Source organism: Paenibacillus sp. ov031, assembly GCF_900143165.1.
GTDB classification, from domain to species: Bacteria; Bacillota; Bacilli; order Paenibacillales; family Paenibacillaceae; genus Paenibacillus; species Paenibacillus marchantiae.
Map to the genome: position 1 here is coordinate 1 of NZ_FRDO01000010.1, position 115,343 is coordinate 115,343.

90 protein-coding genes and 1 pseudogene are annotated in these 115,343 nt (G+C 46.3%); 28 read left to right on the top strand and 63 right to left on the bottom strand.

Annotated features, from left to right (window positions below; all coding sequences use genetic code 11):
* A partial coding sequence (locus BUA17_RS27925; RefSeq protein WP_139295749.1) for an IS3 family transposase occupies positions 1–301 on the top strand: 301 nt, incomplete at its 5' end.
* 100 nt (positions 302–401) lie between these two features.
* Here the strand turns inward: BUA17_RS27925 and BUA17_RS27930 are convergent.
* From BUA17_RS27930 to BUA17_RS27950, 5 genes are all read right to left on the bottom strand, one after another.
* Complete coding sequence (locus BUA17_RS27930) at positions 402–1,622, bottom strand: MFS transporter (RefSeq protein ID WP_063567173.1); 1,221 nt, start codon at positions 1,620–1,622, stop codon at positions 402–404.
* Positions 1,623–1,655: 33 nt separating this feature from the next.
* Positions 1,656–2,255, bottom strand: coding sequence for a TetR/AcrR family transcriptional regulator (locus BUA17_RS27935; protein WP_063567182.1), 600 nt, complete (start codon positions 2,253–2,255; stop codon positions 1,656–1,658).
* Between the two features lie 121 nt (positions 2,256–2,376).
* Entirely contained in the window at positions 2,377–3,528 is a 1,152-nt protein-coding gene (locus BUA17_RS27940) for a S1C family serine protease (protein WP_063567172.1), read from the bottom strand.
* A gap of 14 nt (positions 3,529–3,542) precedes the next feature.
* Positions 3,543–4,787, bottom strand: coding sequence for an FxLYD domain-containing protein (locus BUA17_RS27945; RefSeq protein ID WP_072735643.1), 1,245 nt, complete (start codon positions 4,785–4,787; stop codon positions 3,543–3,545).
* Positions 4,788–4,946: 159 nt separating this feature from the next.
* Positions 4,947–5,366: a VOC family protein gene (locus BUA17_RS27950; protein WP_063567181.1), complete on the bottom strand. Its 420-nt coding sequence runs from the start codon at positions 5,364–5,366 to the stop codon at positions 4,947–4,949.
* 273 nt (positions 5,367–5,639) lie between these two features.
* On the opposite strand from BUA17_RS27950, the gene BUA17_RS27955 reads away from it, so the two are divergent.
* Complete coding sequence (locus BUA17_RS27955; protein WP_072735644.1) at positions 5,640–6,395, top strand: class I SAM-dependent methyltransferase; 756 nt, start codon at positions 5,640–5,642, stop codon at positions 6,393–6,395.
* Between the two features lie 105 nt (positions 6,396–6,500).
* Here BUA17_RS27955 and BUA17_RS27960 read toward each other — a convergent pair whose 3' ends face one another.
* Entirely contained in the window at positions 6,501–8,597 is a 2,097-nt protein-coding gene (locus BUA17_RS27960; protein WP_072735645.1) for a penicillin-binding protein PBP4(5), read from the bottom strand.
* A gap of 147 nt (positions 8,598–8,744) precedes the next feature.
* On the opposite strand from BUA17_RS27960, the gene BUA17_RS27965 reads away from it, so the two are divergent.
* From BUA17_RS27965 to BUA17_RS27985, 5 genes are all read left to right on the top strand, one after another.
* The gene (locus BUA17_RS27965; RefSeq protein ID WP_063567168.1) at positions 8,745–9,149 is read left to right on the top strand and encodes a CBS domain-containing protein; all 405 of its coding nucleotides are present in this window, start codon (positions 8,745–8,747) and stop codon (positions 9,147–9,149) included.
* A 388-nt stretch (positions 9,150–9,537) separates the two neighbouring features.
* Positions 9,538–11,817: a glycosyltransferase gene (locus BUA17_RS27970; protein ID WP_139295751.1), complete on the top strand. Its 2,280-nt coding sequence runs from the start codon at positions 9,538–9,540 to the stop codon at positions 11,815–11,817.
* Between the two features lie 17 nt (positions 11,818–11,834).
* The gene (locus BUA17_RS27975; protein ID WP_072735646.1) at positions 11,835–12,986 is read left to right on the top strand and encodes a hypothetical protein; all 1,152 of its coding nucleotides are present in this window, start codon (positions 11,835–11,837) and stop codon (positions 12,984–12,986) included.
* Between the two features lie 119 nt (positions 12,987–13,105).
* The gene (locus BUA17_RS27980) at positions 13,106–14,527 is read left to right on the top strand and encodes an MBOAT family O-acyltransferase (protein ID WP_072735647.1); all 1,422 of its coding nucleotides are present in this window, start codon (positions 13,106–13,108) and stop codon (positions 14,525–14,527) included.
* 14 nt (positions 14,528–14,541) lie between these two features.
* Positions 14,542–15,753, top strand: coding sequence for an alginate O-acetyltransferase AlgX-related protein (locus BUA17_RS27985; RefSeq protein ID WP_072735648.1), 1,212 nt, complete (start codon positions 14,542–14,544; stop codon positions 15,751–15,753).
* A 103-nt stretch (positions 15,754–15,856) separates the two neighbouring features.
* Here the strand turns inward: BUA17_RS27985 and BUA17_RS27990 are convergent, their stop codons facing one another.
* The 3 genes from BUA17_RS27990 to BUA17_RS30705 all read right to left on the bottom strand — a co-directional run bounded on the left by BUA17_RS27990 (position 15,857) and on the right by BUA17_RS30705 (position 18,005).
* Complete coding sequence (locus BUA17_RS27990) at positions 15,857–16,303, bottom strand: hypothetical protein (protein WP_072735649.1); 447 nt, start codon at positions 16,301–16,303, stop codon at positions 15,857–15,859.
* Positions 16,300–16,749, bottom strand: coding sequence for a hypothetical protein (locus BUA17_RS27995; RefSeq protein ID WP_072735650.1), 450 nt, complete (start codon positions 16,747–16,749; stop codon positions 16,300–16,302). The genes BUA17_RS27990 and BUA17_RS27995 overlap by 4 nt, the downstream gene beginning before the upstream one ends.
* A 107-nt stretch (positions 16,750–16,856) precedes the next feature.
* Positions 16,857–18,005, bottom strand: coding sequence for an effector binding domain-containing protein (locus tag BUA17_RS30705; RefSeq protein WP_083584894.1), 1,149 nt, complete (start codon positions 18,003–18,005; stop codon positions 16,857–16,859).
* A 159-nt stretch (positions 18,006–18,164) separates the two neighbouring features.
* Between BUA17_RS30705 and BUA17_RS28010 the strand changes: the two genes are divergently transcribed.
* Together BUA17_RS28010 and BUA17_RS28015 are read left to right on the top strand one after the other, a co-directional pair.
* Entirely contained in the window at positions 18,165–18,764 is a 600-nt protein-coding gene (locus tag BUA17_RS28010; RefSeq protein WP_072735651.1) for a hypothetical protein, read from the top strand.
* Positions 18,765–18,891: 127 nt separating this feature from the next.
* Positions 18,892–19,104 (top strand): DUF6366 family protein, encoded by a 213-nt coding sequence (locus tag BUA17_RS28015; protein ID WP_063567161.1) that lies wholly within the window; start codon positions 18,892–18,894, stop codon positions 19,102–19,104.
* Positions 19,105–19,209: 105 nt separating this feature from the next.
* On the opposite strand, the gene BUA17_RS28020 is transcribed toward BUA17_RS28015, so the two are convergent.
* The 16 genes and pseudogenes from BUA17_RS28020 to BUA17_RS28095 all read right to left on the bottom strand — a co-directional run bounded on the left by BUA17_RS28020 (position 19,210) and on the right by BUA17_RS28095 (position 37,973).
* Positions 19,210–19,713 carry an MgtC/SapB family protein gene (locus tag BUA17_RS28020; protein ID WP_079697238.1) on the bottom strand — a complete coding sequence of 168 codons (504 nt, stop codon included), beginning with the start codon at positions 19,711–19,713 and terminating at the stop codon, positions 19,210–19,212.
* Positions 19,714–19,746: 33 nt separating this feature from the next.
* Entirely contained in the window at positions 19,747–20,778 is a 1,032-nt protein-coding gene (locus tag BUA17_RS28025; protein ID WP_072735652.1) for a LacI family DNA-binding transcriptional regulator, read from the bottom strand.
* An 87-nt stretch (positions 20,779–20,865) separates the two neighbouring features.
* Positions 20,866–21,912 (bottom strand): ABC transporter ATP-binding protein, encoded by a 1,047-nt coding sequence (locus BUA17_RS28030; RefSeq protein WP_072735653.1) that lies wholly within the window; start codon positions 21,910–21,912, stop codon positions 20,866–20,868.
* A complete protein-coding gene (locus BUA17_RS28035) occupies positions 21,912–22,952 on the bottom strand; it encodes an ABC transporter ATP-binding protein (RefSeq protein ID WP_063567158.1) in 1,041 nt (346 codons plus the stop codon). Before BUA17_RS28035 ends, BUA17_RS28030 begins: the two co-directional genes overlap by 1 nt.
* A gap of 32 nt (positions 22,953–22,984) precedes the next feature.
* Positions 22,985–24,133 (bottom strand): ABC transporter permease, encoded by a 1,149-nt coding sequence (locus BUA17_RS28040; RefSeq protein WP_240343068.1) that lies wholly within the window; start codon positions 24,131–24,133, stop codon positions 22,985–22,987.
* Positions 24,133–25,131, bottom strand: a complete 999-nt coding sequence (locus BUA17_RS28045; protein WP_063567156.1) for an ABC transporter permease — start codon at positions 25,129–25,131, stop codon at positions 24,133–24,135. The genes BUA17_RS28040 and BUA17_RS28045 overlap by 1 nt, the downstream gene beginning before the upstream one ends.
* A gap of 96 nt (positions 25,132–25,227) precedes the next feature.
* Positions 25,228–27,174, bottom strand: a complete 1,947-nt coding sequence (locus tag BUA17_RS28050; RefSeq protein ID WP_244552241.1) for an ABC transporter substrate-binding protein — start codon at positions 27,172–27,174, stop codon at positions 25,228–25,230.
* Between the two features lie 416 nt (positions 27,175–27,590).
* A complete protein-coding gene (locus tag BUA17_RS28055) occupies positions 27,591–29,705 on the bottom strand; it encodes a DUF5054 domain-containing protein (RefSeq protein ID WP_072735656.1) in 2,115 nt (704 codons plus the stop codon).
* 107 nt (positions 29,706–29,812) lie between these two features.
* Positions 29,813–31,300 carry a Vps62-related protein gene (locus BUA17_RS28060; protein ID WP_072735657.1) on the bottom strand — a complete coding sequence of 496 codons (1,488 nt, stop codon included), beginning with the start codon at positions 31,298–31,300 and terminating at the stop codon, positions 29,813–29,815.
* A 389-nt stretch (positions 31,301–31,689) separates the two neighbouring features.
* A complete protein-coding gene (locus BUA17_RS28065) occupies positions 31,690–32,829 on the bottom strand; it encodes a GntR family transcriptional regulator (protein WP_072735658.1) in 1,140 nt (379 codons plus the stop codon).
* A gap of 130 nt (positions 32,830–32,959) precedes the next feature.
* Entirely contained in the window at positions 32,960–33,493 is a 534-nt protein-coding gene (locus BUA17_RS28070; protein WP_072735659.1) for an HAD family hydrolase, read from the bottom strand.
* A 210-nt stretch (positions 33,494–33,703) separates the two neighbouring features.
* A complete protein-coding gene (locus BUA17_RS28075) occupies positions 33,704–34,708 on the bottom strand; it encodes a phosphotransferase enzyme family protein (RefSeq protein WP_072735660.1) in 1,005 nt (334 codons plus the stop codon).
* A 388-nt stretch (positions 34,709–35,096) separates the two neighbouring features.
* Entirely contained in the window at positions 35,097–35,684 is a 588-nt protein-coding gene (locus BUA17_RS28080) for a hypothetical protein (protein WP_072735661.1), read from the bottom strand.
* Between the two features lie 5 nt (positions 35,685–35,689).
* Positions 35,690–37,273, bottom strand: coding sequence for a glycosyltransferase family 39 protein (locus tag BUA17_RS28085; RefSeq protein ID WP_072735662.1), 1,584 nt, complete (start codon positions 37,271–37,273; stop codon positions 35,690–35,692).
* Between the two features lie 201 nt (positions 37,274–37,474).
* Positions 37,475–37,694 (bottom strand): annotated as a pseudogene (locus BUA17_RS28090) (helix-turn-helix transcriptional regulator).
* Positions 37,695–37,757: 63 nt separating this feature from the next.
* Positions 37,758–37,973 carry a helix-turn-helix domain-containing protein gene (locus BUA17_RS28095; protein ID WP_072735663.1) on the bottom strand — a complete coding sequence of 72 codons (216 nt, stop codon included), beginning with the start codon at positions 37,971–37,973 and terminating at the stop codon, positions 37,758–37,760.
* 119 nt (positions 37,974–38,092) lie between these two features.
* Between BUA17_RS28095 and BUA17_RS28100 the strand changes: the two genes are divergently transcribed.
* Positions 38,093–38,380, top strand: coding sequence for a DUF6809 family protein (locus tag BUA17_RS28100; RefSeq protein ID WP_072735664.1), 288 nt, complete (start codon positions 38,093–38,095; stop codon positions 38,378–38,380).
* A gap of 362 nt (positions 38,381–38,742) precedes the next feature.
* Here the strand turns inward: BUA17_RS28100 and BUA17_RS28105 are convergent, their stop codons facing one another.
* The 3 genes from BUA17_RS28105 to BUA17_RS28115 are packed head-to-tail and all read right to left on the bottom strand — an operon-like array spanning position 38,743 to position 40,417.
* Positions 38,743–39,276: an isochorismatase family protein gene (locus tag BUA17_RS28105; protein WP_072735665.1), complete on the bottom strand. Its 534-nt coding sequence runs from the start codon at positions 39,274–39,276 to the stop codon at positions 38,743–38,745.
* A 48-nt stretch (positions 39,277–39,324) separates the two neighbouring features.
* Positions 39,325–39,711 (bottom strand): iron chaperone, encoded by a 387-nt coding sequence (locus BUA17_RS28110; protein WP_072735666.1) that lies wholly within the window; start codon positions 39,709–39,711, stop codon positions 39,325–39,327.
* 43 nt (positions 39,712–39,754) lie between these two features.
* The gene (locus BUA17_RS28115) at positions 39,755–40,417 is read right to left on the bottom strand and encodes a M48 family metallopeptidase (protein WP_072735667.1); all 663 of its coding nucleotides are present in this window, start codon (positions 40,415–40,417) and stop codon (positions 39,755–39,757) included.
* A gap of 170 nt (positions 40,418–40,587) precedes the next feature.
* Here BUA17_RS28115 and BUA17_RS28120 point away from each other — a divergent pair, with 170 nt between their 5' ends.
* Positions 40,588–41,346: a GNAT family N-acetyltransferase gene (locus BUA17_RS28120; RefSeq protein ID WP_072735668.1), complete on the top strand. Its 759-nt coding sequence runs from the start codon at positions 40,588–40,590 to the stop codon at positions 41,344–41,346.
* A 40-nt stretch (positions 41,347–41,386) separates the two neighbouring features.
* On the opposite strand, the gene BUA17_RS28125 is transcribed toward BUA17_RS28120, so the two are convergent.
* The 3 genes from BUA17_RS28125 to BUA17_RS28135 all read right to left on the bottom strand — a co-directional run bounded on the left by BUA17_RS28125 (position 41,387) and on the right by BUA17_RS28135 (position 43,400).
* On the bottom strand, positions 41,387–41,803 hold the full coding sequence (locus tag BUA17_RS28125; RefSeq protein ID WP_072735669.1) for a phospholipase domain-containing protein: 417 nt from the start codon (positions 41,801–41,803) through the stop codon (positions 41,387–41,389).
* 89 nt (positions 41,804–41,892) lie between these two features.
* Entirely contained in the window at positions 41,893–42,312 is a 420-nt protein-coding gene (locus BUA17_RS28130; RefSeq protein ID WP_072735740.1) for an ester cyclase, read from the bottom strand.
* A 185-nt stretch (positions 42,313–42,497) separates the two neighbouring features.
* Entirely contained in the window at positions 42,498–43,400 is a 903-nt protein-coding gene (locus BUA17_RS28135) for an SDR family oxidoreductase (RefSeq protein WP_072735670.1), read from the bottom strand.
* Between the two features lie 178 nt (positions 43,401–43,578).
* Between BUA17_RS28135 and BUA17_RS28140 the strand changes: the two genes are divergently transcribed.
* Positions 43,579–44,562, top strand: coding sequence for a MerR family transcriptional regulator (locus BUA17_RS28140; protein ID WP_139295753.1), 984 nt, complete (start codon positions 43,579–43,581; stop codon positions 44,560–44,562).
* Positions 44,563–44,588: 26 nt separating this feature from the next.
* Here BUA17_RS28140 and BUA17_RS28145 read toward each other — a convergent pair whose 3' ends face one another.
* From BUA17_RS28145 to BUA17_RS28165, 5 genes are all read right to left on the bottom strand, one after another.
* The gene (locus tag BUA17_RS28145) at positions 44,589–46,049 is read right to left on the bottom strand and encodes an alpha/beta hydrolase family protein (protein ID WP_072735672.1); all 1,461 of its coding nucleotides are present in this window, start codon (positions 46,047–46,049) and stop codon (positions 44,589–44,591) included.
* A gap of 460 nt (positions 46,050–46,509) precedes the next feature.
* Positions 46,510–47,889 (bottom strand): amino acid permease, encoded by a 1,380-nt coding sequence (locus BUA17_RS28150; protein ID WP_072735673.1) that lies wholly within the window; start codon positions 47,887–47,889, stop codon positions 46,510–46,512.
* A 175-nt stretch (positions 47,890–48,064) separates the two neighbouring features.
* On the bottom strand, positions 48,065–49,417 hold the full coding sequence (locus BUA17_RS28155) for a sensor histidine kinase (RefSeq protein WP_072735674.1): 1,353 nt from the start codon (positions 49,415–49,417) through the stop codon (positions 48,065–48,067).
* Positions 49,414–50,088, bottom strand: coding sequence for a response regulator transcription factor (locus BUA17_RS28160; protein ID WP_063567131.1), 675 nt, complete (start codon positions 50,086–50,088; stop codon positions 49,414–49,416). Before BUA17_RS28160 ends, BUA17_RS28155 begins: the two co-directional genes overlap by 4 nt.
* A gap of 54 nt (positions 50,089–50,142) precedes the next feature.
* Entirely contained in the window at positions 50,143–52,116 is a 1,974-nt protein-coding gene (locus BUA17_RS28165) for a serine hydrolase domain-containing protein (RefSeq protein WP_072735675.1), read from the bottom strand.
* 170 nt (positions 52,117–52,286) lie between these two features.
* Between BUA17_RS28165 and BUA17_RS31990 the strand changes: the two genes are divergently transcribed.
* From BUA17_RS31990 to BUA17_RS28180, 3 genes are all read left to right on the top strand, one after another.
* Entirely contained in the window at positions 52,287–52,652 is a 366-nt protein-coding gene (locus BUA17_RS31990; RefSeq protein WP_063567174.1) for a DUF6713 family protein, read from the top strand.
* A gap of 237 nt (positions 52,653–52,889) precedes the next feature.
* Positions 52,890–53,285: a hypothetical protein gene (locus BUA17_RS28175; protein ID WP_072735676.1), complete on the top strand. Its 396-nt coding sequence runs from the start codon at positions 52,890–52,892 to the stop codon at positions 53,283–53,285.
* 210 nt (positions 53,286–53,495) lie between these two features.
* Positions 53,496–54,485 carry a DUF4003 family protein gene (locus BUA17_RS28180; RefSeq protein ID WP_072735677.1) on the top strand — a complete coding sequence of 330 codons (990 nt, stop codon included), beginning with the start codon at positions 53,496–53,498 and terminating at the stop codon, positions 54,483–54,485.
* Positions 54,486–54,581: 96 nt separating this feature from the next.
* Here the strand turns inward: BUA17_RS28180 and BUA17_RS28185 are convergent, their stop codons facing one another.
* On the bottom strand, positions 54,582–55,571 hold the full coding sequence (locus tag BUA17_RS28185; protein WP_072735678.1) for a phosphotransferase enzyme family protein: 990 nt from the start codon (positions 55,569–55,571) through the stop codon (positions 54,582–54,584).
* A 249-nt stretch (positions 55,572–55,820) separates the two neighbouring features.
* Here BUA17_RS28185 and BUA17_RS28190 point away from each other — a divergent pair, with 249 nt between their 5' ends.
* Positions 55,821–56,765 (top strand): alpha/beta hydrolase fold domain-containing protein, encoded by a 945-nt coding sequence (locus tag BUA17_RS28190; protein ID WP_072735679.1) that lies wholly within the window; start codon positions 55,821–55,823, stop codon positions 56,763–56,765.
* 112 nt (positions 56,766–56,877) lie between these two features.
* Positions 56,878–57,201 (top strand): hypothetical protein, encoded by a 324-nt coding sequence (locus tag BUA17_RS28195; protein ID WP_064642206.1) that lies wholly within the window; start codon positions 56,878–56,880, stop codon positions 57,199–57,201.
* 143 nt (positions 57,202–57,344) lie between these two features.
* Here BUA17_RS28195 and BUA17_RS28200 read toward each other — a convergent pair whose 3' ends face one another.
* Positions 57,345–57,560, bottom strand: coding sequence for a hypothetical protein (locus BUA17_RS28200; RefSeq protein WP_063567124.1), 216 nt, complete (start codon positions 57,558–57,560; stop codon positions 57,345–57,347).
* Between the two features lie 397 nt (positions 57,561–57,957).
* Between BUA17_RS28200 and BUA17_RS28205 the strand changes: the two genes are divergently transcribed.
* The gene (locus tag BUA17_RS28205; RefSeq protein ID WP_072735680.1) at positions 57,958–59,298 is read left to right on the top strand and encodes a lytic polysaccharide monooxygenase; all 1,341 of its coding nucleotides are present in this window, start codon (positions 57,958–57,960) and stop codon (positions 59,296–59,298) included.
* A 157-nt stretch (positions 59,299–59,455) separates the two neighbouring features.
* Here BUA17_RS28205 and gnpA read toward each other — a convergent pair whose 3' ends face one another.
* Both gnpA and BUA17_RS28215 read right to left on the bottom strand, forming a co-directional pair.
* Positions 59,456–61,630 carry a 1,3-beta-galactosyl-N-acetylhexosamine phosphorylase gene (gene gnpA / locus BUA17_RS28210; protein ID WP_072735681.1) on the bottom strand — a complete coding sequence of 725 codons (2,175 nt, stop codon included), beginning with the start codon at positions 61,628–61,630 and terminating at the stop codon, positions 59,456–59,458.
* A gap of 13 nt (positions 61,631–61,643) precedes the next feature.
* Complete coding sequence (locus BUA17_RS28215) at positions 61,644–62,663, bottom strand: glycoside hydrolase family 88/105 protein (RefSeq protein WP_072735682.1); 1,020 nt, start codon at positions 62,661–62,663, stop codon at positions 61,644–61,646.
* Between the two features lie 241 nt (positions 62,664–62,904).
* Between BUA17_RS28215 and BUA17_RS28220 the strand changes: the two genes are divergently transcribed.
* Entirely contained in the window at positions 62,905–63,849 is a 945-nt protein-coding gene (locus BUA17_RS28220; protein WP_072735683.1) for an AraC family transcriptional regulator, read from the top strand.
* Between the two features lie 103 nt (positions 63,850–63,952).
* Here BUA17_RS28220 and BUA17_RS28225 read toward each other — a convergent pair whose 3' ends face one another.
* The 3 genes from BUA17_RS28225 to BUA17_RS28235 are packed head-to-tail and all read right to left on the bottom strand — an operon-like array spanning position 63,953 to position 77,585.
* Complete coding sequence (locus tag BUA17_RS28225; protein ID WP_072735684.1) at positions 63,953–71,644, bottom strand: S-layer homology domain-containing protein; 7,692 nt, start codon at positions 71,642–71,644, stop codon at positions 63,953–63,955.
* A gap of 21 nt (positions 71,645–71,665) precedes the next feature.
* Positions 71,666–76,852: a hypothetical protein gene (locus BUA17_RS28230; protein ID WP_072735685.1), complete on the bottom strand. Its 5,187-nt coding sequence runs from the start codon at positions 76,850–76,852 to the stop codon at positions 71,666–71,668.
* A 22-nt stretch (positions 76,853–76,874) separates the two neighbouring features.
* Positions 76,875–77,585 (bottom strand): S1 family peptidase, encoded by a 711-nt coding sequence (locus tag BUA17_RS28235; protein ID WP_072735686.1) that lies wholly within the window; start codon positions 77,583–77,585, stop codon positions 76,875–76,877.
* 287 nt (positions 77,586–77,872) lie between these two features.
* On the opposite strand from BUA17_RS28235, the gene BUA17_RS28240 reads away from it, so the two are divergent.
* Positions 77,873–81,001: an ATP-binding protein gene (locus BUA17_RS28240; protein ID WP_072735687.1), complete on the top strand. Its 3,129-nt coding sequence runs from the start codon at positions 77,873–77,875 to the stop codon at positions 80,999–81,001.
* Positions 80,998–82,116 carry a response regulator gene (locus BUA17_RS28245; RefSeq protein ID WP_083584895.1) on the top strand — a complete coding sequence of 373 codons (1,119 nt, stop codon included), beginning with the start codon at positions 80,998–81,000 and terminating at the stop codon, positions 82,114–82,116. The genes BUA17_RS28240 and BUA17_RS28245 overlap by 4 nt, the downstream gene beginning before the upstream one ends.
* A 169-nt stretch (positions 82,117–82,285) precedes the next feature.
* On the opposite strand, the gene BUA17_RS28250 is transcribed toward BUA17_RS28245, so the two are convergent.
* From BUA17_RS28250 to lpdA, 4 genes are all read right to left on the bottom strand, one after another.
* On the bottom strand, positions 82,286–83,458 hold the full coding sequence (locus BUA17_RS28250) for a DUF4317 domain-containing protein (protein ID WP_072735688.1): 1,173 nt from the start codon (positions 83,456–83,458) through the stop codon (positions 82,286–82,288).
* A 170-nt stretch (positions 83,459–83,628) separates the two neighbouring features.
* A complete protein-coding gene (locus tag BUA17_RS28255; RefSeq protein ID WP_072735689.1) occupies positions 83,629–84,801 on the bottom strand; it encodes an ABC transporter permease in 1,173 nt (390 codons plus the stop codon).
* Entirely contained in the window at positions 84,785–85,417 is a 633-nt protein-coding gene (locus BUA17_RS28260; protein WP_072735690.1) for a biotin/lipoyl-containing protein, read from the bottom strand. The genes BUA17_RS28255 and BUA17_RS28260 overlap by 17 nt, the downstream gene beginning before the upstream one ends.
* A 223-nt stretch (positions 85,418–85,640) precedes the next feature.
* On the bottom strand, positions 85,641–87,044 hold the full coding sequence (gene lpdA / locus BUA17_RS28265; RefSeq protein WP_072735691.1) for a dihydrolipoyl dehydrogenase: 1,404 nt from the start codon (positions 87,042–87,044) through the stop codon (positions 85,641–85,643).
* 201 nt (positions 87,045–87,245) lie between these two features.
* On the opposite strand from lpdA, the gene BUA17_RS28270 reads away from it, so the two are divergent.
* Positions 87,246–87,815 (top strand): TetR/AcrR family transcriptional regulator, encoded by a 570-nt coding sequence (locus tag BUA17_RS28270; RefSeq protein ID WP_072735692.1) that lies wholly within the window; start codon positions 87,246–87,248, stop codon positions 87,813–87,815.
* A 613-nt stretch (positions 87,816–88,428) separates the two neighbouring features.
* Here the strand turns inward: BUA17_RS28270 and BUA17_RS28275 are convergent.
* The 4 genes from BUA17_RS28275 to BUA17_RS28290 all read right to left on the bottom strand — a co-directional run bounded on the left by BUA17_RS28275 (position 88,429) and on the right by BUA17_RS28290 (position 92,480).
* Positions 88,429–89,136 carry a DNA alkylation repair protein gene (locus BUA17_RS28275; RefSeq protein ID WP_072735693.1) on the bottom strand — a complete coding sequence of 236 codons (708 nt, stop codon included), beginning with the start codon at positions 89,134–89,136 and terminating at the stop codon, positions 88,429–88,431.
* 370 nt (positions 89,137–89,506) lie between these two features.
* The gene (locus tag BUA17_RS28280; RefSeq protein WP_072735694.1) at positions 89,507–90,667 is read right to left on the bottom strand and encodes a cobalamin-independent methionine synthase II family protein; all 1,161 of its coding nucleotides are present in this window, start codon (positions 90,665–90,667) and stop codon (positions 89,507–89,509) included.
* Positions 90,668–90,908: 241 nt separating this feature from the next.
* Positions 90,909–91,478, bottom strand: a complete 570-nt coding sequence (locus BUA17_RS28285; protein WP_072735695.1) for an SF0329 family protein — start codon at positions 91,476–91,478, stop codon at positions 90,909–90,911.
* 15 nt (positions 91,479–91,493) lie between these two features.
* Entirely contained in the window at positions 91,494–92,480 is a 987-nt protein-coding gene (locus BUA17_RS28290) for a tRNA dihydrouridine synthase (protein ID WP_072735696.1), read from the bottom strand.
* A 554-nt stretch (positions 92,481–93,034) separates the two neighbouring features.
* Between BUA17_RS28290 and BUA17_RS28295 the strand changes: the two genes are divergently transcribed.
* A complete protein-coding gene (locus BUA17_RS28295; protein WP_072735697.1) occupies positions 93,035–93,241 on the top strand; it encodes a DUF2536 family protein in 207 nt (68 codons plus the stop codon).
* A gap of 96 nt (positions 93,242–93,337) precedes the next feature.
* On the opposite strand, the gene BUA17_RS28300 is transcribed toward BUA17_RS28295, so the two are convergent.
* A complete protein-coding gene (locus tag BUA17_RS28300; protein ID WP_072735742.1) occupies positions 93,338–97,804 on the bottom strand; it encodes an endo-1,4-beta-xylanase in 4,467 nt (1,488 codons plus the stop codon).
* Between the two features lie 390 nt (positions 97,805–98,194).
* Here BUA17_RS28300 and BUA17_RS28305 point away from each other — a divergent pair, with 390 nt between their 5' ends.
* Both BUA17_RS28305 and BUA17_RS28310 read left to right on the top strand, forming a co-directional pair.
* Positions 98,195–99,076 carry a GNAT family N-acetyltransferase gene (locus BUA17_RS28305; RefSeq protein ID WP_072735698.1) on the top strand — a complete coding sequence of 294 codons (882 nt, stop codon included), beginning with the start codon at positions 98,195–98,197 and terminating at the stop codon, positions 99,074–99,076.
* 183 nt (positions 99,077–99,259) lie between these two features.
* Positions 99,260–101,125, top strand: coding sequence for a leucine-rich repeat domain-containing protein (locus tag BUA17_RS28310; protein WP_072735699.1), 1,866 nt, complete (start codon positions 99,260–99,262; stop codon positions 101,123–101,125).
* Between the two features lie 109 nt (positions 101,126–101,234).
* On the opposite strand, the gene BUA17_RS28315 is transcribed toward BUA17_RS28310, so the two are convergent.
* On the bottom strand, positions 101,235–101,816 hold the full coding sequence (locus tag BUA17_RS28315) for a TetR/AcrR family transcriptional regulator (protein WP_072735700.1): 582 nt from the start codon (positions 101,814–101,816) through the stop codon (positions 101,235–101,237).
* A gap of 148 nt (positions 101,817–101,964) precedes the next feature.
* On the opposite strand from BUA17_RS28315, the gene BUA17_RS28320 reads away from it, so the two are divergent.
* On the top strand, positions 101,965–102,903 hold the full coding sequence (locus BUA17_RS28320; RefSeq protein ID WP_072735701.1) for a ketopantoate reductase family protein: 939 nt from the start codon (positions 101,965–101,967) through the stop codon (positions 102,901–102,903).
* A 194-nt stretch (positions 102,904–103,097) separates the two neighbouring features.
* Here BUA17_RS28320 and rlmD read toward each other — a convergent pair whose 3' ends face one another.
* Together rlmD and BUA17_RS28330 are read right to left on the bottom strand one after the other, a co-directional pair.
* The gene (gene rlmD / locus BUA17_RS28325) at positions 103,098–104,792 is read right to left on the bottom strand and encodes a 23S rRNA (uracil(1939)-C(5))-methyltransferase RlmD (protein WP_244552242.1); all 1,695 of its coding nucleotides are present in this window, start codon (positions 104,790–104,792) and stop codon (positions 103,098–103,100) included.
* A gap of 141 nt (positions 104,793–104,933) precedes the next feature.
* On the bottom strand, positions 104,934–105,815 hold the full coding sequence (locus tag BUA17_RS28330; protein WP_063568189.1) for a diacylglycerol kinase: 882 nt from the start codon (positions 105,813–105,815) through the stop codon (positions 104,934–104,936).
* 611 nt (positions 105,816–106,426) lie between these two features.
* Here BUA17_RS28330 and BUA17_RS28335 point away from each other — a divergent pair.
* Complete coding sequence (locus BUA17_RS28335) at positions 106,427–107,143, top strand: NPP1 family protein (RefSeq protein ID WP_072735702.1); 717 nt, start codon at positions 106,427–106,429, stop codon at positions 107,141–107,143.
* Positions 107,144–107,210: 67 nt separating this feature from the next.
* On the opposite strand, the gene BUA17_RS28340 is transcribed toward BUA17_RS28335, so the two are convergent.
* Positions 107,211–107,627 (bottom strand): DUF4395 domain-containing protein, encoded by a 417-nt coding sequence (locus BUA17_RS28340; protein WP_063568191.1) that lies wholly within the window; start codon positions 107,625–107,627, stop codon positions 107,211–107,213.
* A gap of 89 nt (positions 107,628–107,716) precedes the next feature.
* Positions 107,717–108,640 (bottom strand): ketopantoate reductase family protein, encoded by a 924-nt coding sequence (locus tag BUA17_RS28345; protein WP_072735703.1) that lies wholly within the window; start codon positions 108,638–108,640, stop codon positions 107,717–107,719.
* Positions 108,641–108,808: 168 nt separating this feature from the next.
* Between BUA17_RS28345 and BUA17_RS28350 the strand changes: the two genes are divergently transcribed.
* The gene (locus tag BUA17_RS28350; protein ID WP_072735704.1) at positions 108,809–109,369 is read left to right on the top strand and encodes a TetR/AcrR family transcriptional regulator; all 561 of its coding nucleotides are present in this window, start codon (positions 108,809–108,811) and stop codon (positions 109,367–109,369) included.
* A gap of 2 nt (positions 109,370–109,371) precedes the next feature.
* On the opposite strand, the gene bioC is transcribed toward BUA17_RS28350, so the two are convergent.
* The 6 genes from bioC to bioA are packed head-to-tail and all read right to left on the bottom strand — an operon-like array spanning position 109,372 to position 115,291.
* Positions 109,372–110,235: a malonyl-ACP O-methyltransferase BioC gene (gene bioC / locus BUA17_RS28355; protein WP_072735705.1), complete on the bottom strand. Its 864-nt coding sequence runs from the start codon at positions 110,233–110,235 to the stop codon at positions 109,372–109,374.
* On the bottom strand, positions 110,216–111,013 hold the full coding sequence (locus BUA17_RS28360; protein WP_072735706.1) for an alpha/beta hydrolase: 798 nt from the start codon (positions 111,011–111,013) through the stop codon (positions 110,216–110,218). Before BUA17_RS28360 ends, bioC begins: the two co-directional genes overlap by 20 nt.
* Positions 111,010–112,188: an 8-amino-7-oxononanoate synthase gene (gene bioF, locus BUA17_RS28365; RefSeq protein ID WP_083584896.1), complete on the bottom strand. Its 1,179-nt coding sequence runs from the start codon at positions 112,186–112,188 to the stop codon at positions 111,010–111,012. Before bioF ends, BUA17_RS28360 begins: the two co-directional genes overlap by 4 nt.
* 13 nt (positions 112,189–112,201) lie before the next feature.
* A complete protein-coding gene (gene bioB / locus BUA17_RS28370) occupies positions 112,202–113,200 on the bottom strand; it encodes a biotin synthase BioB (RefSeq protein WP_244552243.1) in 999 nt (332 codons plus the stop codon).
* Positions 113,181–113,936 (bottom strand): dethiobiotin synthase, encoded by a 756-nt coding sequence (gene bioD / locus BUA17_RS28375; RefSeq protein WP_072735709.1) that lies wholly within the window; start codon positions 113,934–113,936, stop codon positions 113,181–113,183. Before bioD ends, bioB begins: the two co-directional genes overlap by 20 nt.
* Positions 113,933–115,291 carry an adenosylmethionine--8-amino-7-oxononanoate transaminase gene (bioA, locus tag BUA17_RS28380; RefSeq protein ID WP_072735710.1) on the bottom strand — a complete coding sequence of 453 codons (1,359 nt, stop codon included), beginning with the start codon at positions 115,289–115,291 and terminating at the stop codon, positions 113,933–113,935. Before bioA ends, bioD begins: the two co-directional genes overlap by 4 nt.
* Positions 115,292–115,343 lie beyond the last annotated feature (52 nt).

Genomic DNA, 115,343 nt, shown 5'->3' on the forward strand with positions numbered 1-115,343 from the left:
CCTCCTGCATTCGGATCAAGGCTGGCACTACCAGATGAAGCAGTATCAACATGCTTTGAAGGAACGGGCGATTATCCAGAGCATGTCACGCAAAGGAAATTGTTACGATAACGCAGTAATGGAGAACTTCTTTGGCATTATGAAGTCAGAATTTCTCTATCTTAATGAGTTTGAAAGTCTAGATGACTTCAAGCAAGAACTAGCACAATACATCGATTACTACAATCACAAACGCATTAAGTCAAAATTAAAAGGCATGAGCCCGGTACAATACCGAATTCATGCCATACAGGTTGCATAAAAATATTTGTCTAACTTTAAGGGGTCACTTCAACATCGTTCATGTGTAGCCGACTGGCTTTTTGTGTTGGTTCACTCGCTCATTCATATTCAAATCAGGATTACATTTCTGCTTTGGCGTTGCCTGTGGAGTTAACTCCTCTTAATACCCGCAGAGATAACAGGAAACAGATTGCCAGAACAACAGCTGCTGAAACGTAAGGATAGTTGATATTCACATCAAACAGTGCTCCCGCTACAATTGGACCTGCGATATTCCCCAAACTTGTGTAGGCTGAGTTCAATCCGGCCACAAAGCCTTGCTGTTCTTCCGCCAGTTTGGACATCTGCGTACTGATTGCCGGACGCAATATATCCATACCAAGGAAGACGATAAACGTTACGACAAGAATCATCCAGTAGGTGTTCACAAACAAGGTCAACAGTACAAATACGGCTACAAAAAGCAAGCAGACCGAAATGACTTTTTTCTCACCAAAACGGTTTAACAGCCAGCCAATCATGGAGACCTGCACCACAGCTCCCGCAATGGAACCAAACGTAATAATGAATGCAATATCCTTGGTGGTGAAGCCAAATTTGTGATCCACAAACAGTGAAAATACCGTCTCATAGTTAGCCAGACCAAACGCCATGACAAATACGATAATCAAACTGAAAAAGTAAGGCTCCCGGTACGAATGCAGCAACTGGGAAACCATGCCCGGGCTTTTGACCTTTGCTGCACCCGCAACAGGTTTGGTTTGCTCTCCGGTAATTCTGGTCGATTCCGGCAAAATAATCAATGTAATGATGGATGCCAGCAAACCTGCAATACCTGCGGCATAGAAAGGAATCCGAATGCCAAAGTCCGCGATATATCCGCCGATCCCCGGACCAATAATAAATCCTGTAGTAATTGCCGCATTGATTAATCCCATGCCTCTACCGCGTTCTTCATCTGTCGTAATATCTGCGGTATACGCCATAACTGCCGGGAAGATCATTGCTGCACCGATTCCGCCAAGCATCCGGGCCGCGAAGAGCAGCGATGGTGCATTCACAGCACCAAACATAAACTCCGATACAGCAAAGATTAACATGCCGCCAACAATAATTTTTTTACGTCCCAAGATGTCAGACCAACGGCCCGCAACTGGAGAAAACAGAAACTGCGTGAAGGAGAATGCTGCTACCAGCAAACCAACCGTGAACCCGGTGATATGCAGTAGATCCATGTACGCAGGCATAATAGGTACAACAAGACCTATACCTGTAAAAACGAGAAAAATATTAAACATTAACAGCAGCAATGCGCCCCTGTTCCGTGTAAGTAATGCCATGATTCCATCCTCCGTAGTTGTCAAAATGTTGCCTTAAGCTTTATCTTTTGCTATTCCATATAAGAATACGCTAGCCGCCTGGCGGTATAAGGCAAGAGCCTGTTCTGGCTCCATTCCGCGCGACAGCTGACTAAGTCCAATAATGGTGCTTTCCAGAATGAGCGCAAGATTGTCTGCGTTGTCTGCCTTGAACTCTCCGCTCTCTATCCCCTGTTCCACCAATTGTTTGTTAAATTGAATATGCCGCTCAAACATCAAAGATATTCGTTCTTCAATATCATTTTCTTTCTTTTCCCCGGTAAAAAACTCATCTGCCGCCTTGGTTAGCGGGTGATTCATATCGTCGAGGATTAATTGTTCTGCCAAGCCGTAGATCTTCTCCGTAGAAGTATGATACAGATGCTCCTTGGCCGCCCAATTCTCTTCCCATTCCCGATCCCACTCATCAATCAGATACAGAAAGAGGCCTTCCTTACTTTTAAAATGGTAATAGATATTGCCTTTGCTACTGCCTGTCGCAGCCACAATATCTTCAATGGAAGTTGCTTTATACCCTTTTTGCACAAAAAGAGCTCTTGAGGCATCCGCAAGTTTCTTCTTGGTCTGCTCGGTTTGAATTTGCTTTTTATTCATACTCATCCATTTCACTCCGCCTCTTGCATACTGAACGTTCGTTCTGTATTTTAACAGAACCATCACACTTAAGCAATCAAAAAGGAGAATCGGCTTGGTGCCCATTCTCCCTACATAACTTTCATTTCACTTTTTTTCCTTGACCATGAAGTATTTTCAGTTGTCCATTTTCATAACCGACTTGATACGTAACTTTATATTTCGTGGTGACCAATTCACTGTCTTTTCGTTCATCCGCTGTAATAACCGCAGTGACCTCTATTTCATCATTTGACTTGTCTGAGGACGAAACTTCGGCAATGGTAACATAACTGGTGTTGATGTAACCTTCACGGAACTTGGCATAACTTATACCGCTCTGCCACTCACTGCCAAGCAAGGCATAGGCGGTAACATAGTCATTCAGATTCAGGTTCATATAAAATTCGGTCACCAGACCCTCCGCTTCCAAAGAAGCTGAGTCTGCTCCCGATCCCTGACTGCCACTCGTCTGAACCGCCGTTTTAGACGATGATGGTTTCTCAGACCAGGCCTGGACCTGCTTCAATACACTAGTGATAGGAATGCTGAACCCAATTCCACCTTCCTGCTCCACAACGGCTGAATTAATGCCCAATACTTCACCGGTTTCTGCACTGATCAGTGGGCCACCGCTGTTGCCGTGTGTAATAGGCGCCGAGATTTGATACAGATTACTATAGATATACGGGGCAATTTCGAAGCTGCGGCCAACTCCGCTGATAATGCCTGTAGTTACGGTGTTCTCCAGACCCAGCGGACTACCCAGAGCGAGAATCTCATCACCCGTCTCCGCTTTGGATTTGGCGATAGGTAGCGGTTTAACTTTTTTCAGATCAGGCACCCTGACGACAGCAACATCCGTCTCTTCTCCAATCCCGATAACGGTTCCCTTATACTCCTCATGATTCAGGGTTCGAATCGTTACTTCTTTCGACCCCTCCACCACGTGAGCATTAGTTACCACATCCCCCTGATCATTGTAGAGAAAACCGGAACCCAGTCCGCTGCTGCTCTCAATCGTAACCACTTTCTTCTGACTCTCTTCAATAATCTGTTTACGTGTTTTCTTCACGGCTGTCTGGGAGGACGGTTTAGACGCTGTGGTTGCCGTTTCCTTCGTAGTGACAACAGCCAGTCTTGGTCCATCCTGCAGTTGATCTGCTGAATACTGATGAATCCAGAACACCCCTCCTGCTCCCGCTCCAATAATAATTGCACTGGATATAATCGTACTCCATGTTCGTTTGGCCATTCCAACCTGTCCTCCTATTCCAGATACCACGTTGCGTTCACTACAGAAACTTCAGCTTCCTCGTACACACCGTAATAATACGTTTCAAAAAATCCCTGATCCCCTACATCAAGCCAGCTTGGATACACATCCGCATAGGTTTGACCGAGATATGCCCCGTCTGAGCTGTAGATGTCCAGCATAACCGTCACGGAAGAGATAGGACGAGTGGCATTATTCACGATTGAGCCGCTTATATACAGATCGCCATACATATCAAGCGTCGCTTCTACGTCTACAATACTCACCGCTGCTGTGCGGTTTTTCAGGTCTTCTTCTGCCGCTTGTTGCTCAGCAAGTTGAATTCGTTCGGCTTCTGCTTTTTCAAAAGCCTTCTTCTCACTCAGCACCCGTTCGCGATATGCTGTCAATTTGTCATCCTCGGGCGCGTAGGACAGTCCCAGATCAACGGTTTGCAATGCAGCCGTAAAATCCTTTTTCTTCACTTGCTGTTCAGCTTGCTTATAGCTAAGGCCAGCCAGCTTGTCGATGATTTGTTTCTGAACCGCCTCTGCTTCCTTGCCTTTCAATTTCGATACCGTGTCCAATTTCTCAGCAAGTGCCTGTACGGTTGTCAAACTATCGATTTCTTTCTTTACCTTCAGGACAGCCAGTGTCACCTTGTTGTTGTTTAGAGTCGTACGTACCTTGGCAAATACCGGTTCTTCTCGCTCTTTCAACACTTTCGCTACAGCCTGAAGTGTCTTGTCACCTGCAGCAAGTTTTCCCGTTTTCAAACTTGTCGCAGCTTCGTTCAGCTGATTCATTAGATTGAAGGCTTTGGCTGTAATTTGGCGATCCTGCACAAGTCCATCAACATTTGGCCGTTTCGCAAGAGCCGAGTCCAGAAGTTGAAGCGCCTCTTGATATTTTCCGTCCAAGCCCGCCTGCTCCGCCTGTTGATGCAGTGTTTTTACCTCCGCATTGATGCCCATCTCCTGCTTGTAATAATAAGTCAACAAGGCCCCCATCACCGCTGCCAGAAGCAGTGGAATAATCCAGCTAAATGCTCGGCCTTGTGCCGTGTTGCTCTGCTTCGGTGCAGACTGATGCTGTCTGGATAACTGATCTAATGCTTTGCCCGTTCCACTTTCCAGACCAACTGCTGTTTCTGCCCAAATCTGTTCATCTGTAGAGCTTGAATCTTTTAATTTCGTTCTACACTTTCTACATGTGCTGTCCCCTGGATTGCTTTTGGTCCCACATACGTGACAATACACCCTGATCCCTCCATCAAAAAGAACGTATGTATACTATGCTATTTATACATGAATCGACACTTATCATATAGTAAAAAGGTAAATTACACCATATGTTATTGGGATATATGAACGCAAAAAGTGCCTCCCTGTTAATAGGAAGGCACTGACAAATGTATTCTATTCTTGCGTAGGAAAGCTACTTAGATCCATATAGGAAACTTCCCATAGATGATCATCCGGGTCCTGAAAACTCCACCCATACATAAACCCATGATCTTGAGGATCATTATACGGCTTGCCGCCAGCATCCAGGGCAGCTTGTACAATCAGATCGACTTGTTCACGACTCTCCACCGACAAGGCTACGATGACTTCCGCCGTGTCCGCCGCGTTGGATATTTTTTTCGAAATAAAAGATTGAAAACGATCCTCCACCAGCAGCATCGCATAGATGTTGTCTCCAATGATCATGCAAGTCGCAGACTCGTCTGTAAAATTCACATTGAACTCAAACCCTACTTTGGTAAAAAAATCAACGGACCTCTTCAAATCCTTAACGGGCAAATTAACAAAAATCTGCTTAGCGCGAACAGCCACCATCGATCACCTCAATCTAATAGAATGGATTTCACCTCAAATTAACATCTCGCGTATACGCTGTCAATTCATTATAATAACGATATTCCAAACTGTGAGGTGACACGGATGTTATTCCGAATCGTTCGAAGTAATTAGTCGTCGGGCTGGGTCAAAACGCGTACCAGCTAACATGGGATACGTCTGCCCTTTTGAGCCTGTTCGGCATCTAATCGTAACGATTTGGTACAACATCTGTCTAGAATCAAGAACTCACATTGGAGGAATCATATAATGAAGAAAAAGATGGACTATACTACTTTTTACGAACGTATTGGGCAATTGAATGGCTGGGACTTCAGCTCCCTGAAAGTGACTTCAGAAGGCATCGAATGGAATTTCTACGAGGAAGTTATACGCTGCACCGAACCGTCTGATCTATTGCTTGATATTGGTACAGGTAGTGGAGAAGCTGTTCTTTCCATCTCGAATGCCGCACTGTTATTGGTTGGAATCGACCTTTCCCGGGGAATGATTGAGACTGCCCAGCGTAATCTTAAGGCATCTGGTTCCAGGTCGAATGTCCGTTTTGTGCATATGAATGCAGAGCAACTGACATTTCCAGATCAATTCTTTAATGTGGTTTCCTCCAGACACTGCGACTTCTGCGTTACAGAAGTATTCAGGGTATTGGCTGATGGCGGTGTATTCCTTACCCAACAAGTCAGTGAAAATGATAAATGTAATATCTCCAAGGCTTTTGACCGTGGACAATCGCTGGGCGTTCAGCCTGGCACATTAATGAAACAATACAAACGTGAACTTCGCGAAGCGGGTTTTCGTGACATTGAGGCACACGAATATAATGCAACAGAATATTACGCCACGCCTGATGATCTGCTTTTCCTACTGACCCATGCACCGATCATTCCCGGTTTTGGAGAGAAGGAATCCGACTTAGAGCATTTCCAACAGTTTGTTGAGCAAAATCGCTGCGATAAAGGGATTCGAACGAACTCGGCACGTTTTATGCTGACAGCTCGGAAATAAATCTTATAACATAAAGGCAAAATAAAGCCCATCCACCATTTTAGTAACATGAATGGTGGATGGGCTCTTCAAATACTAAAGATACATCGTAAATCGCAAATCAATTTACTGCGTTACTCCCTTTTTCTCCAGGAAAGGCTTTAATTTATCCAAAACATAATGACTGCCGCCTCGTCCGTTCACTTGTTCAATGACTGCGGCTATAAGGAAGGATGGTGATTCGGTATCAAACACCACAACAAAACCGTTCTCCTGTCCTTTTTCCCCCTTCTTGGCCTTAAGCTCGGCAGTCCCTGTCTTAGCCGCCAGTCCTTCAGGGAGTGAGTTCAAGGAATGAGCCGTTCCTCCCGATCGGGTCACGACCTCGCCCAAGGCATCCTTAACCGTATTTGCGACTTCAGGTGTAATCACAACTTCCGGTTCGGCGGTTTCCTTTTCCTCTATCAGTACAGGCTTCACCATTTTTCCTTCATTAATAAAAGGGGTGAAGGAGGATGCCAGATGGATCGGCGACATCAACATTTCTCCCTGTCCATAGGATGTGTCAGCGAGCAGCACCTCGGATGACAAATCGAGATGTGCCTCGTTTGCATACTGACTTGGTTTCAAATACAGTTCATCCAGTCCAAAGTTGTCTCCAAAACCGAACTTCTGAATGCCATCTATGAACTTGGCGCTGCCCATCTCAACAGCTTCCTTCGCAAAATAAATATTGTCTGAGTAGACCAGCGCATCAACCATGTTCACCGGGGATACACTTTTCACACGTTTCACATAGTAACCGCCCCAGCTCTCATCCTTGCGCCATTGCAGACCAGAGATATCATGCGATTTGTCCGCTGTGGTAACCTTCTCCATCAAACCTGCCGCTGCCGTAATGGCTTTGAAGGTTGAACCTGGTGCATAACGGTTCGTAAACCGATTGATAAAAGGAAGCTTTTCATCTGCTGAATAGGCATCCCACTCTGCCTGTGTCAGTCCCGTAACCATCTTGTTCGGATTATAGGCAGGCGCACTTGCCAGTGCCAGCAGATTACCATCCGTTGGGTTCATCAGCACCATTGCTCCGGCGTCACCACCACTCGATAATGTCTTATACAACTTGCGCTGTTGCTCAGAGCTTATCGTCAGTTGAATATTCTCTCCATCCACTGCATCCTTTCGAATAAGCTCAGAGCGAGTGTTTCCAGATTCATCGGTGATCTCGATCAGGCCACCTCGTTCGCCGCGAAGCTGTTTCTCTAAGGATTGCTCCAGTCCGGCTTTGCCAATCCAATCTTCCGCACGATAGTATCCTTCCGTATCTTTCTCCAAATCTTCCTTGGTGGCCTTGCGCACATAACCGATTAAATGAGCAGCAGCCTCACCAAGAGGATAATATCGTATTTCCTTGGATTGAACTTGCACACCAGCCAGTGCTGTAGGCACCCGGGAGTCCTCTGTTGAAGCAATCGGGACAAAATATTCCGGCTTCACCCATTTCTGTGCAAGTGCGGTGTTAATCATAGCTTCTGTTACTTTGTAATGCTCCGCGATTCGGGCGATCACCGGCTCCGGATGTTCTCCCAGCTTCTCAGGTACGATGCCCCATTCATATATATTTCCCTTTGTTGCGAGGGGCAGCCCTTCACGATCAACAATGTCTCCTCGTTCCGGGAAAAGGGTTTTCACCCGAACTTTGCTTCCCTTGACCATGTCAGTCAGAATCATGGATGGCTTCCAGTTGATCCGCCAGACTTTGCCACCCTCCTCAAGGTCTTCACGCACCAGTTTCAGTGTATGCGTCTCGTCCACTTCCCCGAGGAAGGTCGTTAACTGCAGACTGTAGTCCACTTCGTAGGCATCCGGATTTTGATTTTGATTTTGGTTTTTATTTTCATTACCCATGCCGTCCGTTGTCTCTTCGTTTACTTTCGGTTTCAATTCTGCCTTAATCGCAGAAACCTCCATACCCGAATAGATTGCATTGTATTTTTCCACAAATTGTTCACGGTTCATGCCGGACTCTGTCAAAGAAGCAGGCGTCATCAAGGTATACAGTTGATCAAATTCTTTCTTTTGCAAATGCTCTATGTACTGATTAACGGTTACCTCAGGCTTTACTTCCTCTGTTTTGCTATTCTGCATGTATAAGTACATTCCGATTCCACCGGCAAATAAGATGGGAAGCAGTCCATAAATAATTTTACGTTTCGATTTCATGATCACATCACCTCTAATATACACTATAGATTTCCAGCCTCAATTAAACAATGGAACAAATCTGACGAATTTATCATTAAAAATAGCCGAAAGCTCACATAATATGTTTAAATAAGGAGAGTGAGATTACAGTAAAGGAGCCCGATGATGGAAATCAGCTATTTTTTACTCCCCAAAGCCGACGTGGCCTATATCAAGTCTTCCGCTTCGATGAAAGATGCGATCGAGCAGCTTGAATTGCAGCATTATACCGCCATTCCCGTGATTGACCAGGATGGAAAATATGTTGCCACCCTGTCCGAAGGCGATTTGTTATGGAAAATGCGGAGCACTCCCGGACTGACATTTGAGACGATGGATCAGGTCCAGGTGCATGAGATCGACAACCGTGTATATAATGAATGTGTCTTTATTAAGGCAGAAATGGAGGATATGCTGACGCTGGCAGCAGATCAAAACTTTGTGCCTGTGGTGGATGTGGACCGTGTGTTCCTCGGTATTATCCGTCGCAAGGATATTATTGAGTATTATACGCGCAACATCTCCGACTAAATTCGAAATGAATATATGCCTTTTGCTGATCATAATGGCAGAAGACTGCAACAGAAATGACGAGTCCTTGGGGCAATATCACTAAGTTACTTAACTTAATGACATTGCACATTGAGCTCGTCATTTTTGTGTTTTCAGATAACATCCAAGCCCCACTTTCATCTTTGCGAAAAAAATAAATAAACATATTGCGCAAATTTCGACAAATAACTACAATAATTATTGTGATACGACAAAATTAACCATCAAAAATTGAACCAATGGCTCTATATTTAACGAGGTCCTATCTCTTTTTTCAGAATTTGTTCAGAATCGTTTAGTACAATGATCACATTCTTTTTATTCCGATAGGCGGCACTACTCAGAAAAATTAGGAAGAGGTATTCACTTGAACTACTTAAGTACACGCAACAAGATACTTGTCACAGCTACTGTGATTATGTCTTGTATTTACGTCATTTGGCGTACATTTTTCACCATTCCTTTTGGACATGGCCCTCTCGCCGTAACCGCAGGTCTTGCCCTCCTCATTGTCGAACTTATAGGTATGTTCGAACTGGCCGTCCATTTTTACAATATGACCCGGCTCGAATATCCCGAACTTCCCGTTGTTGACGAAGCCTTATATCCGGATGTGGATGTATTTATCGCAACTTATAATGAACCCACATCGCTTCTGTTCAAAACGATTAATGGCTGTCTGAACATGGATTATCCTGATCGCTCCAAAGTACATATCCATCTGTGTGATGACTCCAACCGTCCCGAGATGCGGGAGCTGGCTGCTCATCTGGGCATTAACTACCTTACGCGAACAGAGCATGTACATGCCAAGGCGGGTAACCTGAACAATGCCATGAAGCATACGTCTTCCCCACTAATCGTCACCTTTGATGCAGACATGATTCCAAAACATGATTTTCTGACGGCGTGTGTTCCCTATTTTCTGACCGGAGAAAAAATTGGGTTCGTGCAGACTCCACAGAGTTTCTATAATCCCGACCAGTTCCAGTACAATCTGTACTCCGAGAACCGGATACCGAATGAACAGGACTATTTCTATCGGGACGTACAAGTGGGACGCAACAAATCCAATTCCGTCATCTATGGCGGAACAAATACTGTACTCTCCAGACAGGCACTGGAAGACGTCGGCGGATTCTATACCGGTTCCATTACAGAGGATTTTGCCACTGGTATTGAAATGCAGAGCAAAGGGTATCGCTGCTTCGCTACCAATAAAGTACTGGCCTCCGGACTTGCTCCCGGTGATCTGAAAAGTCTGATCAAACAGCGTCAGCGCTGGGCGCGCGGTTGTATCCAGACAGGTAAAAAAATGAACCTTCTCTTCAAAAAAGGACTTAGTTTTGCGCAAAAACTGAACTACATTTCTTCCATTACCTACTGGTACTCCGGGTTAAAACGACTGCTGTACATCATGTCACCCATACTGTTTGCCGTGTTCGGCGTTCTGGTTGTGAAATGTACCATTCTGGAGATTCTCGTGTTCTGGTTGCCGATGTATCTGTTGACCAACACCTGCCTGCGAATGTTATCCGGCAATATTCGAACCACCAAATGGACCAATGTATATGAGACCATTCTGTTCCCTTCCCTTCTGCCCGCCGTCATTCTGGAAACTCTGGGCATCACGATGAACAAATTCGTCGTTACCCGCAAAGACGGTGCGCAAAATGATGATCGGAACTATCAGATTAAACAGATGATTCCTCATCTGATTCTGGCGGTACTATCCATTATCGGAATCGTGAATTGTATCCACTGGACATTTAGCCAGGGAACAATTGGTTTCCTCGTTGTACTGTATTGGTTATTGATTAATTTCTACAACATCATGATGTCGATCTTCTTTCTGGCTGGACGCAAAGTGTTCCGCAATCACGAGCGCTCAATGGCTGCTGTGGATTGCACGCTCACAACGGAAGGGGAGATCATCTCCTGCATCACTCACGATCTCTCGGAAGGTGGCATTTCCGTCATGCTGGATACACCGAAGTACATTCCAAGTGATCTGGAGATTGGCATTAAACTGGTAAATGACCGGTATTCAAGCGAGTTTACAGGCAAGGTGGCACATGTCGCTTCGATCGGAAACCGTTGGAAATATGCTTTTACCGTTAAGGATATCACGGAACAAGAGCAGCGCCAGCTGCTGCACATCATCTATGATCGCGAACCTACACTGCCTCAGAAGCTGGACAAGGATATCAGTACATTTGAAGATATTCGTCTGAATTTTGTACGTCGGGGTCAGAGTGAGTTCATGTCCAACCGGAAGCTGGCACGAATTGCGCTAAATCGCGAATTGCCAACGGCAGATCATGGAACCGTGACATTGATGGATTTCAACTATGAATTCGTCTTGGTGGAGATGGAGCCTCATGATTTGGTCAATGAGATCCAACTTCCGCTTAGCGAAGACATCTCACTGGAATGCGTGTGGGTGCAGTCCCTGCGTAACAAACGAGGCAATTTGTACCGCGTGACCAATATTCGAGATATTGCTCGCAACCATCAGATGCCAACCTTGGAAGCTCTGCTGAAACAGTGGAATAAGGAACATATCCAGTTGGATAAAACAGGCCCTGCATCACAGGGCAAGAACAACATCTCTCCAGACGAACTGAACGAGATGGCTTATCTATAGAGGGGAGGCAAGAAAGCATGATCAAGAAGTGGAAACAACTGACACTTGTCGCCAGTCTTGTTGTGTTGTGGAACGTATATCCCATTCAGGCTGCTCAGGCAGAGCAGCTTAAGGTGAGTGGGAATACACTCCATGAATGGAACAACGGAGCTAAGGTAGACGCCAGCGTTGATAACAAAGGCAGTATCCAGATTAAGACCTCCACGCTGGGGCTCAAAAAAGGATACTATTCGGCCTACGTCTATGAGCTGCTGAATCGAGACTGGTCAAGCTATGGGGCTTTGACCTTCTCCATCCGCAATGAATCGGACCGAAAGCTGCCTCTTAATATCGTACTGACCCGAGCGGATAAAACTTCCCTTACTGTGTCTGATGATCGAAACGTCATCGTAGTCGAGAAATCAACCGGACAGGCTGAACTGGTTCGCCCGGTATCCGGCCTGATTGCATTGGAACCGGGATTTGTCGGACAGATTCGCATCCCCTTTTCCAGCCTAATGGTCCAGGACAAGGCCAGCTCGGCAGGTCAGGTGAACTTGGGTAAAGTCATTGGCTGGGGCATTACAACCACAACTCCCGAAAACGCCAAGCTGAGCTTCCTCATCGGCAACATCAAGCCGTTGTCCAAGAAGCAAGCTGTGGTGGAGAATGGGCTCACCACCTTGCAAATGACCGGTGACGAACGTGTGGTGAAGCCTGTAGCCGGGGAATCCATTGCCCAATACGGTGTTGAATCCTCCTCAGAAGAAAAGCCCAATGTAAAATTCCAGCTCGACACCCCCGTGCAGGGAGTATCCATTACACCGGATGGACTGCTAACGCTTCATACCGATGTCGATGCTGAGCAAGCCACCATACGTGCACTTGTGAATGACAAATGGAATCTGACAACGACCGTCATGCTGGATCGCTCTTCGGCCATGAATGTTCAGGAGAAAGACGGAACGCCACGTTCTATTCCTGACCCATCTGAAGTTACCAAGGTACTCAGCCCTGCGGACCCACTGATGAAAACATCGGTGGGATGGTTTATTCGACTCTTGTTAACAGCTGCCGGAATCCATGGACTCGTCCTCTACTGGATGTGGAGAAGACAACGGAATACCCAGGGCGCCAGAAAACGACGTTCCCGGGATGATCGACAAGCACGGCGACCTTTTCGCATGTAAACGACCCTTGCAGACCAACTCGCATCCTGAGATGCGGGTGTCTGTCTGTTTTACTTGAGCATGTTGCATCACAATAGATACAACGTGCTCCCTTATATGATCCTCAAGGAGGAAAGGCAGTGCTCTTTTCCAGTGTAATCTTTCTATTTTATTTTCTGCCGCTTGTGCTGGGGCTGTATTACATACTGAGATTCTCGATTACGGCCAAAAACATGCTGCTGCTGGTTGCCAGCCTGTTCTTCTATGCATGGGGTGAACCGTGGTTTGTCCTCATCATGCTGGCCTCCATCTGTTTCAACTATATCTTCGCCCTGCTTGTGGACAAGTTCAGAGAAAAACGGAATGCCGCTCACACCATCATTACGTTGATGCTTATCGTCAATCTGGGTATGCTGTTCGTCTTTAAATACATGGCTTTTGCACTGCGTATTGTGAATGAGAATACAAGCTTTGGCCTAAATATCCCGAATATTGCGTTACCGCTAGGGATCTCGTTCTTCACCTTCCACGGAATTTCCTACGTCATCGATGTGTATCGCGGACATGGTGCTGTGCAAAAAAATCTCTTTTATGTGGCGCTGTATATCTCCTTCTTCCCTCAGCTCGTTGCCGGACCGATTCTGCGCTATAACACGATTGCCGATCAGATGGTTAACCGAAAGGAAAGTTGGGACAAGTTCGCACTGGGCTGCTGCCGCTTCATTGTCGGTCTGGGTAAAAAGGTGCTGCTATCCAACAGCATGGCGATTGTCGCTGATCACATCTTTAGCATGGGTGGGGCCTCAGATATTCCAGCAAGTCTGGCATGGCTTGGAGCCATCGCCTATACGTTGCAGATTTATTTTGATTTCTCAGGATACTCCGATATGGCGATTGGTCTCGCCCTCATGTTCGGTTTCAAGTTCGAAGAGAACTTCAGATATCCGTATATCTCCCGCTCCATCACTGAATTTTGGCGCCGCTGGCATATCTCGCTGGGCACCTGGTTCAAGGAATATGTTTATTTCCCACTCGGGGGATCACGTGTCACCAACAAGGATAAAATGATTCGCAATCTGCTCATTGTCTGGGGACTGACTGGCGTGTGGCATGGTGCGGAGTGGACATTTGTAGTCTGGGGATTGATTAACTTCGCATTCATTGCGCTGGAGAAAATCTCTAACTTTGATAAAGGTACACGCTTCAACCCGCTGCGGCATCTCTATGCCATGTTTATTGTGGTCATCGGGTGGGTGATCTTCCGTTCACCGGATCTAATACAAGCTGGCAACTATCTGGGCAACATGTTTGGACTGTACGGTAATGGGTTCTGGAGCGAAACAACCTGGATGTTCCTGAAGGAATACGCGCTCTTCTTCATCCTGGGTATTCTGTTCTGCATGCCGATTGCCACGCGAATGAACAAACTGATGGTTGACGGCGCACGTTTCAGCAAACCATTGGAACTGGTGTACCCGATCACGATCATCGTTTTATTCCTGGTCTGTGTATCGTATCTGGTCAAAGGTACATACAATCCGTTTATTTATTTCAATTTCTGAGAGAAGGCACAAGCATGCACAACTTTTTTGCCAAAAAGAGAATCACGGCTTTCCTCTTCATTCTCGTGCTCGTGACATTCTCTGTCCTAAATATTATTCAATCCTTCGGGCCGATCCAAAAGACACTGGCTTCAGCGGACTTCCATTATTCTGAAGCCAAAGAACTGATTCACGAACTGGATGACGACATTAATGAACATGTCTTCGATAAATTCGGCTTCGTGGAAGCGTATGGATATATGCAATCACTCATGTGGAAGAACGAGGAGAACAACTTCGAGGTCGTAAAAGATATGGAGGGCAAGCTGCACTATACCTACTTCGCTACAGGGCCGACGGATACAAAAGATCTATCGGATCGGGTTGCTGCGCTGGGAGCACATTTGGACCCCAAAACAAAGCTGACTTATGTGATGACACCAGACAAATACGTACGTGGGTATACCCAGTTCCCGGAAGGCATTCCTTACAATTATAACAACGAAACCGCCGATGGCTTTCTGGCCAATCTCAAGCAGGATGGCATTGATACGGTGGATCTGCGCGAAGGGCTGTTGGAAAGTGGCATTCCGGCAAAGGATCTCTTTTTCACCACGGATCACCACTGGAAAATTAAAACCGCGTTCTGGGGCTTCGGCCAGCTCGTGAATCATCTGGACGGCATGTACGACAAGCCGCTGGACCCGGATCATTATTTCACGGACTTAAATAACTATAATGTGGTTCCGTATCAGGACATTTTCATTGGATCACAGGGTCGAAAAGCCGGGAAATACTTTGCTGGTGACGATGACTTTGACCTGATTTATCCGAAGTTCAAAACGGACTATTCCTTTTACTTCAAAACCGGCGAGACGGAAGCCACATTGAACGGCCGCTTTGAGGATGCTCTGCTTACGACCTATCCGCTGAATGTACAAGGAGCTACCTATGATCTAACCGCTGACAAGTACTTTGCGTACCTGTACGGAAATCAGGGAATCGTTCATGTGATGAACAAAGACAAACCGAACGGACTCAAGGTACTGTTCATCAAGGACTCTCTCGCAGTGCCGATGATCTCCTTCCTGTCGACTGTCGTGTCTGAGATTTATCTGATTGATCCACGGTATTATACGGGAGACATCATGGATTTCGCTAGCAAAACCGACCTGGATCACGTCTTTGTGTCCATATCGCCGCAGGATCTCGTAGATGAATTTTTCCCTTACGGATCGAAAGATTAACTTGGTGAAGGATCATTCATCTATATAAATTCGAAAGAAAGGGTACCCCACAGCCAATGATCTGGCAGACAGGGTACCCTTTTCTTTTTGTAATCCAATAGAATCAGTTTCGTTCACGCTTCGCCCTTTGTTCCTTATAATATTGCAAAACGTCACGCGGGCTGCCTTGAAACGCTCTTTCCTTGCCATATGCATACGCCAGATCCAAATTTGCAAAAGCCTCATCATGCTGCTCTAGCCTCATGCAGACTACACCCAGCTCAATCCACGGCCCGGTATTAATATCCGAACCTCGGGTTTGCAGTGCTAATTCAGCCCACGGCTTCGCCAGTGCGTACTGCTCCAAGTCCATATGTGCATTCACGTGACAGGAAGCGATCCAGCTTGCCATTTCCCAGTCGGTTTTCGGCTCGGGCAACATCCCCCATGCCTGATCATAATAGATCAGAGCTTGCTCATGCTGCTGCGTTTCATCGAGAACATTGCCTGCTTCTACTGTTTCGATAATTTGTCTCTCCAGTTCGGAATGCTCCGGTGTCAGATCCTTCACTCCGTAACCTCCTCCTCCAGTTCGAAATACCATTCCAGAAAGTTATTGAAGCTCGCCCACTGCGGTGTACTTTCACCGCTCAGGAAACGTTCGATCGACTCACCAAGCTCCACCAGAGCCACATCTCCCGTTTGACGGTTATAAAAGAACCCACCCTCGCCCTCAAAGCTGTCCAGCGGGATGTAGGCTTCTGGCAATCCCAACGTGAGTTGAGCCACCGTCATGTCCTCCACATATACGGTGTTTTCCATCATCCAGCAGATCTGATAGATTTCCTGATGTCTGCTGTAAAAGGTCGGACCATCATCAGCATGCAAATAAAAATGTGCAAACTCAGATTCAAGATCAATACCCAGTTTACGTAAAGCTTCTTCATACTCTGCTGGCACATCTTCATGCCACCAGCCCTGATTTTGACAATAATCAATCACTTTATTGGATAACATATTAAGCCTCCTAATGAATCGAACATGCTGCAGCCATGATGAGTAAACCCTCTGGTACTAGTATATTTATCTATATAACGATATAACCAGGCCTGTTATTCGTTAAATCACGACAAAGGTTTAACAGGTATCCATACTTGAGGAGGAAGACCCTGACCTCGGTATACCTCAAGTTCCGGAATTCCCGCGTGCTTGTAAGGGGTCGCTCCATACCATTCGCTCATAATATACTTCCACAACCACTGTATCGCTTCTGGCGCCAATTCATCGGCTTCGAACACCATCCAGTGGGACGCGGGAATCTCTATTGAAAACAAACCCTCAGGCACTTCCCCGGAGTGTGAGGTTGCGATCCAATATTCCATTTGATCGCTGTGTAATTCCCTCTGATCTATACAAATGCCGACCAAACCGGAGACGGCCCCGTTATTAAACTCGTTTAAACGATCTTCTATTCCGTCCGCCAAAGCTTCCTGCCACATCTTTGGAATCTCTCTCAAATTCTCGCCATCCACACAAGAGAACGTTCTTTTAATGCCTACGAAAGTTAGGGACTGCTGTTCAATCAAGTTATCTTTCACATTCATGGAATGGGCTCCTTTCAGATCAAGTGCAGAACGATATGGAGTGTGGTTACCCATCACCCATTCATGAAATAATTGGTGAGCGCTGCTGGCATCCGGAGCCATGAAGAGATACGTTCCTTCCACCTCTCGGCGGCTCAGCTTGGAATCAAAAAGCTCCCGATCCTCTTCTTCATTCAAAACAATTCGGTACGTCCCATCTTCCTCTCGGAAACCGATCGCGTGCACATTCGTATTTTGTTTATAATATCCCAGCTGCAAAACGGCTGGTTGTTCTTCTGCCATTTCCCCTGTGGAGATCGGATTAGGAAACTCCTCGTCAAATCTCTCTTCTTCCAGCACGATGCCCTTAAAGAAACCATCAACCACTCTGCCCAGACAATCCACCATGAGATTTGCATATTCATAGGGAAACTGTTGGATCTCGTACACATCCCGATCCGAATGATGCCATTGCAGATGCTCCATGATTTTGGAATACGTGAAGCTAACGGCGCTCGCCATTTCCCGATCCAACGGCTGGTCCGCGGTAAGACGGGTCAATTCCACAATACTGTTCACATACTTCCAGAATAACAACTGGTCGATGCGCGCTTCCTCGTGCAACATGTACAAAAAGGTATTCTCCTCCGCACGCGCATTGCGCAGCAGTTCCTGAAGCGATTGTTCCATATACAATATATCCTCCCGGGTTTTACTATAAATACTGTATCAAAAGAGCAAGACGATTGGAAATGGGTTCATGCATAACCAGCCTTAGTTTCCTTATTCTGGTGCAACTTTACCTTCATTCTTTCGTCTAATGATTAACTAACAACGAAGGAGATGACTATGCGAATAAGTTGCAGTCCCGGTTTCCCAGGGAACATGATTGGGTCAATTGATCTTCAACCTACCAAGTTTAATATGGGTGTTTCAAGCAACAGCGAGATTACTCATCACGTTAACGCTGAACTCATTGCCATTCCCTATATGGAAGATCCCGAATTCGGATCATACTTTGATGCGATGAAGATGATGAAGGGAACGTACCAGGAAGAGTTTCACGTAAGTTATGATGTGGAATTTACGATTGATGTGGATAAAAAGGGGTACATCACTCAGTTCGAGCATACCTTTGCACTGAATCGTTACCTTGATCTTGTACGGACACAGTCCTATAAAGTGATTAAGACGAATTGGAAAGCACGTTCCTTCCATGTCATGACCTACAGTTATATGGAGGAAGTGTGTAACCCGAACAACGTAATCTTCAAATGTAACCATGCAGATGATGTTTTCGTTGTAGCCGATCTTGTCCCCTATTCTATCGGTGGTGTTGTGGAACAGCCCCATCATCGCTACCTTCAGCTCCGTGCATTAATCTCGGCGAGAGACGATCTCTACCCGATCGACTATATGTGTGAGCCCAATTTTGATCTTAGCATCTAACCATAAGTCCTACATCATTTGAATACAGCAAAGAGCACAAAGCGTTCCTGACTTATCCGGATCACCTGTGCTCTTTTTGAATATAGGTTCTGTTTACCAAAAAAAATTAAATCTCAGGGGTGGTTACATGGATTTCCGAGAAGATACACGCGAAGAAAAAAGAGAACGTTTGAGACAAGAAGAATTAAAGGGAAACCCCATGGGTACGTTTGGTGATGGCATAAATCGTGCTCAATTTGGAAGCTTCTCAGATTTAGTTGGCGGGTTGGGATGGAAAGGCACTGGAATCCTCATTATATTATTGATGATAGGTTATGTAATTTATAAATTAGTGTTCTAGATAAGGATTGGGATAACTATGCATTCTTCGTTATTTGAATAAAATAAGCGTATTCAAAACTTTCTATCGAATACGCTTATTCATTTGCTGAAAATACTCAACCATTTAAGCACTCAAGTCTTTCTTTTCTTCCTTTGCCACCAGCTTCTTGTGCTCCCACTTCTCAATCCAACCCCCAACCCGGATGAAAAAGAAAGCTACCGCCATCGAAAAGGTCACAATTCCGTAGAAACCGGCGCCCGTGCCAATACCGACCCCACCTGCAAATAGGATCATTGCTGCAGATGTCAAACCTTTCACTTCAAATCCGGCCTTCATAATGAGTCCTGCTCCGAGAAAGCCAAGGCCCGAGACGATTTGAGCCGCCAGACGCATTGGGTCCATCATCGTTCGGTTATGCAGCTGTCCGTACACTTCAACACTCTCAATGGATACGATTGTAATGAGCGCAGAAGCGACAGTGACAAATGTATACGTCTTTACGCCAGCAGGTTTGTTCTTATGGGTCCGATCGAATCCGATTAACAGCCCGAGCACAGCACTGATCAGAATTCGGACATAATATTCAAAAGGTACAGAGTTGCCCATCCAGGATGTAAACGTTATCATATTTAACCTCACGACATCCGAAACTCATTCTTGCTAATTCTTGATCGAGGAACAAGAGTTTCTTTCTATAATTTTGCTAGGCACAATCTTGTTATTCTCGTACGTTCCCTCCAGAATACCCAGCTTATGCATGAGCAGCCTTACCGACTGAACACCCAGCTCAGATGGTTGCAAATCCATTCCCGTCAAAGAAGGTCTTACTTGGTGCATCATGGACTGATCACCGCAGATGACAAACAATGAGATATCTTCTGGCACACGCAGACCCGCGTCGTTAATGGCATTAAGAGCGCTAAATGCAGTACGGTCGTCATCTGCAATAATGGCCGTAACCCTGCCCATGGGGTTCTTCACATTATGAAGTGTCTCATCATAGCCGTATTTAATATACTTGTCTGAATGAATACCTGGTTTGTAATGGATCATTCCGGGCTGGATCGTCACACCATGTTCCTGCAGTACCCTGACGAACTCTTCCGACCGCTCAATGGAAACCGTCATCTGCTCCCCGGCGTTCAGAAACATGATGTTCCGATGCCCCAGTCCAAGCAAATAATCGCAAATATCGCGCATGACCTGTTTATTATCATTATTGACGGTAGATACACCCTGAAGTCCCTTGTTAATGATTTTGCCAATCGTGACAAACGGAATGTCATGCTGATACAGCAGATTGATCCGGTCATCCTCTTCTGTAGGCCCCAGCACAATAGCCCCGTCAATAGGATAGCTCGCAAGTGAGGGTGTCTTCACCTCTTCGGCAGCAATCATATCCAGAAGCACCCGATATCCGTAATTGGAAGCTTCCAGAATGACACCATTGATAAACTGATTATGGAACACGCTGAAAAAGAATTTGCCGTGCGGAATCGTAAGCCCGATCGCCATTGTTTTCTTGGTGACCAAGCTTCTTGCAATATGATTCGGCACGTAATTCAATTCCTTCGAAATTTGCAGTACTTTCTCGGTTACCTTTTTGCTCGTTGGCCTTTTCTGGCTGAATACGTTGGATACCGTTCCCTTGGATACACCCGCCAGACGGGCTACATCATCAATCTTTGCCATTAGGAACAACCTCTCCTCAACACTAGTTCGATTTCGTGCTCGCGAGTTCAAAGATGACTGATGGTATCGTCAGGTTCATGTCGTTGGTTAGGATGTCCTGGATTGCATCTCATCCTCAGTCTCGATTGGAACGCCGCGAAGCTGAAGCTGCTCTGCATAATGACAGGCAGCAAAATGATTATATCCTACTTCACGGAGTTCAGGAACGTGCTGGATGCATTTATCCGTCTTATACGAGCATCGGGGATGAAAATGACAGCCGCTTGGCGGATTGGCCGGATTCGGTACTTCCCCCTCCAGTATAATTCGTTCTTTTTTAAAATCCGGATTCGGTTGGGGCACGGCTGACATTAGTGCCTCCGTATAAGGATGCTGAGGATTAGAGAACAATGATTCCGTTGTCGCCAGTTCCACAATTCTGCCCAGATGCATAACTGCTACCCGGTCGGAAATGTTCTGTACGATGGAAAGATCATGCGAGATGAAGATATATGTGATCTTGAATTGCTCCTGCAAATCTTTGAGCAGGTTGATAATCTGAGCCTGAATCGATACATCCAGCGCAGAGACCGCTTCATCACAGACAATCAGTCTGGGTTGTGTAATCAGCGCACGCGCAATGGCTATCCGCTGCCGCTGTCCTCCCGAAAATGCATGTGGGTAACGTTTCAGGTAACCTACATTCAGACCTGTTTTCTCGGCAATCTCCATCACTTTCGCTTCTACCTCAGCCCTGCTCAGCTTAAAGTTCGCAATCAGCGGTTCGGCGATAATATCGAATACGCTCATCCGGGGGCTGAGTGAGGAATACGGGTCTTGAAAAATCATCTGGATATCCTTGCGATATGCTTTGATCTCTTTGCCCTTCAAGTTTAGGTAATTCACTTCTTTTCCATCTTCCGCATGATAGACTACACTGCCTGAAGAAGCATCCACACCTCTAACGATACAGCGTCCGAGCGTCGTTTTTCCACATCCAGATTCCCCGACAATACTGAGCGTCTCCCCTTCAAGGAGTTCAAATGAAATTTCATTCAAAATATGAATGGGTTTAGGCTTTTTGAACAGGGCTTTTTTGGATTTGACCTGAAAGCTTTTGTTCAGGTTGAGGACTTCAAGAATGGGTTTGGTCATTATGCTTCTCCTTCTCTCTGGTCCGCGTACAAGAAACATCTGACCATATGCTGGTCGGAAATCGCGGTTTTCGGTACAACTTGTTGATTACATACGCCTTCAATTCTGTCCTTGCAGCGATCATAGAATCCGCACATTGGAGGCATGTTAATCGGCATCGGAACGGAACCTTCGATGGAATCCAGCCGTTTGCTTTTATTCCCTCCCAGTCTAGGCATCGATTTAAGTAACCCTTTCGTGTAGGGATGCTTCGGATTGTTGAAGATTTCCCTCATTGGAGCCTGCTCAACAATTCTTCCGAGGTACATCACCGCAACCTCATCACACATCTCGGCGATAATACCCAGATCATGGGTCACCAGCAGAATGGCCATGCCAAACTCCGCCTGCAGGCTTTTCATAAGTTCGAGTACCTGAGCCTGAATGGTCACATCGAGCGCCGTCGTGGGCTCATCCGCAATCAGAATTTCGGGGTTACAGGACAATGCCATGGAGATCATCGCCCGCTGACGCATACCTCCCGAGAATTCATGCGGATATTGATCGAAACGCTTGGCCTGATCGGAAATCCCGACTTTGCTAAGCATCTCTAACGCGATTCTTTTGGCCTCTTTCTTATTCCTCGTCTGATGAATTCGGATCGCTTCCATGATTTGATTCCCGATGGTATACATCGGTGAGAAGGCCGTCATCGGCTCCTGAAAGATCATCGAGATTTTGCGCCCACGGATGGAGCGGATCTGCTTGCCCGTCGGCTTAAGAGACAAAAGATTCAGACCATGGAGAGTCGATTCAGAGTCGGAATTGTAAGTGATTGTTCCACTCGTTTCACATTCCTTGGGATTGATACTGATGATCGATCGACTTGTCAGGCTTTTGCCGCAGCCGGATTCCCCCACAAGCCCAAGGGTTTTGCCTTTGTATATATTGAAGTCGACTCCATCCACGGCATTCATGACGCCATTTTCCATCTGAATCCGAATCTTCAGGTCTTGAACGGACAGTAAAGGTTGCTCCTTCTCAACAGCTTGAGTTGCCATGCTATCCCCTCGCTTGCCTAGTATTTGGACAATTATTTTTTGTACGGATCAGCCGCGTCGCGCAAACCATCGCCGATGAAGTTATAGGTCAATACAGTCAGAATGACAAAAGCGAGTGGAATGAGCTTCCATGGATACAGGGCCACATTTTCAATTTTTTGCGCCTCCTGAAGCAGCACACCCCAACTGGTTGCCGGCGAACGAACGCCCAGACCGAGAAAGCTCATAGCCGTCTCACCCAGAATCATGCTCGGAATCGCCAGGGTTGTCGCCACGACTAAATAACTCATGAAGCCTGGCAGCAGATGTTTGACAATAATCTTTGCGTCTCCTACACCAGCGATCTTTGCAGCTATTACATAATCTTCATTCTTCAACGAAATGAACTTGCCTCTGACCACCCGTGCCAGATCCGTCCAGCCAATAAATGCGAAGATGATCACGATGTATAAATACATGGTCACGACCGGAATACGTGGCGGAATTGCAGCGGATAGTGCCATCCACAACGGCAGCGTCGGAAAGGAACGTATGATTTCGATGATGCGCTGTATCATGGAATCAATCCAGCCGCCAAAATAACCGGAGATGCCTCCAATAATCAAACCCAGAATAAAGCTAATGCCTACGCCGACCAGCGGGATGCTTAGGGAGATTTGACTGCCCAGCACGATCCGGGAGAACAGGTCACGCCCCATACCGTCCGTACCCAGCAGGAATATCCGCCCTGGCTCATCTACAGCGAACAAATGCGTCGACATGGGGATCAGACCAAGAAACTTATATTCTTCTCCCTTTACAAAGAACTTGAAGAAATGCTTTTTTTCGGTATCCGGGACAAACATTTTACGCAATGTTTCGGGGTCACGCTCGCTCTTCAATTCATATACAAACGGCTTGATGTGAAACTTGCCGTCCGCATCAACGAATCGAAGTCCCATTGGCGGGGCATTCACATATTTGCTGTCATAGCTTTGCAGCCCATACGGCGCGATAAACTGTGCGAACAGTGCGATGATGTAAAATGCGCCCAGAATGTACATGCTGATCCGGGCCAATTTGTGTTTCTTGAATTTCTGATATATCAGCCGCCACTGCGAGCTGTATACAGTATCTTTGGGTGCTGCTGTAACTGGGACTGCCGGCCTTTGACCTTTAAATAACGGTAGTGGTCTCATCATTAGGATCCTCTGAACTCTGTACGTATTTTGGGATCAAGCCAAGCCAGCAAAATATCGGAAATCAATGTTCCGAGAACCGTCAGCAAAGCCATGATCAATAAAAAGGTTCCAGCAAGATACATGTCCTGACCGAGCAATGCATTATGCATAACTGGCCCTTGAATCGGCAGGTTCAATACGATTGCTGTAATGGTAGCGCCGGTAAAGATGGAGGACAGTGACCAGCCAAAGGTACTCACAATAGGATTCAAGGCTGCACGTGTCGGATACTTGAACAGGATTTGCATCTCTGATAAGCCCTTGGCACGGGCAGTAATGACATTCGGTTTGTTCAACTCATCGAGCATTTGTCCGCGCATGATACGAATCAGATCCGCAGTACCCGAAAGTCCGATAACAATAACCGGAATCACCATATGCTGCATTAAGTCTTTTACCTTGTCCAGGGACCACGGCGCATTCACGTATTCGTTGGAGAATAAACCGAGCAATGGATTACCGAACCACTTATAGGAAAAGAACATGAGAATAATGGCTAACAAAAAGTTGGGCGTTGCCATTCCGATAAAGCTCAGGCCGGAGAAGAAATAATCGCCCGCAGAATACTGCTTTACCGCCGTGTAGATCCCAACCGGAATCGCGATTATATAATGGAAGGCCATTGTCACCAGCGAGACGACCAGAGTCAGTCCCATATACTGCTGGATCACCGCCATCACCGGTTTGTTGTAGTTGAATGAGAAACCAAAGTCTCCATGCAGGATTATTTTCTTTACCCAAACGAAGTATTGTTCATAGATTGGCCGATCGAGTCCCAGATTCGCCCGCATGTCATCCATCTCAGCCTGGGTCATGATATCGCCGGAAGCGGACATCTTGGCCGAGTAGGAGGATACGTAATCGCCAGGTGGCAATTGAATAATGTAGAAGACGATAAAGGAGATCACAACAACAACAGGAATGGCCAACAGGATTCGTTTTAAAATGTATTCAAACATCTATTCCTCTCCTCTGCACCGCGTGAATGATACAAAAGGAAACAATAGCAAGGATAAGTCCCTTCCTCACTATTGTTTACCTGAATGCTTCACCAGCTATTGCTTGATGAAAAATTGTGCCGGATGGCCTTGACCCAGCGAGCGATACTCATCGGACCAGATAAGATCCGTAGGGATGTTATGAATTTTATTCGAGGCTGTAATCAGCACCGGAGTTGGTCCCGCATATCCGATTACCCACTGATTCTTCTGGTGCAGTTTCACGATCTCATTGCTATACTGATTGATTTCATCCAGTGTCTTGCTTGCTTTCACTTTTTCCCAATACTCAAGGATTTTAGCGACATCCCCTTCAGGTTTGACACCTTCCTTGCCGCCAGATTGACTGTATAAGCCGTAATGGCCGAACCATGGTGTGATCACACGGAGCGGAACCATGGTATCCGGTCGGAAGGCTACGTTGACGACAGAAATATTCTCGGTAGTCATCGGAATCTTGTTGGCATATTTCATATCAAAATGAGTGCCTCCGTCAACCACTTTCAGATTCGTTCGCAGACCCATATCCTCGTAATATTTCTTAAGCAATTCAAGGAATGGTGCTGTATCAGTCGTGCTCTCAATCACCGTAAGCGTCAACTCGGAACCATCAGGGTTCAGACGGAAGTTGTCTTTATCCCGCTTGTTCAAACCTAACTCGTCAAGAATTTGGTTAGCGCGTTCAGGATCGTATTCCGCCCACTGCTGGGCCCACCCTTCCTGATAGCCCATTACGCCTTCCGGTACAGAAGCTTGAATCGGTTCTCCCAGCCCACTGGTCACAATCTCAGACACCTGGTTACGATCCACCCCAATGGAGAGTGCTTCCCTGAACTTGATGTCCTGGAAGAGTTTGCGGAGATTCGGATCTTCCGTAGTCTGGTTTAACTGTACTCCCGCGCTGGACCAAGCTGGTTGTGTCCAAGGGATGATTCGGTAGTCACCTTTTTTCTCATTCTCTTTCAGTACCGTGAAGTCTTTGGAATCAAAGATCACCAGGTTGTAATCGCCGGCAAGCGTTCCAAGTACCTTTTGGCTCGGATCTTGAATCTTAGTCGCTACAATCCGGTCAATATACGGAAGCTGTTTACCTTCTTTATCTGTTTTCCAGTAGTACGGGTTGCGCTCCATGACAAACTGATCGCCATTAGGATCATTGGTTGGAACCCATGCCCGGAGTGTAGGAATCTGGTAGTGCAGCCAATCCGTATACCCGGTTTCCATCAAGAATACTTTGGGATCTTCATAGCCCCATTGCTTCGTAATCTCCAATGTTTTGGCATCCCCTACGAACTCGGGAAGGATGGTTTTGTGAAAGTGTGCAGGAGCGAAGAACCACTTGTTATCGATGGCCACACGTTCCAGGAAGAGCACACTTGGATATTTGTGAGTTACGGTAAACGTGTAGTCATCTACCTTCTTCACTTCAGCCAACGCTCTATCCCCGGTAACAGGGTCAACGGAATAATAAGCGTCATAGATCTTTTTGCCAAAGGTCTCTTTGGTCAACATATGCTCCCAATAAAAGAGAACATCATCCGCTGTGAAAGGAACACCATCGGACCATTTCATGCCTTCTCGCAAATGGATGGTGAACACGGTGGAATCATCATTCACTTCATAGCTCTTGGCTACGTTTGGCTCAACCTTGTTTCCTTCCTTGTTGAAACGAAACAGTGCTTCCTCTGTCGGTTGGCCTATCCCCCACTTATCAGGAACACCAGTCCAAGGCATGTTCCAATCCCCGCCATATTGCCCGATTTCCTCGACGACCTCTTCAACCATAATGTCTTTGGAAGCCGGCAGGCGCTCAGCCAGGGCAGGCAATTTACCTTCATCGACAAGCTTTGCCAGCATCGGGGCTTCTTTGGCACTGTTGTCCGTAACAACAGGTTCTTTCACTGTTGATTCCTCATTTTCGTTGTTAGACGAAGATGCAGAGCATCCCCCTAGTAATGTCGTGATTAGGACAAGAACAATTAACAAGTTGCTTTTCCTTTTCAAGCTAAACCCCTCCACGTTTGGATTTGCCATTAACTTGCCTGAATATGCTCTGGTTGGCGCTCACCTCCCTAACGAAATAAACCCTTTATGTACAGATGTAGATACAATTAAACCGGTTTAATTTTTATGCAATAGAGGTTCTCAATCGGGAAAACATCTCATAGAATTAAACCGGTTTAATTGACATATAAGAAAATGTAAACGCTTTATTTGTATATAATACATGGATGACTACGTTCAAGCAATAGGGATTTTACAAAAAAATTCTGTTTTTTCAAATTCATTTCAGAAACAGTTCCGAACAGTTCAGATCTGCTCAAACAGCATCCTCACTCACAAATCCAAGTATAGATTCCAATTGTACTAGGATTATTATCCGATCATCAATTTTTGGTAAAATTCTACATCAACTTCTCTTATTTGCGGTTTGCAGCTGTATTTAGTCGAAAGCGGAATTTGGCATCCTCGCCGTACCACATTGGGAAATTGGTGCCCCAGATATTGTTATGCAGATTAAATTGCCATCCGGATTCAAGCGAAACAAACGAGTTGTCGAATTGCAGCAATCTTCTCTGTCCAGGTGCGACCAAAGCGGAATCCAGTGCTTCAATAGAGGCCTGACCATCTGTGCCCTCATAGAATACTCCCTTGTCTACAGCATGCAGATTGCGGTTGCCGTCTTTTACAACATTCAACGGAGAGATTCGTCCTCCAAGCTTGTCCATCATCCACAGATTGGGGTTATCCACCTTCAGTCCGCATCCAAACCAACTGGCCTCTGGAAGACGATTCGCTTCTTTTCCAAACCATTGCAAGCTAACCTCTACCACTCCTGCCTGTGAAAACGTATATACCAGTTCCAGTTCCTTGGGTGCTCCGTACAATTCATGACTTTCTGTTGGCATGGACAACCGGAACCCATACGTATCGCCATGAGCATTGCCTGACTTGTGCATATCGGTCACGATTGGCAAGTACACCTGATGGCTTGGCAGCGGGCGCACAAATTCAAAGCCAGGTTTGTTGAAGTCGGCATCCGCCCAAGGATGTGTCACAGGCAGGTTCTGCATATAGGTACGGAAATACCTGTCGTAATCCTCCGTCCCGAAGGTTTCATAGGCATAGGCTCCGAACGGATGCTTCGCGTCCACCCAATTCTTTCCCTTCTCGTCCGTCAGCTGAATCAGTGCACCATTGTTATTGAAGGCCAGCCGGTATCCGCCACTGCTATAAACTTGATGACTTACCGCAGATACATTACCGGAAAACACACTTTTAACTGGATTTAGTTGTTCAAAAGCTTGCCGCGCTTCCTTCTGCTTGTCATCACTCAGGCACGCCACAGCCGTGTCCAAATATTCCCGCTGTTCCGCCCAAGAACTCTCTATCATGGAATAGGTACGACGGCTCGACTCCGAAGAGAATAGTCCGCTGGAATGACTGTCGAACTCATCCATGGCGAAGGCACCGATATATTGAAATTTTGCAGGGATATCCTCCACATCGACTTCGTTCATTTCCCGTGCGCGGTTGAAGTCAGGCTTGGCATAATTCCGGAAATCCGGAAGCCATTTCTTCACATCAAGCCCCCACGTATGCTCCACAACCAGCAGCATGGCATCACTCATGCCTTTATATTCTGCGCTTGCCGGATCGATCCGGCCTTCGGTCAGCCACTTGTCTCTTAACCGCTGCAACTGGCGGAATCGGGCTATTTTAAGCGGGTCGGTACCGCCTCCGTGAATCCAAGTATCCCCGAGCTCTTCACGTACAACAGGAAATTGGTCCCGAACCTGATCAAGGTGCACCGCAAATGCATCAAGAGACGACGCCATAATCTCTGCATCGGGGTATCTTTCCTGGATATGCTGGAATTGTTCACGAATCTCTTCTGCGCTTGGCGGTCCGCAATTGTCGCCCGTATGGGCAAACAACAAGATATCATCGATACCTTCTATTTCGACTGCCTCACCATAGGTGTCCGCATAATTGACAATGATCTCACTGCCATCCGCTGCCTGCCATCTGAACAGTTTAGGCACATCCGGGCGCATGGAAGCTGGATTAACCCCAAGATGCATATACCGGATACCCACTTCATTCATCAAAGGCACCATAGACAGGGTATGCCCGGGTACATCCGTCATTTTTGCTGCAATGGTCGTTTTGCCAAATTGTTTATCCAGGTCCAATCCGATGGACAATCCGTAGCGAAATAATGAGGGGTCCATCAGCTCGGTGTGCGTTGTGAACGGTAATCCATGCCATACGATATGACCTTTGCGGATCGCTTGTTCCATGGCCTGTTTGCCCTCTTCGGACGCATGATTCAGATAATGACGGATCATCCAGGAACCCGTGGTCCATATGAACTGCTCTCGTCCTCCCTCTGCTTCCAACTGCGCGGACAAAGCGATAGCTTTGGGTACATACTCTTCCATGTACTGCTTTACGACGTTTTCCGCCAAGTGCGTAAATCCGATATCCAGGTGAGTTTTAAAAACAACATGTACTTTTTTACGGTTAGTCATGGTTGTCTGAGCCTCCGTTGTTAGATTCACAGTTAATACTGTTTATTTGAACAATAAGCATGGAAGACCCGCTTCATGTGAAAGCGAGTCCCCTCGTTAATTATCGTCTAATCTAAAATAACATCATTCGTTAATGCGCCTTTTTCCTGCGGTCCTGTTGGTCCCCCTGCAAGTAGAGGCTGACCAAAGAAGGAGCCTTGGGACGGATTTCCGAATCTATAGACAGACAAGCTGTTCGGATTGCTGTAATCCCTGTCCAGCCATGATGGCCAAGCATTTCCCAGACCATTGCCTGTTCGGGTATTCGGATAATACTGAAAAGCCTGGATATTGTTCCAGGTATCCCATGCCGTTCCCTGATTCGTCACATCAATCAATTGGGTTACGACGAGTTCCTGATAGACATGATTACCAGGATCTTTCCACATCCCATGGGAACCAAACGCGGAATACGCAACAGGATGTGTATTGTTTACTTTGTCCACTTCACCCCAGGAGTAGGTTGTACCGAAAGAATGCGCGCCATAGTAAACTTGAACCGGCTTCACATAGTTACTGTTCTGATCGGTGAACTTGGCCAATCTGACCGTGACCCGCTCCCAGTCTCCGACATGATCTCCCACTTCCGTACCAAACACCGTTTTCCCAAGATCATAGGGACTGAACTGGAAATATACCAGATCGACGTTGTTATACTCCTTCTCCACCCAAAACGCATAGATCGGCGCATTAGCCAGATCGCCCGTAAAATAAGGTAGTTTCAAGGTATATGGATTCAATTCCGTTTTGGTCTTAAATTCATACAAACCTGAACCTGGATTCACATAGCGATCCACATGCGGCAGGGTATGCTCTACCGAGGACGGGAAATAAACTTCGCCTTGGGCAAACCAGATTTTAGGAGCAAAGGTTTGCAATATTTCACGCTTGGCTGTGTCACTGTAATCGTCACCCGGGACGGCAACCGAGGTGGCATCGAGCGGCGAGATGGCTTCAACCTTCAGGCTCGATACCGAATCATTGATATCTCCGCCAACATAGATCGCATCTGCGGTCAGAACCTTGGAATATCCAGCGAAATTGTAGTCTTTGTACAATGTGACCTTATACCCTGGGGCTACCCGGAGTGCAGAGATGGCATCATTGCCTACTCCAGCCTTCAGTTCATCCACATTATAGCTGCCGATATCAAACTGCTGCTCAAAACCTCCATAAGGCGAATTGGAATATGCGATAACTGGTTTATTGGGGCCTCCAATCTTCTCTACTTTCAGACTGGAGGTCGCGTCGTTAAAATCATCAAGCCATCCCGCATCGCCGGTCAGCGTTTTGGTGTCACCGGAGAAATCCTTGTCACGATACAGGGTCAATCGATATCCCGGAGCTACCTTTACCGAAGATATTTTGTCGTTGCCAACCACGTTAAGCTGATTCACATTGAACTGGCCAATCCCAAACGGTTGGGAGCTGCCTCCAAAATCTCCATCCTGGTAAACCGTTACGGCGTTGTCCTCTTCCGCCTGCGCGGGCTGCGCCAGTGGAAAGAAAAGAGATACTGCCAAGAACGAAGCTGCAAGCAAGGATTTAATTGTCATATTCGGGCTCCTCTTCGAATAATGATTTCGATTATTGCCAACGTTCGTACGTTACATTTCTTTTGGCTCTGCAGGTCATTTCCCAGGATGTATGGTAGCGCTTTCCGGAATATCCTCCCTTCATCCTTGAAAGATATGTGGCATATCTTCACACTAATATATGTCATTGACATATACAATGATATAAATGTAAATTTTTCTCCAAATAAACTTCATATAACTACTATTATTTACATTATATTTGCATAAAACGGTAACAAACATAACAAATTTTGCATTGTTGAGTTTGAATAAGATAGCAAATACGTATATGTCACTGACATATAAAAAACCTTCCTTTTCATTAAAACGAGATAAGGAAGGTTTAAATGGCGGAACCGCTTCAACACTCATTGATTAAGATTACGTACGGAGCTTCGTTCGATGATGGTTGTGTTCACCTTGATGGATAAAGCCCCTTCTCGGGAATTCTCCATACGTTTGCACAGCAAATTCACTGCTGCCTGTCCAAGCTTCTCTGTCGTTTGTCTTGCCGTAGTCAGTGGCACGGGCAGCAGACTCGCCAACTGGATGTCGGAAAAACCAATGATGGACAGTTCCTCAGGTACCTGCTTGTGGATGGATAAGGCCGTGTACAGACAAGAAGTCGCGATATAATCATCCGCACAGACAACGGCTGTCATTGCGGGATTACTTTGAATGAAATCCTTGAGTTGCAGATTCGGCCCATTCAGGTTGAGCATGTAATCCTCTGCACAATCCAGGCAAATATTGCGACCGTTAACAGGCAGTGCGTAGTCCAGCATGGCCTGCACATAACCTTTATAGCGATCCTCCCGGCTCGTCACTCCATCAAACGACATAGAGATATACCCAATTTCCCGATGTCCTCTATCAATCAAATATTCCGTCAAGTTGTAGGCTCCCTGATAATGGTCATGGTACACACAATCAATATTGACCTCACGAAAGATCCGATCGATGATTACCAAAGGGTAATTCAACAGATTAAGCTCCAGCACCTTTTCACTGCAGCGTGTTCGCCCCCTTGGAAACAAAATAATTCCATCGATTCCTTCCTCGTACAACTCTTGTAGGCAGAAGCTCTCATCCTCTTTATCCGTAGTAATCCGAATGAGCAGCTGGCACCCGGATTTACGTGCTTCCTGCTCAACGGATGCTATAATTCTGGCTACGTAATCATCCATATTGGGGAACAGCAGGGCAATTTTTCGCTTTATAAGTTTCTTGTCTGTAGTTACATTCCCCGACAAAAACTCTTTACCCGGGCCGCCCAAATAATCACCCGACACAAATGTCCCCCGCCGCGCCAACCGATAGACAATACCTTGTTTCTCCAAAATTTGCAGCGCAAGCTTGGCCGTCATACGGCTGACAGAATACAGTTTGGCGAGCTCGCCTTCCGATGGCACGGGATCATGTGGCTGCAGTTTCCGGTTACGGATTTCTTCCATCACCAAATCGGCAGTTTGCAAGTACAACAACGGCTTCCGATGTGGTTCCTCCATGTGAACACCTACCCTGTTCCGGATTTTACGATCATTCTATCATTTTCTCATGTAAAAAAGTAAAAATAGCCCTTGAGCAGAAGGTAGAATGACATTCAATCCTTCTGCTCAAGGGCATGCAAGCAAACATTTATTTATTGACTTCGGCATTTAGCCGTTCAATAAGTTCAAGCAGCTCCAACGGTTCACCAACTGTGTGAGTCGGACGTTCTGTTTCATCCACCGGCTCATGGGGATAACGCGGCGTCCAGCTCTGAAAGATGCTGGTGATGCCAAGTGCGTTGGCTCCCTTCATATCACGACTCAGGTTATTGCCAATCATCACTGTTCTTGAAAAATCCCCTTCGGACAAATCAAGGGCACCAATTGCTGCCTTAAACATCCGCGGGCTTGGCTTGCTGGCTTTAATATTCTCCGAAATAATCATTGCGCTAAAATAATCATGAAGTCCATGCTGCTTAAATACGTTCTTGAAGGATTGTGCATCGCCGTCAGCAACCAGGGCCAGCGTGTACCCTTTTTCATGAAGCTTCTGAATCGTAATATCCGCACCCGGAATCAGATCCGCACTCAGAACAATTCCCTCTTCGTCCCGAATCTCGGTCGATTCATCAACAATGGTATCGCCGCTGTCAAAAAAGATAATTAACTTTTTGTCGTCCATGTTCGTTATGACCGTCCTCTTCATTCAATTGGTGAAACGAATTGTCGGTTTCCACTTGACCATGTAATCCAACATTGATGTTCTAATAAAAGGTATAGCGCTTAATCTAATGTTACAATGGAGACGAATAAAAAATCAATCATTATTTCGTTGCACTTATGCAGATGCCAGATTTAAGCTTAATCATCTTGACCGAAAAAGTACTGAGGATCAATTTGCCGGTAGTTGGAGGGGCTGCTGCTGACCAAACTGCTTTGATTTCACTGTCATCTCTTTATCCAGCCTTGCTCTTAATCCACTCATCCACTCCGGCTCATTTGCCCATTGTTCTGCCCCAGATCGAAGCACACGTACATAACCGTACAGATTGGCAAAGCGACGACATGCTGGGAACATCGACTCCATATCATAGGCGTCTCCTGCTTCTTTCCAATACCCTTGCAAGAATATTTGCTTCTTCTGTTCCCATTCATCCGGCTGAATTTCATCCCGTAAACTATCCAGACTCTGCTCCACATCCATTGCGTACCAGTGGTACATGGCGTCATCGAAATCAATGGCGTAACAGGAATGACTCTCCTCGTCATAGAAGACATTATCCAGTTCAAAATCATAATGAATTAACCCGAAGTTCTGCTCTGTAACGGGCCAATTTGCAAAATAATTCCGGAGAACTTCTACCTCATTGAGCGCCGCATTCTCGCCAGGGAACTCCCCCAGAACGTCCTTCATCCAATCCAGTACATCGGTATACGTCCAGCGTTTTGCCTGTTTGGGTGTGTATTCACAAGATAAACGATGCAGCTTACCCAATGCCTCACCCAAGCTGTGCACGATCTGGTCATTTATATCGATACTGCCCATCTGGTTACCAGGAACTCGTTTGAATACAGAGGCATAATACATTCCCCAAGGCGTATGAGCCACTACCAGCTCTTTTCCTGCATGGGAAGGTACTGCTTCCATGGCGCCATATTGATTTAGTTTAAGATAGGACAGGAACTCCAGCTCCGCTGCAAGATTGGTTTGATTTTTCTCATCTACAGGGGCAAAACGAAGCAAGTAAACCTCTCCCTGATCCCTGAACGGATACACAGCATTGGAGGATATACGATAATACTGGAACATGTCCAGTGACTCCGGATCATAACCCCAGTTTTTCAAAATCATCTCGGCGAGATCGTTATTATGGAATAAATATTTAAGTTTTAACATGGGCATATCTCCTTAGTGGTCATTTAATATAGAACGCTTTTAGAGTTCCGAATCCTATTTTTGCGCGCAAAAAGCCGCAGGCTATGCCTGCGGCTTTAAAAATTCTGGATACACGGGTTTACTTGCATAAGCAAATAAACCTCGTGCATACCAGGAAAAATGAGCAGTTATATCCCTATATGTCGGCAGACTTCAGATCGTCACATTAGCAGACTCCAAATGCTTCGCCATGTGTCCGTTGCTCTGCCGGATCTATTCAGTTCGTAATCACCTTAATTGTTGTAGTAACGCTTTGCATCATCTTAGCCCGTCGTTTCATGACGCTCACTCCTTCCGAAAATCAAGTTATTTCCATAATAGTCCATCAAGTAATCATAGGCAATGAAAATCAGGACTGTGTAACCACCATTCGCTCTACGGTCTCGGTGTTCTCCTTATACCAAACCATAACGACATCTCCCTCTTTCAGATCAGACACCTGAATAGATGAATTAGCATTTTGGTTGTTACCTGGGACACCTATGCCCATGCCTTCCGTGATATCCACATCCTCACTGATGTTCAATTTCATTTCAATACCCGTATCTTTCATATCCATGCTTCCGCCTCTGGAGGCGCCTGATTGTCTTCCATTTCCATTAGTCGAGCCTGTGGATGAGTTGTCCTGCACCTCAAGTAACGAGATCGTGACGGTACTCCCTGTGGCAGAGATCACTCTGCCTGTAAGATCGGCATTCATCATCCCCCGCATATTGTCCTGACCGCCTGTTCTGCCATTCATCCCTTGCCCTCCGCCCCTCTGTGCTCCTCCATTCATGCCCGGGCCACCGCCATTCATCATTCCGCCACCGTTTATGCCTTGTGCAGAACCGGTATTCGTAATGTTCTGGGCAGTAATAGCATCGCAAGCAGAGAGCAAAACTGAGCAGGTCAGCAGCAAGAGTATAGCCGATATGAGATAACCATTTTTCCGCATACGGATCACCCTTTTCTCAGGGAAGAACGTTCCCAGCCAAGTTTTCTATGAAACATGAAGTTATACGCATCTTTAAATCCCATGTACGACAATACAACCAGTAGTGGATATACGGGATAGATATACCTCGATTTAATCTCCCACAGAATATAGAACCCGATAAATCCGAGAATAACCAGAATCAAAGAGACTTCGTCATACCGCTTTCCACGAATTCCACCGACCAAGCGAATGAAAATAAAACAGTACATCATGAAATTCATCACATAAACGACCCAAAGCACCCCCGTCCGGTAGACGGAATCTCCCTTGAATAAGTCTGTTACCGCATTGGTATAACTGTAGGAGCCGGCAATTCCGCCACCTCTTCCTCCTCCCATACCCGAGGAGCTTTCATTACCGATGCCATATCGATCCATTTGGTAGGTACCTTCGGTCCAGGTCCAAATGATCTTTTTGTAATACATCTGCGCCAAATCACTTAAGCTGGCTTCCGATAGCTTGCGTTCAATCTCCTGCTTGTACAGTTCTGTACTTTCAGCTTTATTATAGTTGGCTTCTCTTTGATAGATCTGGTAACTCTCCATGTTGTCCCAGAAGCCGAATCGTTCCAGATTAATACCCATGTTCAACCACATATAGACCGGTGCCGAATTTTCCCCAACAGGCTCACTTACAGCACCTGAAGATTTTAATACCGCATTCTGAGTCCATCCTGGGACGTTAAACAACATAGCCAGCACGAAGATGGAGGCAATCACTTTCTTGAATCCAATACTTCGCATATTCAGCAGGATGGTTAACATAGCAGCAATCAGCACAATTACGCCAATGCTTCGGAAGTAGTTGCCAATGGCGAGCAGAATGGCGGCAATAACGATCGTCTGCCAAGACTTTTCACGTATAAACCGAATCAAAAAGTATAAACAAGATGTCAGAAATGCCGTAGCAATAACATCGTTATAGATCAGGTTGTTCAGGAACAGGGATGGCAGATACGTGGCTGCAAAGATCAGAACCCCGTAATCACGTTCCGCGGACTTATGATTTAACTGTTTATAAATGAGATAAATCATTAATGTCGTTACCGTTGCAAACAAAATATTGAACAGCTTGATTACCAGATAATTATCCGGGAACAGGTACAGCAATGTCTTTAGATACAAGACGGTGGAAAAGTTGAACGGGAACATGTGCAGATATCCGCCCGATTCAAACGAAGAATAATCGTGATCGTAAAGCATGTTCATCGCGAGTGAAAGCACGGTCTGTGAATCATCCGTAGGCACTCGTGGAAACACGAAGATAATGATGATTTGAATGGCAAGAGAACATAGCAGCACCACCGGAATGACAACCTTTGGACTGTATTTGTTCAGCTTCAGGCAAAGACGGTATAGCCCGATACCCGATACTAGAAGCAAAGCAATCACCGGGATAAAAATACTCCACTGCTGCGTACCCAGAATCGGATTATCCCCATACAAGGTGTAGTTGTACTGCGCCCGGACAAACAGGGACGATACGATAAACACGCCGACAAAAACAAGCAGAATGAGATAAAGCGACTTATGGATCACCTTAGACATGCCAAAACTCCTTTTCCAGTACAGGATTCGGGAATAGTATAATGCCTCTACCTGAAAAAAGGCTGAATTCAGATTCGTGCTTAAGAATGCTCATTGAAGGATGATTTACAGCACAAAAAAAGACCATTCCTTGGATAAGGTAACGGTCCGTATTTCTATTTTTTTTAAAGAGTGTGTGGGCTTTAAGCTAATCGTTGAAGATCACTTCTCATCCTTAATAAACTCAATAATATCCTGGATCTCACAATCCAAAGCTTCGCATATTCGATTCAGCGTATCGAACTTCACGCCATCTGTTTCCTCATTATATAATTTGGCAATCCCATTTCTATGTAGTCCGGTTAGTCGGGATAAATCGGGATAAATCGGCAATGTTAATTCTTTTCTCTCCCATAATGCGAGATAAATGAATCTTAATCATACAAAACAGGTATAACCCCATGATTGTAAAAGTGCACCTCAGCCTAATATTGCCTGTTAAACATCACTTCTCGTCAATATACTTGATTAAGTCGCCTGGCTGACATTCCAGTGCTATACAAATTTTCTCAAGGGTTTCGATTGTGATCGATTTGACTTCAAAACCGCTATCCGTTACCCATTGTCCAATGGTATTCGGACGAACTCCTGTTTTTTTAGCCAAAGCATACATAGACATACCCTTATCCTTCAGAACTTGTTCGAGAGTGAATTTGATCATCTGAAAACATCCCTTAACATAAAATATAGTAACTCTTGACGTTAATAACTAATTAAGTTATCATAACTCTATGAGTTATTAAATCTCTATAGTTCAATTCATAGAAAGTAGGAGAATGCATGATAGAATCTCTGGAATCTTTGGCAGAACCGTTAATCCGAACGCGCTTAGAGTTATTATACAACAATTTGTCTCACACGCAGCCTGATTATACCCAACTATCTGAAGAATCTGATCATTATTTTCATACCATCCGTCAAGCTTTACCTGAACATCTGAATCAGACCATTTTTTTATATGAAGATACTCAACTTTCTATGCAAACACTTCTGGAAAGAGAGATTTATTTACAAGGGTTTCGGGATGCCCTGCAACTAATGAGCGAGTTACATATACAAAGATTCTGACGCCATAGCTTCTTACAATATATGCTATAATCAACAAAGCAATAGAATAGGCTTAAAGGGTCGGTCGGCTACCTCGCCATGAAGGGAGGGATGCCCTGTGACAGTTTTTGAAGCAATCATGTTGATGCTTACCTTCGGTACGCTCATCGTTGCCATTCTGTCCGATAAACGCAAATAGACCGCCCCCATAGCAAAGGATCGCGGTCTATTTCATCGTGCCCTTATGTTACCGAAGCCCACCGCCCTTAAAAGCGGCTATTGCTCAGAGGAGTCGTGTTACCAGCACGGCTCTCTTTGCATTTTACGTCTAATCTGCTCTAATTATACCATACTCAAATCTTTGAAGTCACATATAAACCGTGTTAATCATCGTACATTCTCTTATATTCATGCCAGTATAGAACCTCAATACAATTGGACCAGTTTAGAATCGAACCAACAAAGTCCTGAATATCCAACCCTGGCATTTCATACGTCTCTTCTGTGTTTACCGAACCCGTTGCATCCTCGATCAGAGTGACTTTGAATCCTTCATATTCCGCAGTAATTGCCGTAAACAGGCAACAATATTCTGTGTTAAATCCAACAATAAACACATGTTCCACCTGATGTTCATGAAGCCAATTCTTCAACTCCGGATTGCTAAAGGCGTTAGGTTTACTTTTTTCCAGAACCGTATGCCGCCCAGTGTCGACTACAATCTCCAGACCCGCAGCATTCTTGTAAAAAAGTGAAGACCCCTCGTGATCATAGTCTACATGTTTCAAGTAAATGATCGGTTCATTCCGCTGGTCAAATTCAGCGATAACCGCTTCAATTTTGCCTAGCTGTGCTGAGAAATCTCTCAATGACGTAATCCCGTATTGCACATCCAATACAATCAGGGCTTTGTTCATGCGCTCTCCCCTTGCTTTAGTAAATCGATAGGCGTTTCCCCAAATCCACTACTTCTTTCGCTTCTTTTCCTTAGCCTTCTCCACATTGACCTGCACCCGAAATTCCACGATCCGGCGGATCAAATCTTCTGGCAATGGTTGATCCAAGGGGAATTGCACCGATCCTTTGGCTCCTTTATACCGTGAGAGTTCTTCCTTAAACGCTTCGATCCCACTGGCACCTGGGTAAAATCCGATATGCTTGGAGTAGGCTGCAAAATGAACCAAGTTCCCGTGCTCTGCATACGTTGGCATCTTGTAACTGATCTTCTCCACGGCATTGGGAGCGGAATCGCGAATAACCTGTCTTAATGATTGTAATTTAACCTGTACATCTGAAGGGAATTGCGAGATATATTCATCTACCAACACATCAAAAGAAGTACTCTCTGACATCTTGAACTCCTTCCACCACGTCCATTCGTGGTATGGGCATTTTTCACAACGTCATGGCTCGGCCATTTCGCATCAGATAATCCTCCTTGGCTTTGTAGTCGGGCATAATACTGCCCACACGGCGCCAGAACGAACGATCATGATTCATATGATGGATGTGGCATAACTCATGAATGATCACGTAATCAATCACCTCTAGTGGAGCCATCGCCAAACGGTAGTTAAACGTCAGCTTTTTATCCCAACTGCAGCTTCCCCACTTGGTCGCCGATTCGACGATGTCCACAGACTTCGGCTTCACCTTTAACTCCTGCTGGTAACGGCCGATGCGCTCACCGATCATTCTTTTACACTCGGCAAAATAAAACTTCTTCAGATTCGTACGCAATTCCTCTTCCGAACGTCCCTCTACGTCAATTAACTCATGCAGCGCATGTTCTTTGCCAAAGAGCAGAAACTTCCCTTTGCCTTCCTCTTCATATTCTTTCGCTTGAGGACCGTCCAACGCCTGCTGCATCAGAGCTGATTTTGTCAAAATCACTTCCCCATGTTGCGCAACAAGCTGCCGGATCATGTCTTCGCTGGTACCATTGGGAGCCTTGATTGTGACCATATAGGGTAAATCCATCGTAATGGAAGCTTTCTTCCGTTTTCCATATTCGATATGACAGTTAATGATATGATTGTTTATTTCAATAGTTAGCATAACCTGCTCCGCTTCTTCCGATATTTCAATTTCAAAATTTGGATTTATTCATTCAGATTGTAACCTATTCAGTAGCTCTATGCATAATGTTCAGCGTTATTACATATTTTATATTGAATTTTTATTCATTAATATGTATTATTATAAAATCATAAGATAGGAGGATAGATATGACCCCTAGATCGAATCCGGATTACAAAACGATTGAGGAACTATCCCTCAACCATTGGCAGCCCTTATCCACCTTGCTTTTTGACGGATGGGTACTGCGTTCTGCAAAGGGATTTACGAAGCGCGCTAACTCCATTCAACCTCTTCACTACTCTACTATGGATGTGCATGAAAAGATCGAGCAATGCGAGCGAATCTACGCTTCCAATCAATTAAGTACCATATTCAAGATTACGCCGTTTATCCAGCCGGATCATCTCGACCAGCTTTTACATGAAAAGGGGTATGATGTTGTGGATCTGAGCCGGGTCCAGACTCGGAGCTTGGAAACCATTAAGGAGCCTGAGCACTCTGCTGTAAAAATGGACGAACAGTTAACCGGAGAGTGGCTGGATCACTTTTGCAGACTAAATCAGGTAAATGATCTGCATCGGGGAACGATGGAACAAATGTTGAGCAACATCCGTACGCGCACAGGTTTCATCTCGCTGTTCATCGACGGACAAGTCGTTGCTTGTGGATTCGGTGTGGTGGAACGAGGCTATATTGGACTGTATGACATCATTACGGACGCTAACTTTCGGAATCGGGGATTAGCCGAGCAGATGATCCTTCATCTATTGCACTGGGGAAAAGAGAATGGCGCTACCTCCAGTTACCTGCAAGTAGTTGCTAATAATGCTCCCGCAATAAAACTGTATGCCAAACTTGGATTCTCGGAAATCTATACATACTGGTATAGGATTAAGAAAGCCTAGGCTTTTCTACAATCACTCTACCAGCATGAGCAGATGGCTTTTACAAACTTTTCAGTTTATTAAGGTCGGTACCCAGACACACACTCAATTTGCCGGACATCCCTTGTGCAGAAGACATGCTCACATAAAACCAACCCGTTGACCAAGCTTGGTCGCTCCAATAAGTATGCTCTTTACCATCTGCTGGGACAGTATAAGACATTTTTGCGGTTCCATCAGTAGATCCTTGGTTGATCGTGAACGTAAACACTTTCGAACCTGTGTTTTTAAAGCTCACCTTCACATATTCAAATCCCACCGGGATATTAAACTGTTTCGTAGTCGCAGTACCTGCGAGATCCTCATTATTAATTACTGATGATGCCGTGGATGTAGTGACAACTGTTTCATTATTCATTGATGCTGTTGTTATTACTGTAGTAATGATCGCGGTGGCGGCTAGAACAGCCATTGCCATTTTTGTGATGTGTTTTATGATGTCACCTCCACCTGCTATATCTCTGTATTATACAGTTTAAGAAATCTCTCCTGTGAAAGAGCTGGTTATCAGCTCTGATTGCGCTCCAATTGTTTTTCGATCCCCAGCCTGTCGATCTGAATCCAGTATTCTGCAATTCTCTCATTCTCCACTCGATATACCGCACTCGCCATTTCAATCACGGGCAGGTTGGTCGGCGCATATCCATCCACTTCTCCAACATGAGTACCCACTTGTCTCCAGCGTACATATACTTTATCCCCCTGTGCAAGCAACTCCTGAATCTGCAGCGAAAAATCTCCGTACGCCTCAATCATTTCCCTCACATGATCCGCATAGACGGAGGGCGTTCTTGTGACTGTCACTTCCTCTTCCGAGATCACCTGGTGAGCCAGTACCTGCTTGGCCATCAGTGTATTGGCATAATCAAGATTGCGACCCGAGCGCACTTCTTCAAAAAAGGTTCTGACAATCTGTTCTGGCGTCATCCGATCCACTCCATTTTTCGTTTTATCATGCATTGTACCAGAAGGAATTATCATTTACTAATCGTTTTCCTGCAACTTCCAAATACTAATTAAATTTATAGTAGTTAGTTAACATTTATTAAACTTTTATGAATAAAAAAAGGTACTCCGCCCTTTCTAGACGTAGTACCTTCTCTATCCCTATATTACGGACTAACTGTACCGCCATTGGCGTTCAGCGTTTCACCGCTCACATAGCTCGATTCCTGACTCGCCAGGAACACAAACGCTGGCGCCATTTCCGCAGGCTGCCCTGCACGACCAAGCGGAGTATTAGATCCAAAATCAGCAAGCTTCTCTACGGGCTGTCCACCGACCACCTGAAGCGGCGTCCATACCGGACCTGGCGCGACAACGTTCACACGGATGCCTTTGCTGCCGACTTGCTGGGCCAGCGCTTTGCTGAAGGTGTTGATTGCAGCCTTTGTTGTCGCATAATCCAACAGGATTGGAGATGGCTTATATGCCTGAATAGAAGACGTGTTAATGATGGAGCTGCCTGGCTTCATGTGTTTCACAGCTGCTTTACAGAGCCAGAACATTGAATAGACATTGGTTTTGAATGTCGCATCAAATTGTTCTGTAGTCAGATTGGCGATCTGCTCAACAAACTGCTGTTTACCTGCCACGTTGGCGAGAATATCGATCCCACCGAGCTCTTTTACAGCAGATTCAATGAGTTCTTCGCAGTATTTCTCATCCTTGAGGTCACCTGGAATCGCAACAGCCTTGCGGCCTGCTTCCTCAATCAGCTTGACCACTTCCTTCGCATCGGCTTCTTCCTCGGGAAGGTAAGCCAGAACGACATCCGCACCTTCACGAGCAAAAGCAATGGCTGCTGCCCGACCAATACCGCTGTCGGCTCCGGTTACAACAGCTTTACGTCCGGTCAGACGGCCGCTGCCTTTATAGCTTTTTTCACCTGCATCAGGTACAGGAGTCATTTCACGTTGAAGCCCGGGCTCATCCTGCTGCTGCTTCCAATCTGATGTTGCCTTCGGATATTGTGTCGTCGGATCTTGCATGGTGTGCTGGTCTTGATTAGCCATGTACAATTCCTCCTCGGATTTATTTTATTTATTATGTTGTTTTCATAAAAGTTGCACTCTTTCCTTTGTAACCGAGATGGGTGGAATTTAAACTGGCTCTGAACATTTCCATGGCAAACCTTCCTACTTTGAATCTCCTGTAACTGGAGGTTGTATAATAGATCCTGAGGTGATTTTATTGAATCAAAGCAAAGATACATATTCGATCGGTGAAGCTGCCAAAATGATCGGCTCGACTGTCAAAACGATTCGTTATTACGATGAAATCGAGTTGCTCCGGCCCTCTTTTCATACGGAAGGTGGTCACCGTCTTTATACACCGCAAGACGTTTGGCGGCTGGAACTCATCACAACGCTTCGCTATTTGAATTTTGGCATATCGGATATTCGCAAGCTGATGTCCGGTGAACTTGGCGTGTCACAGGCGCTGAATCTACAGATTGAAGCCCTGGAAACTCAGATCGGGACCATGAATTCCATGCTCTCCATTCTGCAACAAGCGAAGCAGCATGAAGCGGAGGATACACTCCATTCGGGACAGTCTCTAACCTATGTTTCAAGCTTGGTGGATTCACTGACCGCCAATGCCCAAAAAAGAAAACAATTCGTTTCGGCCAAAATGGAAGAATCTCAGCTGCTGGATGGTATTCCGCATGAATGGAGAGTTTCGTTTCTGCATTTTTTCGATAAATACTTGATGAAAGATACAAAGCTGTCTGCCCAACAAACACTGGCATGGAAGGAAATCCAGGAAATCATTAACGATCCGGCCTATATCGCCGATCTGGCCCGTCTCGAACTTCCCTTCTTCACCATGGCGAATCATCCACAGATTGAAGCAGACGCCTGGGTAAAAAAAATGGAGACCCTCCGCATTCGTGCCACTGAAGCTCTAGACAAACGTTGGCCGTTAGATAGCCCTGCAGTGCAGAGCATGGTGTGGGATTTTGTGATGATGTACGCCAGTATTGAACATGCTGGAGATCCGGAAGCATTTTTTCGCAGACAAGCTCGATATATGCTCGACTCCGTAACAGAGCGCATCCTTCGTTTTAACAAGCTCTGCAAAATCGTGAATCCTGAATGGAGCCAGATCGTAGACGGCATTAATCTGTTGCAAGAAGGAATGCGACTGCGGTTAAAACAAATGGAAGAAGACTGAATTCCAGTCCTCTTCCATTTTTAGATTCAACCTTTTTTCAATGAATAGGATGTGTGTTCTCCCACTTCACTGTCCAACTGGAGCGGTTGCCCTTTCAGATAGTGGTTAAAGAAGTCGATTGTTGTATCATTTACAATTTGGTGTGCTTTCCTTGCATCTACACCCTGTGACCATTTCAGAATGGGAGATACCAGATAGAGGTCCGAGAAGCTTAAATGTTTGGTATTACTCAGCTCCATCCAGTAGTTCCCTCCCGCGGTCACCGGTTCATAACGAGCATACACTTCTTCGTAGTATTTCTCGGCTTCCGGACGAGTCGTACCCATAGCTGCAATCTCGTCGTCACTCATGACACTTGTACCTGCAACGGTTGTATCCGCGCTCATCATGAGAAACGGTTTGCCTACACCTTCAGCAGGAATACGCTTCTCTCCAAACAATACGCCATCCATGTTCATACCTGCTTTGACACGAGGATCATCCATCAGCATCTGTACGGTTGTTGCCCCGCCAAATGAATGTCCAAACATGCCGATGTTGTCCAGATCTAGATGACCGTTAAAACGCCCGTTTGCGTCATTGGCAGCCAGTTTCTCCACTTGATCCAGCACAAATTGCGCATCCTTCACCCATGTCTCGTTGAGCTTGTCCATATAACTGAACTGCAGTTGATCGAATCCTTCCTTGCCCTCCGATTCAAATTGCGACACACGCCCATCCGGGAATACCGAGACCAGACTGCTGTACGTATGATTAATGCCCACAACAATATAACCTTGGCTGATCAGTTGCTCCACCTGGAACGTATTTTGGCTTTCATATCCGTGTAGGCCATGAGAGAAAAGAATGACCGGATACTTGGCTTCCGCATCAGACAATGATGCCTCCTGAATAGCATGGGTTTTGACTTGACTCAGGCATGAAAATAGAAGCTTTGGCAGCGTCAGTACATCATTAAAGGCTGTTGCATACACTTTCGGATCATTCACGTAAGGAGCCGTTGTTCCCTTGGTGTCTTTAACCGTTGGATACCAGATCTGCACCATCAGTTCCCGTTTGTCTCCGGCAGTACTCGTCAGCAATTCCTCCCGGCTCTCATCCGTCCAATCGTAGGATACCGTACCGATTCCGTAAGGTCCTGTTGGTTTATCAAACGAAAATACCGGGAACAGGAGTGGCAGCCCGATTGTCACAGCAGCGTATACCAATACCAACAGCGATGTTCCGATGATTCGAACACGTCCGAATTTCCGCATAACGGTTGATTTTGACCTTTTAGCGATTAACACAATCAGTGGAACCAGTGTGAGCAAATACGCCGGAATCATGGGCCAACGCAATCCCTCAAGCACCCCATGTACCAGCAATAATACAACCGATATGACCCATCCTCCCCACACCATTTTCCGAGGTTTGTTTCGGCCCCCAATCAACCATACCAGCATTACTACATTGAAAATAAGATAAATCCATTCCAGTGTTCTCATTATTCCTTGCCCCCTTCTCTACCACAACTGAAATTAAAATATATCGTGCAGTAGCTCTTCTATTTCCAATCATAAAACCTCCAGTTACAGGAGATTCAAGCATGAATTTTGAAAACAAAAAAATGCACTCCCTGTATGACACTCGATCTCCCGAAGGTTCTCCCATGTATTCAAGGAATGCACATATGATATTAAGATATTAAGTTGACTAGGGAAATTATACACCTTGCCACTACGAGTGCAGTACCATCTTCCGATCGCTCTTATCCCCATATTTTTTGATTCACCTTTTTAAAAAGGGAAAATCCGGGTTAGCGTATGCTTCCGATGTAGCTTTCTTTCAGAAAGCTTTTAGGCGCACGCTTCGCTTCTTCAGATTGGTTCTGCCCTCTCCGTTCCGGTGTAAAATTCAGGCACAACTTCTAAACATATTAACACCAACGGTTTTATAATATATAAGTTAGTGATCTTCGCCTTCATCTACCCGCTGTCTTTTTCCTATGCCAAATACAAAATAACCGATCACAACGATCGCCATAAATGTAGCCCCAACAATGAGGGGTAACCGCGTATCCGGGTTAAATGCCATACCGATAATGACAAGCGTCAGATATACGATGATGATATAGTTGCTGATTGGGAACCATTTGGATTTAAAATTGTGTTCAGCCATCTCATTGCCCCAACGCTTTCTGAATCGGAACTGGCTGAAGGCGAGTGCGAACCACGGAACCATCCCCGGAAGAACACTTGCGCTGTAGATATACAGGAACAGTTTGGAGTCCGGCATCAGGTAGTTGAGTACCACACCCACCAGCAGCAAGGAAATCGTAATGATAATACTGTTGCGGGGAACCCCGCCTTTGGACAGCTTTTTGAAAAAGGCCGGTGCCTGTCCATTCTCCGCAAGCGTGTAAAGCATACGTCCTGCACTATAGATCCCACTGTTACATCCCGACATCGCCGCGGTAAGCACGACAAAGTTGATCATTCCCGCAGCAGCGACAATCCCGACTTTGGCAAACGTCAGTACAAACGGACTTCCCGTCTCTCCCACTTCATTCCAAGGGTACAATGTCACGATGACAAAAATGGCCCCAACGTAAAAAATGAGAATACGCCACACGATGTTTTTGATCGCTTTACGCAGCGTGATCTTCGGATTTTCTGCTTCACCTGCCGTAATCCCTACCATTTCGACACCCTGGTAAGCAGCCGTTACGATACACAGGGCAAAGAGGAAACCTTTGATCCCTCCTGGGAAAAATCCGCCATGGCTCACCAGATTCGATAACCCAATGGGCTGTCCTCCGTTCCCCCAGCCGAAGAAGATCAATCCAGTTCCGATCACGATCATGAAGACAATCGCTGTCACCTTGATCAGCGCAAACCAGAATTCGAATTCTCCATAGTACTTTACCGCTGCCAGATTCGCTGCTGCAATAATAAGCACGCCAGCCAAGGCAGGCAGCCATTGTGGAATATCCGGGAACCAGTAGCCTACATAAATCCCAATCGCGGTGACTTCCGCCATACCAACCGTTACCCAGAGGAACCAGTAACTCCAGGCAGTCAGGAACCCGGCGAGTGGACTGATATACTTATGAGCAAATGTGGCAAATGAACCGGTGACAGGCTCCTGAATCAACATTTCCCCCATAATACGCATGACAAAAAAGATAATGATCCCGGCCAGCAAATAGGCCAGCAGCACCGAAGGACCTGCCCATTTGATCGTACTTGCCGATCCCATGAACAATCCGACCCCGATCGTACCTCCGAGTGCAATCAGCTCTACATGGCGGGGCTTTAGCCCTCTAGATAGTTGCTTTGATTCCAAACGATTCTCCCCTTTTCACATTCACATTAACGCAATGCAGAATTACTTCACCAAATTGTACGAGATGTACCACAGAAATACAACAAGGAATGTAAGGAAGCGGATTCAGTGCACAGTAACATAAATAGAGCTACCAACAAATTAATGTTAGGCAGCCCTCAGCTGGTTTTATTATTTATCCTATAGGCAGATGAACCAGCACCGTCGTACCCTCACCCTCCTGGCTTTTCATTTCGACGGCTCCGTGATGGAGCATCACAATTTTCTTGACGATCGCAAGGCCCAGACCGTTACCGCTGATGCTGCGGTTTCGCGACAGATCTGTTTTATAAAACCGATCAAACACATAATCGAGCTGCTCTGGCGCTATTCCAATGCCCGTATCCGTTATCGTGATGAGAATTTCGTTCTCTACCTGGTGCGTCCGTATATGAATATGCCCACCTGCTGGCGTAAACTTGATGCTGTTCCCCAGCAGATTCATCCAGACCTGATCGAGCTGATCCCGATCTGCTGTAACTTGAATCGGTTCTGCCAACTCCAGATGAACCTGAATATTTTTGGTGGACCACTGCGGCTCGCAGGTAACGATAATTTGCCGAATTTGCTCATCAAGATTATAGGTAGCCGCCTCGAACGGATGATGATCGGAGTCCAGAGATGCAAGCTCCAGCAGATTATCGCTAAGTCTGGATAGCCGTCCACTCTCCGTAATAATGATATCGAGGTAATAGTTACGATCAGCCTCGGCAACCAGGTTACTATTTTTCATCGCCATGGCAAATCCGGAAATAGAGGTCAGCGGGGTTTGAATCTCATGAGATACATTGGAAACAAAATCCTGTCTCATCTGTTCCAACTGTTTGAGCTCACTCGCCATCTCATTAAAGCTGTGTGTCAAAGCTCCCATTTCGTCCACACGTTTCGTTTGGATTTCCACGTCAAAATCACCCTTCGCCAGCTGTTTGGTTGCACGAGTCAATACCTGAATCGGTTTCACCAAGTACCTTGCAGCAATAAAAATACATAGGCTTCCGATAAACAGTGCGAGTAATAATATCAGGAGGACCATCCGATTAATGATATTTTCGTTCTGCGGGGAATATTGCATAAACACGGCTTGCGGCTCCCCTTGGAATGGGAAAGGAAGACCGATAAAGGTCTGATCCACCTCAGCCGGAGAACGATAGACCTGACCCTGCAATACCATTTGAACCACCTCTGGTGCAATTTGAACGGTCTGCGTATTGTCCAGATCATAGTATGTTACGTTGCCGGAAACATCATATAGATGAATGGGATAGGTGGATATCTTCACCATACTTTTAATGAATGCCTCCCGGTCCTCCGGGTGTGTTTGTTCATAGAGACGTATCATTTCCTCACCTGTTGCAATCATGTCATTCTGACCGAGATGGTTTACTTCTTTTTTGAACAGAAAGAGCCCTATGAGGAAAGACGACAGCAGGCTGAAAATAATGACAACCAGAAATGTGATAATGATGCGAACGTATAAGGTCTTGATCATGTGATCACTAACCGGTAGCCCAGACTTCGGGCCGTTTCAATCTGAAAATGGTGGGCATCACCAGCGAATTTTTCCCTTAATCGCTTAATGTGAACGTCAACCGTTCGGTCATCCCCTTCATAGTCGCTCCCCCAGATTTTCGTAATTAGCTGTTCCCGGGTAAATATCTGCCCAGGCTGATTCGCCAGCATGAACAGCAATTCGAACTCCTTTAAAGGCAGATTAAGCGTCTCCTCCCCTCGAATCACTTGAAAACTGCGGCGATTCAGTGTAATGCCCCCCAATTGAATCGTTTGGGAAGAGACAATCAGATACCGTTTCAGCAATGCTTTCACTCTCATCACAAGCTCCAGTGGATCGAAGGGCTTCGTCAAATAATCATCTGTTCCAAGCTGGAATCCCTTCACTTTCTGAGCCGATTCCCCTTTTACCGTAACCATCAAGAGCGGCATATTCAGATCCATGCGCCGGATCTCCCGGCATAGTTCCCAACCATCCAATTTTGGCATCATAATATCGAGGATAACCAGATCAATTGGGGATTTCTCAACAATATCCAATGCTTCTGCACCGTCTTTAGCCACCACGATCTCAAATCCCTCATTCCGCAAAAACAAGGTAATCAGCTCACGAATGTGCACATCGTCGTCCACGACAAGGATTTGGGTCATATCAAATGCATGCCTCCAATATATTTCTTCTCCTCTTCCACCTGGGTGGAGGGTTCAACCAAAATGCCAGCCCAACAGATTCCAATGATAGAAAAATAAACATAAGGTTACTGCTGCTAGAGTTACGAACGTATAATACACACGCTTAGGTAACGTCCAATATTTGTTTTTCCATGCCAGAACGTTCATTGTTACGATTGCCACACTCCATCCCACAAGAATCAGAGGCAAGAACAGATAAAGACGTAGAGATAGTGGAATATGACTGAGTCGATCGATCAGATCTATGTTCATCACCAGAAGTGTAGCTCCCAAGGTCACCAATGACCACACGGACGTAACTACCGACAGCAGGACTGGCCATTTCTGCGCCCTTGGCATCGCTTTGATTTTGCGTCTACGATAAACAGCTCCCAGTAGTACGGTAATGAACAGAACGGCCGAGATACCGAGCAACGGAAGCCAGAACTTCGATTGATTAATTAACGGGGTTGGTTCCAGTGGCATGGGGTTGAGTATATCCAGAAACAGATACGTGACCTTGCCCTCTGTATCCGTACGGAATCCCATCTGATGCTTGCCGCCGACTTCCTGGAATAGATTCACTCCAATCGGAGTGTATACTTGCTGATCTGCACCACTTCCAATCGACAACCGGTTATCCGAAACTTCAATATTGATCTGAGTCAGAAAACTGAAAAACTTATCGATCTTCGTGTGATTACGACGTGTAAATTGATAGGAACCTGCATATTTCTCCAGAGGCTCCCCCAGTTCAATAGAGGTTGCAGCAGGCTGATTCGTCATATGGGCAGGATAGTAACGATCAAAGAAGGCTTGCGCCAATCCTCCTGCTGCCGTTCCACCGTCCCCTCCACTATAGGAAACAAATATGCCGACTTGTTGGTCTGGTACAAGATAAAGCGCTGTATTAAATAGCTCGTCGGCACCTCCATGAGAGATCACACGCAGTCCATTCATGTTCAACTCATAAAAGCCCAAGTCCATGGCGGGTAAACGTTCGTCAAACTGGAATGCCGGGGAATGCATAAGCCTGGCGGTTTCCGGCTTGAGAATTTGCTTATCCTCATATTGTCCGTCCTGTAAATGGGCAATCATGAAATGAGCCATATCATTCGCCGAGACACTGCCTGATCCTGCAGGTCGGAAGCCACCTTCAAACGTAGGACGCTTGGTTACATACTCGCCATTGGCTCGGGCATATCCAAGTACGGCATAGGGCTTCAACGATGCCGGAACAGGCTCCTCCACCGTAGCATACTTCATGCTCAGCGGATCAAATATATTTTTCTGTATATAGTCATTATAAGCAATGCCACTAACTTCTTCGACGATAAGTCCGGCGAGTGAGGCACCATAGTTGGAATATGCCAGCATCGCGCCTGGAGGCATGACCCGAGCTGGCATATGGTTTGCCATTGTTTCTGCAATGGAGACGGGGAGCTTCTCTGGATCAGTGGTAATCTGATATCCAACACCGCCTTCCTCAAACCCTGCCGTATGGGTCATGAGATGACGTAACGTAATTGGTTCCGCATAGGTTGGTGGTATTTTCACCGTTTTCAGATAGGTGTTAACGTCAGTGTCCAGATCAAGCTTTCCCTCCTCAACCAGCTGCATCACTGCGGTCCATGTGAACAGCTTTGTGGTCGACGCAATCCGAAACAGGCTGGTCTCGGGATCAACGGGTTTATTTTCTTCGATGTTCGAATGTCCGTACCCTTTGGAGAGCAGAATCTTCCCATCCTTCACAATCGAAATGACGGCACCCGGAATCTGTAAAGAATCCATTTGAACATCCATAATCCCATCAATGAATGCTGCTAGCTGTTCTTTGTTATCCAGGTTAACAGCGACTCCCTTCTCTTGTGTACCAGAACTCAATCCGGAAGAGTAAGCCTCTGCTGATACGGGAGCTTTAATCCCTAACCAAGTTGCCCCTAGCGTAGCACCCAACAATACCAGTAACATCATTTTGCAAACCATTTTCCTTATCGACGATGACATAACAAACCTCCACCACTCCGTATATTTTGTGTTGATCACTGTTCCTCGGCTTTCTTTCGAGAGCATATCAAGAACATATGAACGGAGCGTGAACCTTTTAGTCATATTTTGCCAAATATAATTGGCTTTAGTAAGATAGGGGAAGGTTGAATAAGAAAGGGAGAATGGGTATGCCTGACTTTTTACTAGTCTTATTTTTGTTTAATTTATCTTTATTTCTATTGCACGAAATGGACGCCATTAGACGATCTGAGTGGAAATTGTTTATCGTGCTGAAAGATATGGAAGATGAAAAAGCCTATAAATGCTTCACATTCGTTCACCTACCACTCTATACCGTCATACTCGCACTGCTTTTCAGCTCATATCAAACGATTACGTTCTGGGTGCTGGATATATTTTTCATCATTCATGCGGTACTGCACCTATTTTTCGAAAAACACCCTCGTAATGAATTTAAGAATTCATTTTCCAGATCATTCATTTACCCTATGGGGATTATTGGGGCCATCCATTTGTTAGCGTTATTATTGTAATTTCATTAGATCGTACATTGAGAAATAAGAAACCGTATGACCGCCTAAAGCGGTCATTTTTTGTATACTCTTTTCCGCTATTTACAACTGTATTTTATTGGTATATATTATAGCCGTCAGGAATGTTAACGCTAACATAAACTGAAAAAAGGAGGATGTCTCCATCCACTTCGAAAAGGTTTTCGTTTTAGTGAGGTTACCCTTTAAAACATTTCATTTTGAAAGGATGAGGTATCGATGAAAAAACTTAGCAGCACCTTGTTTGTGTTTTTTATGGGCATATCCCTTATGTTTGGCCTGACCGCATCAGCTAATCCCGCCATCGTAAGTTATGGAGGCAGCTATTCCAATACGCTCACTGCTGGTCAAGGATACGCCTACATTCTCCCTAATGCCAAAACCACCGGTACAAGCGTAAAAATTACGGCTTCCGCAGCCAATGCACTTCAACTGCACTACTACTGGAGCTACAATAATACGACAATCGATCTGGGGACAGCCATCGTAAACAACAACAATTACACCGGCGGTTCAGCCTACTACAATCCTGGCACTCTGGTCACTGTGGTAGAACGCGTACCCGCGTCCACGACGTTGTACCCTTCCGTATCCTACACGATTTCTTTCAATTAACAATACAACGAACACATAGTAACTATTCTTATATGAAGATTTAAATACATGAACTCTTTCAGTTAAATCAAAAATGCACCTCTTAGAAGTACAAATTGGAGCCTGCCAAGGATTCCATAAACTTCTGTTGGGGTGCTTTTTTTCTGTGAACGGTGAGGCCCCATTTATAGTAAACTGGAGAAAAGGTCCAATCACTCGGGAGGTCTGCTTATGCAAGAGCAACATGCTGCACGAGTCGAATTATTCGTTACCAACACTCAGATCATCAAGAAATCATTCAAATGGCAAAATGTGATGATGCACCGTCTGGCAGCCCTATTATATGCAGCGGAAAATAAACAAGCTGATGGCGAGGCTATTCGTCAAAGTCATGAATTGATTAAGCAAAACACCAATCTCTTCTCGGCTTTCAGAGGAAATTCGGCGATCAGCGTCGCTACCTTACTCTCGCTTACAACAGATCAGGAAAAGAAACTGGAAGACACTCTCTTTATCTATGATCTGCTGAAAAAAGTGAAATTTCGTACGTCCGATTTTCTGGTTATTGCCGCCTATCAGATTGCAGCTCACGCGGCGCCTGACCAATTCGAGCTTAAGGTCGAACGAGCCAAAGCATTTTATGATCACATGAAAGCCCAACACCGCTTTCTTACCGGACAGGACGACTATATTTTCGCTGCCATGCTGGCCCTTTCCGATCTCGACGTAGAATCCGGTGTGACCCGTATGGAGCAGCTCTATGCAGAATTAAAACCTGAGTTCTCACCGGGCAATAGTGTGCAGGCATTAACGCAGGTGCTGGTCCTAGGCGATGATAATCCGGAGGCGGGCGCTCATGTGATAGCGTTAAATGAAGCATTCCGCAGACGGGGAATACGATTAGACAAAATGTACACCCTGCCGGCTCTGGGAATCCTCTCCTTACTGCCCGCTGACATAGATACGCTAGTAGAACAAGTTGAGGAAACGTATGAATGGTTACGCACACAAAAGGGCTTTGGTGCCTGGTCAATTAACAAACAGGAATTGCTGCTGCTCTCGTCCTCGCTGGTGGCTGTGCAATATGTGGAGGATCTTCGAAACGGCGTCCTGACCACGACGGTCTCCACCAGCATCACCAACATTATCATTGCCCAACAGGCCGCCATGGCCGCTGCTGCAACATCGGCTGCCGTCGTAGCTTCGACTTCATCGAACTAAGTAAAGGTCATGACATGCATCTTACAAAATAAAACAGGCCCTCTGGAACCATCCAGAAGGCCTTCTTCATTTGAATCCAATTGCTGTAAGCCATCACTACTCAACAATTCCCGTATCCCGGAACTCTTCCACGAAACTATTGAGCCAATCCGAACCATAATCCAGCGCACCCATATCACTTTCGATAAAAGCAACATCAAGACCCATAACCCAGAATCGGCGAGCGAAAATAAAGAGATCAACAGCCTGTTCATCTTCGGTAGAGAAGCTTCTAACTGAACGATATCCTGCCATGAGCGCACTCCATAACACTTCTTTTTGCTCACCAGACTGTCTCTTTCGAGCCTTCACCTGCGCCAGATCGTAGGCACGCCAGCCTTTAGCCGCCCACTCAAAGTCATAATGGATGAACTGATTGCCCTGTTGAAAAGCGTTATTGTTCCCATGCATATCGCCATGGCACAGCCCCTTGTCCAAACCTAGTTTGGATGCGACGCCGATTCTTTCTTTTAACTCTCTAGCAAACGTATTTAGAAATGATGCTGCTTCATTTTTTTCACCGATGTAGTTGATGATTCGTTCAAGAGGCTCGTCAATGAGAAACTTCGTATCCAACTCATATCGCGGCTGCTCCAATACCACTTGGTCCATCGCTTTATGCAGCTCAGCCGCAGACTGACCAAAAGCGTAACACGACTCTTCATCTTCAAGGTTGTTTTCGATACCCTCAATATACCGAAACATCACAGCAACCCGCTTGCCTTCCGCGGCCTCCAACACCGTATATCCAGTATGATCTTTCTTCTCGATGTGTTCTCCAATATCGGTATGTACAGATGAATCTAAAATGCCCTTTAATTGAGATAACAGGGAGAGTTCGTACTGAACATCAACCTCCGTAATTTCAGTACGGTAGACACGAAGAATATACATGCCAGAAGAAGTACGTACCCGGTAGGTATCATTTAACCCTCTCAGCCAAAATAAACATTCTTCCCACGATCCGATGTCGTATTGAACACTCAATACATGCTCCAGATATTTAGGGTTAAGCACTGAACGTAAAGCAGTCGGTTGATTGAACATATGTATGCTCCTTCAGTTTGATATAATCATCACTTTAGTTACAGATAAATGATTCCTTCATCTATCAATCTATAACATAGTATATTTTTAATTTATTTTCCAGAATATATATTTAATCGGGTGAATCCTTAGCTGAATTCATTTCGCCTTTTTTATGCGCACCAATCACTTTCCCAGCCTTGACCTTGAAGTATACTTCAGGCTTTATACTGTGGATAACATACTTTATGGATGAGAGGCGGCGCACAGATGAGTGTAAATATATATAACAAAAAACGCTCTATTAAGAGCTTTCTATTCGAAAAATACATTGGAACTTTAGATAGCAAGAAGAATTTATCCACGCGAGAAAACACCCTGAAGCACTTGGAACACATGGGTGTAGAGAACACTAAGCCTTATGAGCTGGGTAAGGTTAAATTAATCTCTTCAGTAAACGAACGTTTCTTTGAAGACATGCAGGTATTTACTTTGAATGACCAGATGTCTGCTGACCAAAAAGTGATTCTATATATACATGGCGGCGCTCATACGCACCAGCCTCTAACCTTTCATTGGAAGTTCATGGACCGCATCGCACAATCGTTGAATGCCAAAGTTATAGCACCCATCTATCCCAAAGTGCCTCATTTCAACTACCAGCATACATATCCAAGACTCTTGAACTTATACCGTGAAATCATTGAATCGATAAAGAGTCCTGCACAACTTACCATTATGGGAGATTCAGCGGGAGGAAATATTTCGCTTAGCTTTGCACATTACATCAAGACGAATCTTCTTCCTCAACCCAAAGATATCATTTTGTTATCTCCATGTGTGGATATGGTTCTGGACAACCCGGTCATATTCGACTATGAGACCCGAGATCCGATGCTGGCTGTGGAAGGCTATGATGTGATTCGGAGAATATGGGCGGCAGATAAAGATCTGGATGATCCACTGATTAGTCCAATCTATGGAGATTTCAAAAGACTCGGAAAGATTACCATTTTCATCGGAACTCATGAAGGTTTATTTCCCGACAACATGAAGCTCGACAAACTGCTTACCGACCAGGGCATTGACCATAATACCTTTGTATATCCCAAAATGAATCATGTCTTTGTTCTTTACCCTATTCCTGAAGCCAAGGATGCAGAGCACAAAATCATTAATATTATTAAGCATGCATCACATGAAATGCATATATGAGACTACTATTGAAAAAAAACCAGAAAAATCATATTCAGCCCTTGTAAATTGTATTATTCCGGGTATAATACTCGGTATATAGAAAAGAGTAGCTGACTGGAGTGATAACGCCATGGATTCTTTGACACAAACTTGGGTTAACGATTATTTGGACCTATATAATTATGCCCGTACCATAGAAGACTCGGAATGGGCTGAAGATATTCTCAGGAAGCTTCAAGATCAGAAGGACGCGTTACTGGAGGAAGAACGAAAAGCGATACTGCTCCGTGAGCTGCTTACAAGCTACGACCGAATCAACAAACAACTGGTGGACATTTTCAGCAAGCTGAGAGTCGCTTCAGAAGGTTACCAGACTGAGTCTTTACAGGAGCAATGGTTCAAATTAAAGCTAATGCGAATTGATGTCTCTCGGAAGATTCTTCAATATAAATAAAATAAATAAGAAAAAAAGCCGGTCTGCAGTTCGTCTGCTTAACCCGCCTTGATTAAAGGCTTACTATTCTTTTGATGCGTACAGTCAACTGTTCCACACATATGTAAAGCCCGCCAGCTTTACATGAAATGAATGATCGATAATTACATGGATGCTTTCTTCATGTTGCTCATCATGCCCATCATTGTGGTCATCATTTCGTCGCATTCTTGCATACAGGACATCATTTTATTCATGTCCATGCCTTCCATCATGCTTTTGTCTTCCATGCATTCCATCATCATCTTCATGGATTTCATCTTGCACATCATTTCTTCCATACACATGTTCATCATCATGTTCATACACATATTTTCCATTTCAACTTCCTCCTTTCAAATATAGTAAACTTCCTTTTTTTAGCATAAACGATTCCCCACTTAAAAGCAATCTTTTTCCTCTTGCCTTTTCTGTAAAATCGATGTATAATACGCATTTTACTTATCAATCCAGTCGGAAATAAAGGCTTTTGTGGAGAGATGATCTCTCCGCAAAGGCCTTTTTGTATGCCTACCTAAGTCTTGAATAACTGGATTATCTATCAAATTTATCCTTGTTCAGCAAATGTAGGTCCTTTACAATAACTTTAGAAATTCCCGTATATCGATTTCTTCATCAAACGATATCCATATATGGTATATGGCATAGCACTTCCTTAATTACGATATAAGCTCTTACTTGAGTTTATATAAAAAAAATGATACAGGAGGCTATCGAATGTTCAGATTCATTTTACCGTCTTCAAAGCTAGTATTGATTTGCTGTCTGCTGGTGCTTACAACGGTAAGCATGCTGTTCAACAGTCCAAAGGCGTTGTCACATGGTTACGTAGAAGGGCCGGCGAGCCGAGCTGCACTGTGTGCTTCGGGAGTCAATCAAGATTGCGGCAGTATCGTGTATGAACCCCAAAGCCTGGAAGCACCTAAAGGCTTCCCTACTGCAGGACCTACGGACGGCCATATTGCAAGCGCTAACGGCGTCTTCCCTAAGCTCGATGAGCAATCCGCCACACGTTGGTCGAAAGTAAATATGTCTAGTGGCAGTAATACGTTTACTTGGAAGCTGACAGCTAACCATTCAACGGCAAGCTGGAAATATTATATTACGAAAACGAACTGGAATCCGAATGCACCTCTATCCCGTGATTCGTTTGACCTGACACCGTTCTGTTCAGTTCCTTATAATGGCAGCCAACCACCATTTAGCTACACCAACTCATGCAACGTACCCGAACGTAGCGGTTATCATGTTATTCTAGCAGTCTGGGAGGTTGCGGATACTCCCAACGCCTTCTATAATGTCATCGACGTAAACTTCTCCGGGACAAACCCGGTTGATAATGTGGCACCAACACCTCCAGCTTCACTTGCGGCAACTGCAACTGCTGCGACCAGTACATCCTTATCGTGGAAGGCTTCCACAGATAATGTAGGCGTGACGGGGTATAAAATTTACAACGGGACTACATTAATCGGCAATGTATCCGGCACAACTACAAGCTATACCGTCACAGGGCTAACAGCAAGCACGGCCTATACCTTTACTGTCAAAGCAGTCGATGCAGCAGGCAATGAATCTGCAGCCAGTAATATTGTAAGCGTTACCACAACTGCACCTCCTGCAAACGACACTACCGCACCTACATCTCCAGGCGGGCTGCATGTAATGGGAACACCAACCGCGTCCAGCATTCAACTGATGTGGACGGCATCCACGGATAATGTAGGCGTGACAGGGTATAAAATTTATAACGGCTCTACTTTAGTTACAACGACATCCGGGACGGCAACGTCATATACGGTAACCAATCTTGAAGCGAACACAACATACAACTTTTCGGTTTATGCTGTTGATGCAGCAGGCAACCAATCTGCTGCCAGCACAGTCAGCGGTAAAACAGCCGCTGCTTCTACTGCACCTGCATGGGCAGCTAATACTCAATACACAGCGGGTACAATCGTGAGCTACAATAACTTGACTTACAAATGCCTTCTTACACACACGTCTCAAGTGGATTGGATCCCTTCGGCAACACCAACCCTCTGGCAGCTGCAATAACGGGATTGACTGGAGGATTAGTTAAAAAGAAGTCCATTTAGATTATGATTACAACCATAGCCGGTCCATATTCAGGGATCGGCTATGTATTACACCATGCAAAATAAGACGCTTCAGGAATTAGTCCCGAACGTCTTATTGCTTGCTTTTTATGTTTCTATACCGATTTTATTAAGCCAATATGGGTGATCCGGGTGTCATACGGATCTAATTCCACAGTTTGTTTCCCATACTCGGTATCGATCGTCGTCGTTTGAACCTGACCACTATTGTTAATGACGACCAACTTTTTACTCTCCGGATAATAAGTACACTCTGTAAATAAGTTATCCGTAATGTACTTCGTTTCATGGGATTCACGGCCCGCAAAACGAATCAGATTCAGCAGCAACCTTGTGTTCTCCCAACTGAATTCGAATGAAGGCAGGTAGATTCCTTTCCCTTTACCAAAATCATGTGTAGACAATGTAATCATACCATCCGTTTCATCCACCACAGCAGCTGTTCCATCGGTAAGATATATGTTATTCTTCGGCGTTATTCTTGCCCCTTCCGGCAACAAACCATGCTCATCGCGAGTCTCATATGTCCATTTTCCATGAACCACCCTGGCGCCAGTATCCTCATCCACCCCAAGAACATGTGCCATTCTGAAAAAGCTGTCGTACCCTTCTACCGCCGCTGGCTGGTTGATGCCAATAAAAGTACCGCCTTCATACACCCATTTGGTCAGCAGGTCCACACATTGGTAGTCATTCCAAAGTTCTCCGCCGCTCCAGGCTGAACCGGCAGAGCCGGCATTGATCACGACATCTATATGTTGCAGCACGCCCTGACGGATATCTTCAAAATCAATGAACTGCACTTCCACCGGTAAGCCCGACAAGGCTTCATTAACATGAATCAAGTCATGCATATACGTTTCATGGAAATGGCCGGACAATGTCCACGATCTTAATTTGCCCCAGCTATGTAGAACAGCTACCCTCGTCTTAATCTGATAGGGCTTGCCTTCATGATGAAGTTCTTTTATTTCCCTGAACTCGTCCGCAATCTTCTCGATGTAATCGCAAAAGTCGGGGTAAGGCTCTACTAGATGCAGATATCCACCCAACCCAATCCGGTCAATCGGCTCTCTGAGCAAAGCTCGCCTGATATTGATCCAATACTTTTTGGCATCCAGCGTAGGGTTGCCGCCCTCCTTAAAGGTAGGAAGTCCGCCTAAGCCCACCGGAAACAAGTAGGGATGCAGACGAATCTCATGGGTATCCACGTTGACACCTGAACACATTCTTGCCTCATAACCGGAGAATACACATTTAATCATCCCATCGAATCCAAACTCCTGAAAGCGGTCATTATAAGGCTCCATGCCAACCCAGCTATCATCATAGAAGACATACGCCAGCTTGCCGTGGTTATGCACGATATCAATTAACTTCTTACCGAATTCAATCACAAAATCATTGATAAATGCCATCCAGTCCAGCTTGCGCTGCTGCGCGGGGATATGACTTACGCGATATTTGCCGCCATTCACAAAATCCTCAGCAGAGAGCGAATATCCAACTTTTTTGGCAAACAGATCAAGTGCTCTTGAACTTACCGTAAAATCATATGAGCCCCAATCCGAGAAGAGATGACGATTACGCTCATCGCTACCCCAGATCCAGGCGAAATTATAAAACAATGAGGTAAAACGAACCACCGTTGTTTCCTGATGCTGCTGACACCAATTCTCCATCCAATCCAGCAGATATGTCTGCGTTTCCGAATAGATCGGATCAATTTGCATCAAATGCTCCTTGTCCCAATGGTTCGTGGTGTGATTGTACATCGAAATCTCTTCCCAGATCCGATAGGCCATGAAGCTAACCGTGTATTTATGCCAAGGGAGGATGCCGGTAATGACTACATGGCCGGATTCCCTCTCATAATTCCACTGTCCTCTTGGCACTTCCTCCCCGGTTGTCCGGTCAAAGACCTGCCAGTACTTAAACGCTTCTTTCGAATCATTCACCTTGAATTGCTCAGCGAAAAAATCCTCCATCAGATAGAACGATACATAATCTTGTACAGCTACCTTCGGATTCGTAATTAAAAAACATTGCTGGAGCTTATCTTGATTGCGAGATGCCCACTCGTTATGATCCCGGATGATGCAGATGGTCGAATAAATACCATATCCCGCATTAATAATCTCATCGGATAATTGTGTACCGTCACTGTCACGAATGACATCGGCACCCCACCGTTCGGCAAGTTCCAAAGTCAGTGCCTCATAACCGGATTCGCCGGGTAGTGTAAAGGAGCCTTTGATTGGTTTGGACAACTTGGTTCCCTCCCTATTTCAACATGTCAGACAGGAAAGCAAGCGCCAGGCCCTGACCCCAGCCCTGAATCCAGTCTTTTGGAATATTGCGATAGCCATCCCGATCCTTCATCACCGCCGTACCACCAGATACACCAAGCACACGTCCATCTTCACTAATGTTGTTCAGAATGCCTTCCAATGCTTTTTGCACGTATTTGGTATGTAGCGGATTACCGTTATTGATCATGGCGGCTGCAATACCAGCGGAAGCCGACACCTCTTCATACGAATCCTCGTCATCCAGAACTGTCCGCCACAAGCCATTCTCTGTCTGCACGAGCTTCAGAGCTGCCAGTTGATCCCGCAGCGAGCACTCCACGTCCATGCACTGTGGATATAGATACCAGTCCTTCAACTGTGGTTTTACTTGCGACATGGTGTAGGCGCCCCAAGCGTTCGCTCTTCCCCAATACAATCCGGACATGTGGTCCTTGTTAACGTTATTGTAGCCGTGGTACCAGAAACCGCTGCTCGGATCTTGCAGGTATTTGATATGCCAGTAATATTGATTAAGGGCATCCTGGATCATGTCCTGATCCTTTATTTTGCTTCCTACACGGAGCAGGAAAAATGCCGCCATAAACAAGGTATCTGCCCATGCCTGCTCGGGAAAATCATTGGAAATGGATACCGTATGCTGCAGCACGTTATCTCCGAATCTAAGCGCATGATTTTGGAGATAATCCACCTTGCTCATTACAATATCCCAGTATTTCTGGTTCCCTGTTTCTTCATATAAAGTAATCAGCATATGGCCTATGGCACATGTATTTACGGTCCAGTCTGGCAAGCCCAGCTCGATGTATTCATCCGCCCATTGGACAAGCCTGTCCAAGTACTCTTGGTTGCCTGTCGTTTGATAAGCTCTGGATACACCATAATACGCCACACCGCAAGGCCAATCCCACGTCAAATCCATCGCCAGTGTTTTTTTCGTAACGTTATCAATAACGTTTAAAATTTCTTCCCTGTCATATTTCACTTGAAGCATCGGTGATTCCCCTCTCGTAGCGCACATGCCCCCAAATGCGCTTGAGAGCTGTCCGTCCTTGGTTTGAAAACGCTTTACTTATTCCATTGTACGCAGTAAAATAGTGTCAATCTAAGCATATTCGCAACAAAACTGCGCAATTTCAATCATTTATGAAAATTCTGATGGTTTACACTAAGTCACCCTACGCAGTCAAAAAAAAATTAAAACGGACTCCAATTGACGAATGGGGGTATCATACATGGTCAAAAAAAAGAAACCTGTTATTGAGTACCGCCATTACAGCCTCCCCATCAACTTCCCTGTCCTCTTGTTAAGCGGTGAACGCTGGAAAATATCCGATATCAAAAGTGAACATCTTCATTTCCACAACCATTTGGAGATTGGTATTTGTCATTCGGATAGCGGCATTATGGAGATCAAAGGTGAATCGGTACCTTTTAAAGCCGGTGATGTAACCTTTATCCCCAGATATCTTCCTCATACAACGTATAGTTCACCCAATGAAGCCAGCTTATGGTCTTATCTCTTTTTCTCGCCCGAGGACCTCTTTCAACAGTCGTTTAAGAACAGTGCCTGCAGTAACTTTGAACCCAATTTGAGGGCCATTAAGGGATTGAACTGCATTTTAAATAGAGAGGAACATCCAAGGATCTATACCCTTGCGACATCTGTGGTAGAGGAATTAAAGCAGAAAAATCCTTTTTATCAGGAAAGTGCCTATGGCTTATTGTTATCCCTTTATATCGAACTCCTGCGAATCCATTCCCGGAATGAACCCTTTGCAGACCAAGAAACGCAGTATAATCTAAAAGGTGATTTTGTTATTTCTCCGGTTCTGGAGTATATCACCAAAAACTATATGTCGCCCATTACCATCGATTTTCTCGCTGATCTGTGCCACCTAAGCACCACCCATTTTCGCAGGAAATTTCATGACATTATGGGAACGGCACCTCTGGATTTCCTGAACAGCACCCGAATTGAAGAAGCCTGCAAGCAATTAAAAAGCACAGACGCTTCCATTCTTTCGATCTCCGAACAAGTCGGTTTTCAGTCCATTTCCAGCTTTAATCGCTGCTTCTTCAAACTTATGGGGAAATCGCCGAAAGAATGGCGCAAAGGCGCACAGTCCGAAGTGCAATCTGCCAAAGCCTCCATTTTGGAGTTTACGGGGTGGGTATGAATTCATGTACAGATCCGGAATCATTTTCGCAATATAGGTAAAAAAAGCCCGAAAGTCACAATGACTTTCGGGCTTTCTCAGTTGATATAAGTCTCTTTCATGTTTATAGCAAATCCAGTTCCGCAAGCAATCTCCGGACAAGAGTAGCCATCTCGGCACGGGTTACCGGAGCTTTGGGCTCAAGTGTCGTTGCCGATTTGCCTTGGATCAGACCCAGCTTCACCGCTTGCGCTGCACTGTCTTTGGCCCAATTGGACAACGTTGATGCATCGGTATAGCCGTCAAGGCTACTAGCTGCACTACTCTCAGCTGGTACAGTATGTCCTGCCATCTCGTATGCACGGATCAGCATGACCATCACTTGCTCACGTGTCATGGCATCCTGTGGACCGAAACGATTACCTCTGTAACCCGTCATCAGGCCATATACAGTTGCAGTCTGCACCACATCGTTGTACCAATCCGCTGTCTGAACGTCTGCGAATGGCGAAATTGTATCTGTGTCTGGTTTAAGGCCGAATGCCCTTACCATCAATGCAGCAAGCTCTGCCCGAGTCATACTACGCGAAGGCTCGAAGCGAGTAGTTGACACGCCATTCACGACCAGTCGTGATGCCAGATCGTGAACCGCTTCGCTTGCCCAGTGACTCTTCATGTCGCTAAACGAAGCGTCATATCGGATTGGCAAGTACACGCTGTTGGTCATACTGCTTGCGTTGGCAACCAATCGACCTTCCCTCACTTCAAAGCGGGTCGGCACATGCCGCAAGCTTCCGTCAGCTTCAAGAACGACCACGGTCGATACGGAGCGCTCGTCCTCACCGAGCGGCAGATAAAGTTCTTTTGTCGTCATTTTCAAAAGCTTATTGATCTCGATTGACTTGATACCGTCGCTTCCCGTCATATTGAAGGCAACCGGGGTTCCTCTTGGGATTGTGCGTCCTTCACTGGCAAGTTTCGCAGCAAGCTGTTCGTATGTCTGATCCGGTTTACCCACATTCAAGCTTACTTTTATGTCCTCGGCCTTTTGCGATGGGAACGCTGCTTCGAGTGCCTTCAGATCGATGGCATTCCAATCCAAACGATAACTTCCCCAATCACTCTCTAAATCCATTGAAATGTCTTTTGCAGCGAGCTGTTTAATAAGGTCAGCATCCAGTTCGAAGCGTAGTTGCTCCAGTTGGCCCGCAACGTGCAGACGAATTCGCTGCCCTTGTTTGGCTGCATCAAGCAGCGCTTCCCTCACAGGATGAGCAACCACGGTTGGACCATTCGAGCCTGGCGTAACATCTACCAGCAACAAACCATCCTTCTGCACTGCGTCCAGTTCCAGAGGTATCTTAATGTCTCGGCCTCCAACGGCACTATCGATAGCTACGCCACCCACCGTCAACGGACCAACAGGCACATTCGATGCCGGCGGTTTGCTGCCGCCTGAGCTTGGCTCGCTTGGCTCCACGCTTGAAGAGATTCGCTCATTCACCTTCACGGCAGCAGAGGATGCTGTTGTGAGTTTCGGTTCACTGATTGTACGTTTGGCGATAACAACCCACTCGCCTGGTTTTGCTTTGATAATTTTATCGGAAGGTAGCGTGTTCCATCCGCTGATATCCTGTTCAAATGTTGGCAGCATGACTTGGGATTTATCCGCAAAGATGCGGTATGCCAGTTCACTGCCAACCATGTTGCCTTTGTGTCCGGCAGCGCTAATCGAGACACGAGTCTCTCCCTTTTTGCCCGTGCCGATGGTGGATGCCTTAATTGTATCCATGTAATCCGGCGGTGCAGTTCCTGTCTTCGGTGCAACAACAGATACAATATCCGTCGTGCTGAGCCCCGTACCTTGCCATGCATAATCGGCCTGGATCAGGGCAGCGCCAACTCGTTTACCCTCAAGAAGGCCATCATCCTGAACGGCTGCATTCGCTTCACCCATAACAACGCTGTAGGTGATGCTGTCGTTATCTGCGAGTTCACGAGTACCATCCGTATATTCGACATAAGTCTGAACCGCAGCTTGTTCACCGCCAGCAACAACTTCCTCTGGCATGACCAGTTTCAATCTGCGTGGCAGCTTGAAGTCGCCGTTCAGCACCTCGACAACGGCAGTGTTCACATTGCCTGCTGCATCCTCGGTTTTAATCCGGAGACGTGTCTTCATACGGTTCACATCAATCGGTACCTCATGCTTAAAGACTCCGTTCTCGTCCGGTTTGAACTGTGCCAATTCTTTATCGCTATCGGCATCCGTTACCGTCACCTGGGCATCCGTCATCGTTGTACCCTGTACAAGCGCAACGCCACCCACTGTCCGTTCGCCTTGTGAAGGCGAATCCAGATAGATCATCGGAGCCGTTGTATCGATTGTAACGTACAGCATCGTGACGGACGTATCGCCTGTGCTAGTGTTACGGGCTTTAAGCTGGACGGCATAGAAACCATCTACCTCAAAGTTGAACTTCAGCTTATCTGATGTTGCAAGGTTCGTTGTGCCGAGCGAACCATCGTCCGTCGAAGCCTCGACAACCACGTTTGGCTGATTCGAAGCCACGTTCACGGTCACCTGATTTGAATTTGTAACAACATCATATTTATTGTTGACCACTTGTTTGTTATCGAGCGAAAGCACTGGCCCTGTAGGCGCAGGGAGCAGCTCTGACCCGCTATACATCGTCGTGGATAAACGAAGATTCTCTTTCTCATCGGATGCCGGTTTGCGTGCAACCGTAACGCCCATACGATATGATTTTCCAGGCTCCAATCCGGAATAACGTACCTCTTTATCCTCCATGGCGATCGTACCATCCGCGTTGCGCAGCACTTTACCGTCTGCACCCAGCTTAGGTGTTCCCAGTTGATTCCACCCGCCGACGGTCACATGATACTTGCCGTCCTTGAGTGTAGCTTTCAAATCGGATTCACTGTATCCTTCCTCGCCGAACGGGTCGTACAGATGCCCTTGCTCATCCGATGCGGTTAGGATATAAGTAAACTCCTCGGCTTCTTCTTCGGATGTTTTGGTGATCGCTGGGAAGGCGACCTCGAACTGCCCGTTACCGATACTTCTCGTTTCCACTACTGGCACGACGTTCGGAGCAAGCGGATCTACAAGTGTGTACGCTTCCTGTGAAGATAAGACAGAGAATGCCATGTCCGTCTTCAGTTCCGTACGCAGATAATATCTCCCTTGTTGCAGCAATCCACGAAGGTCTGCTCCACCGAGGTAAGCAATCTGCTTCACGTCAAAGGTCATCTCACCTGATGCACGACCGTCAGCACCAATATCGGCACTTTCGATCTCGATGCCTTTGGCAATCATGATCCCTGGATCAACGGATTCGTCCGGTGTAGGTGTGGCCTGCAAACGGTCCGAAGACAGATACAGATCTACCGTATCTCCCGGCGAAGCGTTGTCCACAGTCCAGGTTGCGGTGAATTGGTCCGCATCCTGTGTATCTACCGTTAGTTCCGTTGATGACAGTTCCGGCAGTACCGGAATGTTCATCAGCTTGGACTTGACCGATTGACTGGACGTCAGCGTCCAACTCCCCGTTTTCGCATCATCCTGTGGAATCGCGACATAGATCCGACGGATATCTGTGCCTTGAAGCTCTTCTTTTTTGGTGACTGCTGAACCGTCGCTCTTCAGATCACCCTCTTTAGGTGCTTTGATAATCTGTTCAAACGCGGTTGCGTTCCGATCGGTTGCTTCTCCGTACACGATATCGTACGTGCTTCCGTCGTCCCGCTTCAGAGTCAGGGTAGGTCTGGTTGTTGTAAAATACTCCAATTCAAGGAGCGCATCACCTGTCACTCCGCTCATCGGGATCACATGTGTTTTCCCTCCATTGGACGTACGAATGCCGCCAATGCCTAGATTCTGCGAGCTGTCCTCGATCATGTCGATACCGTCCGCTACGGCTGTATACCGAATCTCGTAACGCTTAGGCTCCTCATTCTCCCATGAGGTCGCAAGCGTTTGGATACCTGTTCCAATCTGTAACAGGCGCGGTCCCTGCTCCGGATCGTTAATAGACAGATGTGCAAGTGCTTCGTCGTCCAATGCCGATCCATCGGTCATGAACGAAATACCGCCGCCCCAGTAATATTTGATGCCCAGGGTAAGGAATAACAATGATATCCCGGCCCACAGTTCATCGTTATTAACGCCTGCACGGGTTCCAAATCCCAAACCGCCGACAATCGGCACCGAACTTGGTATCTGTATTTTCGAACTGACCATGCCTTCAAAATCGACTCGACCCTTCTCCAGGTTCTCGCCGATGAACAAGCTGGCGCTACCCACGATGATATCCCATCCACCGACGTCAATCTGTGCTCTGGCTCGGATAAACATCGGGCTGGCCCATTGGGTCTGAATCAGTGCTTCCGTCAGCATCGGGATAACTTTGCTGCCTTCGCCGAAGCCGAGTTTGCCCACCACTTTGAAGCCGGTAGCTTTGAGCGTCAAGTCTACACTACCTGAGAAAACAGCTGGCTTTTGTCCCAGCTCCATGTCGATACCTGCCTCCAGCGTCAGCGGCAAGCGCTCGGTACCACCGGCAATCGTCATCGCAAGTTCGCGGATTGCGCCGCGCAGGCTTGAAATTTTGGTAGCCGGATTGATCATGATACCCGGATCAGGAAGATCCGATCCAAAAGCAATGACGTCCGGGATGATCCGCCCGTCGGGAACCCGTTTAAAGGCAAGCTCCGCACTAATGGAGAACAAGTTCTCCAGTTTGGCCTCGAAGTTAACGCCATACGAATTCATGACGCCGTATTTGTTCGGGTCTTTATAGTGCGTAACATTAATACCACCTTTTACACTATCTTCGGAGTCCGGTTTGAACAAACCGATTTTATTATCCAGTTCAAACGCCAATGAGGAATCGATGCCTACGAAGCCCGACTGGTTGAACATGACGTTGCTTACTTCCCCGTTCACAATGAACATCTTCATGGCACCACCGAAGGCCACACCATCCTGCCGAAGCACGAAGTCATTGAGTTTCAGCCCAAAGCCATTTAGCGAGAAGGTAGGTGTTGAAAACAACGTATGTTTATTAAAGTACACATAGGAGACAAGCAGGTTGCGGTATGGATTTAGCGCATCGCCCAGCATACCGTTAGCCCATGTCAGGGTTCCGTTCAAGGTAGGGTCTTCCGGATTACGTCCGTTTTCCCATTCCTGCTCTTCATCCGTCAGCTTTGATTCCGTGCCGAGTGACTTATCAAATCCGTTGTAGAAATCAACGGTCCATTCGCCCGAATGGAACACGAACCCGCTATTCGCCACGCTTAGCGTACCGTCGCCACCCACAAAGAGGGTCTGCAAGAACGGCGTGTCCGTATTGGCCTTCAAGTCTTCGGCAAGCGGAAAATTCCCCATGGAAATGGTCAGGTCTTTCCCTTTATAAGCCACACTCTTGTTGATGATCGCAGGCTCCGTATCGGATTGAACCGTGTACTGCGCGTTCGCCCCCGTACCGGACTGCACGATCTTGCCACGCACTTCTAGAACGAGCTCCTGCTCGGTATCATCATCAAGATCTTTTTCAAACGTTTCGAATGCCGCTTCATTTTCGAAGGTTTTCACTGCATAAACCGGAGAAGCCGATACATCGATAGCTCCGGCTATATCCAGTGCAGGGTCCAGCTTGCGTGAAGCTGCCACCATTTCCTGCTTCGCAGTAGCAAGCCTCGCCCGATCCTGGTCCAGCTTCGTTTTGAACTGCGCGTCCGTCAGGTTGCCATACGTCCATGGCAGCACGCTGGCAAACGTCGCTTTCTCGCTGGCGCCTGCATTTAAGTCTAATTTAGTTTTATATACAGCGAGAATACCCGCTTTGCGAACCATGTTCTCTTCGTTCTCGGTTATCGCAAAGGTCTGGTCTGTCTTGAAGCTCAGCGCTTCGGCCAGCTCGGGAATTGATTTATCCCGATAGTCCACCTGAACGGCATATTCACCCAGCGGCAAAATTGCGTCGTTCAACACTTCAAGCGTTGTACCGTCCGCCTTCACCTTTTCACCACCGCGATACACCAGCTTCAAATCTCCAGCGAACCCATTGCCAAGCGGCTGGGAAGTCACGGATCGGGTCACTGGCACTTTGTAACGATCCCCGTTCTTCACGTTCACCAGATACATGTCAAAGTTGGCGGCAGTAGACGTTGCTTCATTGCCAACATTGTAGGCAGCAATATTGGACACATTTAGCGTGATGTACTTCTCGTCCTTGCTGTACGCTTCCTCCGGTGACATGGCGTAGACCAACGTCTTCCTTAATTCACCAACGGGTGGCAGGAAAATAAAACCTGCTCTTGACGATTCATAGATTGCACGAATTTCCGATTCCGGGAGTCCTTCGCTCTCGCCAACCGCCGTCTCCAGCTTTTTCTCTGTCTCCGGACTGCTCACCGTCACCATGTACTGACGCGTTGAAGGCCAGGCTTTACCTGTGCCCTTTACCCGCCATTTGGCTGCGACGACTTCGCCCGGTTTATACGGGATGAATTCAACGCCCTGCCCGGCCTGATCGGGTGGAACATCTTTGCGGAAGGTGAGCTTCTGACTCGTTGTATTGAGTTCCTTACCATCTTCATCCACGAAGCTTAACCCATTCTCCAGTGTCAAAGTCACATCAATCTGGCTATGGTTCATACTGAACATCTCCAGGTTCTCGATCTCCGTGTTCACTTCGAACACGCCGTCATTGACATAACCCGTTTCTTCCTCGTTAGTCTCCAGCTTCTGGGTTGGATCAAGGAAACGTACATCGAATACCTTCTCTGGGGATACAATCTCACCCAAGCCGTAAACCAGTTCATACGAGTGTTGACCGCCCGCCTGAACGGTATCTGGTTCCCAATAGAAAGCTACGGCCGTATCGGCTGTGCCGTAATCATTTGTATCCTGCGTAAAGTCGAGATTCTCGTCCGGTTCATACTCCCATTTCGTTCCGGCGAGGTTGGCCCAGTGCCCGACGATCATCTCATCGACGATGTTAATGCCGCCTTCGAACAAGTTGTTAAATCCATAGGCTATTACATTCGTCGCCAGCGGATTGCTCGGATCAAGCTTGTCCCGCATCACCCAGTAAGGTGGCAGTTTATGCAGATTATACGCCTGTTCGTCCACGTTTTTGTCATAACCGAGCTTCTCTGGCTCATGGACCAGCTTTCGCTCCACGGTAAGTGGAACGGAATAACTCTGCCCGATCTGGAAGGCCGGGCCGTCATTGCCGCCGACCGATGTGTCCAGCAATACACGTGACCCGATCTCTACTTTGGCATTCGTCGTATTGTCCACCACATACTGGACACGAACATTGCCGCCCTGATCTTTGTCTTCCTTCAGCAGCAAGGTGATCACCTGGCTGATGCGAATGCCTTGCACCGTCCATACCGTAACCAGACTCTGGGTACCGTCATTTCCCGTTACGACCTTCGGAGGTGTAACCTCCGAGGTCCAGTTCGGTGCCATTTTGTACGGATTACCGAAGATCAGATCCGTTCCGTTAATCCGGAATGTCGTGAATGACGTCTCCGGATTATCGCCACCAAAGATCATATCCACACCGTTATCCTTTTTGCGGATCGGTTGGCCGTCTTCTGTACGAATACTGAAGCGACCACTTGCATTGTCCACCGTTACCTTGATAAACCCGTTCTTAATGGATGTCGTTCCCGCTGAGGAAACGGCCGCTGCCGCGATATGAAGTGGCAAGACGCTGATCAGCATAATCATGGCCATCAACGTTGCGATTATCCGAATGATTTTGTTCCGTCGCATGGGTGAACCCCTTCCGTTTCTCTAATTGGCCCGATTAACGAGCAGCGTGGAGTATACGCGTTCGCGCTCCTGATTCTGCACAATGATTGTGTACCATCCCGCTTTGGGCAATGTTACCTTGAAATCTTTGCTGATCAGTTCCTTATAGGTCACTCTGGTCGCAATGTATTTCATCTGTCCTTCACGTACCAGACCCGGGAAATAATAAATGTCATACGTGCCGAGTTCGTTCTCCAGCTTGGTTCCGCCCGCAGTCTCGATCGTACGGAAGTTACTCACATTAAATGTGACGGTACCTGTATTTACGATCGCTGTTTCGGATTCCGTATCCGAAAGCGGAATGCCGTTGGCTGTAACGAACATACCGTCCGTTGAACGAACGTACACCGTTTGCAGCGCATAGCCTGCATTGCCGAGCTGATCCTTCGCCGTGTAACGAATCGTGTGTTTGCCCGTAATCTTCAGGTTCAGTGGCTTCTCCACGTATTGTCCACCTTCCAGAACGTATTCCGCAGCGGTCACCTGAATCTGCTCCGCAGATGTGAGATTATCGCTCACTGTGTATCCACCCAGATCCGTGACCAGATCGAAGCCTGGTTTGTTTTGCAGAACCGTGGTGGATGCTTTGTTCAGACGGATCGTTGGTGCCGTGTTATCCAGACCGCTAATCTTAAAGTTGACCTGTTTTTTGTTGCCAAGTGCGTCTGAAAGCAAGATCGAATGCTCGCCATTGCTGGCGTAATCGGCACTGAAGCCCGACACCGGAGTTGCCCCGGCATAGATCGTATTGCCTTCCACCACAGATGATGGCATAACCAGACCCACACGTACTTTTCCTTTGGAGTATGCCTGATCCCCGATCTGCACCAGTTTGCTGTCATCGATGATCTGTCCATCGTTGTCTACCCGAACCATCGTGATCTCTTCTACAGCCGGGATCGATCCAACAAGTGTTGTAATGGCTTCGGACTCCAGCTTCGCATTATTCCCTGCGGCATCTGCCAGCGAGAAGCGTGCTTTACTGCCCGAAGTCATGACCAATGAGGATTGATTCGTGCCCGAGCTATTGGAGACCACCTGATAATCCTGAACCTGTCCCTGTTTCGGCAGCACTTGCGCCACGATCAGATTAGACGCGATCACGTTGCTTGTTGTCGGTGCTGCGAAATGAGTAAATTCTCCGTTTGCATTGTATCCGTCACCTGCGCTATCCACGACGACAGTACCACTACCGTAATGGATCAACGCTTTGAGATCGGGATGGTTGTAATGCATGACAATATCTGCTTCCGGCGGCGTGGTATCGATGTTGCTCACCGTTGCCGTCACACTGCCCGTAAAGCCAACCGCATCTTCGTACTCAAACGTGAATTCTCCGTTCTCCCGGAACGTTCTGGAGGACGTCGGCAGATTCGTGATGCGGATCGGTTCACTCGATTGCAGACTTACTTTAACTGTGCCGTTCGTTGCCGCAATCGTGGAATACTTCACATTCACCATTGGCGGCGTATCATCGAAGTTGGAGACTACGATGAACACGGTTGCTGTATTACTGCCATCCTTCACGGTGAAGGAGTAGCTTCCGTTGCGGTATATTTTGAATCTTTTGTTCGCCTCCAGCGTTTCCGGCATTTCCGGATTACTGTTCGTTGGCTTCACGGTCTTGCCATCAACGAGGTCGAACAGGATCTCTTGTCCCTCGTTCTGCCCACCATCCTGTACCTTCTCGCCTCCGCGAACAGGCATGATCTGCTCCAGTGAAGCAAGACCATAAGTAGGGTCATCCTTGAGCTCGATCTCAGGTGTTACGATATCGCTGATATTGTCGTAGTAACCTTTGAATTTGACCCGAACCTGTAACTTGAGTTGTCCCGAATCGTTCGTGTCAACAGGAACGCCCACATAGTTTGTATAAGGCAGCCAAGTGCTCCAATTGTCCCCGCCATTAGTGGAAACGGAATAGAAGTAACCTTCTTGTGCCGGCACATCAACCGTCAGTTCCATAATGGCGGTGTACCCGTCATCTCCTGGACCTTCTGTCCGAATCAAACGCGCGCTGCCAACAGGTGGTTCACTGCTCAGATAAAACACGGAGAACAGACCACTTGTGTGGTAAAGCTTACTGTTACCCAAGCTATCGCTGGCATGGACGTATAGACGGTAATTACCGTTGTCCTTTTTGTTGTCTACCTGCAATGTAATCAAACGATCCGCAGGGGACACGCTCCAGCCCTTGCCTTCCGGATCTGGTTCCTTCTCGTCTTGCCCGTCAACCACCCTGATCCATTGGTAACGAATGTTCTTGGCTGCAACACCGTTAAAATCCACCAGTGTGTCAGACACATCAATCTGTACCGTCTGCTCCGGCATCGGATACAGATAACCCTGTGAACCGAATTTCGTAACAGGTGGCAAATGGTCGAATTTGTACTCCTGATAATAGTAGTAAAAACGTCCGGTATCCTGCTGTTTGATGCGTACGTGGGCGTACCAGGTCCCGTTCAACGTTTTGTCGGCTGGGAAGCTGTAGCGCTCGGCGGATACATCCCCCAGCTTTGTTTCCTTCGGTGCATCCTCAAAAGCAGCCCATTTGCTGTTGCCCACTGGACGCTCGGAGCTTTCCGTGTATTGATATTCAATCTTATCGATTGGCACACCAGCTACAGTGAAGTCGGGTCCGTCATTGATTGCATAGGTGCCTGGATAGGCCTTGAATTTCGTTGAGATGACGAGCACATCGACCGCTTTCGGCTCGGCAATAGCTGAATGGCCAGCCACGTCCTCGGCTTTGGCATGCAGCTCGTATTGTCCACCTTTTAAGATCGCCGGATCGTTCAATGTCGATATCTCAGCTTCGCCTTGTGCGTTCAGCGCGGCATTCTGCCAACCGGAAGCAACAGGGTTCTTACCTACTGGCACGAACTGGTATTGAACCTTGTTATTTTTAATAGAAGAAGTCGGATCGGCAGCCTTAACCGTAATCTTCACATTGTCGGAATTATTGTCCACTACGTTCGCGACTTCGACGTTTGGGTCATCGTTGTCAATCTTCAACAAGCCGACATGATAAGACCAATTGGAATCATCATGTTTGAAATCGGCCAAAGGCCACTGTGTTGTATTTCCGTAATCGGATAGATTGGGCAGAATACTTGAGCGATAATATTCCTCCAGCTCGGCAGGTGTCGCATCCGGATGCTGGGCAAGGTAAGCTGCACGTTCACTGCTCCCTTTGTCATATTGCATCCGCTGACGAGCCGAGTCCCAGCTCATATCCGCAGTCCATGTATGCAAATACCAGTTCCCGTTCAAGCCTGTGCCGTCGTCCGGCAGTTCTACCTTCACGCCATTCTGTCCGGCAGACAGTACAACGTCCTGGAAACCAGATGTATACAACTCTTCGGAAGGCTGCTTCTGCGTCAGGGAATAACGTTTCACAGCAGCAAAATTGTCGTTTTGTCCCGCGAAGGGATCATCCGGACTCTGGTTCAGCACATAATATACAAGACCCGAACCACTGCCAGGTCGGAACAATCCTTTACTTGTCTGACCATTCAAGTCGGGATCGAATGCATGGATTGTAAACGATCCATTCCCCACGTATTGCCCTTCGGGAATAATTTCGCCGTCCTGATTTTCATAGACAAAATTCACTTCAGGCGTCGTGTTATCTACGGACAATCCGGCCCAATCAATCTTCTTGACCGGCTCTGTGAGCACGTTGCCGGCATAGTCTGTCAGCGCCTTCCCATCGCCGGGATTGCTGGCATGCTCCAAAGCAGCTGTCTCCAGCAATGACGTTTCGATACTTTTGCCGTCTGGCACCGTCATACGGAACGTCCATGTATTCGTGTTCTGGCCGCCGACATATGCTGCGGTCAAACCGTTGGCAAACTTGAGTCGTGTATCCTCGGTCGGGGTAAACGCGCTGATCACCTGTTCGTTAAGGTACACGGTAAAATCAACAACGTCGCCCTTGTTCAGCACAAGTCCCGTCAACACTTCCGGCTGCACGCCGTTGCGGGATGCCGAGTACTGCGGCACACGCGCGTCGATAATGGTACGGAACGTGCCGCCCGGGTTCGCGTTATCGGCAAAAGGAACCGTACCAATGCCATTAAAAGCTGCAACGGGATTACCCGCACCATCGATAAAGCCCGCCGCATTCAATCGTTCCAGCAAGGTTGGACGGTCCTCCTCGAAGGGTGCGATCAGACGCTTTGGATCAATGGGAATATTACCTGTGCTGTCATTTAACGCAGCCTGATACCGGAGGTTGAATGTCGAGCGTGCATGACTGTTCCGATCCAGTCCACCCTGCGCAAAGTCACTGTATCCGCTATCTGCGCTCGTTAGATAATAAACGGACGGATCGAAGCCGTCTCCACCCGGATTGCTGAACAGTTCGGTACGCATGAAGCTGAATTTGCCATCAATCCGGTCAGAGGCATCCTCTGCAGTCGACGGAAATACCGGCTCGCTGAAATTCAGCGCCAGGTTAAGGCTACTTCCCTGCTTCAGAAACAATTCATTCTTCTGTACTGCAGGATCAGCATTGAAGCGAACCACGCCGGTATGGGTCAGTGTATTGCCGTTGTATGTTGGCGGTGTGATATCTGCGAAATACAGTTCGATGTCATCGATGTTTTCTATGTTAAATCCTGTTATTGAAATTTTAATGGTATCGTTTGCGCCAAATGAAATCCATGACGAATTTACAGAGCTACCTGATTGCATTGCAGCCTGTCTATATTTAGAATCTCCATTAACGGAAACCTCCACATTAGCTGCCATGGTCCATGATCCTGTAAGTCGTTTGATTTTCAACAGCATTTTGGCCTGACCACTTTCAGCCAGTCGCTTCAGGAAGGGATTGGATTGGACGTTAATCGTTCCGACGAATTGCGTATCCATTATAAAACTCGTATTAAAAGTCATATAGCTTGGTCCCAATGATTTGACATTCTTTGAATCAAGGGATATTCCCTGTGCCTTGCCAGCAAATATCCCAAAGCTGTTCGCTTCGTCTTTCTTCAAGTTATTGTTCCAGGAAGACATGTCTTCCCGATTGATTATTTTGCCACCGCCGTTCGGAATATAAATATCCGTGTAATCCGCAGCTGCGGAAACGGTCGGTATATGCGGCCAGCTCACGGACGTCAACGTCAGCAAGGCAGCAAGCAAGCAGATTGATAACTTTTTGAACATGCAGAGATTCCCCTTTTCCCCGTTATGTATTCGACTTCTTCAACAGCTTGCGAATATCTTCGATCGTTACACAGATATGAATGCCATTCATTGTCCGGAACGAACCGGAGATTAATCCGATCACACGACCTTCTTCATTTAACAAAGGACCACCAGACATCCCTGCGGACACCTGCGCGGAAGTGAGCAAGCGAATGACATCGTTCACCTCAGCGGTTGGTGCATTCACGATGCCCTCCGTAATGATCTTGCCATCCTTCAGTGGGTAACCGATGGCGAACGATCGTTGCCCATATCTTGCGGGTTGCTTGTCCACCGACAGGGTAAGTACCGAACGTTTTTTGCTATCCTGCACAGACAACAGAGCCACATCGGTATCCGTGTCAGCACCCATAACCGTAATCTTTTGGATGGAGCCATCCTCATATACCGCCTCGAAAGACACCCCGTCCTTCACAACATGGGCTGCTGTAAGTGCTTTACCATCACCGATCAGGAAGCCGGTACCTACCGTTTTGAGCGTCCCGTCCTTCCGATACGCTTTCAAGTAAAAGACAGCTTTTGCCGCGGACTGATACACTTTTTCAGCCCCCGATACAGCCACTTGTTCGGTTCCGGATGCTTTTGCGACAGATGAACCCGTATATCCATTTAGACACGCCACAACAATCACTACGGCCATCATGCCAATCATCTGCCGCCGCAAACGCCAAGATGTGATGTTTCTCTCCATTCACTCAACTCCATCAGCCCATAGTCATGCAAAGATAGGTCTTTCGCCGCTTTTTCCGATCCCATTCGACATATCTTGCTTTCGCAGTATATAGGATCACAATAAACAAGCAATAAACAGATGAAAATTGTCGAAATGTGATTGCGCCCCCCAGAGATATCCGCTACAATGCCGATAGAATACAAGAGATTTTTTCCCAATCTACCGAAGGATCGTGTTCAAAAATTCCGTTTTTTTAGTACAGAGAAGATGGATTTTCTGAACAACCTCTAAAGGAGCAGCATTTCGTGTTATTAAAAATTTCAGGTGTTGTCCTGACTGTTGTACTGGCCATTAGCGTGCTGCTCCTGTCAACGGTTAGAGAACCACAATCTGCGGTGCTTCATGCCCGTCAAGGCGTTCTGGACCTCTCGGCCTGGGACCCGGAACAGAACGAACGGATTAAGCTGGACGGTGAGTGGGAATTTTACTGGAACCAGCTGCTTCCTGCGGGATCTGCGAACCAGGTCGGGCAAACGAAAGTACCTCCTGATGCATATACAGATGTTCCCGGTTCGTGGAATAGACTTGAATTGAATGGTAAACACTTGCCTGCCCATGGCTTCGCCACCTATCGACTGGTTTTGCAAAATGTACCTGTTCAGGGGATACTGGCTATCAAAAAAATGAACATTCGTTTTGCCAGCGAAATCTTCGTCAATGGCGAAAAGCTGCTTGAAGACGGGCATGCCGTGGAGAAATTCGCGGGTTACCAACCGGGAAACTCGCCCCAGATCGGCTTTTTCCCCTATCATGGTGGCGATATTGAGATTTTGATTCGGGTGGCTAACTACGATTACACGGATGCTGGTATTCCGGGTCCCCTCTTCTTCGGCGATCAAGCAGCCATGTTGGAAACACATCAAACCAGCATAGCTATTGAACTCGGTACGTTGGCAGCGCTAGCTACCATTTCGATCATCTTCCTCATCAGTTACTTGGGGTCTGCCCTCTACCGGAACAGGGACGATTCCCTGCTGCTGCTCGGTCTAATCTGTCTGCTGTACGCTCTGTATAACGGCATGATCAGTGAACGTGTACTGGGCATCGTCGGCGCAAATATCTCATTTAGCACGCTCTATAAATTAAAAGACTTCTGCTCTGTCGCTTGTCTCGGTCTGATTATCTTTTACTTTTACCGATTCAGAACAGGCATCCTGCCCGGATGGCTCACAGCTATAACACTGTTTATCTTCGGAGCTTATATATGCATGATCGCACTGCTGCCTATTTCCGTTTACGGGCTGGCTGCGCCCTACGTCATCGTTCTGTATACGCTGATGCTGGTGTGGTTGCTGTACCAATGTGCATTACAATTCCTGACCAGTGAGCATGGCGAACGGCTGTCTACTTTTTTGTGGTATGCAGCTCTGCTCAGCATCACGCTGTATTGCTTGGACATTAACCTCTTTTCGATCTCACTCAAGGAAAATATGAATATCGGACAGGCCAGTATTGTCCTGTTTAGCATCCTGATGCTGTTTCTAGCTGTGCTTCGGTTCTTCGAAGCCTATCGTACGGTCCATGCCCTCAAAGACCAGTTGCTCTTACTAGACAAGGTGAAGGATGACTTTCTGTCCAATACCTCGCATGAGTTGAAGACACCGCTGAACGCGATTGTGAACATCAGTGAGAGCCTGCTCAAAGGTGCCGAAGGCCCGCTTACCGACAATCAGGCGCACAATCTGGCGATTGTGACGGGAAGTGGAAGACGATTGACCTACCTCGTAGATGAATTGCTAGACTATTCCAAAATGAAACATGGGGACGTGCCGCTCCACCGGTCTGCGACCGATCTGTCCTCGTTCGTCGAATCGGTCATGCGTATGCACTCCTTCCTACTTGGATCGAAAAAGGTAGAGCTAGTCAATCGTATTCCGGCGCATTTCCCGCCGATCTATGCGGACGGCAACCGTTTGATTCAGATTTTGCATAATCTGATTGGCAATGCCATCAAGTTCACAGAACGTGGCACGGTAAGCATCACCGCTTCGGTTGTTCAAGGTAAAGCGGAGATACGCATTGTGGATACTGGCCGTGGCATCAGTCGGGACAAGCTGGAGCATATCTTCCTGCCATTTGAACAGGAAGCCGATACGGGACCCGTCGTTGCCGGAGGCACCGGTCTTGGCCTAAGCATTACGCGCAAGTTAGTCGAGCTGCATGGCGGAACTATCCATGCGGAATCGGCGCCCGGCATGGGTGCCTCCTTCATCCTTACCTTTCCTCTGGCGGATGGCAAAGGAGATAAACACTCCAACGTTATGCCACTCGCCATTGCTCCTACAGGTTTCGGTAATCGGCTACTTCGGTTCGAAGAGCCAACGATTGTGAACGGAATTAAATCGGAATGGATCATCGTTGTAGACGACGACTCCGCTAATCTGCAAACGATTGTAAATCTGTTGAAGCTAGAGGGGTACAGTTATGCGGTAACCACACGTTCCCCTTCCGTATTAGATCTGCTGGACAAGCTTCCTACCGTGCATCTCGTTATTGCCGACATCATGATGCCCGACATGTCAGGTTATGAATTATTGGAACGTATCAGGAAGCGCTTCTCCCCTTCCGAGCTGCCTGTACTTATGCTGACGGCAAGTAATAAAGCCCATCAGTTGAAGCTGGCCTTGGAGAAAGGCGCCAATGACTTCGTGTCGAAGCCGTTCGAATCAGAGGAATTGCTGGCCCGAATCGGCGGCCTGACTCGGATGAAGGCCTCCGTCCAGGCCGCGCGAGATGCCGAGATATCCTTTTTACGGTCACAGATCAACCCACACTTTCTGTATAACGCTTTGAATGCCATTGCTGAATTGTGCGTGGATGCGCCGAATCGGGCTGAACAACTCATTTTGCAGTTATCAAGCTACTTGCGACGCAGCGTGCACTTTAAACATCTCGATTCCAAAACTAGCCTGACGAATGAATTGGAAATGATCGAAGCATATGTAGCCATCGAGCAAGCCCGCTTCGGCACGCGGCTGGAGGTCATCATTGACGTGGATGCGGACGTGGACCGGAACATGGACATTCCACCACTCACGCTACAGCCGCTGATCGAAAACGCGATTCGTCATGGCTTGATGTCCAGCATTCGCGGAGGCCGCGTCATGTTGTCCATACGTAATCTGAATGATACGGAAACACGCTTCACCATCGAGGACAACGGAATTGGCATAACCAGACAACGGATGGACGAAATTCGGCAATCCACGGACGGTAGTAAAGGCGTGGGACTATGGAATATCTCCAGCCGGTTGAAGCTGCTGTATGGCAGACATTTTCAGATGGAGAGCCTGGACGGCGAGGGAACGCGGATTACATTTGATCTTCCAAATCAACGTATAGGCATAGATGGGAACGGGGGTTATGAAACATGATGAAAGTCATCATCGTGGACGATGAGGATTTGTCGCTCAAGCGACTGAATCGTATTCTTACAGAAAGTGGAGAAGTCGAAGTGTGTGGTGCGTTTCACGACCCAGAGGAAGCTTGCGCCTACGCGGTGGAGAATAGCTTCGATGCGGCATTTCTGGACATTACGATGCCCCGCATCTCTGGCATGCACCTCATTGGTGAACTGCGCAAACATCACCCTTCGCTCCCAATCGTGCTGGTGACCGGATACGAGGAATATGCAGTGCAGGCCTTCGACAAAGACGTTATTGATTACGTCATCAAGCCGGTCACGGCAGAGCGACTGAACCGCAGCATCAAGCGGTTGCAGCAGAAGCTTCACGATTATGTGGCAACTCCTGAACCAGCCGTGGCGGAACCCAAACTGACTGTCCGTATGTTCGGTGAATTCACCGTGCATGGCGGAATTGGAACAGACAGTCCACTCAAGCTAAGAACCCCCAAAACGGAAGAATTACTCGCATTCTTGCTGTATAAAAAATCGACTAGCCGCGATGCGTTAGCCGATACGTTGTGGAAGGACCTCAGTCCGCAGAAGGCCTGGACGAACATCAATTCCACACTGTACTACGTGCGACGTGCCATCGGCGACAACAGTGACGTGCCGATTATTCTAAAGGACAGGAACGGCATTCGTATCGACCGGGAAGCAATCGATTGCGATCTGTACGAGTTCGAGGTATTATTCCGGCAGATGCGTCAGGCATCCGCACATCGTCCTGAGCTCTTCGAGCGAATAGACATGCTGTACGCTGGTGAACTTCTGCAAGGCAGGCACTATGAGTGGGCCTTCGCTTGGTCCAGACAGTTGGAGCTGGATTTCATCATGACGATGGAGACCGCTGCTCACTATCATGCGAAGCAAGGCGAGCCTTTACGAGCATTGTATTATTTTGAACGTATCCTGCAGATTGATTCGATTCGGGAGGATATTCATCGTGAGATCATCCTACTGTATCTGTCGCTAGGACGAAGAACCGAAGCGCAGCGACAGTATCTGGTTCTGGAGGAATTACTTCATGAGGAGCTCGGCTCCAGCCCAGCAGCGGATATCAGACAACTGCTGCGACAATCTTAAAACAGCAAAAAGCCCATGCCTTGGCGATATTGCCTTAGGCTTGGGCTTTTATAGAGACAGATGGCCCGTACGTCCATCCGTCCATCTTAATTTTTGGTTAGTAACACGACAAATAAATAACAGCTGTTCCATGCGAACCTCATGCTGCTGCGTATGAATCACAATTCGTCTAGAGCGTCTCCGAAGTAAGCGTGAACCCTTCAATGACGACATCTTCGTCAACTTCAATCATGATACACCGTCTGCCTTGATAATTCACTTGTTTCACATATCTCAAATCTTGTGGGCTAACCGAAATCGTAGCAACTTTGGTTTCAATCTTAATGGACTTGGACGTAAACTTCGGCATAACACTGGTCGCTTTCATTTCATAATTCTTGTTGTCGACGATGGTTTCAAATGCGCGTTCCACTTTCTCCGACGTCAGGTCCTCTATACCGCTTGCTGTCAACACTCGTTCCAGATCTTTATAATCGAGCTTCGGAGGTTCTTCTTCATGTGACTCTTCGTTAATTTCGATGACCCGGTTGATCTCCTCGTACACATGTGCAATTGTGGCTGAGTCGAGCTGTTCACCGGCCACTTCCTTCACGATATCTTCGAAGATCGCCCGTTCTTCCAGTGCTGTCACAGACCTTTCTCCATTCAATACATTTTCAACAAAATGCGGATCCGGGAAATTGGATTTCCCTGTGCAATATAGAACACGATTCACATCGGAGTAGTTGTCCGTTACGCTCGGGTACAGGAAACCCTGCTCCGGGGTGCTTAATTTGACAACCGGATCTACAATGACATTGTACTTAAATTCTCTCTCCACATAATCAAACAAGAGCGTTTTTCGCTGCTTCTCCGTGGAATTCACACTGCACAGAATGAATGGATGTGCGAACACTTCGTTTTTCTCGCTTTCTTCCGCTTCATCGTTCCGAGCCTTGGTTGGCAAGTAATACTGTCCACGAACAAACGTGATCACCATATCCCGTTCATACTTGGCATCCACCAACATTCTTTCTACTAACAGGAGCATCAGGTCCTGCCATTCCTCCGGATCTCCTGTTACCAGTGCTTGGTGAAGCATCACCTGAGCCGGCTCCTCCGCTTGCTCCTGGAACTTCAGCTCAAACAATTTTTGATCCAGCTCACCCGTCAGCAATTTTTTGAAATTGCCCATGTACAGTTCCTGTTTCTCTCTATCCACCAGCTCAAACGGATGGCGCTCCCAATGATAAATCTCGTTCGTTTCTTTCGTAATATACACGTTGAGTATATCGTAAATATTCAGTAAATCATGATCCATCTTAAACTGTTTACGTATATGCGCGACTTCTTTTTTATTCATGATTCGTTAGACAACTCCTCAAGTAAATTGGCCTTACAAGTATAAACGATATAAAAAACCTTCGCTAGAAGGACCTTTATCGTTATATGTCATCTGCAGTATCTAAACAGAAAGACGCATCAGGAATGATTCCCGTGCGTCTGTTTTCGTTTCAATGCTTATCTTTTCAATTAACTGCTGCTCGGCAACATATCTGCATTCAATAGGGGTTCGCGGCTTGGAGACACTTTCCTCGATTCCCGCAGAAACAGTAACCCCATGAACAAGGACACAACGCCAATAATAATTAACAATGCCCCCAACTCCTGACTGTAGGCTGTAAGCTCTCCGTCCCGAAAAGCCATTCCACGAATCAGGCGGTTAAGCCAGTTCATTGGTAGTGCCCATGCGAAAATTTGGAACGGTTCTGGAAACGCCAGCGGCGTTAGTTGAATCCCCGTAGCTAGAAAGGAAGGATACAATACAAAACTGGTTCGTAGGTTGACTTTGGATATGTCTTTGGCTGTGTATCCAATCAACATACCCAGAAGTGACAAGGCGAAGGCATAAATAACCAATGGGATGATAAAAAGATAAGGCTCCGCTTCAAAACGCATTCCCCCCACCTGCTTTAACAATCCATAGGATAGGAGCAGCGATAGGGAGCTCAACACAGCGTACGGCACACTCCTAACCCATAGCTGGAAAGGTGACCTTCCGTTTGTAAATAACTCCCCTTCCTGACGAAGCCGAGGTGCAATCGAGCCCGCTGCACTTGTTGTAATCATCAATACTACGATATTCACAAATCCTAGTACCATAAAACCGACATAACTGGAGGTTGGATTAAACAGCATCCTTTGCTGAAGCGAGATCGGCGACACGATTCCTTTAGCCGTTTCGGCATCCATCCCTTTCTGGATCAGACGTGTCATGGAAAGGGTCATATTTTCCGTCTGGATGATCTCCTGAATCGCGGTCCGGATTCCGGTTAGCCCCGAGGGCATTGTGTTATCCATCAAGATGCCGATATTCGTCGATTTCCCTTGTTGTTGACGTAAGCCCAATTGATTGGGAAGCATAATGACCGCTACAGCCTGCTCATTGGCAAGCAATGTTTCCGGACTCATTCGGCTCGCATATACGCTTTTGACGCTCATATATTGCGAGGCATTTATTTTGGAGATCAACTGCCGTGAATATTCGCTATGATCCTCATCAATGACCACAACTGGCGATTTGCTAATTTGATTCTGCGAGAACATTAAACCAAAGAATAAGGCTGCAATAAGCGGGCCGATAAAAATCAATCGAACATACTTACTTCCCGATACGTACTTCCACTCGTCAATCAGTGATTTCATCAAGTTTCACCTCTGCTGTCATCCCGGGAAGCAAATCAGCATTCGAATCCATCGATATTCGGACCAGAAACATACTTAGATCGGCTTGCCCCTTTTCCCGTGACATGCGCAAGCTCGCGAATTGTGGGGCAGATGAGATGGAAGTAACAACTCCACTCACCTGTGTTGGCTGATCCAAATAGGGAAAATGAACATCTATGGCTTGATTCACTTCAAGCTTTTGAACTTCACTTTCCTGGATGTAGAGGTCCGTATAGTAATTTTTCTTTTGCAGAACCGCCAGCGGCACTCCTGCTTGTACTTGATCTCCCTGCTTTACAGCAACTCGGTCAACTAATCCGTCATACGGTGCGAGTACATCCACATCTCCTTCCCCAGCTGACTTCACTTTGAATAACACCTTTCCCTTCTTCACGGAGTCACCTGCAGATGCACCCACCTCTACAATCGCCCCAGGACTATTCTGATAAAACAATGTCGTTTGCTCTGCCTCAAGCATGCCTTGTTTCCTGCTCTCGGCCTGACTTACAGCATCCTTCCCTTTAACAGCCAGAAGTGAACCTCCAACAATAAACACCATCGCAATTCCTATATACAGACCTGCTTTTATCTTCATTCTTTTATCTCTCCCATTCCCAATCCTCGTGTATATAAGTTGAACTAAAAATTATTTACACTGGAAACTCCGATGACAGAACAACCTTCCGATCGCTGTTATCCCCAGATTTTTTTGATTCCTTTTATAAATGGTAAATCCAGTGATAAAGGCGAACGCTCCGCTTCTTCAGGTTCTTTCTGTCCTCTCCGTTTCGTGTAAATGTTTAGTTCAATTTATATGGTTAAATTTGCTGCGTATTTTTAGTTCTCATTATCATTTTGGTGACCGCGTTCTCGGCAGCCTCCATGATCACTTCTCCCAACGTAGGATGAGGGTGAATTGTCATGGCCAGATCTTCTACAGTTGCACCCATCTCAATTGCAAGCGCAAGCTCCGATATCAATGTGGATGCCTCCACGCCAACGATTTGCGCGCCAATGACAATTCCTGAGGTCGGATCAGCCACTATTTTCACAAATCCTTCGGTTTCCCTTAATGCCAATGCTCTTCCGTTGATCCCAAAAGAAGATTTTCCGATAACCACCGGAATGGCCTGTGCTTTGGCTTGCGTCTCACTTACTCCAACACTGGATAGCTCCGGATCAGAAAAGACGACAAGCGGGATCACCTTATAATCCACTTTGGAGGTAAGACCCGCAATGGCCTCTGCTGCTACTTTTGCTTCATAGGAGGCCTTGTGAGCGAGTGCCGGACCAGCCGTAATATCTCCAATGGCATAAATGTGCGGAATAACCGTCCTGCACTGTTCATCCGTCTCAATCAGTCCCTTGTTCGTTACGGACACACCTATGCGTTCCAGTCCTAACTGGCCGTCTGTATTGGGTTTCCTGCCGATTGTGACCAATACATATTCCGCCGTGACTTGGTGCTGCTCTTGATTTTTCGAATAATGCAGTGTAATGGAATCAGCCTTCTGCTCCACCTTTTCAGCAATCGCTCCGGTTACGATGTGGATGCCATCCGCCTTCAATTGTTTGACTACAGGTGCTGCAAGTTCCGCCTCGAATCCGGGCAATACTTGTGCTCCACCCTCCAGAATCGTTACCTTTGTTCCGAATTTGGCATACATCTGTCCAAGTTCCACACCAATATACCCTCCGCCGATCACAACCAGACTACTCGGAACCTCCTGCAGAGACAGTGCTTCTGTGGAAGATAAGATACGACCTCCAACTGGAAATGCTGGCAGCTCAATTGGACGAGACCCCGTTGCCAGTATGAGGTTTTTAAAAGAAATGCTCTGCTCCTGTCCAGCTTGCTGGATCATCGCTGTGTGCTCATCCACCAGACTAGCCTCGCCCTCGAGAATGGTCACATTCGCAGTCTTTAACATATAGTGGACGCCACCTGCCTGTTTATTCACAACCCCCTGCTTGAAATCCTGTGCAATCTTAAATGTCGCTGCCGCGTCAGCTTGATTGAACTGTCTGAACAAATCATGGCGATGTGATTCCGCAATTAATGCCTTGGATGGTATGCAACCCACATGCGTGCAGACCCCGCCGAGCTGTTTACGTTCGACGATTGCCGTCTTCATCCCCAGTTGCGAAGAACGAAGCGCCGCCACATATCCTCCCGGACCTGATCCAATAACTAACGTATCTACTGATTCAAGTTTACTCATGTCCTGATACCTCCCGATTTGAAGCCGATTTAAAATATGATGATCGTAATATATTATAACCATCATATTTTAAGGCAGTCAACAACCGTATTTGGCCCTTTTGTAAATCAAAAGACATCCAGTCGACAAATTGACAGGCTTTATTATGATGACTATAATATTTTAAAAAAGCAGAATGATGAAACTATGGAGTGAATGATAATGCCCTATCCCAAAGGCCATAAAATAAAAGTACGAGGTAAAATTGTTGAGAGTGCTGCTCGTGCTTTTCGCACCAACGGCATCCAAGACGTCAGTGTACCGTTCATTATGAAGGGAGCCGGATTAACTCATGGAGGGTTTTATTCACACTTTGACAACAAGGACCAGTTGGTCGCCGAAGCCTGTGAATATGCCATTAGCGATACCATCGCACTTCTTCAGAAAGTCGCGGATCAGGAAGAGCAGAACCCCAAAATCAATACAGTCATCGATTATTATCTCAGTCCCTATCACCGTGATAAAACGGAAATGAGCTGCATTTTCCCTGCCCTTTCCGGCGAAATATCCCGCTCTTCCGAAGAGGTTAGGCAGGTATTCACTCATGAACTGGAGCGGATGGTCACTTTTATCTCCAATCTGGCAGATATGGATGTATCCAAAAGTCGTGCACTGTTTAGTACATTAGTCGGCTCGCTTGTTCTTGCACGCTCTGTTAATGATCCTGAACTAAGTGACAGCTTTCTCGCGGCGGGCAGGCAGCAAGCCAAAGAAATGGTTAGAAGTAATTAAAAAGTAAACGCTCCGGGCCCTTATAAAATGCGTAACTTTGATGCTGTTTAATTTTTGTTATTCAGCAGTAAACACAAAAAACACGCCTATAAATGGCGTGTTTTCTCTTATTTGTTTTCAACTAAATAATGCTTCATACTAGCCACCGTAATGCTCTTTTCGCATTCACTGTACTGGGGAATTATCATGCCAAGACTTTTATGAAAACGAATATTGTTCATCTATTAGCTCCAAGAAAAATATGGTATACTCACAGAGCAATGGAAAGGCTTATATGGGCGGTCGGCTAATCTCCCGGAAGGGAGGTGATGCCTTGTGACAGTATTTGAAGCAATTATGCTAATGCTTACCTTCGGTTTGCTGATTGTAGCGCTGCTGTCCAATAAAGACAAATAGACCGACCTCTGGCTAAGGGATGCGGTCTATTTGGTCGGTACCCTGCTTGTTAAGCCCACCGCCCTTAAAAGCGGCTATTGCATCAGAGAGTCGTGTTAGCGCACGGCTCTCTTTGCATTATAAGCTGTTTCTGTCCTTATTATAACATGGTGATTGTGGATTTCAATTCACAGATTCGGACGTTCCCTATGCCAAAACTGACGATAAGGCGAAAGCGTCAGCACCTTACATATTTACGCTTGAACCCAGTTCGCCCTTTTTCCACTGCCTTTTGAATATTTTCGGAAGCTTGCAGGAACTTGCTCTTAGCTTTGTCCTTGTCGACTTCAACAGGTCCCACGGCCTTGGCTGTCTCCACGGCCTGGTCGTGCAGCGGTTGATAGGATGTCGCGACGGTGTAAAGGAAGTTGTTCATCGAATATTTCGTTCGTTCCGGAGATTCGTGAATCGTCTTTTTTACCTGTTCGAGCATCTCCATCATTTTATTTTCGGAGAATTCGCTATCCGGTCGGCTACCGAGTAACCAGCAATAACAGCTCCAGCCTGCAGACATTTTCAATTCATCCCCGCTCGCAATCCACTTGTCCGAAACCGCTTGGGCAATATCTGTCTCTGCCAGCGTGACGGATACGATGAAGTCAGAGATCATGTAAAAATAAGCAGCATCAATCCAACGGTCAAAATCAGCTTCCGTCATCGCTTGGGGATCGGCTATCACACCAGCAAAATACATGGCATCATAGTTTCCCGTAGCGTAAAGTAACTCAGCCAAAGGCTGATCCTTTTTTATTTTCTTGGCGATTGGTTTCATCGCTCCAGTAGCTACTCCAAAAAGCGGTTCGTGTGCACCATTGGACATATATATTTTCTTTGTTCGTTCTTTCCCTAGCGCTTCTAGCTCATGCATAACCTCTTCCAAATTCATTGTGTAAAACTCTCCTTTTTCATAGGATATATACATTTCTAATTTGTCGTTTAGAGGGAATACAACTGCCAAGATGATCCGTACAACGATTTCATTTTCATTGTATCACAGCCTGTTGTCACGCTATACATCCAGATTCCACTAAATTCACTCCCATTCCAACCTCACCAATGATGCTAACAACTCCTTTCTCTCCTACAGTGTCTTAATCACCGATCTGAGAAAGAGCCACTTATCGCGCAATACAATGGCGGAACAGGAAACTACGTTAATTTGGGGAGAAAAGATGTATAAAAAATAGAGATGCCTCGCAGGTCCATTGACGGCCCTACGAGGCATCCCTTTTAGCTCAAGATGCTGCTATTCGAAATTAGTTTTCCCAGTATTGCTTGGCAATCTTTTGACCTTGAACGATTTTGGCCCATTGCTCAGCTTCGCTTAGTTCGTTACCGCCATCGCAGGATGCAAAGCCGCATTGGTGCGAAAGCAACAGACGATCCTTATCGATAATCTTGGAAGCTTCATCAAGCAGACGGATTACGCGCTCTTCATCATCAAGTGTATTGGTCTTAGATGACAACAAGCCTAATACGATTTCCGTTTCAGGTCTGTCCTTGAAAACCTCCAGGGCTTCGATAGAACCCGCACGATCATCATCCCACTCCAGGAAGAAACGATCATATTTCAATTGCTTCAGGAACAGGTTAGCGATTTTCGCGTAAGATCCACCGCCCATGTTGCGAGAATCATAGTTGCCGCGGCAATTATGTGTCCACATTTTCAAGCCCAGGCTATGACCGAAGTCAATCACTGTATTGTTAATATCAATAAATTCGGTAGCGAGACCCTGTACTTCCTCTTGATTAATGTGCTCCCCTGTAAACGGAGAGTTCGGGTTGTCGTCTGCAAACAGCTCCCACAAGCAGTCATCCATTTGCAGAATTTTACCGCCTACCGCAGCGAATTCTTCCACAAATTCCTTATATGCTTTCACAAGACCCGCTTTGAGCTCCTGAATATTCTGATAAACAGCGTCCGTACCGCCGATATTATCGGACCAGGAGAGTTCACCAAAAATATGGGATGGGGACGGAACGCAAAGTTTCGTTTGCTGGTCACCCGCCGTGTCTTGCAGTTGTTTGAACAGTTGAATGAAATGATGATTTTTACCGCTCAATTCGCCCGTTATGCGCAGGCCAATATCTTTACGTGTTTCATATTTTGAAGAGCCATCCACATCACGGAAAAAATAGCCATGGTCTGCAATATAACGCTCAACTCCACCAAAGCCCCATACAAAATCCAGATGCCACATCGATTTGGAGAACTCTCCATCTGTAATAATCGACAGCTCATGCTCGATTTCTTTTTTCACCACTTGTTTGATGGCCTCAGTCTCGCATTTCTCATAACCTTCAAAACTTTCATAGAATGGATATTTGATATCATCACGATGTTCAATTTGCGTTTTATATGTCAGCAGCTCTTCAGGACGCAACAAACTACCTACGATCTGGAACTTATCAGTCATGTCAAAAACCCCCTCGTTGTATACCATTATCATATCATGCAGAACGAGGTTGGCTGAGATACTTAAATGCCATAACTAGTTATAGTTAAAAGCTATAACAGAAAAAAATTGAACAATAAAAAAGTAGACTTTTCAACATGCACAGGTTGAAGTCTACTTGATCATCTCTTCTCTTGTTAAGCTAATGTTCAGTAGGACCACCCTCGATAAAGGGTGCCCCGTCATTGATATTTATTAATTCTCACAACGTACTGCGCCTTAATTCATAAAAATACTGCACAGCTGGATGCTTTAACTTTATCTGCTCAGACATATTTAGAATTCGCTTTTTGCCAACTCGTCTGTCTATCAAAGCCAGAATATTCAATAAGATATCGTTGCTCTCCAGATTATCCTCTATCGAAGTAGATAAAAACGTAGTAGCTGCAACAGTAAAATTCGATTTACTTAATACGGCCTGCGCAGAAAGGAGCTCTTTAGCATGCCCTGAGCTTTTTCTGCTTCTTCCTATGACTTGAAGACGATCCTCTGGAACGGTCCCTTTGGTTTCTTTTCTGATGGCTTCAATCTCTTCATGACTTACAGGAATCAGCAAATCCGGGTCATTTTTGATCTCCTGCTCCGTCAGATACCATCTGATCGAGCCAGTTATATCACTCATATTGAGTACGTTCTTTTTATCTACGGTAATGTAACAATTTCCTGATTTATCAGGTGAATAGCGGTAGCTCGTCGCCCGGTATTCGACCCTATCAACTAACGTGGGACTAAGGAAACTCTCCAATTGCTGCTTCAATTTACTCCAGGACATGTGACCTCCTGTATTCTATTCATTTTCTTCTGCCCCATCATGCTCCTTGCTACCAAACTCATCGAGCAATTCGCGTACTCTAGTCGTAGTTTTGGCGTTCATCAGGCTGTTTCTCAGCTCACTTGCCCCGCGGAATCCACGGACGTAGATTTTGAAAAAGCGGGCCAGCGGGCTGAACGAACGCGGTTCAAGCTCTGAATATTGATCATGCAAGTCCAGGTGTAGTCGCAGCAGATGAAGGTACTCCTCCGTGGTATGCTCCCTTGGCTCCTTTTCAAAAGCAAACGGATTCTGGAAAATGCCTCGTCCAATCATAATGCCATCCACACCATACTGCTCGGCAAGTTTGAGTCCGGTCGCGCGGTCAGGAATGTCTCCATTAATGGTTAGCAACGTATTCGGTGCAATCTCGTCCCGAAGTTTCTTGATCTCCGGGATCAGCTCCCAGTGCGCATCGACTTTGCTCATCTCTTCTCTTGTCCGCAGGTGAATGGATAAATTTACAATGTCCTGCTGCAAAATATGAGTTAACCAGTCGCGCCATTCGTCCACCTCGGTGAACCCAAGCCTTGTTTTTACACTTACGGGCAGTCCTCCGGCTTTAGCCGCCTGAATGATTTCCGCTGCAAGGGCAGGACGGCAGATCAGACCGCTCCCCTTCCCATTCTCTGCCACATTGGCTACAGGACAACCCATATTAATGTCGATGCCTTTGAAACCTTCCTTGGCCATGCCGATGCTCATCTCGCGGAAGAACTCCGGCTTGTCTCCCCAAATATGTGCCACAATCGGCTGTTCATCTTCTGTAAAAGTCAAACGCCCGCGGACACTTTTGTTCCCCTCCGGGTGACAATAACTCTCTGTATTCGCAAACTCCGTAAAAAACACATCCGGTCTGCCCGCCTCACTAACGACATGCCGAAACACTACGTCCGTCACATCTTCCATGGGTGCCAGTATAAAAAACGGTCGTGGCAAATCACGCCAAAAATTTTCTTTCATATTTAGAAACTCCTCTATATATACCAGGACAACCTTTGTCCTCATTAATGTTAAAATCGTAAGCCATACATCTGCAATCGTATCATTTACATTAGCAGATTCGTTGCAATTTACATTTTGATGTCCTTGCTTCTTCTTCTTCACTTATACCATGCAAATGTAACTTTGTTCAAACATCAGTATCTGTTAATCACATCAAGATGAATATATCCTACCCCGAAGAGAAGCCTACTCTTCAATAGACTCGCATAAAAAAGAGGGGCGATGCCCCTTTGCTAATTACCGTATGGGTCCGGGTTTCCCCTTTCTCCATTTATTACTCCACCAATTTTACCACGTCTTTAGTTGATTTTCAGCACGGGTTTATTAGTGATTATTTGAAGCATAACTTTACCTTCTCGTTTTGGCCCCCCCAGTATAGAAATCAGACAGCCTCCATCGTTCTAATGATTCGCTTTGTTCGCTCTTGCCGAACCAGACAAGCTCCTCTACAATAAAAGTTCGGCAGGCTTTTGTACCTGCAAATCGTGACATGGAGGAGGCCTGAAACAAACATGGAAATTTCACTCGATATTATCAAAGATAAAGTCGAATGCTTGCAGGCTTATGACTTCAATGAACTGGAACGGGCGATCGAGGACCGAATCGGAATGAACAAGGCATTGCTGCTTCGAGTGAAGCAGGTTCAGCATCAAGTGACGTTCGACCCGCTTCGTAACAAGATGTTATATAGTGCAGTTGTTCATTTTTCTGCAGAGTGATGGCCAAGCTTTTTTTACTTCAATATGAAATAGTAGAACTACCCCCGTCTGGATTATACGGGGGTAGTCTTTTTTATTAACTGGTTTGATTAAACTTTACATTTCCCAGATCCGGTAGAGAACCATCGCTGCTTCAGCACGGGTCAATGGTTCGGCTGGTGCGATTTTGCCATCTTTGCCGTTAACGATTCCACTTCCTACAAGGGAAGTTACACTATCCACCGCGTAAGTGGAAATACTTGCAGCATCCGAATAAGGAGCCAGATTCCCGTTGCCGGCAGATTGCTTACCTGCTGCTTTCAGGGCTTTCGCCGTAAGAACCATCATGTCTTGACGGGAAATGCTGCTGCTTGGTTTGAACGTGTTGTCTTCAAATCCAGAGGCAATCCCCAGTTCTTTCGCAATAGTCACGGCCTGTGCATAGTGAGCAGTTGGCTTTACATCGCTGAAGGCTACCGTGTTCGTTCCCGCACCCTTCAATTCAAGTGCTCTTACAAGCAAGGTGATAAAGTCGGCTCTCGTGATAGAAGCTGCAGGAGCGAAGCTGTCATCAGAGATTCCTTTAATAATATCGCGTGCAGCCAGCGCTTCGACTGCTTGTTTTGCCCACAGGACATTTTGCACATCGGCAAAAGTCTTGGTTACGTAGGCTACAGCATACGTGCTGAAATGAGTTGTTTTGAACACCATTGAACCGGATTTAGCATCATAGCGTCCGCTTGGCACAGCTGTTGCATGCCCTTGATTGTCAATGTAAAGAATCACGATCTGATGTGCATTGACAAGCTCCTGTGCAGCAGGCGTGTACGGAACAGATACCGTTACAGGTGCCGCTGGATTGTTCCAGGCAAGGTGACGGTCACCAGCTTTTACACTTAGATCGATCACCGGACGGCTACCCACAATAGCGCGAACATCTGCGCTCAGACGATCTGCCGAGACTTTGTTAATCTGAATAGAGACTTGATCCGCTTGCTCCGTAATATTAGAAAGCATATTGGACGGAATTTGAATTGTTGCATTCTCCGTCTTAAGCACAAACTCAACATTATTGTTGCTTTGCAGGATTGAAGTCGGCAATTGCACAACATAGGATTGTACATTTGCTCGCTTCGGCACTTCGATGGTAACCTGCTTCTTGCCATTTGCACCTGGAGAAGCTTTTTCAATCGCTTTATTCAGGCTGTCGCTTGAAATGGTTGCTGTGGCTGTTCCATTTTCGACTTTAATTACCGGCACAATCGCCGAATCGCTGCCTGGAAGCTGTGGTTGAGGTTGTGGCTGCGGAGTAGTCCCGGAATTTGATCCGCCACTGCTACCACCATTGTTCCCCCCGCTGTTGTTGCCTCCACCGTCGTTTCCTCCGCCATTGTTTCCGCCAGAAGAGGGTTTGCCAGTGAGCGTCAATTCACCGAATACGGAAGTATCCTGGTAACCTTGACCGGATGGATCGTTCCATGCATTCACGCTGATTCTGTTGCCGTCTTTGGCATCATTGATCTGCGCATCAAAGCCAATTTTGGCATTGTTCGCAGGCTTAACCTTTTTGAACGGAATCTTCATTTCAACCGTGTAGTTGGTACTGGAAACAGAGACTTTGGATTCGAAGCCTGCAGCGATTTCCGCAGGATTAAAGGAAGCTAGATTCTCAAAGTTCACTCTGTATTGTCCATCATCATCCTGGAAGCTGGACGTTTTTCCGTTATTTTCATCGACGAATACCTCGACGGAATCCTGTTCCCATACATTTGGATTGGTCTTGTTCAGTTGATCGTCTCTGACTTGAACGAGCACATAGAGATTGTCGTCATCCCACAGTACTTTTGCCGTTCCTGTCGCACCGGACCACGCCATTTGCTTCGTATCCAGTTTCAATTCTGGAGCTTTGCTCCATATGCTGTCTACAGATCCATCCATCGACGGTGTCCCATAGTGCGCGCTTGATTTCTTGTAATCAAGCTCTTCAGGCGGGTTTTCCGCCAGGTACTTCTCCGGATCAGCGACCGCGTAGAACGACTCTTTTGCTTGAAAATTCTTATCGAACAAGGTTGGATTCTGCTCGGCTCTCCAGCTGGTGCTGTCATTTAATCCCCAGAAGGTGACACGCGGAATATGCTCGCTGTTCTTCTTATACAGATCCATCAATTGGGCATACAGATAGGCCTGCTGCTTTGCTTCTTTTTCAGTAATTGTAGAATTGGTACCTGCCATAATGTCCAACTCGGTGACACTGACTTCTACTCCCAAAGAAATGAAACGTTCGAGCGACATCTTGACATTGTCCAATCTCGTGCCCAAATTGTAGTGGGCTTGCATGCCGATGCCGTCAATCAGTTTCTCGCCAGGGTGATTGGCGGCGTACTTCTCGTTGATCTCTTTAACCATGCTGTAGATGGCTGTAGATTTGTTCTGATTGTCATCGTTGTAGTCATTGTAGTAAAGCTTGATATCCCAGCCGTTATCGTCAATGACTTGTTTGGCCGCAAGGAAAGCCTCCTCAATAAATTCAGGGCCGATGGCTTGTAACCAGCCAGAATTACGCAATGCATTTTTCCAGTCTTCCGGATTAGCCGGGTTATCGTTCATCGCTTCATTGACAACATCCCAGGAAATGACTTGATCGCCAAAGTGCTCAACAACCGTTTTAACATGTGTTTTTAGATTCGTCAGAGCTGCTTCACGACTCAATGGTTTACCACTCTCTGCCGTATAAAGCCATGTAGGTGACTGCGCATGCCATACGAGCACGTGACCGTGCAAATCAAGGCCTGCATCCTGTACTTTTTGGACAAGGGCATCTTCTGCGGTGAAATCAAATTGTCTGTCCGCGTTATAGGCATAATCCGGTTTCATATCATTCTCAAACGTGACGACATTGTGATGTTTCTTCAGAAGCTTGAGCCGAGTCTCATCAAAGGTAGACGGATTAACAATGTTACCTATCAGGAAATCATCCTCGTAAATATCCTTGATATTAGGAAGATTTTCTTGAATCGGAGGTGCAGCAGTTACAGGTCCCAAATATTTTAGAGCAAAGTCATCCAAGAAGAAGGTACGGTTGCCGCCGTCATTGTTTGCTGTTTCAATATAAGCATTGAGTACGCTTGGAGTAGTGGTGAGCGTGTACTTACCCGTTAAGTGAACCCACTCCTGATCGGTAACGGTTGCATTTGGAGACACGTTCGCAAAGCCGCTGTCCGCATATTGAACACTTATACGAAGTGTTGTGGGTTCTTGTCCAGGTGCCATTTTCACCCAAGCAGACAGCTCATATTCGTGATTCTTTGCCATTTTGCCATCAGCGTTAACCAAGGCTGCATCATATTGTGTCGTAGTTGTCACAAGCAAGCTTTTTTTGCCGCCAGATGTATGATTATCGTCTTCGGAAAGAGCTACCGTTTCACGGCCGTTCCGTGCTTTGAATCCATTCAGGCCATTCTCAAAATCGGCAGAGATGCCCGTTTTATCTACAATTTCCGGTGCAGTTTGATCAGGAGTTACATCGGTGATCATGACTTCATCAATGTAAATATCCGAGGTTAATGTATTGTCCGATGGTTCAACATAGATGATGACCTCATTCGTTTTAGAAGGGATTTCGTAGTCTTTGGTTTCAAATAGCGTCCATTCGGAAGCTGTTACAACCTTATTGCCTATAAGCCAAGGATACTTCTGGTCATCGGCTAATATTTCAGAATTTATTTTGGAAGCCAGATGGAACTGGCCTTTACCCGAACCGAGTCTAACCTTGAGGGAAATATCATACTTACGGTCAGATTTCATTTTTCCAGTAAGTACAAGAGCAGGAACAGCCTTCTCATCGGCCCGGTTGAAGAACTTCAGAGATTTCGTGCCTTCGGAGGCTAAGTCGTTAACGACCGTAGTGTCCCCATTCGATCCCCAACCCAGTTTGCTCCATCCACCGGTATTCCCGTCTTCAAAGCTTTGGTTAAGGACTACCGTGGGTTCGACAGGTGTTACTGTCTGGGTGATCGTGATATCCCCGATATAGAAAGAGGCACCCTTACCTGCTTCATCAGATTTGATTCGTAGAGCTGTATTCTCCACGCTGTTAACGGAGAGATCGGCGGATAGCGTAATGCCTTGTCCTGCTTTAAAGTCAGCAGAGCTAATTCCAGTGTATGCCTCAGATCCAGCAACGCCCTTATTGCTTACAATCTCCAGGACAGCTTTCCCAGCTGCAGGCGGGTTAGCATCAGAATCGACATATACGGAAGCGGTTACAGAATACTCTCTGCCAACTGACAAACCAAGGTCATCAAAAGCGAGGTCCACGCCATCCCAGTTGTTAGATCGGTTACTAACTTGTAGAGCCGCTCCATCATCATTGCCTTCAAACGGCTTGCCTGTTACAGCGCTCAGCTGGGCACCGCCTGATGGAGTTGCCTTGCCTTGACCATTCTGGAATGTTTCCTGATACACAATTTGTGAATTAGTTGCCACTTGATCTGCAGCGTTAACTGCCGGAGCTAACAAGCCGCCCGGAAGAAGCAGAGCCGTTGCGAGTAACCCGGAAACGACCTGCTTTAGTGATTTCCTCATTCGAAGCATTCCCCCCACATCAAATTTTTCACCAAACATATAAAGCGCTTACATAAATTGTTGTGACCAGCCTCCTTTCACCCCAGATAATACCACTTCATGAAAGAGAATTCTTACTCCAAATTAAAGGGGAATCTTAGTTTTTTACAGAACTCTACCAAGTCTGATACGGGTATGGACATCCTCTTCGTTCCGCTGATCAGGCCGCGGCAGATAAATTCGTCGCAGCACTCACAACAGATCCCCTCTTCAGTACTTTGAATTATCACCACTCAACGATATTGGTATCCCAGCTTTCCGTGAATTCGATGCTTGATATACCAGTTTAAGTACTGGATAATACCATTAATATACAGACAGTCACTTTTGAGGATTAAGGGGGAACATACAATGCAAGAACTTATATTTAAGAAGGATTATAGAAACAATGAAGCACTTCGAACAAGTTTCTTCGAACTTGCTGCTAACACTTTTCATTTAAAATTTGAAAATTGGTACCAACAAGGGTGTTGGGGAGAACGATACATACCTTTTTCATTTGTGGATGGAGATCAGGTTATTGCCAATGTTTCCGTTAACATCCTTGAGTTCATCATTCACGGGGAGAAGAAAAAAGCGATTCAAATCGGCACAGTGATGACACACCCTGATTATCGGGGGAAAGGACTTTCTGCACGTTTAATGAATAAAGTTTTAGAGGAATACGAGAACAAGTACGATTACATGTACCTTTTTGCCAATGAATCGGTGCTTGATTTTTACCCCAAGTTTGGGTTCAAGCCTGTGGAAGAACATATATTTTCAATAGATTTTACGGCAAAAAAATCATCGGAGCCTGCCAACATTCAGAAACTCGATGTTACTAACACGGAGGATTTACGCCTTATCCAGAAATTTGCATCCGAAAGATTACCTGTTTCGCAGCATTTTGCAACTGATCATGTCCAGGGCATATTTATGTTTTACTGTCTGAATGTTTTTAGTGATGATATTTATTACTTGGAAAATGAAAACGTCATCGTTATTTATCAGAAAGAAGACAATCATATTGAGCTCTTCGACGTTGTTAGCTTAAACGAAATGAATATGAAAGATATCTTGGATAAGATTGCAGATGAAGATACGGAGAAAGTAACCTTTCATTTCACTCCAGATGCAGCAGATTATATCGTTCTAAAAAGTACAATCACCAATGACGGCTTATTTGTAAGAACCCATGGTGAACATCTCTACCCTGTGCAAGTTAAACATCCGATTACTTCGATCGCTTAACGATTTATTTAATAATGCTTACCACCAGCCATACTTAAAAAGATCAAAAAGGAGCAGGATTTCCCTGCTCCTTCGCTATGTGAAACTTCTTTCTCTCATCAAACGTAAATTCACAAGGTATAATGAAGTCAGATGACCGTTCAGCATGATCTTATGACCATCATAATGAAGGAGGGGACATTCGTGGCGTTTATCCCGTTAAACTGTCCCAATTGCAACGGAAGAATTGAATACAAAGAAGGTGAGATTTTAAAGTGTCCCTATTGTGAAACAGAGCTTTTATTGAAGCAAAATCATGTCTATTACGTAGACCAGACCATTAATCATTACCACGGAACGCCCCCTAAAGCACCGCTGAAGCAGACCGTCTCCGTAAAGCTAATGCTGATACTGATGTTAGTCCTAACTGGCGCGATCGGTACTTATTTTTATTATAGCAACAGCTCCACCTATCTAAAAACAGAAGCCAATCTGCCTGTGCGAAAGATGCCCGAAAGCGAGGTTCTGCTCTCCTTTTTGCGAGATATCTTCGATAAAGGGTCCGCCTTGCCGACAGAGGAGGAACTGGCTCGTCTTCGCTATTTAACCGTAGAGCATTCGGAGAATGATCAGTGGAAGTTTACATATAGCCTCTCTGATCCCTTCAGCGATGAACAGGCCGAGAAGATCACTTATATTACTCAGGACAAGAAACTGAATAGCCAGGAGATCGATCAGCGAGATTTTGAAGCTTTTAAGGGACTGACGGCATTGGACCTGACGAATACCTATGAAATCTCCCAGACGGACCAAACCACTTTGGCCCATATGCCCGGATTAAAAAGTTATGGAGGCGCTTTTAACGAATCCTTTAGTACATTTTCGGGCTACTTTGGCGACAAGTCTAAAATTACGGAAATTTCCACTCAGCTTCGCAGCAATCAGGAATTGGCTATGCTGCTGGAATTTCCTAATCTGAGCTCGTTATCCATTACCTATGTGGATGAATCCGTAACGGATTTCTTTCTATTGAACAAGCTGCCGCTCAAGTCCCTGTCGCTCACCTTTGTCGATGAACTCGGATGGTTGTCGTCCATGACCGGGCTGACCTCCCTGTCCATCAATTACAGTGAAGCCACAGACCTACAGCCGCTATACGCCTTGACCCAGCTTCAGGAGCTTCGGCTGTCCTTCTTAACGAATGTAAAGTCCATCGACTTTGTACAAAATATGCCTGCTCTACAAACGCTTGATCTCGAAAACGTAAACTTTTCTAGCCTGGAGCGCTTGGCCGGCAAGGCCTCCATTACTAAACTACGCCTGGCTTCTCTAAGTCAGCTTGGCTCGGTAAAGACCATAAACAGTCTGTCTTCACTGCGGGAATTAACGTTGTCCGGTTACTACGAGAAAGCAGAAGCGCTGACATTGCCAAATGTAGTGCGGGTGGAAGTCCCAGGCTCCTTTCTCCCGGGGCTAAAGGCGCCCGCCGCAACCAGCCTGACGCTCCAGGGCGGAAGCGGGGAATTAAACTTGGCTACGCTGGGGAAATTCCCGAAACTGGAGCAACTCTCCCTTTGGGAGATCAGTGAAATAACCCATCTTGGCGCCCTGGACGCTTTGCCTCGTTTAGAGACTCTGAACATTTACGACTCTTCACTATATAAGGAGAGCGATGCTTTATTTCGTTTGAAGCAGGTGAAATCTTTGGTGTGCTCCGAGTGTAGGCTGAACTTTGAACAAAAGGCGGCCGCGGAGAACAGCGTGCTTGAACATTTGACCTTAGAGCAGCCATATTTCAGCATAAACAACACCTCTGTTACTGAGGTTGACCAAATGATGCCTTACTTTGCCAAAATGACCGCTCTACGTTCCTTCACTCTGCAAGACAGCAATTTGGCTTCTCTCAAATTTATGAGTAACTGGCAGGCCATAGAAAATCTTCATCTCGAGAACAATGCCATTTCCAATATAGAGACCCTAAGCCAGCTGCCTGATCTGCAAAAGGTATATCTATCCGGTAATTCCGTACAAAACAAATCCGTACTTGGTACGGGTGTGCATGTGTATTAGACTACTATAATTAATGGATGATATTGAAACAAAGACAAGAAGGGGTTCGAGAATTATGTATAAATTCTCGAACCCCTTCTGTTTATGTTTAGCTTTCTAACCATCATCGCTACACTCCAGAACGCTGCGGATTGACCGTGCCAAAGATATGATACGGTGTTATCCCCTTTGAAAATAGACTATCGATCAGCTTGATCAATTCTTCCGACGATAGATCTTTGTCTCTGTGTATCCAAAGGCGAAACATAGATATTAATGTTGATATGTAAAACTCGATGATATACGGTGCCAAGACATCATCTGTTGGAAAATCCACAATCAATCGCTCAAAGGGAATTTCTCTTTTCAAGCGTTCCACAAAATGAACAGAACCATAGTCGCCCAATATAGCTTTAAGAACTGAAATTTCCTCTGCATTTTCCAAGCATTGAAGTGCATCTTGGATAGTATGTGTAGAAAACTCTCTGCCTGCCATTTCCTCCTTAATGGATTTCAAAACACGCTCTTCAACGCAGTCCAACAACTCATAGATATCTGTAAAGTATTGATAAAATGTACTCCGATTATATCCTGATTGTTTAGCAATCTCTTGAATGGATATCTTTTCGATTGGTTTTCGGCAATATAAATCACAGAATACATTTATGAATGTCTGCCTTGTTTTGTCCGTAATTTCAGGTTGCTTATTCATGATTGACCTCCATTTTCTGTTCAATTGATTATACGACAGATATTAAAAATCTGATGGTTGATGACCGTATAGTGAATCTATACAATAACATTATACAACACGTTGTTGGATCATTAACAAGGATGAATATGGATATTAGGAGGCTAAGATGAGAATTTTATTTTTCGGTAGAGGTGTAATATCGACCCAATACGCTTGGGCTTTAGAGAAGGCAGGGCATACCGTTGAGTTTTACGTTAGAAAAGGGAGAAAAGAAAAGTTCGGAAGTCATATAGCGCTTGAAATGTGGGACGCACGAAAAGGGAAACAATTCATCCAAGAAAGCTGGAAAATCAAGCTGCATGAGGAGATAAGCCCAAATTACGATCTCATTATTGCGAGTGTCAACACAGAGCAACTTCCCGAAGCAGCAAAATTACTTTCGACTACTGCGGGTAACACCCTTATCCTAATATTCAATAATATTTGGAAGGATTTAAAATCATCAATCTTGCCCCTGTCTATGAACAATGTTGTCTTTGGGTTCCCAGGAGCAGGAGGCGGCATTGAGGACAATAAGCTTAGGGGCGGCTTTTTAAAAATGATATTTCTGGAAAAACCACGGGTAGGCACGGAACAGATAAACAACAAGGTCAGAGAACTATTTGAAGGCGCCCATTTTAAAATCAATTGGATCAAGGATATGCAAAGCTGGTTATGGAATCACTATGCCATGAATGCGGCGATGGAGACCGAGGTGTTAAAACGGGGAAGTTTCCCAGCAATCTTGAATCATAGTGACTCATTCACAAATGTCGGCAAGAGTATGCGGGAAATGAAGCCTGTTCTTAAAGCAAGAGGCGCAAAGATGGACGCGATTACTCTACTGTTGACCAAGATCCCACCGGCACTTATCGGCACGCTGTTTAACAAGGTCATTTTTGCAAAGGGCAGCTTACCACGACTTTTCATTGAATACAATAATAGTACATCCAATTTTGCAGTACTTGAAGTTGTGAGAGAAGCCAAAAAGTTAGGTATACCTTTGCCACGTCTTACCTCGGCATTAGAAAACACTGAACAACACACAAGTATCGAAAACGGATAAACTGGAAAACTTCATATTGTTCAGACCAAGATCAACTCTACTAATGATTATATAAAACTATCATCCGTCGAACGGAAGCCTCATCAAATACCCTTCGCTGAATGAATGACTTCGGTTAAAACAATTATAGCCCGAGCTTTAGAAGCCTCGGGCAAATTAGCTATATTAAAACAGGTAAATGTAGCTTCAAAACACTACACCCTAACCAACATCGCTACACTCTCCACATGCACCGTGTGCGGGAACATGTCCACCGGCGTTACCTCAACCGTGCGATAGCCACCATCCTCCAGCACACGAAGATCTCGTGCCAACGTGCTGGGATTACAGCTCACATACACCACACGCTCAGGCTTCATCTCCAGAATCGTATCCAGCAAACGTGGATCGCAACCTTTACGCGGCGGATCAACAACGATGACGTCGGCTTCAATGCCTTGTTCTTTCCAGCGTGGAATAACGTCCTCGGAAGCACCCACTTCGAACTTCACGTTCTTCATGTCGTTCAACACCGCATTGCTGCGAGCATCTTCAATTGCTTCGGGTACAATCTCTACCCCGTACACCTGATCGGCATGTTGCGCGAGGAAAAGAGAAATCGTACCGATGCCGCAATAGGCATCAATGACAGTCTCTTTACCACTCAGTCCTGCGTACTCTACCGTCTTCCCATAAAGTACTTCCGTCTGCACCGGATTCACCTGGTAGAACGAACGCGCTGAGATCGCAAACTGAACATCACCGATATAATCATAAATTACATCACGGCCCCACAGGACGCGGGTTTCATCGCCAAATATAACATTGGTCTGCTTTTTGTTAACGTTCTGGCAAATGCTCGCCACATGCGGGATCGCTTCACGGATACTACCGATCCATGCATCCTTGTGTGGAATGTCGCGGCCATTGGTGACCAGAACAAGCATCATCTCGCCTGTACGGAATGCCTTCTTCACGACCACATGACGCAGCAGACCGCGACCTGTTTCTTCGTTATATGCGCTAATGCCAAGATGGCTGCCTAGCTCCTTGACCTTGGCTACCACTTCGTCATTGTGCTCATGCTGAATAAGGCAGGTCTCCATGTCGATGATCCGATGACTTCCTTTGGCGTAAAAACCACCCACTAAGCCTCCATCGGCTGCACCGATAGGCACTTGTGCCTTGTTGCGATAGCGCCATGGCTCGTCCATGCCCATCGTTGGCAGTACACGGATACCTTGCGTTGTGTCATCTTCGATCATGACACCTTCCATGCGAAGGCGAATACGATTGCTGCCGTTCATTTGTTCTTCAGTAGAAGTTTGTTCAGTTTGGATTGCCTGCTCATCATCCTCCACCAACACATTCAGCTTACCGATCCGCTGCAAATTGTCCACCACCAGCTGGCGTTTCCACGCAAGCTGTCCAGCGTAGCTCATATGCTGGATCTGGCATCCGCCGCATTGATCGTAGATCGGGCAAGGCGCGGATACACGATCCGGGCTGGCCTTCACAATCTCCAGCAGTTTGGCGTAGCCGTACTGCTTCTTGGTTTTCATCACTCTCACGCGTACGGTTTCGCCCGGAAGCGCACCTTGCACGAAGAGCGTGTATCCATTAGCACGGCCGACACCTTCACCGTCATGGTTCATGCCGATGATATCGATGACGGTCTCTTCATTTTTACTAACAGGAAGTCCTTCAATTGGTGCAGATTCACGTTCCCGTCCCTTTGGACGAACGGCAGAAAGAGATGCGCCTTGTGGCCGCACCTCTTTCCCTTGCTGACGTGTAGATGGACGAGATGATTTGCTCGGCTGACGGGATGCTGAAGCATTCCCTTGCCCCTGAGAGGTAGCCGAATTCCGGCGGTTTTTTCCACGACCGCTGCGGTTCGTATTAGACAACGTACATTCACTTCTTTCTTCATATATGTTCATCCCTTGTTCAAGGGAGATTCCATTCATTTTCAGGCACCATGAGATTATACGTGATCCCACTGCCCACGGCAACAGGAAATCACATTTTCTCTCCGATCCATACTACGCTTAACGATACAACATCAGGTGATGACGCAGGTTTTTGAATGTCGCAGGCAATGTGCCGCCCAACTCGCCATCCAGGTTCAACTGCACATAGCCCGGCGACGTTACTTCCATATAATCCGTTTGGAAATGAACGACCTTCTTGTCGTTCAGATGTTCACCACGCAGCGCAAGGGTTACGAGGCGAATCATGTCAGCCAGATTACATTTGCGGACACCAATCACATCGAACAGACCATCATCAATGGTCGCACCCGGAGCTAGCTTCTCGAAGCCCCCGACGGAGTTTGTATTGGCAATGAGGAACAGCATGAATTCATCATGAATTTCTTCCTGACCCGCGGCACGGATAACCAATTCCTGCGGAGACAGGCTCGCCATTTTCTCAATACCCTTCATATAATAGGCCAGTTGCCCAATCATCGTTTTCAGACGGCTTGGCACCTCATAGGTCAGTTCGGTTAACGAACCCCCGCCCGCAATATTGATAAAATATTTATCATTCGCCTTGCCCAGATCGAGCGGACGAAGCTGCTGGTTAATGACCAGATCCACGTAATCTTCCCACTGCCTCGGAATACCGAGCGCACGCGCAAAATCATTCGTCGTTCCCAAAGGAAATACACCCAGCGGAGGACGATTCTCCCGCTCGGCCATGCCGTTAATGACTTCATACAACGTACCGTCGCCCCCAGCGGCAATAATCATGTCATATCCGCGTTCAATCGCCAGCTCCGCTTCCCGGGTTGCATCTCCCTCACCCGTTGTTGCGTGACACGAGGCCTCGATACCACCTTGATCCAAACGCTGCAAAATATCTGCCAGACGTTTCTTCATTTCTTCCCGGCCTGAGGTCGGATTATATATCAAGCGAGCTTTTTTCATCTCATACGCCACCTATTCCACATTATCCATGAGTCTGAACGACCTCATATTCTTACTATCTGAGAGTGACCGTAGTCGGGCATCATTTTACACAATGACTCACGTCCGTTAATCCTGCCCCAACACTTTTCTCTACTTATATATATGCATAAGGAATTCCGTCTCATTCCAAAGCCTTTATGTACTATCATATCATCAAATGTGAAGATGTCCTAGCCTGTGATACATAAGTAATTATTTTCATATCTATTATAACAAAATTTTACATCTGGATAACAATAAAGATAAAACCTTAAGAATTATCCTACTCCAGCAATGACGAGCATGCTCTCTGTTCACTTCCGAACTTGTCTATCCTTTACAAAATAAACCTCTAGCACTCCTCTTGAATCTAATCCTATGGATTTCCTGTAATTTATAACCATCCATCACCATTCTGCCCGCTTGGGCCGGAAATAGTCTAATACCCTCTCAAATCATGAGGACAACATATCCTGCAGAAAATTTACAAAAACCAGAACGAGATTACAAATAAAGTAAAACCTTTTCCAATATAGTCTTAGTGCATCCTCAACACATTCCAATATCATACCCATGAAGGAGATCACCGAATGAAAAAACTCGTATTATTGCTTATGGTTTCGCTCTTGGCCTGTATTCCCTTTGTCACAGACGTTGAAGCGGCAGTCATTAACCATGATCAGGTTGTCGGATTCCAGGAAGTAACTCCCGTCACAGTCACGCAAATAACAGCCAAGCGTTTCCAACCCTACTTAAAAGTCTACCATGGATGTGTTCCATTCCCCGCCGTGGATCAACAGGGTAATACCAATGCAGGCTTGCAAACCTCCGGTTCCCCTAATGGAAATTGCAGCTCAAGCAGAGGCCAAGTGTACTCCCGTTCGGCATGGCATAATGGCGTATGGGCTATTATGTACGCATGGTACTTCCCGAAAGACTCCCCTTCCTCCGGTCTCGGCCATCGTCATGACTGGGAAGGTATCGTTGTATGGGTAGACAATCCCGCAGCACAAAATCCTCAAATCCTCTCCATCGCCTATTCAGGACATGGGCAGTTCACGAATGTTGCACCAAGTAACACGAACCTGAACGGTACGAATCCTTTGATTAGTTACAACAGTACTTGGCCTCTAAACCATGAGCTTGGCGTTACTGGAACCGTCGGTGGAATGCAGCCTTTGATCGGCTGGGATGATCTGACGTCTGCGGCACGCGATGCACTGAATACAACCGATTTTGGCAGTGCTAATGTTCCGTTGAACGACAGCAATTTTACAAACAGTTTAAACAAGGCCTGGTTTAGATAAAAAAAGTAAAATCCCCTTCAAGTAGACTCAGAACTTGGAGGGGATTGTTTTTGCAACTACATATAGTTTAGAAGCCAATCTTTCTGCCAGCACGGAGCTGTTTATACCAAAAATATACGGTGCAGCCCACACAGTAACCGAGCAATGCGGCACTTGCAGCGAGGAGAAGCATCGACGAGAAAATATAACCTGCTACCTGCCAACCAAGGCCGAATGAGACAAGTGCCAGCGTGAGAAACAATACGGCCAGAACATTGTTGAAGCGTTGCAGTTCCACTGCCTGTGTCTCTGTCCCTTTTCCAGTTAACACGGCCTTCCCAATCTGCACAAACAGATTAAGCTTGCCTCCGGATGCCAGACCGACAACTTGAATGATCCATAACGCTCCCAGAATTAACGGTTGATTGAACAGAAATGACAGGACAACAAATAGCACAATCCCGATCTGGTTCGCTTTGACATAGCGCATAGGCACTTCCCGCATCTGCATATCTCCTTATCCCCATTTTATTAGTTGGCTTAATTGTAGTCTGTAAATGAAGTAAGAGCAATAGGAAGTTGCTTTGATCATGCTTATAAGAGGGAATAGTCCCTTTTCAAGATCTCCCAATGCGGTGTTGGTACACCAGTAGCCTTTTTCCAATCGGTAAATGCATCATTTAACGCCTCGATCTCCCCAAAGGAACCGGCAACCAGTTTATAGATCGGAAGCATACTATACATCTTCAACAGAAGATAAAACATCCGTTGATGTTTGCGAATCAGTTTCGCCTGAATCTCCGGTATAATCGTTATGCCCATAGCCTCAAGCACGCTAAAGCCCTCACTCATCGCCCCAATCATATGCTGGAGTTGCTTCCTGTTCCCGTCCACCTTGATCATCTCACGCTTCTCATTAAAGCTCACCGCATTAAGCATCAGAATGGGCACAATATGGCTTTTCAGCCAGGCATCGATATCGTCCAGGTAATTCAACTTGTATTTCGTCTTCTCAAAAGCTTGATCCAGTATCGATTTAAAGGCAATCTCACCGTCCAGTCCACCAATCACCATTTGCCCGCTTGCTCCACCAATGGATAACATCCGGTCTTCTTGCCGCCGCCCACCGCTGACCTGGAAACCAAACGCTATCCTTTTTTCGACCTTGCTGTTTTCCTCCAAAAAGATTTGCATGCTTCGTGCATCTGCATTGTTACCGACGATCACCAAGTTCCTGCTATGATTGGCTGCCAAAATAGGCAGTACTGATGGAAAATCGTTGTACTTCATAACCACGAAAATAAGATCATATTCATCATTCTCTTCCAACGTTCTTGTTACCCGAACTGGATCAACGGTCGTTTTAAGCTGTAACACATGACGAATGACAACACCATCTCTCTCCAGTTCCTCTGCCCGCTTCCCTCTAGCCAGAAGGGTAACGTCATTTCCCCCACGTACCAGAACCTGCGCCAACTGACTGCCCAGAACGCCTGCGCCATATACTAATATATTCATTAGTTATCCCTCTATTTCAATTTTTTATGGATATTCGTTGTTTTATCAACATTTGTTGATAAAATAAGAGTAACAAAGCATCTGCAACGCTTCAATCGCTAAAATATCCGTTATTGTTGAATAATCAACGAATGGATCCATATTGTTGAAAACATCAAAGGGGGCGCCATGGACAGACGAGTGGTCAAAACAAGAAAAGCCATAACCGATGCCTTTATCGGGTTGTTAGAAGAGCAGGATTTCGAGCAATTTACGATTAATGAGATTGCTGATCGGGCCAATGTGAACCGTGGTACAGTCTATTTGCACTACACGGACAAGTTCGATCTGCTGGATCAAAGCATTGAGACGTATTTGCAGCAGCTGGTGGAGAGCTGTATGGTAGAGAGTCCTACAACGCCCATGACCGTCAAGGAGGCGATGCTCCGAACCTTCTGTTATCTGGAGCAGCACGCCCCTGTTTATACCACGCTATTAACCCAAAAAGGCATTCCTGCTTTTCGAAACCGGCTGATGAAAATCCTGATTCAGGGAGTGGAAGAGCAGGTTGATGCATGCGGCATTCACAAAGGTATCAATCGGGAGATCACTGTTCAATTTCTGGCTTCTGCCGCCGCTGGGCTGCTGGAATGGTGGATCATGAATTCCATGCCATATCCGGCACAGGAGATTGTCGAAGAACTGATGTCTTTGCTAGAGCTTCATCTGATTCTTCCTTCTCAGGTATAGGGTTAATAAGGAGCTACGGATTGAATGAACAGGAGATCATATGTCGCAGTGACTCCTCCCTGCGAGCTGAACATATTCTCGTACTCCTTATACATGTTGGTGAACAAACGTCGTAAACTGTACCCAGGAATCGTTGCTGCTTCTGAAGTGCTGGCTCCCATTCCTTTAACCGAATACAGAAAATCTCTTGCGGAAGCATACTTTTCCATATGAATCGAACGCTCACAATGGAAACTAGAATATCCGGATTCCTGAAGCATGATCTCCCATTGAACAGGTGAATGAAACGAAAGTCCATGTCGCTGTGGTTCCATCCCGATAGCTCGATAAACTTCATTAAATGCCTCATGCATCTCACGAAATGTACCAGGCCCGAAGGTCGTAAATATGAGCAAACCTCCGGGGCGCAGCATTCGCCTCAGGTGACTCAGTGTTTCTTGCGGCGAACTTAGCCATTGAAAACAGGCGTTGGAGACGATGATATCCACTGAGGACTCCGATGCATTTACGGCCCATGTCTCAATATCCGCTTGAAGAAAACGCAAACGATCCGTTGTACAATCCCCTTCACCTGGATGCTGTGCTGATCGGAACCGTTTTGAAGCCACTTCGATCATCTCGGGTGCAATGTCAAGTGCAGTAATATTCGCACTAGGCCATTCATTTACTAGGATTTGAGTCAAAGCCCCTGTGCCACAACCGATTTCGAGAATGCTCGGATCACTTAAGAACCCTTTGTTCTTCCATTCAGCGAGGGATCTTGCTAGCTGATCAGCCATAGAACGCTGAATATGAGCATGTGCATCATAAGAAGTGGCACTACGATTAAATTGGCGTTGAACAACACTACTTCTTCCAATGGTCATGCCACCATCTCCTCCATTCATCAGCGATGTGTACTTCTTTTCCCAAAAAGGGTGCATGCCCGCAGCCTGTTAATGTAATTAACTCTGCTTGAGGTAAATGAGCTGTAAGCTCCAATCCAGCACCGTAAGGACATATCCTATCCTCAGTCCCATGAATAAGAAGAACCGGACAATCGATATTGGGCAATTGAGACAAACATTCCTCGCTTCTCAAAAGCTGAAGACCTGCCAGTAGTGCTTGCGTTGTCCAGCTACCCATATGAGGTAGACATTCAGCAAGACCCGCCTCCCATTCTTGCTCCGTAAACATAATCTTTCGAAAATTGGCTTCAACTGCGTGTTGATCCTTTAAAATCCCTTTGATCATCTGCCTAACGTATGCATCTGCTAAGCCGCGGTCAAACTCTTCTTTTGAGCGGGTAAAACGAGCCGTTGCACCGAACAGCACAAGGCCATCCACGTATCCTTTAGCCGCTAGTCTGAGCGCCAGTAAACCTCCGAGCGACCAACCTGATATCAAAAGCGGACCGTGGGACGCTCTCTCCCTGCAAGCTGATCCTTCAATACATAACATGTCCGTAACTGCTGTTTCAGTTATGCTCAGCATTTCCTCAGGAGAATCCGCAGCACTATAATCCACAGAAATATGGCGAAATTCAGGCAATAACAGGCGAAGACGGTCAAACACCGCATCAGGCATGCTCCATCCCGTTAGCCATAGTATGGTTCCACTTGTCTCCTGCTCAATTTGCAGTGGACTATTATCCAAGGCATTCATAAGCTCAGCACCCCTAACTGCAGCCCGATTTTACAGATTCGTGCACTGGCATCATTCAGTTCCTTAGGGGTATGGTCGGCCGATAAGGAGAAGCGGATTCGCGCTGTGCCATCAGGAACGGTAGGCGGTCGGATGGCAATCCCAGCAATACCGCCTGCTTCAAGTGCCTCACTGAAACGAAGAGCCCTTTCGTTATCACCGACAATTATCGGCACAATAGGGGAGTCCCCGGTCCCAACGTTAAATCCGGCATCACTAAGCGAAGAACGAAATAATTGACTTGCCGAGTAGAGGCGTTCCCGGCGCCAATGATCCGCTTGTACCAAAGTTAACGCTGTTGATATACCAGCTACCAGAGAAGGCGGCAATGCCGTTGAATAGATGAGCGGCCTTGCTTTGTTAACGAGAAAGCGGATTAATGTTCTGCTGCCGCAGACATAAGCTCCATATAAACCGAATGATTTGCTAAACGTCCCCATATGCACATCCACATCATGATGCAGACCAAGCTTAAAGCAAAGTCCTTCACCCCGTTTCCCGTAGATGCCCCCGCTGTGCGCCTCATCCACCATCAGCATTGCCCCGTATTCTTGTTTGAGCGCAACGAGCTCTTCCAAGTGTGCTTGATCACCATCCATTGAAAAGACGGCATCCGTGACAATCAGCTTACGTCGTTTATCCCGATATTTGTTCAATAATAGCTTCAGATGTTCCATATCATTATGCCGATATCGGGCATGTTCCGCGCGGCTCAGCACAATACCGTCCACGATGCTGGCATGGTTTAATTGATCACTAAAAACGACATCACCCCGGCCCACGAGTGCACGAATGACACCAGAATTAGCCATATAACCATTGGCAAAAACAAGCGCGGCTTCACTATGCTGCCAAGTGGCAAGCGCTTCTTCCAGACGACCATAAGGCGGTCGATTCCCAGTAACAAGACGAGATGCGCCCGAGCCTCCTCCTTCGGTAAGAAGCGTCTCGCGAATTGTATCGATGATAGCGGGATGTCGAGCAAGTCCTAGGTAGTCATTGGAGGCCAGGTTGAGGAGCACTCGGCCTCCTCTCCATGTATAACCAGGACAATCTGGAACCGCGGCACTATCACGCAAGTAACGTTCATTGGAGGCATCAGCCAATAACGCAAGTTCTTTTTCCATCCAGTTCATAGTCCGTGCCACCTTAGAGTGCATTTAACTCAATCTCAAAACCCAAATCTTCAATCATTTGATGATCATTCGATATTTCCTGACCTGCTGTCGTTAAATAATCACCTACAAAGAGTGAATTTGCAGCATACAGTGACAAAGGTTGCAATGTACGGAGGTTGATCTCGCGTCCACCCGCAACACGAATCTCTTTAGACGGACAGATGAGCCGAAATAGTGCTAGTACCTTGAGCGCCTTCATAGCCGGTGTGCGTCCTGCTCCTTCCAGAGGGGTTCCCGGTATCGCATTCAGGAAATTAATCGGAATTGAATCTGCATCAAGCTTACGGAGTGCCAAAGCCATCTCGACAATTTCCTGATTACTTTCACCCATACCGATAATGACACCGGAACAGGGGGACATGCCGTATGCTTTTACCTTTTCCACGGTTTCAATTCGCTGGTCATAGGTATGCGTTGTGGTTATCGATGGATAATTGGCCTTGCTTGTGTTCAAGTTGTGATTGTATCGGTGCACACCTGCCTCAGCCAAACGTTCTGCTTGACCGTCCTTCAAGATTCCTAGACACGCACAGATTTTAAGTGGCATCGTTTCACGGATTTCTTTTACCGCTTCTACCACTTGATCCAGCTCCTTATTCGTGGGACCTTTCCCTGAAGCTACAATGCAATAGGTTCCTGCTTTACGCTCCATAGCTTCATGTGCCCCTGCAAGCAACGTTTCTTTGTCGAGCAAGCTGTATTTCTGGATGGGTGCGGTGGATACGATGGATTGTGAGCAATAGCCGCAGTCTTCGGGACAAAAGCCACTTTTGGCGTTGATGATCATATTCAGCTTCACTTTTTTGCCGTAAAAATATTGCCTCACTTGGAAAGCCGCTTGCATTAGCGGCAGTACCTCATCGTCGCTTGCTTCAAGCACGGCAAGTCCTTCTTCCATTGTTAAACATTCGCCATTCAACGCTCGATTCACAAGCGACGACCATTCTAGATTAGTTACCGTTGTTTTCAACTTCATTCCTCCTCCATGGATTGAACTGTAGTGCGTGTCTGATTGGTGTTAACTGGATCTTCTCTCGAATCACCTGGATCAACAATTCCGTATTTAATTCGTCCATCAAGCGGGGAAATCGTCCAAGAAAGGGGATGCCGCAATAACGTTCAATCAGCTCCGCGTTTGTTGTGATGCTGGAATCGTTATAAATCTCGTCAGATTCACCATCGTTAAGAATAAAACCTACGATCGGTACCCCATGCTGCTGCAGGTATGACACTGTAAGAAGTGTATGATTAATCGTACCTAAACCTGTCCGCGCAACGATCAGGGCCGGTGTTCGAAGCTCCGAGATCAAATCTACTACAAGAGAGTCTTCGGTCAGTGGAACAGCGACGCCGCCTGCCCCTTCAATGAGTATCGACTCGTATCGATTTGCCAGTGGCTGACCCGCACTGATAATCTCCTGTAACGTAATATCCACCCCATCCTGCTTGGCAGCGAGCATCGGGGTCAGTGGAGCTTGGAATGTAAATGGCGCCACATCCTCGGCACGCTCATGAATTCCGGTGTATTGCAACAGGCGTTCTGCATCGGTTTCTCCGCTGCCAAGAAGTGCACCGGATTGCACGGGCTTCCAGACGCCTATATTCCGTTTTTCAGCTCGAAGCGCAGCCACAAGAGCCCCTGTAACGATTGTTTTCCCAACCCCTGTGTCCGTACCTGTTACGAATAATCCGCGAATTACATTCATGATTCCAAACCACCTTCGGTGACGTCAAAAATGGATTGCATCAAGATATCAATCATTGCTTCAAGCTCAGCCTCTGTGCTAGCAAGAGGAGGAATGAACACAATAACATTGCCAAGGGGTCTCGTAAGCATGCCAAGCTCTCTGGCCCGCTCCGTTACACGAACGCCGATACGTTCGGCCCAATCGTACGGTTCCCGAGTTGCTTTATCCCGTACAAGCTCAATTCCTAACATCAATCCCTTCTGCCTGATATCACCGACGTGCGGAGAATCTTTAAGTACTGAGAGCTTCTGCTCTACAAAAGCCGCCTTTGCTCTTACACCTTCCACTAGGTTGCGCTCTTCAAATAGTTTCAAGTTAGCCAAAGCAACTGCGCAACCGAGCGGGTTACCTGTGAAGGAATGACCGTGGAAAAATGTTTTTTGCTCCTCATAATCGGCATAAAATGCGCTGTACACCTCATCTGTTGCCAGTGTCGCTGCCACAGGTAAGTAGCCGCCTGTAAGACCTTTGCCTATCACCATCAAATCAGGTGAAACTTCTTCGAGATCACAAGCAAACATAGCACCTGTCCTACCGAAGCCTGTCGCCACCTCATCGGCTATGAACAGTACACCGTATGTACGGCAAAGTGCTGCCATCTCGCGTAGACAGCCCTCTGGCATAATAAGGATACCACTAGCTCCTTGCACAATCGGCTCCACAATAATAGCCGCGATTTCATCTGCACTGGTTTCAAGTACATTACGCAATGCGGTTAACGTAGCTTCCATGGCTTCCCGCTCGCCGTCCTCATGTCGATAAATGTAAGGATATGGAATGACATGAGTAGGAAATAGCATGGGACGGAACACATCATGGTACAACGGAATTGCACCGACACTCACCGCACCAATCGTATCTCCGTGATAGGCTTGATTCATCGTGATAAACTTCGTTTTACCGGTTTCTCCTCGGTTCTTCCAGTATTGAAACGCCATTTTCACTGCGATCTCAACACCCGTTGCGCCCGAATCGGAATAAAATACTTTATTTAATCCCTCTGGGGAAATCTCTACTAGTTTCTCAGCAAGTTCAATAGCTGGCACATTAGCCATTCCGAGTAACGTAGAATGTGCAACACGTTCCAACTGATCCGTTATGGCTTGGTTCAGCTCGGGTATGTTATGTCCGTGAACATTAAGCCAAACCGAGGAGAAGCCATCATAATAAGCACGTCCCTGGACGTCATAGAGCATGACGCCTTCGCCTCGTTCAATGATGAGAGGATCAGAGTTATTGTAATCTTTCATCTGCGTAAAAGGGTTCCATAAATGGGCCTTATTTATAGCTGCAAGCCGTTCATAATGTGTCACAAGATATCACCTTCCTTTAGAGTATTTCAATTGTTAACCAAAATTATTTTCA

Bases quoted from the DNA above. Each gene is read 5' to 3' on its own strand.
- BUA17_RS28035 (WP_063567158.1), bottom strand. From the start codon at position 22,952: ATGGCAACTCAAGCTGTTGAGAAGGAGCAACCTTTACTGTCCGTTCAA.
- BUA17_RS28300 (WP_072735742.1), bottom strand. From the start codon at position 97,804: ATGAGGAAATCACTAAAGCAGGTCGTTTCCGGGTTACTCGCAACGGCT.
- BUA17_RS28020 (WP_079697238.1), bottom strand. From the start codon at position 19,713: ATGATAACGTTTACATCCTGGATGGGCAACTCTGTACCTTTTGAATAT.
- BUA17_RS28070 (WP_072735659.1), bottom strand. From the start codon at position 33,493: ATGGACGACAAAAAGTTAATTATCTTTTTTGACAGCGGCGATACCATT.
- BUA17_RS28220 (WP_072735683.1), top strand. From the start codon at position 62,905: ATGGTCAAAAAAAAGAAACCTGTTATTGAGTACCGCCATTACAGCCTC.
- lpdA (WP_072735691.1), bottom strand. From the start codon at position 87,044: ATGAGTAAACTTGAATCAGTAGATACGTTAGTTATTGGATCAGGTCCG.
- BUA17_RS28345 (WP_072735703.1), bottom strand. From the start codon at position 108,640: ATGAATATATTAGTATATGGCGCAGGCGTTCTGGGCAGTCAGTTGGCG.
- BUA17_RS27935 (WP_063567182.1), bottom strand. From the start codon at position 2,255: ATGAATAAAAAGCAAATTCAAACCGAGCAGACCAAGAAGAAACTTGCG.
- BUA17_RS28285 (WP_072735695.1), bottom strand. From the start codon at position 91,478: ATGTCCTGGAGTAAATTGAAGCAGCAATTGGAGAGTTTCCTTAGTCCC.
- BUA17_RS28055 (WP_072735656.1), bottom strand. From the start codon at position 29,705: ATGACTAACCGTAAAAAAGTACATGTTGTTTTTAAAACTCACCTGGAT.
- BUA17_RS28270 (WP_072735692.1), top strand. From the start codon at position 87,246: ATGCCCTATCCCAAAGGCCATAAAATAAAAGTACGAGGTAAAATTGTT.
- BUA17_RS28225 (WP_072735684.1), bottom strand. From the start codon at position 71,644: ATGCGACGGAACAAAATCATTCGGATAATCGCAACGTTGATGGCCATG.
- BUA17_RS28105 (WP_072735665.1), bottom strand. From the start codon at position 39,276: ATGAACAAAGCCCTGATTGTATTGGATGTGCAATACGGGATTACGTCA.
- BUA17_RS27940 (WP_063567172.1), bottom strand. From the start codon at position 3,528: ATGGCCAAACGAACATGGAGTACGATTATATCCAGTGCAATTATTATT.
- BUA17_RS28010 (WP_072735651.1), top strand. From the start codon at position 18,165: ATGCGAATAAGTTGCAGTCCCGGTTTCCCAGGGAACATGATTGGGTCA.
- BUA17_RS28295 (WP_072735697.1), top strand. From the start codon at position 93,035: ATGGAAATTTCACTCGATATTATCAAAGATAAAGTCGAATGCTTGCAG.
- bioC (WP_072735705.1), bottom strand. From the start codon at position 110,235: ATGACCATTGGAAGAAGTAGTGTTGTTCAACGCCAATTTAATCGTAGT.
- BUA17_RS28340 (WP_063568191.1), bottom strand. From the start codon at position 107,627: ATGCGGGAAGTGCCTATGCGCTATGTCAAAGCGAACCAGATCGGGATT.
- BUA17_RS28110 (WP_072735666.1), bottom strand. From the start codon at position 39,711: ATGTCAGAGAGTACTTCTTTTGATGTGTTGGTAGATGAATATATCTCG.
- BUA17_RS28305 (WP_072735698.1), top strand. From the start codon at position 98,195: ATGCAAGAACTTATATTTAAGAAGGATTATAGAAACAATGAAGCACTT.
- BUA17_RS28115 (WP_072735667.1), bottom strand. From the start codon at position 40,417: ATGCTAACTATTGAAATAAACAATCATATCATTAACTGTCATATCGAA.
- BUA17_RS28315 (WP_072735700.1), bottom strand. From the start codon at position 101,816: ATGAATAAGCAACCTGAAATTACGGACAAAACAAGGCAGACATTCATA.
- BUA17_RS28120 (WP_072735668.1), top strand. From the start codon at position 40,588: ATGACCCCTAGATCGAATCCGGATTACAAAACGATTGAGGAACTATCC.
- BUA17_RS28165 (WP_072735675.1), bottom strand. From the start codon at position 52,116: ATGTCATCGTCGATAAGGAAAATGGTTTGCAAAATGATGTTACTGGTA.
- BUA17_RS28350 (WP_072735704.1), top strand. From the start codon at position 108,809: ATGGACAGACGAGTGGTCAAAACAAGAAAAGCCATAACCGATGCCTTT.
- BUA17_RS28175 (WP_072735676.1), top strand. From the start codon at position 52,890: ATGAAAAAACTTAGCAGCACCTTGTTTGTGTTTTTTATGGGCATATCC.
- BUA17_RS27930 (WP_063567173.1), bottom strand. From the start codon at position 1,622: ATGGCATTACTTACACGGAACAGGGGCGCATTGCTGCTGTTAATGTTT.
- BUA17_RS28260 (WP_072735690.1), bottom strand. From the start codon at position 85,417: ATGAAGATAAAAGCAGGTCTGTATATAGGAATTGCGATGGTGTTTATT.
- BUA17_RS31990 (WP_063567174.1), top strand. From the start codon at position 52,287: ATGCCTGACTTTTTACTAGTCTTATTTTTGTTTAATTTATCTTTATTT.
- BUA17_RS27960 (WP_072735645.1), bottom strand. From the start codon at position 8,597: ATGAAATCGAAACGTAAAATTATTTATGGACTGCTTCCCATCTTATTT.
- BUA17_RS28135 (WP_072735670.1), bottom strand. From the start codon at position 43,400: ATGGCTAATCAAGACCAGCACACCATGCAAGATCCGACGACACAATAT.
- BUA17_RS28060 (WP_072735657.1), bottom strand. From the start codon at position 31,300: ATGACAATTAAATCCTTGCTTGCAGCTTCGTTCTTGGCAGTATCTCTT.
- BUA17_RS28320 (WP_072735701.1), top strand. From the start codon at position 101,965: ATGAGAATTTTATTTTTCGGTAGAGGTGTAATATCGACCCAATACGCT.
- BUA17_RS28045 (WP_063567156.1), bottom strand. From the start codon at position 25,131: ATGTTTGAATACATTTTAAAACGAATCCTGTTGGCCATTCCTGTTGTT.
- BUA17_RS28030 (WP_072735653.1), bottom strand. From the start codon at position 21,912: ATGACCAAACCCATTCTTGAAGTCCTCAACCTGAACAAAAGCTTTCAG.
- BUA17_RS28290 (WP_072735696.1), bottom strand. From the start codon at position 92,480: ATGAAAGAAAATTTTTGGCGTGATTTGCCACGACCGTTTTTTATACTG.
- BUA17_RS28280 (WP_072735694.1), bottom strand. From the start codon at position 90,667: ATGACTGATAAGTTCCAGATCGTAGGTAGTTTGTTGCGTCCTGAAGAG.
- BUA17_RS28100 (WP_072735664.1), top strand. From the start codon at position 38,093: ATGATAGAATCTCTGGAATCTTTGGCAGAACCGTTAATCCGAACGCGC.
- BUA17_RS27955 (WP_072735644.1), top strand. From the start codon at position 5,640: ATGAAGAAAAAGATGGACTATACTACTTTTTACGAACGTATTGGGCAA.
- BUA17_RS28155 (WP_072735674.1), bottom strand. From the start codon at position 49,417: ATGATCAAGACCTTATACGTTCGCATCATTATCACATTTCTGGTTGTC.
- BUA17_RS27995 (WP_072735650.1), bottom strand. From the start codon at position 16,749: ATGTTATCCAATAAAGTGATTGATTATTGTCAAAATCAGGGCTGGTGG.
- BUA17_RS28085 (WP_072735662.1), bottom strand. From the start codon at position 37,273: ATGTCTAAGGTGATCCATAAGTCGCTTTATCTCATTCTGCTTGTTTTT.
- BUA17_RS28040 (WP_240343068.1), bottom strand. From the start codon at position 24,133: ATGATGAGACCACTACCGTTATTTAAAGGTCAAAGGCCGGCAGTCCCA.
- BUA17_RS27965 (WP_063567168.1), top strand. From the start codon at position 8,745: ATGGAAATCAGCTATTTTTTACTCCCCAAAGCCGACGTGGCCTATATC.
- BUA17_RS27985 (WP_072735648.1), top strand. From the start codon at position 14,542: ATGCACAACTTTTTTGCCAAAAAGAGAATCACGGCTTTCCTCTTCATT.
- BUA17_RS28335 (WP_072735702.1), top strand. From the start codon at position 106,427: ATGAAAAAACTCGTATTATTGCTTATGGTTTCGCTCTTGGCCTGTATT.
- BUA17_RS28160 (WP_063567131.1), bottom strand. From the start codon at position 50,088: ATGACCCAAATCCTTGTCGTGGACGACGATGTGCACATTCGTGAGCTG.
- BUA17_RS28235 (WP_072735686.1), bottom strand. From the start codon at position 77,585: ATGGAGAGAAACATCACATCTTGGCGTTTGCGGCGGCAGATGATTGGC.
- BUA17_RS28075 (WP_072735660.1), bottom strand. From the start codon at position 34,708: ATGTTAAAACTTAAATATTTATTCCATAATAACGATCTCGCCGAGATG.
- BUA17_RS28195 (WP_064642206.1), top strand. From the start codon at position 56,878: ATGGATTCTTTGACACAAACTTGGGTTAACGATTATTTGGACCTATAT.
- BUA17_RS28130 (WP_072735740.1), bottom strand. From the start codon at position 42,312: ATGACGCCAGAACAGATTGTCAGAACCTTTTTTGAAGAAGTGCGCTCG.
- BUA17_RS28215 (WP_072735682.1), bottom strand. From the start codon at position 62,663: ATGCTTCAAGTGAAATATGACAGGGAAGAAATTTTAAACGTTATTGAT.
- BUA17_RS28255 (WP_072735689.1), bottom strand. From the start codon at position 84,801: ATGAAATCACTGATTGACGAGTGGAAGTACGTATCGGGAAGTAAGTAT.
- BUA17_RS28015 (WP_063567161.1), top strand. From the start codon at position 18,892: ATGGATTTCCGAGAAGATACACGCGAAGAAAAAAGAGAACGTTTGAGA.
- BUA17_RS28095 (WP_072735663.1), bottom strand. From the start codon at position 37,973: ATGATCAAATTCACTCTCGAACAAGTTCTGAAGGATAAGGGTATGTCT.
- BUA17_RS28275 (WP_072735693.1), bottom strand. From the start codon at position 89,136: ATGAATTTGGAAGAGGTTATGCATGAGCTAGAAGCGCTAGGGAAAGAA.
- BUA17_RS28180 (WP_072735677.1), top strand. From the start codon at position 53,496: ATGCAAGAGCAACATGCTGCACGAGTCGAATTATTCGTTACCAACACT.
- BUA17_RS28245 (WP_083584895.1), top strand. From the start codon at position 80,998: ATGATGAAAGTCATCATCGTGGACGATGAGGATTTGTCGCTCAAGCGA.
- BUA17_RS28250 (WP_072735688.1), bottom strand. From the start codon at position 83,458: ATGAATAAAAAAGAAGTCGCGCATATACGTAAACAGTTTAAGATGGAT.
- BUA17_RS28080 (WP_072735661.1), bottom strand. From the start codon at position 35,684: ATGCGGAAAAATGGTTATCTCATATCGGCTATACTCTTGCTGCTGACC.
- BUA17_RS28200 (WP_063567124.1), bottom strand. From the start codon at position 57,560: ATGGAAAATATGTGTATGAACATGATGATGAACATGTGTATGGAAGAA.
- bioD (WP_072735709.1), bottom strand. From the start codon at position 113,936: ATGAATGTAATTCGCGGATTATTCGTAACAGGTACGGACACAGGGGTT.
- BUA17_RS28330 (WP_063568189.1), bottom strand. From the start codon at position 105,815: ATGAAAAAAGCTCGCTTGATATATAATCCGACCTCAGGCCGGGAAGAA.
- BUA17_RS28125 (WP_072735669.1), bottom strand. From the start codon at position 41,803: ATGGCAATGGCTGTTCTAGCCGCCACCGCGATCATTACTACAGTAATA.
- BUA17_RS28205 (WP_072735680.1), top strand. From the start codon at position 57,958: ATGTTCAGATTCATTTTACCGTCTTCAAAGCTAGTATTGATTTGCTGT.
- BUA17_RS28145 (WP_072735672.1), bottom strand. From the start codon at position 46,049: ATGAGAACACTGGAATGGATTTATCTTATTTTCAATGTAGTAATGCTG.
- BUA17_RS28190 (WP_072735679.1), top strand. From the start codon at position 55,821: ATGAGTGTAAATATATATAACAAAAAACGCTCTATTAAGAGCTTTCTA.
- BUA17_RS30705 (WP_083584894.1), bottom strand. From the start codon at position 18,005: ATGGAACAATCGCTTCAGGAACTGCTGCGCAATGCGCGTGCGGAGGAG.
- BUA17_RS28360 (WP_072735706.1), bottom strand. From the start codon at position 111,013: ATGAATGCCTTGGATAATAGTCCACTGCAAATTGAGCAGGAGACAAGT.
- BUA17_RS28065 (WP_072735658.1), bottom strand. From the start codon at position 32,829: ATGGAGGAACCACATCGGAAGCCGTTGTTGTACTTGCAAACTGCCGAT.
- BUA17_RS28185 (WP_072735678.1), bottom strand. From the start codon at position 55,571: ATGTTCAATCAACCGACTGCTTTACGTTCAGTGCTTAACCCTAAATAT.
- BUA17_RS28025 (WP_072735652.1), bottom strand. From the start codon at position 20,778: ATGGCAAAGATTGATGATGTAGCCCGTCTGGCGGGTGTATCCAAGGGA.
- bioF (WP_083584896.1), bottom strand. From the start codon at position 112,188: ATGAACTGGATGGAAAAAGAACTTGCGTTATTGGCTGATGCCTCCAAT.
- BUA17_RS28230 (WP_072735685.1), bottom strand. From the start codon at position 76,852: ATGTTCAAAAAGTTATCAATCTGCTTGCTTGCTGCCTTGCTGACGTTG.
- BUA17_RS27975 (WP_072735646.1), top strand. From the start codon at position 11,835: ATGATCAAGAAGTGGAAACAACTGACACTTGTCGCCAGTCTTGTTGTG.